The following is a 115,343-nucleotide window of genomic DNA, read 5'->3' as shown; positions in this document are numbered from 1 at the left end:
GACGCCACTGACAGCACTGAAAATGGCCAGGCTGCTGGCGGATATTCTACCGGAGGGCGTCGTCAATATCGTGCTGGGACGCGGCGAAACCGTGGGTAACGCGCTGATCAATCATCCGCGTATCGACATGGTGTCGATCACCGGCGATGTCGCAACCGGCAAGAAGGTCTTGCAGGCCGCAGCCAAAAGCGTGAAACGCACTCATCTGGAGCTTGGTGGCAAAGCGCCTGTCCTCGTCTTCGACGATGCGGACATTGAAGCCGTCGTCAACGGTATTCGTACTTTCGGCTATTATAATGCCGGACAGGACTGCACTGCCGCCTGCCGCATCTATGCCGACGCACGCATCTACGACCGTTTCGTTGCGGACTTGTCATCCGCCGTTTCCAGCATCCGCTACAATCTGGAAGACGACAGCCAGAACGAAATCGGACCGCTCATCTCGCGCCGCCAGCGTGATCGCGTTGAGAGCTTCGTCGCCCGTGCCCGCGAGCACAAGCATATCGAGATAACGACGGGCGGAAAAACCGCCGGTGCGAACGGCTTCTTCTTTGAGCCGACGGTCATCGCGGGTGCAACACAGGACGATGAAATCGTGCGCCGCGAAGTCTTCGGCCCCGTTGTCTCGGTCACGCGCTTCAGCGATGTCGATGAAGCCGTGCGATGGGCAAATGACAGCGATTACGGCCTAGCCTCCTCGGTCTGGACCAAGGATGTCAGCAAGGGCATGCAGGCCGCAGCCCGCCTGCAATATGGCTGCACCTGGATCAACACCCATTTCATGCTGACCAATGAAATGCCGCATGGCGGATTGAAACAATCCGGCTATGGCAAGGACATGTCGATCTATGCGCTGGAGGACTATACTGCCGTGCGCCATATCATGATCGCGCATTGAGCGACTACCGAGCGCATAACCGATCTCGAATGGCGGCAGCTTTGCCGCCATTTCCATTTGTTCTCAAGAGCTTATTGCCCGCCCCATTAATCTTATTACTGGCTAAATTAGCTTGAGCATCAGGCCGACTTCGCCTATTCGATTGTCAATTCAATCTCAGGGCGAGCGGGATTTTGAGAATTGACACGCATTAACTGCATTCCTCCATCGGAGCTGACCGGGCCGCATCTCGTTGCGGAATACCGGGAATTACCGCGTGTTTTCGCCCTTGTGAAAGCCGCAATCCTGCGCGGCGAGACACCCGCAGACCGCAGAAATCCCCGTGCCTACACACTTGGAACCGGCCACGTCCGGTTTTTCTATACGCGACTTGGCTATCTGGCGAAGCGTCAAGCCTCTCTCGTGGCCGAAATGCAGGCCAGAGGTTACGCACCCCAGTTCACGGCAACCAATGAATTACTGATCGACATCCCGCCGGAATGGTGCTGCGATTGGGAGCCTTCCGACGAAGCGATGGTAATCAACAGAGCCCGCATTGCCGAACGTTTGCGGAAATAGTCACCGCACAACAGCGCTCAATTAAACAACCATACATAGATGCAACCTAGAAATACAATTGATTACCGTAGGTTGAAACTCAATTTAAATATAACAAGGATAGTTATGTAATTTCAAATTCTTCATAAGTTTATATGTTTTTAAATAAATAATACTCTATTCTGGAAAGTATGGACTTAATTTGATATGATTAAGCAGCAACATCCCCCATGCTGAGACATACCGCATGACCGAAAAAAGAACGGCGCCGGAAAAGAAGCACGCGCTGGAACAGCAAGCATCGTCCTTTACCGACGCTGTTGAAGAGATTGCGCGGAAGTTGCAAAAGCCCTTGCAACCCGATCTTGAAGACGACTTCATTCGCTATGCGCTCGACAGCGCGGCCATTGTCGCCCACACCGATGTTCGCGGCACCATCACCTATGTCAATCGCAAGTTCTGCGAGATCAGCGGTTATACGGCGCGCGAGCTGATCGGCGCAAACCACCGCATTCTGCATTCGGGTATTCATAACAAGGACTTCTTTCGCGACATGTATCGCGATATTGCCCATGGCAAGATCTGGCACGGCGAGATCTGCAACCGACGCAAGGACGGCTCGCGTTACTGGGTGGATACGACCATCGTTCCGCATCTGTCGCCTGCCGGCAAAGTGGATAGCTATACCGCCATCCGGTTCGATATTTCAGCGCGCAAGGAGCTTGAAAGCGCCTTGCGGACCAGCAAGGAACATCTAGACCAGCTTGCCAATCTCGACCCGCTGACCGGACTGCCGAACCGCCGCCGTTTCCAGGAATTTCTGGAGATGCAGGTGCAGGACCACGAGCGCTCCAATGGCATATTTCATCTGGCGCTACTTGATGTGGACTCCTTCAAGGAGGTCAACGACACATTCGGCCATCACGCGGGTGATGTTCTGCTGCAGAATATTGGCAAGCGTCTGCATTCGTTCGAAGATAGCCAGCTGTTCATGTCACGCATGGGCGGCGATGAATTCAGCCTCATCCTCGTCGGCGCGACGGATTATGAAGCCGACATGCTGTTTGAAGAAATTCTGGAGGCCATTCGCCAGCCCATGGTGATCGGCTCGACGCCGCGGCGCATATGCTCCAGCCTTGGCATTGCCAGATTTCCGCGCGACGGCAAGGATGTCGGCAATCTGTTCAAGGCAGCAGATTTGGCGCTCTATAAGGCCAAGGCACTGGGACGCGATCGTGTTGAGGTTTTCCAGCCGCAGCTGCGCGAAGTCGCCCGGCGCAAGTCGGCACTTTATGAAGAAATCGAAGGCGGGCTGGAGCACGGCGAATTCGAGCTGCATTATCAGCCGATCATCCCGCTCATTTCCGGGCAAGCGTTTTCGCTGGAAGCACTGATGCGCTGGCGTCATCCCGAACGGGGACTGCTGACGCCAGCCTATTTCGGAGAGGGCTTTGAAGACCCGGCCATCCGCGCAGCACTCGGCATGTTCATGCTGGAGCGGATTTTTGCCGATGTTCAATCGTTGCACAAAGCTGAAGCGCCTTTGCATCGCATTGCAATGAACCTGACCAATTCCGATTTCCGCTCGGACATCTTTCTCGACCGCTTCTTTGAACTATGCGCCGAAACCGGGATTGGGCCTGAGAGGTTCAGCGCAGAGATGACAGAAGGCATGTTGCTCGGCCTGGCGCAGAAACGTGTGGAACAGGGTCTCAAACGGCTTCATATGGCGGGCGTAGAAGTTGCCCTCGACGATTTTGGAACGGGCTTTGCCTCACTGACGCATTTGCGCCGCCTGCCGATAGACCGCCTGAAGATCGACCGCAGCTTCGTTGCCAATATCGCCGCTTCGCCGGAAGACCGCGCTATCGTGCGCGGCGTCATTCAGATCGCCCATAGTCTTGGAAAGACTGTCACCGCCGAAGGCGTCGAGACCATCGAACAAATCAACCTTTTGAGTGACATGAAATGCGATCATTTGCAGGGTTGGTATTTCAGCGCTGCATGTGAAGTGCGGGACCTGCCAGAGGTGTTGGCCACGCTCCCCAGACTTGACGCAGAAAAGCTGCACTGAACGCCGCCACATTGTTGCCGTTTTGACATAGTGCGCGTCTTTCTGTCATGGATGGCTCTTGACAACGTTTACCCGGGCGCGACTCGTGCTATTAGTCGTGCGTCTCGCCATTGGGGGCTTTGGCGGAGATTCACCGCCCTAGCGCGTTTATTCGCGGCTGGGGCGGTTTAGTTTTAGGGCCTTGCAAAATACGCATATCTCGATTGCAGGATCGGTCATTGTGCCGATCAGCCCATGGCTCTATTTTGCAGTTGTTCGGTTTTACTCCTCCTCCCAAAAACCGAACCTGAAGCGTGATACTCCTCCTCCCAATCGCGCTTTACCAATCCGCCCGCAGCAACTTCTCCTCTTCCCAAATTGCTGCGGGCGTTTTGCTATCCAGATTTCCCTTTCCAAACTTTTCAGCCTGCGATCGTTCCGCCGGTCATCGGCGTCGGGACGCCCGTTGTGCTTGGAAAGCTGATCGGCAGGCCGCGCAATGCGCGCACGGCGAGAAATGCAAAGCACTCCGCCTCGACGGCATCACCACGCCAGCCCAAGGTCTCAACCGGCACAAGCTCGACACCCGCGCGCTCGACCAGCATTCGCATCATCGTCGGGTTATGACGCCCGCCACCGGACACGGCCAACCGCTTCGGTCGATGTGGCAGAATGTCGAGCGCCTTGGCCACGGCCGACGTCGTGAAGGCGGTGAGTGTCGCCGCGCCATCCTCGTCGCTGAGGCCGTCAGCCATAGCGGCGGTAAAATCAAACCGGTCGAGCGATTTTGGAAAAGGCGCAGTCATATAGGGATGCTCAAGCAGCTTGGCGAGACGCGCTTCATCCACATGGCCGCGAGCCGCCAGTGCCCCGTCGCGATCCATCTCGCCCAGACCACGCGCCTTCATGAAATCATTGATCGGCGCATTGGCCGGGCCGGTATCGAATGCGACCAGCGTATCGTCGCCATCCCACCAGGTAATATTGCCGACACCGCCGAGATTGAGAATGCCCGTATCGCCACTGGCATCGGCGCTGCGCAGCAGAGCCGCATGATAGATTGCAGCCAGCGGTGCACCCTGCCCGCCAGCGCGAATGTCGGCGGTTCGAAAATCATAGACGACCTTGGTGCCAAGCAGCTCGCTCATCAGCGCGCCGTCGCCAAGCTGGCGCGTATCGCCCAGCCGCCCTTGCTGCGGGGCACGGTGCAGCACCGTCTGGCCATGAAAGCCGACAACGCCGATATCGGTCATGATCAGACCGCTTTCTTCCACCAGCTCGCGTACCGCAGCTGACTGCGCCCGGGTCAGGGCATCTTCCGCTTCGGCAAAAATCGCTGGTTCCGGGCCTTCGAAATTCCAGACCCGCGCTTCGGCCTGTGCTTGCTGCAAAAGAGCGAGAATACCATCCGGATAAGGCTTCAGCGCGTAAGTACCGAATATATCGACCGTTTCGCCATCGGTTTTCAAAAGCGCGACGTCGATATTTCCATCGAGAACGGTGCCGGTCATCAGACCTACGGCCCAGATTGGCTGCATAAAGCCCTCCACATTCCTGAATTTCAGAGAAAGTGTTAGTGTAATTCGGCGTTAAAAGGAAATACCAGAAAAATGCCCGAACAAAAACAAAGAGCGGTTTCGACACAGCTGCCAAAACCGCTCTTTGAGATAATCCTTACCGTGAGGGTCAGGCGCTGACGCGCATCCCCTTTTCCGGTTCGAAGATGTGGCTTGTCGCTGGATCAATGGCAATCGGCAGCACGTCGCCCGGACGCACAGTCAGGCGCTCACGGAACAGGCAGGTGATCGGCTGCGTGCCGAGCTTGCCCATGACCATGATTTCCGAACCCGTCGGCTCCACGATTTCAGCCGTAACCGGAACGCCACCTTCAGCGATCTTCATATATTCGGGGCGCACGCCATAGACGGCTTTGCCGGACAGGCTTGCATAATCACCTTGCGGCAGCGACAGACGGAAGCCGCCATCGGCCACAAACGAACCTTCTTCAATCTTGCCGTTGATGAAGTTCATCGACGGCGAGCCGATGAAGCCCGCAACAAACATATTGGCCGGACGATCATAAAGATCGAGCGGCGCGCCGATCTGCTCCACCAGACCATCGCGCATAACCACGATCTTGTCGGCCATGGTCATGGCTTCGATCTGGTCGTGGGTCACATAGATGGTCGTGGTCTTCAGGCGCTGATGCAGCCCCTTGATTTCGCCGCGCATCTGCACGCGCAGCTTGGCATCGAGGTTGGAAAGCGGTTCGTCGAACAGGAAGACTTGCGGATCGCGCACAATGGCGCGGCCCATCGCGACACGCTGGCGTTGACCGCCGGAAAGCTGGCGCGGAAACCGGTCGAGCAGCTTGTTGAGACCGAGAATTTCGGCCGCGCGAGCAACACGGTTTTCACGCTCGTCCTTCGGCGCGTTCTTGAGCATGAGCGCGAAGCCCATATTGTCGGCGACCGTCATATGCGGATAAAGCGCATAGTTCTGGAATACCATGGCGATATCGCGTTCCTTGGCGCGCAGGTCGTTGACCACGCGCGGACCGATAGCGATTTCGCCGTCGCTGATTTCCTCAAGTCCTGCGATCATGCGCAGAAGCGTAGACTTTCCGCAGCCGGAAGGGCCAACGAGCACGACGAACTCGCCGTCTTCAATGCTGACCGACACGCCGTGCAGAACGCCGACATTGCCATATTTCTTGACTGCATTACGGATGGATACAGATGCCATCTTGAACCTCAACTCTTATTTGACGGCGCCTGCGGTCAGACCTGCAACGATCTGGCGCTGTGCGAAGACGGTAAGCAACAGAACAGGCAGAGTGACCACAAGTGCTGCGGCAGCAAGCGGCCCCCAGCTTACCTGTTCGAAGGAAAGCATGTTGTAGACGGCGACCGGCAGCGTGCGCGTTTCGCGGCTTGCGAGCACGATCCCGAACACGAAATTGTTCCACGAGAAGATCACCGCAAGGATAAGCGAAACCACAATGCCGGGCTTGGCAATGGGCAGCGCCACCTTGAGAAACACCTGCAACGAGGACGCGCCGTCGATTATCGCCGCCTCTTCCAGTTCCATCGGAGTCGTTTCGAAATAGCCGATCATGATCCAGATCACGATAGGTACGGTGACGACCAGATGGATGATGATCTGCGGCCAGAGCGTGCCCAACAGACCCAACGTCTGGAACAGAAGGAACAGCGGGATCAGATAGGACAGACCCGGTGTCATACGGGCGATCATGATGACAATCGCCGATTTATGCGCCCGAAGCCGGGCAATGCCGTAACCCGCCGGAACACCGACCAGAAGGGCGAGCAGCGTCGCCATGCCGGTCACCAGAAGGCTGTTCCAGAAATACAGCAGAAAATCATTGGCTTCGAAAATCTGCGTGTAGTTCGACCAGGCGAAACGTTCCGGGATCAGGATCGGCGGATAAGCGCCATTGTCGATTTCGTATTTGAGCGAAAGCGACAGCATCCAGATGAAGAAGAAAAGCGCCGGCGAAACGATGATGAAAACAAGAAGCGCAGTGCCGAGCTTCGACAGAATTGACTTGCGTGCCATTAGCCGGTCCTCAAGCGTTCCATTTGGTCCGCTGACGCAAGGCCAGCAGGATCATGGACATGACGATAATGACGATGAAGAACACCACGGCAATCGCCGAAGCATATCCGATGTCGTAATAGGAAAACGCCACGTTATAGAGATAGATGTTGATGGTTTCCGATGCCGTGCCCGGGCCGCCCTGCGTCATCGCAAAGATGATATCGAAGCTTTTCAGCGCGTCGATCGAGCGGATGATGACGGCCACCATGATGAAAGGCAGGATCATCGGAAGCGTGATGTAACGGAATTTCTGCCAGCCATTCGCGCCGTCGATTTCAGCGCTTTCAAAAGGATCGCGCGGCATGGAGGCGAGGCCACCGAGCACGATCAGCATGACCAGCGGCGTCCATTGCCATGTCTCGACAGCGACCAGCGACGGGATGACCGTATTCTGGTTGAAAATCCATTCCTGCGGGCCGATGCCGACCAGCGACAGGACATAGTTCAACACACCGAGCTGCGGGTGATACATCATCGTCCAGACCAGCGCGACAGCAACCGGTGTCGCCATCATCGGCATGACGAAGATGCCGCGCAACAGTCCGCGCATCGGCAGCTTGCTGTCGAAGATGAGAGCGGCAATCGTACCGAGCACCATCGGCGCCACCACGGACAGGACCGTATAGACAGCCGTGTGCCACATGGAGTCCCAGAAGCGGGCATCGCCTGCCAGACGAATATAATTGTCGAAGCCGACAAAGCTGATGCCACCGCCGAGCTGCCATTGATTGGCGCTCATCCAGAGAGTGAAAAGCCAAGGGAAAACGATCACCGCCCCGACGATGATCAAGGCGGGAAGCACAAACGGCCAATAGCTTGGTTTCAGATGGCTTTTGCCAGACTTGCCATTAGCTTTGGTTTTGGAAGCCGCCTTTGTGGCGGCCTCCCCATTCATGCTCTTTGTTGCTCCTGTCGGGGCGGCAGATGTCATTTCCCTTCGCTCCGTGCGAGGACCGGACGGAATTCTTCCGTCGCGCGCTTCATTTCAGCTTCCGCTTCGGCACCATTCAGAAGATTGGTGAGGCCAACGCCCATAATGTCGCGGAATTCCGTGACAGGAACGATGACCGGCAGGCAGAGCTGGCTGATCGGTGCAGATTTCGACAGGGCTTCGACCCAGCCTTCCGGCATGGTCACGGCCTTGCGCACTTCCGCATCGTCGATGATCGACTTGCGGAACGGAACGCCTGAACCCGTCTGCAGCAGACGTGCGCCCATTTCCTTCGAAATGGCCCACTGGCAGTAAAGATAAGCGGCTTCCTTCTTGGTCGACGCTTCGGTCACGCCGATACCGTCGCCGGTCGTCGGTGCAGCCTGGGCCTTCGGTCCAGCCGGAATAACGCCATAGCCGACCTTGCCGACAACGCGCGACTTGTTCGGATCTTCGAGCGGCGGCGCAAAGCCGATACCGTCAAGCCACATGCCGACCTTGCCCTGAAGGAAGCTCGACTGGCATTCCGCCCAGTTGAAACCGGCAACACCGGGAGGTGCAGCTTTGGTCATCAGGCGCTGATAGAGCTTGGCGGCTTCGATGGCTTCTGCCGAATCCGTCTTCAGATTGCCGTCGGCATCGACCGCGCTCTGGCCATAGCCGAGCATCAAGCTTGTCCAGACCGGAACATTGGCGTTCTTCATGCCGCGGGCCACAAAGCCGTAGGTATTCGAAGACGGATCGGTCAGCGCCTCGGCGGCCTTGACCAGCTCTTCGAAGGTCTTCGGATATTCGATGCCCTTGGCGGCGAACAGATCCTTGTTCCAGTAGATGATCCAGTAATCGACCGAGAACGGCAGTGCGCCGAAGCGACCATTGGCATCCTTGGCGAAGGTCAGACCAGCACTGGCGAAATCGCTTTCAGTCAGCGAGGCGTCGGTCAGCGTCGGGTCTTTCAGGAACGGATTAAGATCGGCAAGCCAGCCGCCCTTTTCGAACTGACGCTTCTGAACGTGATAGCTGATATGAATGACGTCGAAGCTCGGGCGACCGGAGGTCAGCTCAATGACCGCCTTCTGGCGCTGCTGCTGTTCCGGCATCTGTTCGGAATGAACCTTGATGCCCGTCAGCTCTTCGAATTCCTTCTGATGCTTCTGAAGGATTTCGCCGCGCGGGCTCTTGATGAGGTTCACCTCGAGCGTGGTGCCCGCATATTTCTTCCAGTCAACCGTGGAAGCGGCGAAAGACGGGCTGATGCCTGTCACGCCCGATGCGGCGATTGCCGCAGAACCCGCCAGAAACTGGCGACGTGTTGGATGAAATAGTTTCATGCTTCTCCTCCCCTATGTTCCAAACCTGGCAACTCCTCTTGCCAAGCTCCTGATTTCATTTAGAGCGGTTCTGGTTAAAACGAAATCGTGGAACCGCTCTATCTATTTGTTTTTACAGATTATCCTACGCAAAACCGCTACGCACTTTTGCTGGAAATGCTCTAGCTAAATGTGCAATGCCAGCGTCCGTGCATTGTTGATGTGAACGGCAATGGCATCCATGGCAATTTGCGGGTCGCGGGTTTCAATCGCCGAGAGAACCGCGAGATGTTCCTGCATGACCGGGATGACGCGCCCGGTAATCCGGAAACGTTCCTGATTGATCAGGCGCATCTTGATCGTATTCGTCTGGTAAGCGCGCCAGATGATTTCATTGTCGAGCGAGGCGACAATGGTGTCGTGCAAGCTCCAGTCGATATTCTGCGCCTGCTCCTCAAGCTCCGGCGTCTCGCCTTCGCTCATGGCCCGGTTCAGCGTGTCTTCATGCTCGGCACGCAGCGAGCGCAGCAATTCGTCGGAAGCCGACTGGCAGAAAATCGCAACCGACTCTTTCTCGATGAACAAGCGAAACTGGAAAGCCTCGCGGATGAGATTGAGATCGATATGGGCAATCTGAAGCCCGCGCTGTGGTACGGTCTTGATCAAACCTTCCGCCTCAAGACGGGGGATCAATTCACGGATCGCGCCAAGCGGCAGACCTGTCATGGTCACGAGCTGACGCTGCGAGACGAACTGGCCCGGATGAAAATCACGCGCCAGCAAATGCTGGGTAAAGCTCTGATAGGCCTTGTCCCGCAACTTCACCGGCTCGTTCTGATCTTCCGCCAAGGCTTCGTCCTCTCCCAACCGCTTTGGTTATGCTGCGGAAACGTCTCCCACTTTCCGCAGCATGTCTGCATCGCTTATGCCCGGCTCAGGCAGCCTTTGCCATATGCAATCCGTCAAATACACTGCCAATTGCATCGAAATCCGCATCATTCAGCGCAACCAGCGGCGCGCGGACATGACGCCATTCCATATCGCCAGTATGACGCGCCACCAGCGCCTTCACCGCAGGCGTTACCGGATAGTTGAGCAGCTTGCGTACGGCATCGACCAGTTCGGCATCGTCCTGACCATCATTGACCATGCGCAGAAGACGGTCCGGGAACAGATTGGCCATGCCGGAAATCGCACCCTGCCCGCCCAGACGGACGCCAGCGGCGAGATCACGCTCGTCACCGATGAGGATAGCAATGTCCTTATGCGCGGCCAGAAGCTTCTCGGTGTAAGTCCAATTGCCCGACGAATCCTTCACGCCAGAGATAACCGCGCCAAAAGCATCGCGCAGACGACCAATCAGATCGACGGACAGTTCAACCGCCGTCACCGACGGGATGTTGTAAAGGATGATATCGCGCGCATCCGAACCAAGACCTTTCAACACGGCGGAGAACCAGTTGAAGAGACCATCGTCGGAGAGATTCTTGAAATAGGAAGGCGGCGCCAGAAGAATGGCCTTGCAGCCACGACGCAGTGCATCGCCAGCCTGAAGCACAGCATCAGCAACCGAATTTTCCATCACACCGACAACGATTTTGGATGCCGGAAAGCCCTGCGCGATGAACGCATCAAGAAGAGCTGCACGTTCCGCATCGGCAATCGACGAACCTTCGCCGGTGGTGCCAAACAAAGTGACGCTGGAACAGCCATTATCGAGGCGCGCACGCGCATGCTTGAGTGCACGGCTGACATCGATTTTGCCATCAGCATCGAATGGCGTCGTAAGCGCTGCAGAGAGCCCGAAGCGCTCCTGCCCAGAATGATTTTGCGGCAAAGCCGTCTCCTCCCAAGATTGAACTGTAAGTTGGCACATACTAACATGTTAGTAAATAGTCAATTCGGGATCACTGTGCATTTATGCAAAATCTGGGGGATTTGTGTCCTAGGCTGGAAGCAGTCCGCTCTCCATAAACGCCAGGACCTCCGCACGGCTTGGCGAACCGGAGCGTCCGCCAAAGCGTGCGCATTTGATGGCGGCGGCGGCATTGGCAAAACGGATAATGTCGTGCATAGACCCGCCTTCGACGAGGCCAAGCGCGAAGGCGCCGTGGAAAACATCGCCCGCAGCGAGCGTATCGACAGCCTTGACGCTGAAACCGGCGACATGCTGCACCGAATGCCCGGCCCGCTCCGTCCAGTAGCATCCGTTCGCACCGGCGGTTACCGCGGTGAAAACATCATACCGGCTGGCCAGTATCTCGACGCATTCGCTCAAATCTGTCGTGCCAGTCAGGCTGATGGCGGCGGGTTCGGAAGCAACGATATGCGTTGCAAGTGGCAACAGCCGCTCAAGGAGTTCGACCGGGGCCGTATCGGCATCGAGAATCGCCGGAATACCGGCGCGACGCGCAGCCTTAAGACCAGTTTCGGCGGCCCAAGCCCAACGGACATCGGCCATAACCGCCGCAAACGCACCCGCCTCGACAGGCGGCACGATTGAAGCCGGGCTGCCCAGTTGCGGATCGTAGAATGGAACGATGACACGCTCGCCCGACGGATCGACCAGAATCGAAGAAAAAGCGGTGCGTGCGCCAGCAAGCCTGCGAATATGAGTGCAGTCGATCCCTTCCGCCCGCAGTTCCGCAATCACGCGTTCCCCGGTGGCATCATCGCCCGTCGAAGCCCAAAGCGCCACATCCCCGCCGAGACGAGCAATTGCAGCTGCGGCACTTGAGGCCATTCCGGCAGCGATCTGCACCGCTTCACTGGGCAGATATTTCCCGGCCTGTTCCGGCAAAGCGTCAAGACGAAGGATTGTGTCGAGCGTCAAAGCGCCCAGGCAGAGAATAGTGCGGCTCATACTATGCGATCCAGAACTTGCAACCAAATGCGTGACTGACAGCGTCCTCCCCGGATCGCCCTGCCTTCGCCATATCACGTTTTCGTTCGTTGCAAAGTGGCCGTTACACGGCAGCCCAAAACCTATGCTTCAATGTTACAACTTAAGAAAACCCACTATCCAATTGTTTCAAAAAACTTCTAAGACAAATCTACTATAATAATTTCCTGAAATGGATCCAAAACGTTTACTCCCTCAAGAAGTAGGATTGCACAAAAAAGCAACAGAGAATTTCACGAAAACATAGCGCGGTTTGATCTCGACAATGCCTAAGATGCAAATTACGCTTTTCGTATGAATCAGTCGGTCCAGCGGCGTGCCGTATTCTTCATTGGCGGGTATGATCCAAAAACGCCGGACGCGTTTTTCAAGCGGCTGCGTAAGGAAATTTCCCGTTTCGACACGCTCTGGGGCTACCAGTCGACGGTCTCCACAGTTGATGAGACACCTGATCATGAGATCGGGCTTGCGACTATCGAAACCCGTGCGGCACGCGAAGATTGGTCGACAACGACCGACTTTCATTTCCTCGCCCTCGACTCTATCGTACTGGCAGATTTCGCCCGGCCCCTGCCCGTGCGGCTTGGCAAATATCTGCGCGCCTTTGCCGACTTCGTCTTTTCCGGCACCGCCTTCCATTTCTTCTCCAAAGCATGGCGCTTCGGGCTTTATTTCCTCTATCCTTTCCTCGCGGTCGTTTTGTTCGCGCTTCTGGGACTGGCTGCTGCCCGCCTGACGGTGCATTGGCTGGGCGCAATCAGCTGGTTCATCGGGCTTGTCGTATTCTCGGTCGCTTTGATGGTGCTTGGCAAACGCTGGTCCACCAACCATCTGATGGATCTCTGGTCGTTCTCGCTAAACTTCTTTCGCGGCAGACGACCGGATGCCGAAGCGCTGATGCAGCGCTTTGCAGAAGGCATTGTCCAGCGCGTCGGCGCAGGCCAATATGACGAGGTCATCCTGATCGGCCACAGCACCGGCGGCATGCTGATGCTGGATGTCGCCGCCCGCTGTTTGGCCGTCGACGGCGCATTTTCAGGCCGCGCGCCGAAAGTGACCATTCTGACGCTTGGCTCCACCGCGCTCAAGGCCGGATATCATCCCGCTGCCACGACATTTCGTGAAGGCGTGCAAAGGCTTACCGATGATGGTAAGCTCGAATGGGCTGAAATCCAGTGCCTGACCGACGCCATCAATTTCTACAAGACCGACCCCGTGGCGGAAATGAAGCTCAAGCGGGCCGAAGGCCGAAGGTTTCCCTTCGTGCGTCAGGTCCGCATTAAGGATATGCTGCAGGCCGAGACCTACAAGCGGGTGAAGCGCAACCTTTTTCGCGTGCATTATCAATATGTATTCGGCAATACGAAGCCTTATTGGTATGATTTCTTTCAGGTCTGCTGCGGTCCGCACTATTTGTCCGAGCGTGTGAGCGACCATATTGTGGGCGGCTTGTCGCCAGAAAAGGTAGCTTCCGAATGACGCCCACTCTGGCAATGATCGTCTGGGCAATTGGTCTCGTCGCCTGGGTGGTCATCCGGGTGCCGCATCAGCGTCGCGCCCGCAAGATCAAGGTCACGACCAACGCCAAGACGCTGCCGGATCGAGCCGCGCTGGGCGCGGCAAGCGTGGGCCTGTCACTCATCCCGATCATCTATGTCGCAACGGGTTTTCCGGCTGCTGCGGATTATACCTTTCAGCCATGGCTCGGCTGGATCGGCCTTGTGGTCGAACTCGCCTTTCTCTGGCTGTTCTATGCAAGCCATCGCCAGCTCGGCAAAAACTGGTCCGTCTCACTGGAGATCCGCAGGGAACACAAACTCGTGACGGACGGGCTCTATAAATATGTCCGTCATCCGATGTATTTATCGTTCTGGCTTTGGGCGATAGCGCAGTTTTGCCTGCTCCCCAACTGGTTCGCCGGTCTGGCGGGCATTGTTGGCGTCGGCATTCTCTATTTTTACCGCGTAGGCCATGAAGAAGCGATGATGCGAAAGGCTTTCGGCGCTTCATATGACGAATATGCCAAGCGCACCGGACGTGTCATTCCGAAACCTTGGCCATAACCTTGGTAAATTTACATGACGAAAAAATCAGGCAATTCGGCGAAGTATTTCATAAGCCGCCGCTCTCTGCTGGCCTCCGGGCTAGCTTCTAGCCTTCTCATGGCTGCGATGCCGGTCGCAGCACTTGCCAAGTCCGCCAAGACCGCCGCGCCGTCTCCCAACGCGAACGACAAACAGGGAAACGCCGGACGACCTGACGTTTATCTCCTGCGCGGCTTTGCCAATATTTTTTCCACCGGCATTGACGAAATCGGTGCCGATTTGCAAGCAGCTGGCGTCGATGCCCATGTCGAGGGCAACGCCGCGTGGCGTCTTGTCGCCAACCGGATCATCTCTGACCGGCAGAAATACGGCCCACAGCCGGTTATCCTCGTCGGTCACTCACTGGGCGCCAATGCCATTATTTCCATCGCCGAAGTTCTGGAAAAACGCGGCATTCGCGTGGATTATATGGCGTCCTTCGCCGCAACCGCACCTGATCCTCTGCCCGGGAACATTCGTCGCGTCGTGAATTTCTATTTTTCGCAGCATGGCTGGGGGTTGCCGCTGGTGCCCGGCCCTCGCTTCAAGGGCAGGCTGGACAATCGCGATTTCTCCGGTGTGAAGGAAGTTGGCCATTTCAATATCGAAAAACAACGCCCGCTACAGGCGGAAGTCGTGCGCGATATTCTCGGCATCCTCAAATAATGGATCATCAGTTCGCGGGCCGGTTGTCGCACAGTCAGCCCGCAAATGGTGATTGCGCTAATTATCACGAACTGAACAACTGTCGCTCTCAATCAATTTAATTGCCGCGCGGCTGCTTTGTGCTAGCGTTCGGATAGCCGGTTTTGCGGCGTATCCCTTCGTTGACAGGAGCCTTGAGTGAAGCGTTGGGTAGTTTGGGGTGTCCCGATTTTATTGGTTGCAGGTGCCGCTTATGTCGGCTGGCAACATGCCACGAAACAGAACGGCGCCAGCGCTCCGAACACAGTTCAGACAGATAGTCGGAAAGGTGGCAGCCGCTCGGCCAGTGCCGAGCACGCCGTCAAGGTGGCTGTTGCAACTGCTGGTTCGCTGCCGATCCAGCGCAGCACCATCGGCACGGTTGTCGCCGTTGCCTCTACGGCGGTCAACAGTCCCGAGCCGGGTAATGTGGCCATTCTCAACGTCAAAGACGGAGCCATCGTCAAGAAGGGCGATCTGATCGCCCAACTCGATGACCGCGCTATCCGCGCCACCGTTGTGAAGGATCAGGCCTCCGTCGCCAAATCGCAGGCCACGCTGAACAATGCGCAAATCCTGCTGAAGCGGATGCAAGACCTCGTCACCAAAGGCGTGAGCACGTCTCAGGCTGGCGATGATGCACTGGCCGCCCTCAAAGTGGCGGAGGCCCAGTTGCAGGTCGATCAGGCTCAGCTGGCCGCCGATCAGGTGACCCTCGACAACACCAGGATTATAGCGCCTTTCGACGGTCAGCTTGGCGTGGTGCTCGTCTCTGTTGGCGCTTATCTCTCCGCCGGTTCACCAGTCGCGACCATTACGCAGATGAAGCCCATTTATGCGGATTTCACGCTGCCCGAGACGGATATCGCGCTTATCCGCGAAACACTTACCACTGGCACGCTGAAAGCCACCGCTTCTGCCGTATCAGCTGACGGCAGGGATATTTCGGAAAGCGGTCCTGTCAGCTTCCTCGACAACACCATTGATGCCGCGAGCGGCACCGTCCGTCTGCGCGCCACGCTGGACAATCAATCCGGCAATTTCTGGCCGGGACAGTCGCTGCGTGTGCTGGTGGAAGCCGGACAAGCAGACAATCTGGTGCTTGTGCCCGGCGTTGCCGTACAGCCGCAGGAAAATGGTTCCATCAGCTATGTCGTGAAGACGGACAACAGCATCGAGGTGCGCCCCGTCACGGTCGCGCTCCGCGCCAATGGCATGGCCGGTCTGAGTGCTGGTCTGCAACCTGGTGAAAAAGTGGTGACGGAAGGTCAGGCCTCGCTTGCCAATGGCAGCAAGGTGAAACTGACCAGCAAAGATGCAGAGACAAAAGTCTCTTCCAACTGAATCAAGGCATCAAGCCGATGAACATTTCCGAAGTCTTCATTCGACGCCCGGTTGCAACGATCCTCCTTGTCATTGGCGGATTGATCGGCGGCATTGCGGCCTATATTCAGCTTCCCGTCGCGGCCCTGCCGGAAGCGGATTTTCCAACCATCAACGTATCCGCGCAGCTGGCGGGCGCGTCGCCAGACACGATGGCATCGTCTGTCGCAACCCCGCTCATCAAGCAATTCGAGACGATTGCGGGTATTGATACGATCAGCGCCACCTCATCGCTCGGCAACACGTCGATCACGCTGCAATTCAACTTGTCCCGCAATATTGACGCGGCTGCGGCAGATGTGCAGGCGGCGATTACCCGTGCCCAGCGTCAATTGCCCGACAATCTGACCACACCGCCCAGCTATCGCAAGGCCAATCCCGCCGATGCGCCGGTCATCATTCTGGCGCTCACGGGCGATGGGGCGCGTCTGACGCAGATGGACGACATTGCGCAGAACATCATATCGCCAGCGCTTTCCACCATTTCGGGTGTGGCGCAGGCGCAGGTCTATGGCTCCAAAACCTATGCCGTGCGCGTCGAGGTCGATCCCGACAAGCTCGACAGTCGCAATCTCTCCTTGTCGGGCCTCGGCGATACCATCGCCGCCGCAAACAGCCAGACACCTGTCGGCACATTGCAGAACGGATCGCAGGCCCTCACCGTCAATGCCAAAACCCAACGCACAAATGCCGACGAGTTCAAAAGCCTTATCGTGTCAGGCAGCGGTAACCGCGTGGTGCGGCTATCGGATGTCGCCACGGTTCTCGACAGCGTGGAAAACGTCAATCAGGGTAGCTGGCTCGATGGCAAACAGTCCATCGCGCTTGCCGTTCAACGGCAGCCGGGTTCGAACACGGTTGCCGTTGTCGACGCCATCAAGGCCAAGCTGCCGGAGATCGAAGCGGCCCTGCCCGCACAGATGCATATTTCTGTCGTCAACGATGTATCCCGGTCGATCCGCGATGCGGTGGCCGATGTTCAAAAGACGCTGGGCATCACGATTGCACTCGTCGTTCTGGTTATCTTTCTGTTTCTCGGCCAATTCTGGACGACGATGATCCCGGGCCTTGCCGTGCCGCTCTCACTGGTCGCGACATTTGCCGCCATGTATGCGTTCGGCTTTTCCATCGACAATATTTCGCTTCTGGCGCTCACACTGGCGGTCGGCCTCGTGGTGGACGATGCCATCGTGATGCTCGAAAATATCGTGCGCTATACAGAACAGGGGATGCCCCCCTTTGAAGCTGCCATCAAGGGCAGCCAGGAAGTGATCGGCACGATCATCTCCATGTCGCTATCGCTGGTGGCGGTGTTCCTGCCCATTCTTCTGATGGGCGGCATCGTCGGGCGTGTATTGAACGAATTCGGCATGGTGGTGACACTCGCCATCCTTTCCTCGGCCCTCGTCTCACTGACCGTAACGCCAATGTTGGCCGCGCGCCTGCCACACAAGGAAGTCAAACCCGGTCGAATCGCCCGCCTGTTCGATCAGGTCACCGAAGCCTATGGACGCGCTGTCGGCTGGTGCCTCAAGCATCGCGCGCTGGTTCTGCTGGTTTTTGGCCTCAGTTTCCTCGGCTCGATCTGGTCGTTCACAACCCTGCCGCGTAGCTTCTTTCCGCAGGAAGATATCGGCCTTCTCACCATCTCCACACAGGCGCGGCAAGATATCTCCTATCAGGCAATGCGCACCCTGCAACAGCAGGCAGCTTCCATTGTTTCCGATAACGCCGCCGTTCAGCATGTCACAGCTTCGCTCGGCAGCGGCCCCGGCGGTTCAACCTTCAATACAGGTTCACTTCTTGTACAGCTCAAGGCGCGCGACCAGCGCCCGCCGCTAGACCAGACCCTGAGCACACTACGCAAATCCCTCGCCGCCCTTCCCGGCATCACCGCCTATATAACGCCGGTGCAGAATCTGCGCTTTGGTGGACGCAGCACCCAGAGCCAGTATCAGATTGTGCTGCAATCGCTCGATGCCGATGAAGCCCGATCCTGGTCGGTGAAACTGGCCGATACCATGAAGGCCGAGCCGCAAACCTTTGTCGATGTGGCATCCGACCTGCAAAACAACGCGCTGCAAGCCAGTATCGACATTGACAGGGACAAAGCCGGAAGCCTCGGCATCAGCTCGCAAGCCATCCGCAGTACGCTGGAGGCGGCCTATGGAACGCTGACGGTTTCGCAAATCCAGACGACCGGCAACAGCTATGACGTCATTCTGGAACTCGATCAGAGCCGTCAGTGGGATGAAACCCAGCTTGGCGCGCTGCGTGTGCCCTCATCGTCGGGCACTCTGGTTCCGCTCGCCAGCTTTGCCACAATCAAGCGAACCAACGGGCCGGTAACCGTCAACCAGTCTGGACAGCTCGCCTCGGTTACACTGTCCTTCAACCTGCCCGCAGGTGTATCGCTCGGCACCGCCACCGACCGTGTGACGGCGCTACGCACCGAAATCGGCATGCCAGCTTCCGTATCGGCACAACCGTCGGGTGCTGCACAGATCTTCGCCCAGTCGACCGGCAATATGGGTCTGCTGATCCTCGCCGCCGTTGCGACGATCTATATCGTGCTCGGCGTTCTCTATGAAAGCTTTGCGCACCCGCTGACCATTCTCTCCGGCCTGCCTTCAGCAGCCTTCGGTGCGCTGATCACGCTGCAGTTGTCCGGTTTCGACCTGTCGATCATTGCATTGATCGGGTTGCTGATGCTGATCGGCATCGTCAAAAAGAACGCAATCATGATGGTCGACGTGGCGCTGTTTCTGAAACGTGATGAAAACCATGCGCCGGAAGAAGCAATCCATCAGGCTGCCATTCGCCGCTTCCGTCCGATCATGATGACGACATTCTGCGCGCTTCTTGCAGCTGTTCCTGTTGCCCTTGGCAGTGGCCAGGGATCAGAACTGCGCCAGCCTCTTGGCGTGGCAGTGGTGGGCGGTCTTCTGCTCAGTCAGGTGCTGACACTGTTCATCACACCGGTGATCTTTGTCGAGATCGACCGTCTGGCCAGCGCCCGCTGGTTCCGCAGGCGCAAAGTCGAGCCTCATACGGCTTGATCGGCCATGCAAAAAACCTCCCGCGTGGACATCAACCACGCGGGAGGCTTTGTTTTTGTTCGGTGGTTTACTTGGCTAGAACAGAAACGTCCTTGGAGGCTTTGATCTCGTCAGCGGACGCACAAAAGCCAGCTTTGCTGTCGTCACTGCCTTCGGCCAGAAACAAACCAAAACGCGCACCAAAAGCCACAAGAACAGCGGCTTCGCGCAAGTCGGCCTGCTCGTCGCTAAGCTTTTTGTCGGAATCGTTGATGACGTCTTGGATCCTGTTGCGGAAGGCATCATGGTCAAGCTCATGCCCGTCGCAAATTCGCACGATGGCTGCTTGATATGCGAGATTGTTCAGGCTCGCAAATTGCTTCGATGTGAGAAATTCGCCCTCGCCCTTGGCCAACGCATCCCACGCGGCATGAAGCCGATGATTGGACGCGTCTTCGGCAAAAGCCGTTTTTGGAAAGGTTGCGAGCAATACTGCGCCCAGCAAAAAATGATGAAATTTCATAATATGTCCTAATTGCCGAACTGTGTATGGGTGGTGATGCCTGCATAATGGCCGTTAGGAAGGTAACAGGCCCGCTGCGCCGGGTAGCAGGTATTGCCGTTGCTTAAGCGATAAGGAGGCGGCGGCGCATATAATGGTTGCTGCGGCGGGGCATAAACATCGTGCGGACGGTTGCTGCCATTGTCGGCAATAGCCGCCGCGACGGCCAGACCGAGAATACCCGCAGCAACGGCAGCACCTGCATGGTCATGATGGTGATGGAAATCATGATCGTGGTCATGACCAAAGGGCGGGAAATCGTGGTCGTGATGATCCCAGTGGTCGTGGCCCCAGTCATGGCCAAACGCCAGCTGCACCGGCGAGGCAAGCGCCAGCGCCACCATGCAAGCAAGCAGCTGCCTTTTACGCCTTACGATCATTATCGATCCTTTCTAATAAAGCGGTTTGTTGCGAAAACGAAAGCAGTATCGTCCGAACGCAGCACTCCCAACATGTTGAGCGCATTCGTGTACGAAGGGTGCCAGCGGCCCCCCTACCCGTTAGTTGGCATCGAATTTTTGCAGGGGATAATTTCAACAGCGAACCTGCAAAAAGCGACTTTTTTTGTCGCAAATAGAATGAAATTTCGACAATCCAGAATTGCACTCATTGTATAATTCAACCCTATTTGTCAGCCAAATTCTTCAAATATAAGAAAAACTCGCTCCGTAGAATCCGAACACGCCCTATATGCACTCCGAAAAATTACTTCTATTAAAGACACTTGGATTCTGATTTTTCTGTTTTCAAAGTTTATTTTTAAAATTTGAAATTTTAACAACAGCTAAAAAATAGAAGACCTAAATAGATAGAAATAACCTACGAAACTCCGCTGGCAATACATTAGAATCCCCAATGTAGAGTAATTTTGTCCCATGTTGCGTTTTTGGAGGCAAATTTGATAGATTCGAGAACAACTCGGGAGTAATACGACACAGTTTGAAGCCTGCCGACTGCATGGGAATGTCCGCATGCAGCGTTATCGGCTGATAACTGTCGGGGGTGGGGCATATGAAGACCGGCCATTATATATCGGCAGATATGGTCGACGAAAAAAACCGCAATGATTTCTGGCGGGAGACATCGTCTATCATTTATGAGGTAACACCAACCCTTGAAAACGATGAAAAGGTCATGAGCGGTTCTGTCCGCTCGCGACTGTTCGGAAACATGGTGGTTGGCAATACGACATTCAGCAATCAGTTCTGTGATCGGACGCCAAAAATTATTGCAAAGACGGACCTCGACCTTTATCTGTTGCAGCTCGTGCTGGCTGGCGACTATCGAGGCGACTTCAACGGTAGAAGCGTCGAGGTGAAGCCCGGGGATATTTTCCTTCTCGATCTGACACAGGTGATGACAAGCAAGAAGGACGCCGGCGCGCGCGTGACGCTGGCCATCCCGCGCAAGGAACTCAACAAAGCCTTTCCGGGAAAGAACCTGCACGGTTTGGTGCTGCCTTCCAATGTCGCAACCAACAAAATCCTGTTCAACTTCATTCTCACGCTCGACCGGATCATCGATACGATCGACCAGAATGATTATCCCGAGATACAGGAATCCCTGATGGTGCTGCTCAAAGCGGCCATCAACAGACAGGCTTTCACATTGGAAGAATATCTGGCTGTCAGCTTGCCTCTGCGCCAGCGCGTGCTCGACCATATCGACGCGAATCTGGCCGACCCGAACCTTTCGCCCAAGACCATTATGCAGCAGTTCAAGCTGTCGCATTCACATCTTTATCGTGCATTTGAGCCTGACAGCGGTGTCACCAAGCTAATCCGCAACAAACGGCTCGATCTTGCGTACCGACGCCTCATCAATGACGGCGGACGAAAGCTGAGCATGAAGGAAGTCGCTTATGCCTGCGGCTTCTCTGACCGCGCGCAGTTCACCAAATTCTTCAAGGAACGGTTTGGCATTGCACCGCAGGACCTCAAGGGCTTTCCAAAGTCACCGGATCACAACCCGGCAACCTCCTTCACGCTGCACACCTTCGTTTCCGAGCGCATTCAGCAACGCCAGCCGGAAGAACAGTCCTGACGATCTGAAATGACCGGTGCTCACGCGCCGGTCAGCAGCTTCCACGCAATTGCCCACATCACAAAAGCAATCACGCCTTCCAATACACGCCAGGATGACGGTCTGGCAAAGACAGGGCGCAGCCAGCGCGCACCAAAGCCCAGCGAAAAGAAAAAGACAAACGAAGCGGTGATCGCGCCCAAAGCGAACGAGTTTTCAAGACCCGGAAACTGGGTGGATATGGTGCCGAGCAGAACGACCGTATCCAGATAGACATGCGGATTGAGCCATGTGAGAGCGAGGCAGGTAGCAATGACCTTCCATAAGCCCGTCGTGCCTCCATTGCCGGTCGAAAGCGCTGTGGACGAGGTGATTGCCGAATAAAGGCTCCGCGCACCGTACCAAATCAGGAAGGCAGCGCCGCCATAACGCATGATCGGGTCAATGGCGGGCAGCGCCGCCGCGATCTTCTGGAAACTGGTGATCCCCAGCGTAATCAACACCGCATCCGACACAGCGCAGACAAGACTCACCGCGAAAACATGCTCGTCGCGCAGTCCCTGACGCAGAACGAAAGCGTTCTGCGCGCCGATGGCTACAATCAGGCTGAGGCCCATGGTCAGGCCCGTCAGATAAACGGAAAAATTCATTTCAGCTCGCTGTGAAGCATGGTTCAGCCTCGCTGAACACCACGCAATTCGGAATGGTTAGTAGCGCTTGGATATATGCCTCGGCTGGATTAGTATAGTTAAAGATGCTAATCCAAATTAAGATAGACTAATGATCGATTATTCCGCACTGCGCGCCGTGGCCATGGTCGTACAAACCGGCAGTTTCGAGAAAGCGGCCCGCGCCCTGAATGTCACGCCATCGGCCATATCCCAGCGGGTAAAACATCTGGAAGAGCGGCTCGGCACGGTGCTCATTTCGCGCGGCACGCCTTGTACCGCAACCGAAAAAGGCGACTGGCTCTGCCGTCACATCGAACAGGTGGGTATGCTCGAACGCGAATTGCTTGAAGAGTTGCCAGCCCTTGCAGGTGCGGACGATCTCAAGCAACGCGTCACGCTGAATATCGCCACCAATGCGGACAGTCTCGGCACCTGGTTTCTGAAAGCCATCTCGGCCTTTAGCAAGGAATCCGATCACCTACTCAATGTCGCGGTAGACGATCAGGACCACACAGCCGAATGGCTTCAGCGCGGGCGGGTTTTGGCGGCCGTGACGTCTCATGCCAAGCTGGTGCAAGGCTGCCGGACCGTTCCTCTCGGTACGCTGCGATACCGTGCGACGGCATCGCCGGACTTTATTGAGCGACACTTCAAGAACGGCGTGACAAGCGAAGCGCTGGCCACCGCTCCTGCCCTGACATTCAACCAGAAAGACCGGCTACAGGACCGCTGGATCAAGGAAAACCTGAAGGCGGACATTAATTGTCCGACCCACTGGTTGCCCTCCACCCAAGGGTTTGTCGAAGCGAGCCTTGACGGCATGGGCTGGGGCGTAAACCCCGTCGTGCTGGTGAAGGACCACCTTGCATCCGGTAAGCTGGTCGAGCTTGTACCCGGCACACCGCTCGACGTGCCGCTCTATTGGCAGGTCAATCGCCTCGCGGCAGACCGGCTGTCGGATTTAACGCAGCAGGTTGTTGCGACAGCGCGGCGCGAGCTGCTTCAGAACGCCGTCTGACCAGTCATTTAAACACCCGCGCTTCGATCACCATCAGTTTTATTGAACGTGAGCGGAGATTGAGCGAATGCTATTTTATGAAAATCCTGGCTCTCATAGCGGCTGCGGTCGTCCTTCTGCTTCTCGGCTGCTATTTGCAGACGCACTTCGCCGTGCCGTGAAAAAACGTGAGCCGATGAAAAAGGCAGGATCAATGATCCTGCCCCGTTTGCGCTACGCCTGCCGCCTCCTCGCACACCCTGACATGTTCTGCCAGAGCTTCTAGAGGTAGAAAGGCGCTTACCGTACAGATATCGCGCTTCTGAAACTTAGGCAGTTCCTGAAGCTCTTTCAGACGGATAAGAAGTGTGCCGCGGTTCATGGAAATATCCCTCCATTATCGCCCCCGCACATTGTATTGAGGCATATCCAGACACAAAACCTCACAGTATGAGCTGGAAATGCTTTGAAGATCAGGCTGCCCGCACCTTTTGCTTCAAGGGAAGTTCAATATCGACTTCCAATGTCGACATCTGATCTCCCCGATCCATCTTCACGCTGACCTTCTCGCGATCGATCTGGATATGCTTGGCGATAACCGCCAGAATCTCTTCCCTCAGCACCGCCACAAGATCGGAATGGCCCTCGGACGCTCGTTCGTGCGCCAGCAGAACTTGCAGACGTTCGCGCGCCATCGGCGCGGAAGCCTGCTTGGTGAAGAATCGAAATAGGCTCATGCCGCTCTCCTTCCGAAAATTTTGCCCAGAAGGCTGCGCTTTTCGGATGGAACAGTCATCGGCACTTCTTCGCCCGCCAGACGGCGAGCTGCATCCAGATAGGCCAGAGCCGGCGCACTGCGCTGGTCGGCAAGCGTCACTGGAGAGCCAATATTGGATGCGCGCAGCACATCCTGGCTTTCAGGGATGATGCCCAGAAGCGGGATAGACAGGATTTCAAGAACGTCTTCGACTTTCAGCATGTCGCCACGTTCGGCCCGGATCGGGTCGTAACGGGTCAGCAGAAGATGCTTTTCCACCCGTTCGCCACGTTCAGCCTTGAGAGTCTTGGCGTCGAGAAGGCCGATGATGCGGTCTGAATCGCGCACCGACGACACTTCCGGATTGGTCACCACAACGGCCATGTCGGCATGGCGCATGGCGAGGGTAGCGCCGCGCTCGATACCAGCCGGGCTGTCGCAGATGATCCAGTCGAATTCCTTCTTGAGGTCTTCGATCACACGGTCGACGCCGTCGGTCGTGAGGTTGTCCTTGTCGCGGGTCTGGGAGGCAGGCAGCAGATACAGGGTATCGAGACGCTTGTCGCGAATGAGCGCCTGAGGCAGCTTCGCATCGCCCTGAATGACATTCACCAGATCGAACACCACGCGGCGTTCGGCGCCCATCACCAGATCGAGGTTACGCAAACCGACATCGAAGTCGATAACGACAGTCTTTTCGCCACGCTGCGCAAGAGCGGCGCCGATGGCTGCAGTGGATGTCGTTTTACCAACGCCACCCTTGCCGGAAGTTACAACAATTACTTTTGCCATATTGGTCTCCTGTAGCTCCCGCACGCCTTATGAGAGTATTGCCCGCCCAACCGGGCATGATTTCTTTTCAATAAATCGATCAGCCGAGCGTTTCGGCCATCATGTAATCGCCATCGAGCCACAGTTGCACCGCCTGCCCGCGCAATCTGGCTTCCATGTCTTCAGCCGTCTTGTAGAGGCCGTCGATTGCGACAAGCTCTGCTTCCATCTTGCGGCAGAAAATGCGCGCATTGGAATTGCCTGCCGTGCCGGCCATCGCACGACCACGCAGCGCGCCATAGACGTGGATCGAACCGCCCGCGACCACTTCCGCACCCGAAGCAACAGAGCCAACCACCGTGACATCGCCGTCCGGGAAATAGATGGACTGGCCAGAGCGCACAGGCTCCGTCACCACCATCGAAGGCACGGCCTTGACCAGTTGCACATTGGCAGGTGCTGCCGCAGCAACCGGCTTGGAAGGCGCTGCAGGCTCGCTCACCTCGGGATTGAAATCCGCTGCCGCTTGCCCGCCACGCAAGGCTGGCGGCATGCCAGGCCCGAGAAGCGAAGGACGCGCATTTTCAAAACCCGTGATCCAGACACCGCGACCTGCAAGATCTTCCAGTAGCTGAACCAGCTGCATCCGTTCGATAACCAGATTCTCAAGATCAAGCACGACCGGGCGATTCAGAAAGAACCCTGCCGAACGCGCGGCAAGATCGTCCAGCCTGTCGAGCCAGCCGTCCAACGGCAGTTCAGGCGAGAGCACCAGCGCAAGAAAGGAGCGCCCTTTCAAACGGATCGGACGGGATTGTGTTAGCACTTGATTCATCTTGGTTAAAAAACGGTTTACTCGATCTATATGCGGAATGGTTAACAGATGGTTAATTTCTGGCTGGCATCCTGCCCATGCGCGCCCTCAATAGAGGCGAAGACGCGCAAGCATGAAGCCGGACCCGATGCTGCATGCATTCAAAGCCGTGGCACGCTTCAAGCGCCAATCGACTCAACTGACTTGAGGGTAGCCGAAGAATAGGGCGTCAGCCGGGCTATTCGGCGTCTTCCACAGAAGAAAGCGCTTCAGATTTACGCTTAAATCCCAATCAAATCTGACGCTGCGTTAAGTCTTAAAACGTGACTGCGGTTTTTATCCAAAACCGAGGCCGCGCGCGTTGCAACGGCAGAGAGACGGAATAAAGCCAACTGATTCCGGCAAGATTGCTTAGTTGTATTTTCGGGGAAAATCAGTGGTTCCTAAACAAGGAACCGCCTCGCGTTTGGGCGGGGGGCTTAGGGGCGCGAGGCGGGCGAGCTCTCAGGAGTGCACGCAGGGAAAAAATGGCGGGTAAAGACCGATTCTAAAACCAACAAAGGGTTCCAGCGTGAAAGATTGCGTGATCAAAGCAGATAATTCACCCAATTAATTGGGGTGGTTGTCTGGCTAAATATCCGAGATCACAGGGGTTTTCTAAAACCCGGCCTCAACGGCAGTTTTTTAAAGGGCCGTCTAAAATTCAGCCGCTCCAGCATATCGGACGATAGGAATTCAAGCTTTTGATTCCTTCGACTGAAGCGATCGCACATAATCACACCTGTTCCAAAATGGAAATGGCAATTGCAAAAAACAGCGTGACCGCGACCGAAATTCACAGCTGTCACCCGCGTTGCATGGTCACGACCATTCCATGCGGCCTCGCAACAATTAGGTAGTCCACAAATTATATCAAATATTAGGAAGGTCTTTTGCTGGGCAGACAATCATGATTTTTGCATGGACTTCCGGCAACTCAGTCGAGACAAGGCCAGCCATCCGCAGAACATATGCGATCTGCTCTATTAGCTTCATAGATTTCAGTATTTTCTGAAATTTATAGAGTTTTGTTAGGGGCTTGCTTTTGGAAACTCCCTCATTATTGTGTGCTCCACTTGGAGGAGGGAGTGACCGCCCCAGCGCGCTAGACCGCTGCGGGGCGGTTTCTTTTTTAGCCCTTTAAAATTTGCATAGCTGCCGTGCAGGATGTCCCCTTGTAAACACCTGACTCCGCACCTATTTTCGCATTGTTCGGTTTCACTCCTCCTCCCAGAAACCGGACACGAAGCGCGATACTCCTCCTCCCAATCGCGCTTTACCAATCAGCCCGTTGCGCACTCCTCCTCCCAGCGCAACGGGCTTTTTCGTATCTCCAGACAGAGCTAAAACAGTCGCAGCTTGCGCATATGGAAGGCTTCGGCATAGGTTTCCGGCGCGCGACATTCCATGCCGCGCAATCGCGCGAGACCGCGAAAGGTCTCGGGATCGAACCAGTCTTTCGAGCGCTGCGTGCCGAAATGCTTCATCAAAAGCTCGACCTTGCGCTCCAGGATCGCAGCCGAAAGCGCTGAGTAGGCATTGGGCTGGCCGAGATCGCCATCCCATTTCGGTATTTCATATTCAAGGATCAGTTGGTCGCGGAAGAGATTCCAGGTCAGTTCGTTGAGCGTGCGATGATCCTGATGTGCATCGCCCTGCCGGTGGGTGAATACGACATCCGGCGTCTGGCGACTGCGCTGCTCGATCAGCCATGCCTTGATCTCGCGCATCTGCGCCGGAAAGTAGCTATCCTCGAACATCGCGAGACGGATACCCGGATTTTCCGTACCGCGCAGAAAATCGCGCGCCGAAGCCTCCGCCTCGACGCGCCGTTCTTCATTGCCGGACAGCACACACCATTCGATGTGCATCGGCGTTCCTGCTTCGATGAGGCTGAGGAGCGTTCCCCCGCAGCCGATTTCGATATCGTCCGAATGCGCGCCCAGACACAGGACCTGAAGCGGCCTCCCCGGATTGGCGAGAGAACGCAGGTCGATCATAGCGCTATGGCGATGTTGGCAGCGCGCTGCTCCGCCTTGTGTTTCTTCCAGGGCATATCGCCCTTTTCGACCATGTCTTCCAGCGTCTGCCAGTCGCGCAGTGTGTCCATGGACCGCCAGAAGCCTTCATATTTATACGCCATCAGCTGATTGTCGGCGATAAGACGGCTGAACGGTTCCAGCACTAGCTCTTCGCCCTCCCGCATGTAATCGAAAATTTCCTTGCGGAAGAGGAAATAGCCGCCATTGATCCAGATATCGGAGGTATTCGATGTCCGGAAAGCCCGCACGGCCCCACCTTCGGCAATATCCGCCAGATGATAGGTCAGCGGCGGGCGCACAGCGAGGAAGCAGGCTATCTTGCCACTTTCCTGAAAACGCCGCGTCATATCGTCGAGATCGACGTCACTCAGACCATCGCTGTAATTGGCCAGAAACATGTCTTCATTCTGGACATGGCTGCGCGCGCTCCACAGGCGTTCGCCGATATTGCGCCAGATGCCGGTGTCGAGCAGCGTCACGCTCCAGTCGCGATCCACCTCTTCCAGCAATTCGACATTGCGCCCGCCATTGGAGACCACGCAATCCGCAAAAGTCTGCGGACGGATCGTCAGGAAGAAGTCCTTCACGACATTGGCCTTGTAGCCGAGGCAGAGCACAAAGTCGTTGTGACCGTAATCGCTGTAATATTCCATGACGTGATGCAGGATCGGCTGATGGCCGAGCGGGATCATCGGCTTTGGCACATTTTCCGAATATTCGCGGATTCTGGTTCCAAGACCGCCGCAAAACAGAACGACTTTCATGACTAACGCTCCTCTGTAATCAGAGCTGGATCGATCAATCGGACATGGGGAATGGGGATGATGAATTTCGCGCCCCATTCGACCACGTGCTGCATCTGCCGGATGATCTCATCCTTGAAGTTCCATGGCAGGATGAGGATGTAGTCTGGCTTGTACTTGTCTATCGCCGATACGTCATAGATCGGGATGTGCATGCCGGGCGTATAGCGCCCGTGCTTGTAAGGATTGCGGTCTACGGTGAAATCCAGAAAATCCGTGCCGATACCGCAATAGTTGAGAAGCGTATTGCCCTTGCCCGGTGCGCCGTAACCGCAAATGCTTTTGCCGGAATTCTTGGCTGCGATCAGGAAGGACAGGAGATCGCGCTTGGCATGGCGCGTCTTCTCCGCAAACTGCTCATAGGTCGAGATATCGTTGAGGCCGAAGCTCTCTTCCTTCTTGAGAAGTGCCGCCACCCGGGGCGACGCCTTCCGCTTGCTGCCGGTGCGCGCCAGATAGACCCGCAACGATCCGCCATGGGTCGGCACTTCCTCGACATCGATGATCTTCAGATGGTGCCTATGCGCCATGAAGCGGATTGTCAGCAGCGAGAAATACGAGAAATGCTCGTGATAGATGGTGTCGAACTGGTTGAACTCTATCAGATTGGCAAGATGCGGGAACTCCAGCGTGATAACGCCTTCGGGCTTAAGCAGAAGCTGCATACCGCGCACAAAGTCATTCAGATCAGGCACTTGCGCCAGAACATTATTACCGATGATGAGGTCGGCGCTTTGGCCCGCGCCGAGCATTTCCAGCGCCAGTTGCGCGCCGAAGAAGTCCACCCGGGTTGGCACGCCCTTGGCGATAGCTGTTTGCGCCACATTGGCGGCAGGTTCTATCCCCAGAACCGGAATACCCTTCGGCAGGAAATGCTGGAGCAGATAGCCGTCATTGCTGGCGACCTCGACGACGAAACTGTTTTCATCCAGTTCCAGCCTTTCAGTGATCGCTTCGCAATAAACTCTGGCGTGATCCACCCAGCTGGTCGCGAAGGACGAGAAATAGGCATATTCCGTAAAAATCTCGGCAGGCGAAAAATACTCTTTCAGCTGCACGAGATAACAATGATCGCAGACCAGCGCATAGAGCGGATAATAAGGCTCCATGCGGTCTAGCTGATCGGCGGCAACGAAGCTTTCGCAGGGCGGCGACATGCCCAGATCCACAAATGTGTGTTTGAGCAATTTACCGCACAGGCGACAGCCGGTCCGCTCTTGCGTCATGCTTTTGCTCCGCGAAATATCCGGTGTCTGGATGGTCATACACACCCCCTCGGCTCTGGCCCTTACAATGGCCACGAATACACTGGTCCCAAAACTGGTATCGACTTGGCTGCTTTGAGCAGGCACCGTCGCGGCCAGATACGCGCGCCGCACCGGATGACCCAAACTACTAAGCGGTCTAAAGATTGCCGAGACTGCCATCTGGAGCGCGACGCACATACCATTGGGCGCAGCCATCGCCGTAGGGATATTGCCAATCCTCACCCGCCTTGCGTCATAGGGCGAGCAAGGGCGTAGGCGGCTCACCTATCGGGAGGAGGCATCTACCCCGGAAGGTGAAGATCGTCCCTCGAAGAAGGCTCTACCGAGCTCTGACCACGCTGTCAGAATATTGGCAGGCGGAAACGGGGCAAATAGATGCAGTTTACTTCTTTAAACATCGATGGTGCTTGGTCTATCGAGCCGGAACGGATGGAAGATGAACGCGGCTGGTTTACGCGCGTCTATTCCGAAGCGGCTTTTGCCGAACGGCAGATGGAAACGCACTATCCGCAGCACAGTCTTTCCTTCTCGCGGGAGAAAGGCACCTTGCGCGGTTTGCATTACCAAAACGATCCGCATTCTGAGACGAAACTGGTGACCTGCCTGCAAGGCACCGTCTGGGATGTATTGGTGGATATACGGCCTAAATCGCCCACCTATATGCGCTGGGTTGGCCTGGAGCTTTCGGCGGAGAACGGCGTGCAGCTTTATATCCCGGAAGGCTGCGCCCATGGATTTCAGGCGCTTACCGATAATGTCCTCATCCGCTACATGATCTCGCATCCCTACACGCCGGACCATGCGACAGGCCTGCGCTATGATGATCCCGCGCTCGGCATACCATGGCCGAACCAGCCCAGTGTCATTTCAGACAAGGATCGCTCTTGGCCCTTAATCTAGGGCAGCTAACTTCCCTCGATCAGCAATCCGGCATCGCGCAATCTGTCCGCAGCACCGGCAAGCGTGGCGAAAGGCAATTTCGACCGCTCGGCCATGTCGAGAAGCGACGCGCTCCCATCGGCCAGATTGAGAACCCAGAGCATGGCCATCGCTTCCTGCGCGGCGCGACTGTCGCCGCCGGTTTTGCCATAGAGGCCCCGACGTCCGAGCTGCGGTTCACCCTTGGGCGATGTGTTGAGCGGAACCCAGTTTCGTTCCGCTATTTCAATGGCCTGCATGACGATATTGAAGGATTGCTCAAGACATTCCGGCTTGATGAAATCCAGATTATCCGCAGAGGTGTGATATTCAGGAAAAGTGCCATAAAGGCTGCGCTGAAACAGACCCACCGGCAGGTTGAATCCCGGCGAACAGAACTGCCTTTCATCATATCCATAGGGCCAGAAATCATGCATCGTCGCGCCAGCCAGACCGGACTGCGCGAGCACCTGCCCCATGATCCGGTCGATCGCGGCATTGCCGCGGCGGCTTCGCTTGTAATTTGGCCCGCCGTCATCGCCAACGCAGGACAGGACCAGGCCGTGGGTAACACGATCAAGATTGGGCTCGTTCTGGCGCAACCACGCAAGCGCGCCGAATGTCGCCGGGCCGAACAGAAAGCGATAAGTCAGCCGCGTGGAGCGAGCTTTCAGCGCCGCTCCCAGAAGCGCCAGCAATGCCAGTCCGGAGCAATTATCGTTGGCAAGGGAGGGGTGGCAAAGATGCGCGGAGATGAGAAAAGTCTCGTCTGTTGTTCCGCGATGAATGAACTCCCCGAAGACAAGCGCGCCGTCGCGCCGCTCGGCATCAATGACCACATCATATTCGCCCTCGGCCATTGCCAGAAAGTCGCTATGCGCCATGCAAAAACCCCAGTCCTCCGCATGATAACAGGTGCGATAAGGAATAAGGTCAGGTTGATCGGGCAGTGTGTGAATGTGGCTCTTCAAGGCTTCCATAGAAAGCCTTGTTCGCACAGGAATACTGAAATTCACGACATGCAGATTGTGCCGCGCAAAATCGACAATCCGCTGGCCGTTGCTATCTGCAAAATAGGCTTCGCGGATCACCCATTCCTGCGGTGCTTTCCAGTCGAAAAGTGGCGTGCCGGTTGGCACTTCATGGAACTCCAGCGGCAGATATCCACCGATAATGGCGAGCGTTTCCCGCACGCCTTCGCCCGTCAGACTGCGACAGATCGGATAAAGTTGCGCGGCCAGATCGTAGATCGCCTGTCCGTCCGGAGACCGGCGCATGTCTGCTGTGCCAGGCCGCGCATCCATCATGCGATTGCTCTTAGCGGCTGCTGCATAAGCTCGACGCGCCGCAGATCGCTATCGAGAACGCCCTCCTCCAGAAGCTTGCGAATATGGGCGATGCGCTGGAACCGCGGCCCTTCGAATTCCTCAAGCGTCAAGGTCGAGCGACTATAGGCCGCGAGCAGTTCTTCCGCACCGGCCGCAGCATCCCATTGCGGCTTTGCATTGGGCAGAACCCGTGCCAATTTCTCGAAGCTGACACGGTAGGAGCGGGTATCCGGCCCGGCATCTTCCGCAAATTCAATCCGGCAATCGGGCACTGTCTCGGCGACAATGCCTGCAATGTCGCGAATGCGGTAATTGTGTTCGGTGGAACCAACGTTAAAGGCTTCATTGAAGACCTTCTCGCGTGGTGCTTCCATGGCCGCCATGAAAGCCCGGGAAATATCGCGAATATGCACGATAGGCCGCCATGGCGTGCCATCCGATTTGAGATAGATCAGCCCCTTGGTCACAGCCCAGGCGACGAGATTGTTCAACACAATATCGAAGCGCAGAAAAGGCGACACGCCATAGGCTGTCGCGGGCCGCAAATAGACCGGACAGAAATCTGCATCGGCCAGTTCCCTGATCTCCTGCTCGGCGCGCACCTTCGAGCGACCATAGGCCGTCACCGGCTTCAGCTCGCCGGTCTCGTCGATAAGGTCGGCATCGCTGATGCCATAATTGCTGCATGACGATGCGAAAAGAAAACGTCCCACGCCCGCGCGTTTGGCGGCTTTAGCCACCGCCACGCTGGCGCGGTGGTTGATGTCATAGGTCAGTTCTTCATTGAGATTGCCCAACGGGTCGTTCGACAGCGCAGCCAGATGAATGACTGCATCGAAACCTTCCAGATCGCGTGGCGACACATCGCGCACATCCTTGCGCAGCGTGGGTACATTCACGACCGCTCCACCTTCTTCGAACAGGCAATGTTCGTAAAGACCAATGTCGTAGCCCGACACCTCGTGGCCCGCATGAACGAGGATCGGCACCATGACCGATCCGATGTAACCCTGACTTCCGGTAACCAGCACTTTCATGTTCGTTTCCTCTGCATCCCCAATAATCCAAGTTAATCACGCGCCAGTGGGGGTAGCGATTTGACCGAAGGCATATCCGGTTAAAGACAAGCGGGGTGCACAGCAGCGAAAGGGCGTAGCGCCTACCCCTTTCGGTCAGGGCCAAACTGGCCGGGCTTGCCGATCAGCAATATCCAGTCGCCGTCACCGCCAGCATTCTTTTCTGCGGGGGTACGAAAGGCCAGCGTCTGGCCATCCTCCCGCGGCGTGGCCGCTTGAGTTCCCACACCGGAAAAAGGGTCGATCCAGACGATATCATCGCCTGTTTTCACAACAGCCTTGCTGACGGAAAAGCTGCCCCCTTCACCGTAGATCACGGCTCCCGTCCCGCCTGAAAACGATGCGGCATAAAGGTTCGGCGCATTGGTAATCTGACCGCTGCGGTCGGGCTCAAGATCGGTCCATGGCAGGACGGCAAACAGCTTTCGCAGAACCGTCATCGACCGTGCACCCGGACTGTTCAGCTCCTGCCGCCAGTCACGATCAGAGTCGAACACGCCCGGTCCGCTAAAGTGCCAGATCGGACTATTGCCGAAGAGCTGCCCAACTGCTCCAGCCAGCAGCGCACCATAGGCATTCTGGCGTATCAACTGCGCCTTTGTGCCGTGCTCGTTTTCATAGAGCGTTTCAATCAGAATGACCGGCATTCGGTTATCTTTGGTCTGCGCGAGCACCGCGCTGTGAACATCATCATAGTCATAGACGGTATCGATGGAGAGCCACTTGGCGTCGGACCAGACCGAGGCGGTATTGGTATTGCGCCGCGTATGCACGGTTTGCAGCGCATCCGGAAGAACAGCAGCGATGCCTTCCGCCAGACTGGACACCAGCCGTTTATCCGGCGCATCAAAATCACCGCCCAACACCCAGACAATATTGGTATATTTGGCAAAACGTCGCGCAACTGCTTCGCCATAGGCGCGCATCCGTTCTGGTCCTGCCGCTTCAATTTCCAGATACCAGCCCTGCCCGCCGCCATTGGCACCGAGATAGGCCGGGGCCAGCAGAACGACAAAACCAAGCGCCTGCGCCCGTTCGATCACCCATGCGGCGTGGTCAAAATAGCGTGGATTGATTTCGCCAAATGCCGCGTCTTTAAACGGTTTTTCGCCATAGGCATTGGCAGGCGGGTTGCTGGAAAACTGATGTTCCAGAAGATTGATCAACAAAGTGTTGAAGCCGCGTTTGCGACGGTCTTTCAAGTAGAGATCAACGTCATCGCGTTTGAGCTGGACGATCAGTGACCAGGCGGTATCGCCCTGCATCAAAAATGGTTTGCCCGATGCGTCTTCAAAATAACGGTGGTTTTCGCTGACATGGATCGGAAGCCTGGCCTCTGCGGACGCTTGCGCCGCTCCAACCAGCGTCAGGAGTCCAAATAGACCTGCCAGCATTCCTCTCACAGCATCGCGGGCGGACATGCATTCGCGCTTTCATTGAAGCGGCGATAGACCACCTGCGATGGACGTCCGGTCAGATAGGTCCCGACACCGTCATTCAACGCCCGCGCATAGATGCCCAGCGCACCGTCAATCGCATCGATCGTCTTCGCAATATCGTCATCGCTATGGGTATAGCTGACCACCAGTGACGGCATCAGCACGCCGCGCCGGATGGTCTCCTGAATAAACAGAGAGCGGAATGCCTGTGATGGCGCGCCGGTTTCGTCCAGCGTCGCATAGGCGAGGCAACTGGCACGCCCAACCGTGCTGACATAGTTGCTTAAGCCATGACGGGTGATCGCCTCGTTCATACCGCTGGCAAGCTTGGCCCCCTGTCCGTACAGGTGCTCAATGACCGGTTCATCGCGATAAACCGCCATTGTCGCCATGGCGGCGGCCATAGCGTGGGTCTCGGCGCCATGCGTGGTCGACAGCAGAAACACACGCGGGAACTCGGTCTGGCTGAGGCCGCCGAGCTGCATATATTCCGCCTTGCCTGCAAGCGCCGAAATGGCAAAACCATTACCGAGCGCCTTGCCGAAACAGGAAAGATCCGGAACGATATCGTAGAGTTTCTGGGCCCCCTGCCTGTGCCAGCGGAAGCCGGTAATCATCTCGTCAAGCACGAAGAGCGCACCATTTTCATGGGCGATGCGCATCGCTTCATGCAGAAAATTGTCCTTTGGATCATCGGCACGCGCCGGTTCCAGAATGATGGCCGCAATACGCCCCGGATAATCCTCAAACAGAGCCTTTACGCTGCCAAGGTCATTATAGCGGAAGGTTGCAGTCAGGGCAGAGACCGATGCCGGAATGCCAGCATTCATCTTCGTCGTACCAATGAACCAGTCATCGGTGGAGAAGAACGGATGATCCCCGCAGCAGGCAATCATGTCACGCCCGGTATAGGCGCGCGCCAGACGCATTGCGCCGGATGTGGCGTCCGAACCATCCTTGCAGAACTTGACCATTTCGGCAGTGTCGATCAGTTGGAGAAAGCGCTCCGCGCAATCCACTTCGATGGCGCTTGGGCGCGTGAAGTTGCACCCGTCCTCCAGCGCATCGCGCACAGCCTTCAAGACCGGCGGATAAGCATGGCCCAATCCCACGGCCCGGTTGCCCATGCCATATTCGATATATTCATTGCCATCGACATCAAAGACATGCGAACCGCAGCCGCGCTGGATGAACCCCGGAGCCAGAACCGGGTATTGATCGTCGCCCTTGGCATAGGTGTGGCAACCACCGGGAATAAGCGCATGGGCCTTGCTGCCCAGCAATTGGGAGTTGCGAAACTGCGATGTGAACAGATTCATGGCGAAATCCTTCAATTGCCAGGGCTTACAGCCCATTGATTACGCAGCGGACCATCCAGCATTTACCCTCTCCCGCACGCGACGCAGCCAGTTCTTGACCGGTTGCGGCAAGTGACTGCGCAAATTCTTATGCAGCGCGTTCGGCATGGACCATTGCGACAACGCCAATGGCGGCGCAATTTCGGGGCGTTCCCGGTGCAATTGTTGCAGCAGGTTTACGTAAGCGCCCCCGACAATATCGCTGTCGAAAGTTGACGTGACTTTCTGGACGGCGGCTTCCGCCATGCGATTGTGGAGATGCGGATCACCAGCTAGCCGATCGATCTGCTGCGCGGCCCGCGTGCAATCGCCAATGGGAAAAAGCATCCCGTCTTCACCATCGGTGACGATCATATCTGTCACACCCGCAATGCGCGACACGATGGCAGGACACCCCTGACTCATCGCTTCCATCAGCGTCATCGGGCACCCCTCATAGCGCGACGGCATGACCAGCGCATCGTGCTGGCTGACCAGCCATGAAACATCAGAGGGCGCAACCCAGCCGGTAAAGCTGACCTTGTCGCCAAACGGTTCGAGCTTGTGGCGCAGCGCTTCAAGGTCCGGTCCATCGCCTGCAATCGTCAGATGGTAATTACAGGTGAGCCGCCGCAGAATGCCCGGCAGCCAGAACACACCTTTGGAACTGTCGTCTATACGGCCAAGATGCAAAAGCCGGATTGGCTTCCCATCCGCGCTACGCGATGGCGCACGCCCGACATGCGGATCGCGGCTTAACCCGTTCGGGATGACCAGCGTGCGCCCGGCATCGAAACCATAGCCGCGCACAAGATCGTCGCGGCAGCGCCTGGACACGCCGACCGTCGCATGAACATGATCGCGGATTGCGCGCGCCGCCTCGTAGGTGCCGGGCGTGATGCTGTGGACGATCATGATGCGCAGAATATCGGCGGGCAGATAGCGCACGAGATTGGTTTCGAAGCGCTGCGACAGCACATTGACGAAAACAGCGTCGAAGCAATTATCGCGTAGAAAATCCACAATGCGCTTGGCCCGGGTTTCTTCATCGAGAACACCCATCCGGTCAATGGCATCGCCCTGCCGTTCGGCATCCTCCAGCCCCTGCCCTTCGGGCACGCTAACGGTATCGCCCGCAGCACCCGTCGCAAGCCAGCGCAACTCAATGTCCGAGCGCGCAAGCGACGCACGCATCCGCGTGAACACCGAATATGTCCCGCCTATGTGCGGGCGCACGAAGTAGGCACATTTCATCGTAAACACCCCATAGCCCCGGAAACAGACTTCGAGGGAAAATGTCCCTCGAAGCCTTGTTCCGGTATATCGAGGGGGCAAGTTGATATACCGCTGCCAGTGTATCGAATTTGCAGGCAGGCGCATTCTGGCCATGAGGGGTAAGAGAGGTATGCACCATCCTACATTAGACGATGGGCTTCCCCCTTCTGCCAGTTTTCCCGCGTGGTAATCCAAGAGTACCGTGCACTTGGCGCTTTGGGGGCGCTTCTGGAGACACCCGCATGAAAATTGGCCTTTTCGGACAGTTCGGTTCCGGCAATGCAGGCAATGACGGCTCTCTGGAAGCCATGCTGCAATTACTGAAACGCAACTGCCCCGATGCGGATCTCTTATGCATCTGCGCGCGCCCCGATATCATTTCAGAAAAGTACAATGTCGCGACCGTGCCGGTGGGAAACCCCGCGCTCGAAAGCGACCTGTTCCGCCTGCTCGACAAGGCGCTGCTGAAGCTGCCGCGACGACTGGCCGGTTTTCTTACCGCCATTTCGGTTGCACACGGTCTTGATCTCATCATCGTGCCCGGCACCGGCATCCTCGACGATTTCAATGAAGGGCCGTTCGGTTGGCCTTTCGTCATCATGCGCTGGTGTCTGGCTGCACGTCTTGGCCGTGCCAAACTCGCCTTCGTTTCCGTTGGCGCAGGGCCTGCCGACCATCCGGTCAGCCGCTTCTTCTTCCGCAAGGCCGCACTCACGGCAGCATTCCGCTCCTATCGCGATGAAATATCCCATGACTTCATGAAATCGCTCGGGGTCAATTCACGGAGCGATGTGGTGAGCGCAGACATAGCCTTTGCGCTGCCACCCGCCAGCAATGCGGTACATGACCGCGTTGCCAGACGCGTGGGCCTCGGCGTCATGACCTATCGTGGTTGGAAACGGCATGAGGCCAACGCCTCGGATATCTATGAAACCTATCTCGGCAAAGTCGCCGCACTGGCTGACAAGCTTCTGGCCAGCGGGCGCGAAGTGCGGCTGCTCACCGGCGACAAGGGCGACCTTCAGGCCATCAACGATCTGATGCCGCGGATTCAATCACCGGATGCAGCGAAGATCATCGTTGAGCCCGTCGCGTCCCTGCATGAGCTGATGCAGCAAATCGCGCAAACCGATATCGTGGTTGCCAGCCGCTATCACAACATCGTCTGCGCCCTCGCCATGGGGCGTCCGGCGATCTCACTCGGCTATGCCGCAAAAAACGAAGCATTGCTGCATGATACGGGCCTGGACGGCTTTGGCCACCATATCGAACGATTCGACACGCAAACCATTCTGGCCCAGATCGACGACATGTTCGAGCGGCGTGAAGAACTGGCCAAAAAAGTCGAAGCCGGAGTGGCGCAATACCGGCTGAAGCTCGCACAACAGGAAGAGACCCTGCGCGCCCAACTTCTCACAAAGCGAAAAGGCGTCCTGTTAGCGGCGCCCAGCCGCCGCCAGAGGGCGAGCTAACATCGTATCGACATAGCTACGCAATCGCCGCTTAGTATCGGGCCGGTGCAACAGATAGTTGACTGGCGGGATAAAGGCCGTCTGCGTCCGCTGGGAAACCGCATATTTCAAAAGCTGCCACCAGGCCGGATCACCACGCATCATGTGGGATATGGCCGACCAGTAGGCCCGTTCGGCGATGCCCCGACGCGCCATACGATGCAAGGCGTCGCAATCGGGCAGAACACGCCCCTCGCGGGCAAAGAAATACTCGCCCGCATCCGCCGTGTGCTGGATATGCAGCAGATGCGTGTCGCGCAATTGCTGGGAGCGGTTATGTCCGTGCGAGCGCGTACCGCCCTGAACACAGTCCAGTTCGGCAATCCTCCCCTGCAATCCAAGCCGCAGCCACATGTGATAATCGTCGCTATGCGGCAGCGCCTCGACATAATGTCCCGCAGCCTTCTGCGCCGCAGTACGGACAACCATCGCAGAACCCGGCAACTGAAACACGCCGAGCCGACAAAAGCGCTCGATGAAGGCGGTGCCGGTCTCGACGCGGCAAGGCACATTGTCCGGCTGGGACGGAATGGCGGGGATCGGCGCATCGCCATTCACAGCAACGTCGCGTCCATAGGAAAAGGCGATCGTCGGGTCTGCTTCCATGGCCGCCAGCGCCCGGCGCAGCGCACCGGGAACAATAAAGTCATCAGAACAGAGCAGAACGAAATAGTCGCCGCTCGCCCAATCGATACCATCGTTAAACGAGGCGTGTTGCCCCTTGTTGACTGGTCTGAGCAATAGCTCCACCCGCGCATCTTCCGCAGCCAGCGCACGCGCCACGTCGGCACTGTCATCCGTTGAAGCATTGTCGATAATCAGCACCCGCAGGTTCTCGATATCCTGCGACAGCACGCTGCGAACACAGATGCCGAGATAGCGTCCATAATTGTAATTCGGAATGACGACATCGACACTTGGCTGCCCCATCCTCAATCTCCTTATTCAGCTGGCGTGGAGGTGGGAAAACGCCCGCGCCCAAATCGGCCAAGGCGGCTCGCAACCCGGCTCAACGCCCATCCGAGAACCGGCGTGATTTCCGATGCGAAAGGATGGCGCGTGATCAACACCGCACCAAGCCAGCTGGCAACACCTGCAAGGCCGATGGCGATGCCCATGCCCCAATGAACTTCCAGCGTACCCGCAGCCGCGACCATTGCGAGCGGAATGGCCATGGTGAGAAGCGTGACAAAGCCGCTGCGCAACAGTTCCGCCCCCAACATCCGATAGGAGAACGGCACGTGCTTGCGCACATAGACCACGGAAATCACCATCTGGAACGGCGTGCTGATGAACAGGCTGAGCGCGACCGCCATCAGGCCATGATAGGCGGCGACGCAGAGAATGACTGTGGTCACTACACGCGAAATCAGGTTGGACACGAAGGCATCGCGATTGGCTCCCAGCGCCATCAGCAACGGATAGGTCAGGATGATGGGAATCCAGAACACGCTGGCAAGGCACATGATCACGACAATCGGCGTTGCGTCATACCAGTCGGGCCCCAGCACTATATGCACGGCCGGATAGGCGAGCAGCGCCAGAAGCATCTGCGCTGGCCAGTAAACCACCGAAATATAGGACAGCGCTCGCACATAAGACTGCGCTATATCCACACCGGCCCGCACCTGCGCGGACAACATTGGAAAGGCGACGGTGAAGATCGCCGATAGAAACACCCGGTCGGGCAAACCGCTCAACGTATTGGCGCGATTATAGATGCCGACGGAGGCGGCAGGCATGAAACGCCCCAGCATAAGCTGCGGAAACGTCTCGCAAATCTTGCTCAGGCCTGCGCTGCTGCCCAGATACATGCTGAACTGCCAGGCCGTGCCGATACTGGCAAGCGACGGGCGCAAGAGGCGGGCCAATGGATAGAGCGCTGCCGCAAAAGCGGTGGTGACTGCCGCCGCGGCCAGTGAACCGAAGGCGAAGCACATATGACCGAAACCCCACCAGGCCATCGCGATCGTGACGGCTGCGCCGCAAACCGAACCTGCCGTGCGAATGCGCGCCAGAGCGCCGAAGGCCATGTCGCGCCGTAACAGCGCGACAACCGGCAATGAAACGCTTTCGATCACCGCCGCGATGATGGTGACTGTGAGAAAGAGTGAAAGCATGGGGTCGTGATAGGTGACGGCGAAATAGTCGCGCGCCAGAAAGAGCGCCACCGCAAGAACCGCCGTAACGCTCATCAAAAACGTGAATGCCGTCTGGATATCGCGATCCTCGACCTTCTCGATCCGGATCAGGAATTCAGCGCTGGCGAATTCGCGCAGCGAAAACACAATCGCCGCAACGCTGAGGCCCACGACGCCCATGCCTGTCTCGCTCGGCCCCAGAAAACGCGAGACCGCAACAACCGTCAGAAAATTGCACAGCAACCCGGCATATTGCTCGAGCGTGGCAATCACGAAGCCTCTGCGATGATTTTTCATGATCCGCTCCGTGCAATGAAGAACAACAGGAGCGCCGACATTTCCGGCAGACGATTTTCCAAGATGCGATACCCCCTCGCAACCGTGCAGGGCGATAAAGTCCGCCCGGCTTCCCGGCGCCTTTCAGAATAGCCTTTCGCCCACAGTGGGAAATGTCACCGTTGGTATTAGCGCCTGACCTGAAAGGGGTATGCCGCTCGCTCTAAAGCCAAGTCGTGGGACCCCATCCGACTGGGTAAAAATTCCAAAACATGACCAGCAGAATCGCGACGCGGTTCGGTTGGGAAATGCAGCACGGAAATTGAGCGGTAGACTTTGTTTCGCGCCTCGGAGGAGACATGAGCAATCTTTCCTGGATCACGCTTCTGGCCTTCGTCCTCTCGGTCGCCTTTTGCATCGGCTTCCGGGAGCTGGCCCGCGAATGGTATCTGATCGATATTCCAGATGACCGGAAGCGGCACGACGGCGCAGTGCCGCTATGCGGCGGCATCGCGATTTTTCTTGCCTTCGCCATTGCCGCTTCGATTGTGCAGGGCACATCCGATCAGGCAAATATTCTGCAATTGCTTCCCGGTCTGGCCCTCGTTCTTGTCACAGGCGTACTGGATGACCGCTTCAACCTGCCGGTGATGCCGCGTCTCAGCGCACAGCTGCTTGCCGCCGCCCTTATCATCGGGATGGCGGGTATTGAGCGGCTCAGTCTCGGGATGAATATCGCCTTGCCTTCCACCGGCCTGACTGCCGAAAGCGGCGCCATCTTTCTGGCCGGTCCACTTTTCCTGTTGCTGGCGCTGACGTTCATTGTCGGCCTCATCAACGCGGTCAATATGAGCGACGGCGTTGACGGGCTGGCAGGCGCGTCCAGCGCCGCCGCCTTTTTCTGGCTTGCCGTGATTGGCTTCGACTTTGGACAGCATCGGCTCGGCCTTCAGACGCTGGCGCTCGCCGCAGCGTGTCTCGGCTTCCTCGTCTTCAATATGCGCCATCGCTGGCGCATGAAGGCCAGCCTCTTCCTAGGCGATGGTGGGAGCACCCTTCTTGGTGCGGCCCTTGCGGGCACATCCCTCATCCTCGCAAGTGGAGAACCCGCCATCGCCTTCCCTGTTCTGCTGTGGGTCGTCGCCGTTCCCGTTATCGACACACTGAGCCTCATCATCCGCAGGCTCGCCGTGCGACGCAGCCCGTTTTCCGCCGACCGCCAGCATCTGCATCACCTGTTGATGGATGCGGGCCTCAGTTGCGGGCAGACCGCCATGGCCGTGATGGCGCTCAACCTGCTTGCCGGAGCTGTCGCCTATATCGCGATCCGAACCGGTGTGCCCGCCTGGATCATGCTGGTTTCGCTGCTGCTGCCAGCGGTACTGCACACGCTTTTCGTGCGGCGCATGACCAGAGGCCAGCATCCCGCCATTGTCGTTGCCGCGACGATTGCCGACACGGCCCAGACAGCCAAACCCAATCTCACATTTCCGGGGACCACCACATGACCGTTTCCGCGCTCATCATGACATTCAACGAGGAAATGAACCTCCCCGCCTGTCTGGAATCGCTCGCCTGGTGCGACGATATCGTGGTGCTTGATTCATTCAGCACCGACCGCACCGTAGAAATAGCCAAGGCCGCGGGTGCCCGCGTTTACACCCACGCTTATGATACGGAAGACCGCCAGCGCATGTATGGGCTGACGGAAATCAAATTCAAACATGGCTGGGTTTACACGCCCGATGCCGATGAGGTCACCCCGCCGGATTTGCGCGACGAAATGCTGGCGATTGCCGCCGATCCGGACCGTCCGGAAGTGTTCTTCAAGGCGCGCTACAAGAACATGTTCATGGGGCGCTGGATTCGCCATGCAAGCCTTTATCCGACATGGATAACCCGCCTTGTCAGGCCCGACCGTGTTCGCTTTGAACGTTCGGTGCATTCACGCGCCAGCGGTGGGCCGGGCGGCGAGTTGCAGGCGCATTTCATCCACTACAGCTTCAACAAGGGGCTGGAAGCCTGGTACGCCAAACACAACCGCTATTCCTCAGTGGAAGCGGATCTATCCGCGGCACGGCTTCTTGAACGGAGCATTGACTGGGGCGGCATTTTCTCCACCGAACCGGAGAGACGGCGGCGCGCCCTGAAATCACTGTCCTACAATATGCCTTTCCGTCCAAGCCTGCGCTTTTTCTACATGTATGTGCTGCGGCGTGGCTTTCTCGACGGCAAGCCCGGCTATCTCTATTGCCGCCTTCTCGCAGCCTATGAGTTCATGATCGTCGTGAAGATGGAAGAGCAGCGCAGTCGCCAGAATGCGCAGCCTGCCCGCCCTTCAATTCAACAGCGAACGCTGGACGCCAAAGAACCGGAGCGACGCATGGTATGATGTTGCTCGCCATTCTGCCCTGCGCCGTGTTCTTCGGACTGGCCGCCATGTTCTTTTCCGAACCGTTGCTGGCACTGCCGGATGACGGAAGCCGGGCCGATGTGATCGTCGTGCCGGGCGGCGACGGCCCGCCACGGGCAGAACAGGCAGCACGTCTTTGGAAGGAAGGGCGCTCGCCCTATATCCTCGTCACGGGCGATGTTGACTGCCTGTTCAACAAGCAGATCATCGTACGGGAAGGTGTGCCTCCATCGGCCATTTTGGCGGAATGCTATTCGGGCAGCACCTGGCAAAATGCGCTCTATTCGGCCCCTATGATGCGTGAAATCAACGCGAAGAGCGCGCTCATCGTCACCAACTGGTACCACTCGCGCCGCGCCGTCGCGAGCTTTCGTGCCGTTTGCCCGCAGATGCGTTTCATGTCAGCCCCTGTCAATGACAGCGACGTCCATATCGGCTTTCCCACCACCCGAACCGATGCGGAGGTAATCGCCAAGGAATATGTCAAGCTTGGTTGGTATCTGCTTTCGGGCCGCATCTTCCCGCAGGACCTGACCGGAAACAGCCCGGCGCTCGCCATGTCGGCAATCTGCCAATCGACGGAGGGCGAGCAGTGAACCTTTCCCTCACCTGGATATTCGTTCTTCTCGTCGCGGCATTTCTGGCCGTCGGCTTTCTCGGACGTCCGGAACGGATGTATCAATTCCCATTTCTGGCCGGTGTGATGACATTCGGCTTTATCTTGCCGCAGGTGCCCGCGCTCGTGAACGACCCGTTCCTGCCAGCGGGAGCCTATGCGAAAACGATGGTGATGGGCATATTGGCCTTCCTCGCATTGGCGATGGGCTGGCAGATGGGGAACCGGCCCCTCAAATTTCTCACCATGAGCTTCAGCGAAAGGCGGCTCTTATGGGCCGCGGCCGGGCTATCGGTTTTCGGCGCGTCCTTTTACTTTCTTTTGAGCCGCCTGCCCGGCGAAGTGTCCATCGGCGTGCAGATGACGGGCATGCCGGTGATCTGGCTTTTCTTCGCGCAGCTCATGCCCTATGGCCTCGCCATCGCGCTCCTCTGCTTTGCGCGGCGCAGCTCATGGCTTGCATTGGGCATCATCCTGTTCGATCTGGTGTTCTATCTGGACCGCATTGTGGTCACCGGCAAACGCGCTGAGGCCATCCAGCTTCTGTTGATGTTCCTCCTCGCTTTCTGGTTCTATCGGCGCTGGGTGGTGCCGCGCACATTGATGTTCATCGGCATTCTTGCAGGGACATTCCTGATGACCAGCATGGGCGATTACCGGCAGGTGACGCGTGCTGCATCCGGCTTCGTGCTCGACCAGATTCTCGACATCGATTATGCCGCCAATTTCGAGGAAACACTGGAACGCGGCGGTCCGGAAATGCGCAATGCCGTGTTGCGCATGGATGAGATCGACCGGCGACTGGAGTTCGATTACGGCAAGTTCCACTGGAACCGGGTTGTCTTCACCTATGTGCCCGCACAGTTCGTCGGTAGCCAGATCAAGGACAGCCTATACCTGTCCACACCCAAGCCCGACCGCAATTACAACCCGCTCACCGGCACCACTGAGACCGGCCTGATCGATGCCTTTTCTTCATTCTGGTATTTCGGTGCGCTGAAATTCCTGCTGCTGGCATGGATCATACGGCGTCTCTGGGAAACGGCCATGGCGGGCGAAATGCTTGGCCAATTGATCTACATGTTCTCCATCGTACCTGCCATGCACGCCATTTCTCATCAGACGGATTGGGTGATCACGGTCTGGATCCATATGGCCCTGTTTCTCATTCCGATCCTGTCGCTCTGCGTCATTCGCAACCGCTCCGTCCATTTGCCGGTATCGCCGCCACGCCATGCTCCGGCGTCCGGCGCGATACCCCACCCATTGAGGGGATGACCATCATGACCGCCATGCCCAATCCATCCCGCCCCCGGTCGGCAGCGCCGATTGCCGGACGCAAAAGCGCCTCGCGCCCCATGGAAGGCGGGGCGACATTCACCTTGCAGCATCGGCTGCAACGTCTCGGCTGGCAAATGACCTGGCTGGCGCTCGCAGCCTGGACACCGTCGTTTCTCTGGCGCTGGCGCGGCAGGGTGCTGCGGCTGTTCGGTGCTAAAATCCACAAGACGGCCATTGTGCGTGGCAGCGCCCGCATCTGGTGGCCCGGCAATCTCATCATGGGCGCGCATTCCTCGCTTGGTCCCGGCGCGCAGTGCTATAATGTCGCCAATGTCACGCTGGCGCCCTTTGCCATCGTCTCGCAAGGCGCGCATCTCTGCACGGCAGGTCACGACATCGACCGCGCGGATTTTCCGCTCACGGCGTCGCCGATCCACATCGGCCCGCATGGCTGGATCGCCGCGGAAGCGTTCGTGGGCCCCGGTGTGAGTGTGGGTGAAGGTGCAGTGCTCGGCGCGCGTGGCGTCAGTTTCCGCGATATGGAACCATGGACCGTCTATGCCGGAAACCCGGCAAAAGCCGTGCGGCAAAGGCGGAAGGCAGTGTGATGATTGCTGGTTAAACCGGCCCCATCCGGCGCTCGCGGATGAGGCCATAGCCGTTACCGCCCATGATCGAGCCAGTCTTACGCTTCTGATAGGCCTGATAGGCGTCGATGGTTTGCGCCGCAATACGCGGCCAGGTGTAGTTGTCACGCACCAGCTTGTGGCCCGCCTCGCCCATCCAGACCGCCCGCGTGGGATCGTCCAGAATCTGCATCAGCCCTGCCGCGACGGCTTCGGCATCCACTGCGCAGACCACGCCCGCTTCCGCCTCGGCGACCTCCGGAAAATGGCAGGCATCGGTGATCACCACCGGCACACCGCAGGCTAGCGCCTCGGTTATGGCCACGCTGAACCCTTCCTGCCGGCTGGGCAGGCAAAAGCAGGCCGCCCGTTTCAGCGCTGCAATCTTGTCCGGCCCGTAAAGGCCGCCAACCAGATGCACACGCTGTTCCAGCCCATATTGCCGGATCTGTTCGCGAAAATCATGTTCGGCACCGCCATCCGGCCCGGCAACCACGAGATCGACATCCGGCAGGATTGGTGCAACCCTTCGATAGGCATCGGCCAGAATGTCGAGGCCTTTTTTGTAATGCAGCCGCGACAGAAACAGAACGAAACGCCGGTTCGGCAATTTTGCCAGTGTTGCACTGTTCGCGCCGCTGACGTCACCTTCAACTTCATTGAGGAAAATGCCATTCGGAATGATCAGGCTTGGCGGCGTGAGACCTAGTGGCCGCATCAGCTCGATTTCATCGCGGTTGAGCGCCTGAATGAAGGCCGCACCATCCAGCATCCGGCGAAATGCCAGAGCGAGCGCCAGCTTTTTCTTCCATGACCGCTGCTGCATGCTCCACACATCCAGCATGCCGCAACAACAGACGCAGTAAGACACGCCGAACCGCCGACACAGCATGGAAGCTCGCAGCAGGTTTGTTTCCCAAACACCGTGCAGATGCACAAAATCCGCCGAGCGGATCAGTCGTGCCATGGCCTTTGCCGCGCGGCTCCCCAGCAGCATTTCCCGCAAATCGGGCATGGGCAGCAGCAATGTCTGCACCTTGTCAAAATCCGGTATTGTTTCAGCCGCCTTGGCAGCACGGCGGTTCACGTCTTCATCGCTATAGCTGACAATCGTCACTGTGTGCCCAAGCGCGGCCTGCGCCGCTGCAAGCCTGACAATGACGGCCTGCGGACCGCCTTTGGCGGGATCATAGGAACCGATGACGTGAACGATCTTCATGCCGCCAATCTCCGTGTGTGCTGCGAAAGTGCTGCAACAAGCCGCTCGCCATAGCGCGCAACCGTATAATCGGCGGCGCGCTCGCGTGCGCTGTCGCTCATCCGGGCCAGCATGGCCGGATTGCCCGCCAGTTGTTTGAGAACATCCGCCGTCTCAGCCACATCGCGTATCGGCACGATGTAACCATCAACACCATGCCGCACAACGCTGCCGGTATTGTCCGTACAAATGACCGGTAAGCCCGCTGCCAGCGCTTCGTAGACGGCGGTGGCCGACCCTTCGCAAAGCGACGGCAACAGAAACACATCCGCCCACTCAAATTGCGCTCGCATTTCGCTGCGCGGTATCGGGCCGGTCAGTTCCACACTGGCCGACAGGGTCGCAACAGCTTCCGGCTGCACATCAATCGGCCCGACCATGCGAAACTGCGCGATATCCCGCACAGCCTTCGCAACCGCGCCGACATAGGGCGAGCCCTTCCGCAGCCCCACCGCGCCAACCGTCAGCACCCGCAGCGGCCCCGGCAAGCGTGGCGACGGGTCAAGCGGAAAGCGTTTGTCCACTCCATAGGGCACGACCACCACCTTATCCGGCTGACATCCGGCCTCGATCACATGGCGCGCCACAAATTCCGACGGACAGACCACAGCGTCGGCAATGACCCATTCGGCCCTTTCGCGTGCTGCAAAGTCATCGGCATGCACATCGTCTGCAACGGACAAATGCCAGCCAGGATTGAGCACTTCCTCCTCGCAGGCCAGCTGATCAACCACGGTGCGCGGCGCGATCATCTGTTCCACGGCGGTCCATAATCCTGCCTGTCGCGCTGCGGTCAGCTGTTCCAGCGCCTCACCGCTGAAGGCATAAACTCCACTCGCCCCGTGGAAACCGCTGCCCGCCACGAGTTGTCCGAATCTTTGCCCCGCCCAGATGGCATTGGCTGTCGATTTCGGTCCGGTCTGGTTGGCGAGCCTGCGCACAGCCGAATGCAGGCCGAAGCCCGGAAAGGTCGTCATCTGCTCCTGCGGGATGCCTTGTGGCGCGCGACCGATCAGCCGCCGCACGGCGGTGGGAAGCATCGTCGGCGGCAACCCGTTCAGCAGACGCGGCCAACCTTGCAGCGCACATATATCAGTATAGAAATGCGCGAGCCGCTGCCGGTCGGCAAAAATACGCGGTACGGCATAATGCATACGCGCCCCAAGCTGGCTGACGACAACCGAGCCATCCATCATCGAAGCTCTCCAGACTGGAATTTGCGATCCAGAACCGGCATCGCTGCGGGCACGCTTTTCTCTTCCAGCCGAGCGACTGCCGTTTGCCACATGGCTGCACCATATTCACGGGAATAGGCCGTCTCCATCAGATAGCGCGCATTGTTACCCATGGTCATGCGCCCAACCGCCGAATGGCGCAGATGCAGAACCGCCTCGACCAGACGATCCACCTCGCCTGGACGCAGTGCTGCGCCACATTCGAAATCGCGAACGATGGAGCCTATCTCGCCATCCGGATCGCCAATGAAGATTGTCGGACGGCCCGCCGCCAGAACACCGTAGAACTTGCTCGGCACAATGCAGTGTTCCAGTTCCGGCTTGAGCGACACCAGATGAACATTGGCGGCGCCGAGGCTTTCGGAGAGCTTTTCGACAGGCTGAAACGGTTTCATCATCACATTGGTTAAGCCGCGCCGTTTGACTTCACTTTCGACAAAGCCCCGCTGCTGCCCTTCCCCGATCATCAGGAAGACGATGCTTTTCATATGTTTGAGCCGTTCGGCTGCATCAAGGACGGTCTGGAATTCATGCGCCCGCCCAAAATTGCCGGAATAGCCGACGACGAATTTGCGCCCCAATCCCCAGGCGCTACGCAGCGGATTTTCTGACGGGGCGACAGGCATGATCTCGTTGCGATCCGCCCAATGATGCACAACGCTCAAATTCTCGCGCGCTATGCCCGTTGAAGACAGATAACGCGACATGCGCTCAATCGGGCAGATCGTCAGCGCCGACTGGCGCATGGACCAGTTGCGCAGCGCCAGCGCCAGTCTTGCCGATGCGCTGCCCGGTTTGACCAGCCCAAGTTCCATGGCGGTTTCCGGAAAAAGATCCATTACCCAGTTGACGAGCTTCGCCCGCCGAAGCCGGATCGGCAGCGCGGCAGAAACCGACAGCAAAGGCGGGTCGGTGCAAATCACGCAGATATCGTCCTTGCGGGCATGCGTCGCGAACCAGGCCGCAGCGGAAAGATGGAACGTGGCATAATCGACCGCCCGTCCCGTCAGTTTTCCGCGGCCGAAGCCGGAGGTCCAGATGCGATGCACATCGACACCGTCAACCGTCTCGCGCGCGGGCAAGGTTTCTTTCCGTTTGTCATGAAAACTGCGGCTGGCCAGAACCGTCGTTTCAATGCCCTCGCCCACAAGCGTCTGCGCCAGACTGGTGACCATGCGGCTTGTCGCGGACTGGTCCGGATAGAAATAGCGATTGGCAAGCACAACGCGCATGAGCCCCGTCTCCCGTCTTTTCGACCTTCATGAAACCAGCATCGCAACAGCGGGTCGTTTATCGCAAGAAACCCAAAGGCATGGGCGGCACGCCAAGCGGGCGAAGTGCCTACCTCTTTGGGTGCATCAGGACATATCGGACGCCATCGCCGCTTCACCCGAAGAGGGTCCGGCGTGCCTGTCCTTGCCGTTTTGGAGCCGTTCTGCCGCGACACGAAATCGGTAAACATGCTCTCATGGATATTCTGGACGGAGGGCAGTCCCTTGAACGATAGATTGCACGATAGCTTGCACGACAATCAGCGTGAGAAAGTCGCACTTATCATCGGCGTCACCGGCCAGGATGGCGCCTATCTGAGCGAACTCCTGCTCAAGAAGGGCTATCGTGTTCACGGTCTGAAGCGGCGTTCGTCCTCGTTCAACACCGGGCGTATCGACCATCTCTATCAGGACCCCCACGATGAAGACGTGCGGTTTCGCCTGCATTTCGGCGACCTGACCGATGCCACCAATCTGTGCCGCGTCATTCAGGAAGTGCGCCCGGACGAGATCTATAATCTCGGCGCGCAAAGCCATGTGCAGGTGAGTTTCGAAACGCCGGAATATACCGCCAATACCGATGCGCTCGGCACGCTCCGGCTGCTGGAATCCATCCGTATTCTGGGCCTTGGCAAAACCAGCCGCTTTTATCAGGCTTCAACTTCGGAGCTTTTCGGCAATTCCTCGCCGAACGCGCAGAACGAGCACACACCGTTCATGCCGCAGAGCCCTTATGCTACAGCGAAGCTCTATGCCTATTGGACCACGGTGAATTATCGCGAAGCCTATGGTTTCCACGCGTCGAACGGCATCTTGTTCAACCATGAAAGCCCGCTGCGCGGCGAGACTTTCGTCACCCGCAAGATCACCCGTGCCGTCGCGGCCATCGAACGGGGTTTGCAGGACAAGCTGCGTCTTGGCAATCTGAACGCCCGCCGCGACTGGGGCCACGCCCGCGATTACGTGGAGGGCATGTGGCGTATCCTGCAGGAAGAAACGCCCGACGATTATGTGCTCGCAACCGGCGAAACGCATACGGTGCGCGAATTCGTCGAACATGCCTTCAAGGCTGTCGACAAGCAGATCGAATGGAAGGGCGATGGCGTGGAGGAAATTGGCATCGACCGGAAGACCGGCAATTGCCTGATCGAGATTGATCCGCGTTATTTCCGTCCGAATGAGGTGGATTTCCTGTTGGGCGACGCCTCGAAAGCCCATAACCGCCTTGGCTGGCAGCACACCACCGGCTTCGACAGCCTCGTCGCGGAGATGGTGGATTGGGATTTGCGCAATATCATGCGGGAGGCTGGGCGCAATGACTTCTACGGACAATGATATAACCACAGAACCGGTCTATTCACTGGCCGGCAAAAAGGTCTTTGTTGCTGGGCACACCGGCATGGTCGGTTCGGCCATCCTGCGCCGTTTGCACGGCACGGATTGCGACGTCATCACCGCCGCGCATAGCGCGCTGGACCTGACCCGTCAGGGACCGACCGAGAACTTCATCACGGGTCGCAGGCCAGACGTTATCATCATCGCCGCAGCCCATGTCGGCGGTATTCTCGCCAACGCGCAGTCACCCGCCGATTTTCTCTATGACAACCTCGCCATTGGCATGAATGTCATTCACGCGGCGCACCAGACTGGCGTGGAGCGCCTGCTCTGGCTCGGCTCAAGCTGCATCTATCCACGCGACGCAGCGCAGCCGCTGACCGAAGACGCCCTGATGACCGGGCCGCTTGAAGCGACCAATGAGGCCTATGCCATCGCCAAGATTGCCGGGCTGAAATATGCCGAATCCTGCGCGCGCCAGTTCGGCGATCGCTTCATGACGGCGATGCCGACCAATCTCTACGGCCCGAATGACAATTTCGATCCGAAGACTTCGCATGTGCTGCCAGCGCTGCTGCGCAGAATCCATGAAGCCAAGATCATGGGCGCTGAACAGGTAACATTGTGGGGCAGCGGTACGCCGCTGCGCGAGTTCCTGCACGTCGATGATCTGGCCGATGCCTGTCTGCATCTCTTGCAGTTTCACGATGGGTTCGAGCCCGTCAATATCGGCTCCGGCGAGGAAATCTCGATCAGGGATCTGGCGCTACTGATAGCCCGTATTGTGGGTTATGAGGGCCGGTTCGAGCATGATCTGAGCAAGCCGGACGGCACGCCGCGCAAGTTTCTCGACACATCCCGCATGGCCGCACTCGGCTGGAAGCCGCGCATCAGCCTCGAAGACGGCTTGCGCGCTGTCTATTCCGCCTGGGTAGAAGAAAACGCTGAAGCCGTCGCGGCATAGCGACCGCGACCGATCCCCCTTCACTGATGCTGGGAGCACCAAGCTTTTGGGAGCACCAAACCCCTCATGCTGAGGAGGCGCGCAGCGCCGTCTCGAAGCACGAGGGTTCCAGATGTGAACTGACTTACGACGGCGACGGGTTGATTTTGCTCATATCAAGTTCGATACGCAGAATATCGCCTGGTTTGATTTCCGTCCGCTCGTTACCGGTAATATCCTGAAACGCGCCGTTTACATTGCGGCTGATCGTGAAGATCATTTTCTTGCGCATATCGGCTGACGAGATATTGCCGGACGACTTGGCGATTTCCGCCATGGTCTGTATCTGCGCACCGCTGCGCCGTTCCATCCGAGCCAGATTGAGATCGACTTCCTGCAAGCTGGTTGCCGCATCGCTGCGCCGGACTTCTTCCAGATTGGCGATACGCTGCTGCATGGCGAGCTGGTTTTGCCGTGCTCGCGCCAGAAACGAAGCCAACTCCAGCGCATCGCGGCGTGTCGCCGACAGATCGCGCTCCTGATCACGCAGGTTCGACTTGGCCGCGAGGCCACGATCGACCAGCGACCGGCTGGAATCGACATTTTCCTGCAAGAGCTGGATTTCCGTATCGTGCAGCTTGATGCTTTCCTGCAGGGTGTTGATTTCGTCGCCATAGCTTGCGACCTGCGCCTCAAGCGCCTGCCGTTCGGCTTTCATGTTGTTGCGGCGTACATCGAACAGTGTGCGCTCACCCTCCAGCATATGCTGAACCATCACCTGATCGTCTTTTGATACGTTAGACTGCTGCGATGGCGTGTAGTCGAAATCGGTTCCCTGCAATTCCGCAGCCAAGCGCGCCCGGCGGATTGTCTGAGTTGAAATCTGCAATTGCAGATCGGAATATTCCTGCTGCGCTGCGATCAACTGCATACCGGCAGTTACGGCGGGCGCTTCGCCCTTGCCTGCACCGCCGCCCAGCGCCATCAGTTCCAGCGCAACCATGCCGGGCCGGTACTCATATTTGCCGGGTGCCTTGATATCACCCACGACAAAGACCGGCGCATATTGGTTGATCGTCGCCGTCACCGTCAGGCCCGGAATATGCTGCGACAGGGATGCTGCGATCTTCTCGCTGATTTCAGTTGTCGTGAGACCGCGAACGGGAATGCTGCCGACAACGGGATAACCTATATTGCCATCCACATCGACCGGGTAGAGCCCGGTCAGAGAAGGCTGGCCGTAGACCGTGACCAGCAAGACATCATTGGAACCGATGCGATAAATCTGCCCGTCGGCCAGCGCCATGCTGCCCGCGCCGAGGAACAGCATCGCGGAAAACACCGATGCATGTAAATGGCGGGCAAAACGACGCTTATATGGAATTTTCGGCATGGCCCCCTCCTAAACTAAACCTGTCCCTGGTTTTGATCCGGCGCCAGATCCGGCGTTCGGCTGCGGCGCTTGAACAGCCCGGAAAACAGGGCGCGGACCGTTGCCAGCGTGCTGGTCACCCGCCCGGCATAGATGGCCGGGGCCTGACTGACGACAGCGAGCGCGGGCTTGCGGCCAAAAGATGCCAGCGTCTGCACCAGCGCATTGGTTGCGCTGGAATCGCGCCGGTCATCGCTGACCACAAGAAGTGCTGTATCCGTAGCGCGCGACATCAGAACCGACCGCTTGTCTTCCTTGAAGGGCGGTAAATCCACCAGGATGATCTTGTGATCGGCGCGCAGCTGCGCAATGAGCCCGCTCAGCCAGTCGCCTTCCAGCGCTGGCCGATGCGGTCTGATAATATCGATACCGGAGCCATGATCGTGGATCAGTGCGGCGCCGCTCAGCTTTTTGGCTGTAGCGGGTGGCTGCAAATCGTCGATGGGCAGACCGAAAGCCGCACAAAGGCCTGACTGGCCGTTGGTCGCATCGATCACCGCAATCGATACGCCGCTCGCAGCAAACTGTTGGGCGAGCGCGGTGATCACAAGGCTTTTGCTATCGGCATCGGATAGCGAAATCACCGACAAAGCAAGGGAATCGCGCCCCCGCGTCAGAACCCGCAAACGATCATGCACAGACTTGATTGCACGACCAAAAGCGCTGGCCGGGTCCAGCCCGCCATTGATCAACAGCGGTACGGTCAGGCGTGGCGTGTTGGGCAGCAAGGTGGCTGCCGGAATACCCGGCAAGGCCAGCGATGAGGTCTGGGCCGGTCTGATCCGGTCGAAGGTTTCCTTCAGCATCGTACCGGCAACGGCGAAAAGCCCACCCAGACCGATGCCCAGCAACAGCCAGTTCATCAGTTTCGGGCTTGCCTTGGCCATGGCCGGTTCAGCGCTGGAAATCAGCTGCGCTTCTGCCGACGCGATGCCATCCTGCTCAATCAGCTGCTTGTATCGCGTCAGATAACTTTCATAGACAACGCGGCTGGCATTGGCTTCGCGGTCGAGCTGCGCCGCCGTCACCTGCGCCTGATTGGCGCTCGCAAGGTCGGCTTCCGCAGCCTTCAGCGCCTGTTCAAGACTGGTCCGCCTTTGCCGGGCGATCTGGATTTCATTGCCGAGGCTTTGCACGATCTGGTCAACCTGTCCGACAATCTGCTGCCGCAGTGCGTCGCGCTCTGCCGTCAAAACGGGTATCTCGGCGCTTTTCACGGCACCGTTCGTCTGCAACTCACCAAGCTGGCGCTCAACACGCGCCTCTTCATTGCGCAATTGCTGGATCGCCGGAGACGCCAGAACTTCGGCCAAGGCCGGTGCATCGCTGCTTCCTTTCAGCGCCTGTGCGGTCTGCAATCGAGCCTCTGCCGAAGACACGGCCCCGGTTGCCGCAACAATCTCCGTATTCAAAGCCGCAACGCGCTGCGCCTGAAACGTCATCTGCCCCTGATCGCCCGCCAGACCGGATTTCTGCCGGAAATCTTCCGCAGCCCGTTCGGCTGTTTCGAGATCGTTGCGCAATGTGACGAGCTTTTCACCCAACCATTCGCTGACGCGCTTGGCCGCCGATTGCTGGACATCCACCTGATGGTCCAGATAAGCGTTCGCAAACGCATTGGCGACCTTCGCCGCATAGACCGGATCGGATGCCCGATACGAAATGAAAATCGTATAGGAGCGACCGTCATTGGTAACCTGCAACCGCGAAAGCAGAAGATCGATCTGATCGCGCTCACGAGCGGCAGCGTCGCTGTTCGGTGTGGCTGCGGGGGGCACCGTGACGCCGTCCGCTTGCAGAATATCGATCACCTTGCGCGCCATCATTCGCGAATTGATGATATCCAGCTCTGAACGCAGAACCGGGCTATCCTGCGGCAGCGGCGTAATGGCGCTTTCGCTTGGAAGCGCCTGCAAGCGCCGCATGTCCAGAACAACCACCGCCTCCGAAACATAGGAGACGGGGGCATTCATGTAGCCGAGGCAACCAACCCCTATGCCCACCAGAACGGGCACGGTCAGCATCAGTTTTCTGCGCTTAACAGTATCCAGAAGGTCGGCAACCGGCTGCCGCGCGCTTCCTGACGAAACGTCGGAGATAATCACAACAGTGCTCCTTCACGGGAAGATCAGCTTGGATGTAACGGCTATTAAAGTTCGGAAAATGAGGTTTCCGAAGGGAACAGCTCGTTAATGATGCAGGCGACTTCCGTGCGGTTCGTGACCTTGAGCTTCTTCATGATATTCCGAATATGCACTTTCACAGTGCTTTCGCGGAGCTTCAGCTCATATGCGATGATCTTGTTGGCCTTGCCGCGACGCAATGCATTGACGACCTCAGCCTGGCGCTGCGTGAACATGCCGCCCAATGGCTGAATGCGCTGCGCACCCGTTTCCGTAGCATGACGAAGAGCCAGAACACTGCTCGCTGGCACGAAGGTGCCGCCCGCCATGGCGAGACGCAACGCTTCAATGCAGACATTGAGATTGACCGACGTCGGGATATAGCCCTTCACGCCATGCTCAAGCGCGCGGACGACTTGCGATATTTCTTCCTTGTCGGCGAGAATGATTACCGGCGCAGGCGCACATTCGGTGACGAGAGACTTGAGATAATTGCCGACCGCCGGGTCGGATACTTTCTGTCCGCCCACATTGAAAAGCACAGCCGATGCTGTCCGGCTGCGACGCTGATGTTGCCATTGTTCGAATGAACTGAAAGTTGCAATGGCCATATCGGCGCAATTATTGGTCAGTCCATGCGCCAGACACTCGCGATCCAATGCGCGGCTGTCTATAATGACAACCAGCGACTGTTCCCGCTCCTTGGAATAGTCGCGCTGATCAGTAACGCGGCTCGCATACATGTTGCGAGGGTTGAGGCTCTCTTCCTTATCCTTGAACTGTGCAGAAATATTCATTTTAACGCCCTCTGAATTTTTCAAGAACGCAATCCTTCTCCATGTCTAACCTTCATTAAACATGTGGATTACATCGTGTTCTATTTTATGATTGTATTCAGTCGCCCTAAGTTCTTTTATATATCTTATTTTTTTAAATTATTGCCGAACTCCCCCGGGCTGTCATTAACCTAGATTAACGGGCGAATAGAAATATGGTTTAGAGTGTATCCGCTATTCTACCCAATTAGTGGTAGAAAATGCCCCCTTGCCAAATCATTGCCCCTCACGGAAGCTTGTCATCCAATATGACGCGATTTCGTGCAGGATGAGCCGGGCAATCATCCTGATATCCAAACCATGCACCGGGTAACGCCGATGGGGCTGAATAACGAAGACAACACTCTGCTCAATCTTCTCAAGAATCCACCCATCGATGCGACCTTCGAGGCAAATGACCTTAATGTTCTGCGATCGATGCCGGTTTCGACCAGACACTATTCACCGCATACAATCATATCCAGACAAGGTGACTGGACGAATTCGGTGCTCATCATCAATAGCGGGTGGTGCTGCATCTATCGTGATCTGCCCAATGGCGACAGGCAGATTCTCGACTTTCCCATGAAGGGTGACCTTCTGGGTTTCCGCACGGGATTGGGCTTCAACTATTACACGCTGTTTTCCATCACCGATATTTCGGTGCTGGAAATCAACCTCGATACGCTGGTTGAAAACGTGCTGAAATCAGCGCGGCTGGCCATGGCCTTCATGGAGATGACAGCGCGCCAGCGCACCATCCTGCTGGAACACCTGATCAGTCTGGGGCGGCGCGCCTCCGTCTCGCGTGTTGCGCATCTTCTTCTTGAACTCGGCTATCGTGCCCGGGCCAATGGCACTGGCGACGAGAACGGCTTCTATTGCCCCATCACCCAAAGCGAGCTGGCCGACGCGCTCGGATTGACGCCGATCCACACCAATCGAATGCTGAGGGAGCTGCGCGAGGACAATCTGCTGACATTCCGGAACAACGAGGTGAAGTTCCTGAACCGGACGGCGCTCATGCAGATTTGCAGTTTTGATGAAAGCTATCTGGCGGCCAATATCTTTGCGAGCATTCACAAGTCCAACCGCTGAGCCGCCTCGCCCGCCCACCTTGCCACCCCATTCCCCACCAATATCGGTTCTGTTTATCAAATCTTATCCGGATGGCTGCCATTACTGCGGCATTACAAAGCACTCTTTAGGCAAATGCCTGCGCAATCTGACGAGGAACAACGCATGAGCGGCGCGGAAAGCGAAGAACTCATTCACGTGCTCTATATCACGGCCATCGTTGCCGAAGCGATGACCGCAGCGCTGGCTGCGGGACGCCGCGAGATGGACTGGATTGGTGTTTTCCTACTTGGCTGCGTTACCGCGCTTGGCGGCGGGTCGGTGCGCGATGTGTTGCTCAATCACCATCCACTGTCATGGGTGCAGCATCCAAGCTATCTGGTGATCACAGGGTTTGCGGCTTTGGCCACCATCCTCGTCGCGCGCTATATGCATCGCCTGCGACAGATGTTTCTTTTTCTTGATGCCATCGGTCTGGTGGTGTTTACGGTGATTGGCTGCGGCGTTGCGCTGGGCATGAACATGCCGATCATCATCGTGATTGCAGCGGGCATGATCACCGGTTGCGTCGGCGGTGTTCTGCGCGATGTGCTGTGCAATGACGTGCCACTGCTGTTCCGTTCGGAACTCTACGCAACCGTATCGGTCGTTACCGGCGGCATCTATCTTGGCGGTCTTTACCTGAATGTCCCGCAAGGTCCTGCCGCCTTCGTGGCGATGGCGGCAGGACTTGTTCTGCGACTTCTGGCGCTGCGCTTCAACTGGAGCATGCCCAAATTCGTCTATACGAAAGATCTGCACTAACCTTGTTAGCGCTAGTCATCGCTCCTTTTTCTGACTGCGCGCGCGCAGCCAGAAAATGACGAAGAAACCCAGCACGAAAACAACTGCGAAGATCGCTGCTGCCACATGCGAGCGCGCGCCCAGCGCCAGCATGATGCTCGGCACGAAATAAGCGAGCACACCGAAACCGATCAGGATGACGGCGGCGGCGATGGCCGGATGGCTTTTCTGCGGTTCAGCCAAGATTGCGGAACTCCTCAAACCTTTTTATCTGCTGGCCGTCACTATCAAAGTTTTCCGGTGCAAGCCATGCCTGATAGGCTTTCTTGAGCGCAGGCCATTCGCTGTCGATGATCGAATACCATGCCGTGTCGCGGTTCTTGCCCTTGGCCACCATATGCTGGCGGAAAATTCCCTCGAAGGTGAAACCGAAACGCTCCGCTGCGCGCTTGGAAGGCGCATTGTCGTTGTTGCACTTCCATTCGTAGCGACGATAGCCAAGCTCGTCGAAGATATATTGCATGAACAGAAACTGTGCCTCCGTCGCCGCCGGCTTGCGCGAAATCAGCGGCCCCCAATAGATATTGCCAATCTCGATCACACCATGGACCGGGTCGATGCGCATCAGAGTCTGGCGACCGGCCACCTTGCCGCTGGCCTTGTCGATGACGGCATAAAACAGCGGATCTTCGCTTTTCGAAACCTTCTCCAGCCAAGGCTCGAACTCGGCGCGGGTCGCGGGCGGAAATTCGAACAACCATGTGAAACGCTGGTCGGCATCGGTCACCGATGACGCCGCAAAAAGCTCGTCGCCATGCTTTTGCGGATCAAGCGGCTCCAGGCGCACATAGCGGCCTTCCAGCACTTTTCGTTCCGGCCTTGGACGTGGGGTCCAGTTCTGCAAATCACTCATGTCATTATCCCCGAAGGGCCTCCCATTTCGGGAACGACAGGAGCATAAAAGCCGGGCCGCGCAAACCAGATTATTGTAGCCGTTTCATTTTTCTCGAATGGCGGCTCGATCAACCGAGACGGCCTTGACCAGCGCAATCACCCGGTCGCCTGTTTGCAAGCCCAGATCATCGACAGAACGACGCGTCAGGCGCGCACCCAGATGTCGCCCCTGAAAGTCGAGAGAGACATGCGCATTGGGGCCTTCACCCGCCTCGATGCCCATAATCGTGACCGGCAGCACATTGCGAATGCTGATGGCATCCGGCGCTGCGCGCGCCAGAGAAACGTCTCGCGCCCGCACCCGCAGGCGCACATGCATGCCCTGCTTCAGACCCGTATCCGTCAACTGGAACGAAGCCCCGCCAAGGTCGATCTCGGCCAGCTTATAGTTCTCGTCATAAGACGCGACCGTGCCTTCCAGAAGCACGCCGCTGCCCTCGCCGCCCATGGCCGGATCAGCCCCGATGCGCGGAAATATTTCCGCTGCCTCACCACTTGCCGTCACCTTGCCGCCCGAAAGCAGCACGATTTCATCAGCAAGCCGCGCCACTTCGTCTATCTCGTGGCTGACATAAACAATCGGCACATGGCTTTCGTCACGCAGCCGTTCGATAAAGGGTAATATTTCCTGTCGGCGCGCATGATCCAATGAGGAAAGCGGCTCATCGAGCAGCAGCAACGCCGGATCGGACAAAAGCGCCCGACCAATAGCAACACGCTGGCGCTCGCCGCCCGAAAGCGTCGGTGGACGCCGGTCGAGAAGCGGTTCGATGCCGAGAAGCTTCACCACCTCATCGAAATTACGCGTGGCCTGCCGGTGACCTGCCCAGCGCGCATAGGTCAGGTTGCGCTTGACGCTCATATGCGGAAACAAACGGGCTTCCTGAAACACATAGCCGATGCGTCGTTTCTCGGGCGGCAGGTTGATGCCCTTATCCGCGTCGAACAGCGCAAAATCGCCAACAGCAATACGTCCGCTTTCGGGGCGCAGTGTTCCGGCAATCATCTTCAAAAGCGTGGTCTTGCCCACGCCCGAATGACCGAACAGAGCGGTTACACCACCGCCCGCTGCAAAATCGGCCTCGACGGCGAATTTGCCATTGCGGCCCTTGATGGAAACAACGAGCCCGCTCATTTGACGTCTCCGGCAAGCCTGCGCTGCAACCATTCGGACAGCACAACGGCTATGATGGAAATCGCGGCGGAAATGGCAATCAGTCGGAATGCTTCGGCATCGCCAGATGGCGTTTGCATCAAAGCATAAATCGCAAGCGAGAGGGTTTGCGTCTCGCCGGGAATATTGGAAACAAAGGTGATGGTCGCGCCGAACTCACCGAGCGCCTTGGCAAAGCCAAGCACAGCCCCCGCCAGAACACCGGGCAGGAGTGGCGGCAAGATAACGGTGAAGAAAGCCACCAACCGACTGGCGCCCAATGTGCGCGCCGCTTCTTCAAGCCCGCGATCCAGCCCTTCAATCGACAGGCGGATCGGACGGACGAGCAGCGGAAACGCCATGACACCGGCGGCAAGGGCAGCCCCTGTCCACCGAAAGGAAAAGGACAGGCCGAACCATTCCTGCAAGGGTGCGCCAAAGGCACCTCTTGCACCGAACAGGATCAACAGCAGATAGCCTGTGACCACTGGCGGCAAAACCAGCGGCATGGTCACAAGCGCCTGCGCAAGAGACTTGCCCGGAAAATCAAACCGGGCAAGAATCCATGCGACAAGGAAGGCTACTGGCAGAGCGACGATGATGGCAATTCCGGCAACCCGGAGTGACAGCAGGACAATCGGCCAGACGCCGGCTTCCATCATCACTTGCCTGCCTCCGCAGCGCCGACAAAGCCCTTATCCTTGATGATCGCCTGACCGGCATCGCTTTCAAGGAAAGCAAGGAAGGCCTTGGCGGCATCGCTTTCGTTCTTCTCAATGAGAGCAGCCGGATAGAGGATCGGCGCGTGGCTGGTTGCCGGGAAGCGATAGGCTTCGACCAGATCCGGCGCGGCAGCGCGGTCAGATGCATAGACGATGGCGGCCTTCACTTCGCCGCGGCTGACATATTGCAGGGCAACGCGCACATTCTCGGCGAATACGCCGTTCTTCTCGACGTCTTTCCAGATATCGAGCTTCTCCAGCGCCGCCTTGCCATATTTACCGGCAGGTACGTTGGACGGATCGCCCATGGAGAAACGGTCAGTGCTCAACAGCTCCTTGGCATCTGCCTTCGGCGTATCCTTCTGCGTGGCGATAACCAGCGCATTACCCGCGATCACCTTGCGCGATGCCTTGTCAATGGCATTGGCCTTCTCGACATAATCCATCCAGTCCAGATCGGCGGAAATGAAAATCTGGGCCGGTGCGCCCTGCTCGATCTGCTTGGCCAGTACCGACGAGGACGCAAAGGAAGCGACAACTTCCGTGCCATCCTTGGCCTTGATCTGCTTGGCAGCTTCTTCGATCACATCCTTCATGCTCGCAGCGGCAAATACCGTGACCTTTTCGGCGGCATGTGCGACCGAAGCGGCACCAGCGGCAACCGTGATGAGAAATGCGGCTATAAGTTTTTTCATGACTACCCTCCATATTGCCCGTTTGAACGGACAAACACCATCATCCGCCGGAACGAACCAGCGCGCTTTTTTTGCGATGATGGGCATGATGGAGGCAAACGCGACCCGGATGCCGTCAGACCCTTGATGCACGGGCGTCCATGCAAAAGCCGCCCAAAATTCCGTAACGAATTCAGATCGTTCCAGAATCGAAGCCACCTTAATGCGGTGCAACTTATTTGGCTAGCACTATAGGTGCATTCTTCGTGATGCCGGGCTGCAAAGAGCAATTTTCTGCGCTCCGGTGCTCACGTACCTTTAAGTACGCTCCGTTCCGGTGCTCTAAAATCACTCTTTTCGCCACGGCCTGACGAATTTGCAACTATAGTGCCGGTCCGGTTTGTGTGCGATCAACTGCCGATATGCTTGTGCTGACCACGGGCTTTGGCAAGCCCGATCTGCTTCTGGCGCTCGGCAAAACGAGCGCGGTCTTCCGGCGTGCGCTCATCATAGCAGCCAGCGCAGGAAATACCTTCCTCGAAGAACTTCGAGAGTTTGTCTTCCGGCGTAATCGGGCGACGGCAGGCGCGACAAAGCTCCACATCGCTTTCGGTGAGGCCATGACCAACGGCAACGCGCTCGTCAAAGACAAAGCACTCACCATTCCACATGCTTTTTTCCTGTGGGACTTCTTCGAGATATTTGAGAATTCCACCCTTGAGATGGAAGACATCGTCAAAGCCGAGGCCTTTCACAAAGGCCGTCGCCTTTTCGCAGCGGATACCGCCGGTGCAGAACATGGCAATCTTCTTGCCTTCCAGCTTGTCGCGGTTCTGCTCGACCCAATCCGGAAATTCGCGGAAGGTCTTGGTTTGCGGATCGAGAGCACCCTCAAAAGTACCGATGGCATATTCATAATCGTTACGCGTATCGACAACGACCGTGTTTTCGTCGGCAATCAGGGCGTTCCAGTCCTGCGCGGCGACATAGGTGCCAACACTTTTCAGCGGGTCGATACCATCGACACCCATGGTGACGATTTCCCGCTTCAGCCGCACCTTCATGCGATTGAACGGCATTTCGCTTGCATGGGAATATTTCAGTTCCGGCTGGCTGAGGCCCGGAATAGCAGTGATATGCTGGACGAGCTTTTCAATCGCTGCTGGCGAACCGGCAACCGTACCGTTGATCCCTTCGGCAGCCAGAAGCAGCGTTCCCTTGATGCCATTGCCACAGCAAAGCTGGGCCAGCGGCTCACGCAGGCTTTCGTATTGCGGCAGAGGCGCAAAGCAATAAAGGGCGGCGACGGTGAAAGGCAAATTGCTCATCGGTTGTGTCTTCTTTGAAAATCTACCCCGCAACTAATCCCCTGACACGGCGAATTCAAGACTACTTTATCCTCTGGGGCCCGGATGCAGCGAAAATCACCTCGAAGACCACCGTCCAAGAGGAGAAATGCATGTTCGACAGACAAACCATCGACGCAATGACCGCCATGGCAAAACAGGGCCAAATCGAGCCAGCTGCCCTGCTGGCAGTTGCGGAAGTGGAAAGCGGCGGTCGCGCGCTTTACGATGTGGATGGGCACAAGGAACCGGCAATCCGCTTTGAAGGGCACTATTTCGACCGCAGGCTTTCCGGGCGCATTCGCGATTATGCCCGCAAAAATGGGCTGTCGGCACCAGAAGCAGGAAAGATCGCCAATCCGAAATCGCAAGGCGACCGCTGGCTTCTCCTTGAGCGCGCCATGGGTCTCGACAAGAAGGCCGCACTGGAATCCACCTCATGGGGATTGGGTCAGGTCATGGGGGCGCATTGGGAATGGCTCGGTTTTGCTGCAGTTGATGCGCTGGTGGCGGAAGCGCGCGGGTCGGTTGCCGGTCAGGTGCGGCTGATGTTGCGCTTCATCGAAAAGGCAGGGCTGGCGGATGCCATGCGCGCCTGCGACTGGCGCGGCTTTGCAAAGCGCTATAACGGCCCCTCTTTCGCCCGCAACAATTACGATACGCGCATGGCCGCCGCTTATGCCCGCTGGAGCAAACAGATTGGCACACTCAAGACTGCGGCCTGAAAACAAGCTTGTCCCGGTTGTGGACAAGTTCGCTTCATCCATTTAAATCGATTTATCACATTCCGTGCATGTCCATTTTTTCGGAATCGTTGCACATTCCGCAAAATACGCCGAGATACTCCAACAGCCGAGCGAGCCGATGCCTCAGAAAACCGATCTTCTCGTCCCCGTCATGACAGGCCAGCCGGTGATCCCGGTTCTGCTGATCGACAAGGTTGAACATGCCGTGCCGCTGGCGCGCGCATTGGCCAAGGGCGGCCTGCCCGCCATCGAGATCACCTTACGCACGGCTGCGGCCCTCGACGCCATTAGCGCTGTCGCGGATGAAGTGCCGGAAGCCATCGTCGGTGCGGGCACCATCCTCAACGCCAAGCAGTATGAACAGGCGGCAAAGGCCGGTTCGCGCTTTATCGTCAGCCCCGGCGCGACCAAGCAGATTGTCGACGCTGCCAATGACAGTCCCGTCCCGCTTTTGCCAGCCGCCATCACACCGAGCGAAATGCTGGCGCTTCGCGAGGAAGGCTATACGCATCTGAAGTTCTTCCCGGCTGAACAGGCAGGCGGTGCGCCTTTCCTGAAGGCGCTCTCCTCTCCACTGGCCGGAACCTTCTTCTGCCCCACCGGCGGCATCAGCCTCGGCAATGCGAAAACCTATCTCTCGCTGCCAAACGTTGTTTGTGTCGGTGGTTCGTGGGTTGCTCCGAAGGAACTGGTGGAAGCGGGCGAATGGGATGCCATCACCAAGCTTGCAAGCGATGCCGCCAGCCTGAAAGGCTGAGCCCCCCAAGCTAACCAATAAAAAAGGGGCCTCACGGCCCCTTTTTCTTTGCTATCGTTGCAGCAATCAATTGGTTGCGGTGAATTTTGCGACCGTCAGGAAGGTCACAGCATTGCCGCTGAACTTGTTGGCGCGATCGCTTGGCAAATCGCCTTGCTGGAAGCCAGCCGTATAGACCATTGCTGGTGCGGTGCGCATCGCATCGTTGCGCAGCACCGGATTGGTGACCGGGGCTTTCTGCGCCATGGATTCCGACGACATCGCCATTTCCGCATTATGCACGGCTGCTGGCTGCACCACGACATGCGGCTTTGCAGCCGAGGCCTTGGCAACACGACGGGCACCCTTGGCAGTGGTGCGAACACCGGTATCGACAGCCTTGCCAACTGCGACCGGCTGCTTGGCACGAGCGACAGCAGGTTCAACCGGCGCTGCGACTGGTGCCAGAGAGGCGGTCTGAACCGGAGCCGGTTTCATCTGCACTTTGGCAACAGGCTCGGAATCATAGTCGTCGCTCGGCGGTGCAATCAGTTCGCCGATCTCATCCTTTCTGGACAGCATGGCGAGCTGGGTATTCGGCTCGGCGGCGCGCGGTGCCTGCTTCGGCAGCGGCAAAGCGCCCGCTTCACCAGGATTGGTCGGCGACGAACCTGCACCAGCGACGGCCACGGCATCGTTCTCATGCGTGTTGACCAGCGCAGCTATCGCATCCTGACCGGAAGCGGCAGGCTGTTCACCCGGGCGTTCCGGACGCTGCGACGGGATGACCGAGGCAACAAGCTGCGCCTGTGCATCATCACCTTCAAGCTGTGGACGTGCTGACGGGATCGGCACGAAACCGTTCATAAGCGGCGAAGCATCGGCCACCTGCGCGGCATCGGGATCGGCAGCAGCAAGTGCCACGGCATCCTGCGGCGCCATTTCAGGCTTGCGCGCCGGGATCGGCACATTCATCGCCACAACAGCAGCGCCCTGATCGGCAACATTGCCGGTCTGCGCCTGAGATTCCAGCGATTGCGGGTTCAAACCAGTTTCAGGACGCGGAGCCTGCATCGGAACCGGCGCTTCACGCGGCGGCAATGCAGCGACCATCGTTTCACGTGGCTGCGTCGGAGCTTCCTCTTCCGGTGCAGCGGCTGGAGCCTGCTTGGCCGGAGCGGTCACACGCGCCGGGCGCGCCGTCGCCGGAGTAGCGACATCGCCATTATCTTCTTCTTCGTCGGCACCGCCGCCAAAGAGCGCGCCAAACAGCGTCTTGCTCTTGCGCGTCGACGTGGAATTGCTGGCAACCATGATGTCGCCACCACCGCCGGCCTTGCGCTTTTCGATCATGGCCAGAGCCTGCTCATAACCCGGCAACGGCTTACCGTCTGCCGGAAGGTGAGCTGTCTTGCCATCCGGGAACAATGCCAGCAATTCGCGACGGCTCATGCGCGGCCAGGAGCGGACATTGCCGACATCCATGTGCACGAAAGGCGAGCCGGAGCGCGGATAATAGCCGACGCCGCCGATCTGGTAGCGCATGCCGATGCCGCGCAGCTTGGCCAGATTGACGCCAGGAATGTAATAGTCCATCGCGCGGCCCAGCATATGCTGGCTCTTTTTGGCGACGCCGCGCGTGCTGGAACGCAGCATGGCGTTGGTCGCCGGAGAGCGATAGGCCGATACAACATTGATATATTCGCGCGAGCCGGTGGACTGATAGACCTGCCAGACCAGATCGAACAGGCGCGGGTCCATCTTGGTCGGCTCATTGCGACGCCAGTCGCGCAGGAAGACATTGAGACGCTTCAGCCCTTCGGGCACATAGCGACCATTCTTCTTGAAGACGATTTCCGCCTTTTCGCCAGTATGGACGTAATAAAGCTTGAGGGAGCGGGTTTCAGCCGAAGCCTGCGTTGGGGTACCCACGAGGGCAATTGCCGCCGCAACAAGGGAAAACGAGAGAGACAGACGCGCCTTCGCACCAATCCGGGCTTTTTGCCAGACATTCGCGAAATGCGCTTTCATGGTCGATATGCTGTTCATCGAATCGTATCGCCTTAAAGTTTTGTCCGCCCCCAGAGGCTACAAGTCCGAAACTCGCGGCAACTGTCAGTCACAACAGTTGCAAATCGTCTCGTCCGCAGCTCTCTTTCCAAGTGACCTTTTCTGAGCGCCGCACGAAATCCGCTTCGTTCCGCCATAGATCCAATTGTCGGATTTAATGGTTAATGGACGCTTAGTGAACAACAAATGCGGAAACACCATGGCAAAAAAGACACAGGAGCGCATCTATTTTCGCTATGGTAAAAAAACTATTAACAGTCTTTAATTGGCAACAGTCGACCTAACCTCTAAAGAAAGAGGATTAGAGCTTTATAAAATTCAATAAGTTAAGCTGATTTTATTATCCTGCGGTGCGCCTGAAAGGGGTGTTATCCCCATCATGACCGTCATCGAATCCCCTGCCGGAGATGGAGGTCACATCAATGCCATATTCCTTCAGCTTCCGGTAAAGCGTGGTCCTTCCGATGCCCAAACGACGTGCGACTTCACTGATTTGCCCATCGTAATGCGCCAGAGCGAAGCGGATCATCTCTTCTTCGGCAGCAGCAAGCGTGCGCACTTCGCCCTCCGCATTCACGCCACTGATGATGCCGGGCGTCACCTTGCCGGATGCGACGCCGACCGGCATCGCCGTCCTCGGGCCGGTGTAGGATGCGCCCGTCCAGCTGTCTGTATTGCTCACCAGCTCGCCGAAATCCGCCATGGTCAGCTCGCGTGTTTCGCAGAGCAGGACAGCACGGAAAACCGCATTTTTCAGCTCGCGCACATTGCCCGGCCAGTCATAGGTCTTCAACCGCTCCAACACATGCGGCGCAACGCCGGTGATATGGCCGCGCCGCTCCTCGCTGGCAAAGCGCATCGTGAAGTGATGCAGCAGGACCGCAATGTCTTCCTGCCGGTTGCGCAAGGCCGGAACCGGCAGCGTGAACGAACCCAGCAACTGGCCAAGCCCGGGGTGAAACCGCCCCATATGGACAAGATCATTGAGGGGCTGCGTCGTGGAAGCCATGACGCGCGCATTGAATGGGTATTGAACACCCGCCGCCTCGAATTGTCCCGTCTGCATCGCCGAGTAGAGCCGCATCTGGGCATGACGTGGCAGGAAGCCGACTTCATCCAGATAGAGCGTACCGCCATCGGCGCTCACCAATTTGCCGAAAACGCCCTCCGGCCCCGCAAGCGCAGGCCCCGGCACGCGCGCAGTTTCCGACGCACCGAACAGGATTTGATCCACATTGTCCGATGTCAGTGTTCGGCAATCAACCGTAGTGAATGTTTCACGCCATCTCGCACCACCGCTGCAAATGGCGCGGGCCAGAGTTTCCTTGCCACTACCCGGTTCTCCATCGAGAAGAAGTGGCGCATCCAGCGCAGCAGCGCGCCTTGCAGCGACCATCGCCCGGTCCATATCCGGGCTTCTGGCAATGATATCGGAGAGTGGGAAATGCGTCCGCAGCGAGCGGTTGCGGCGCACCTCATGGGCGAGCGCATCGAGCTTGAGCACATTGGAAATGGAAAGCTGAACGCGCTCAGGCACGACAGGCGTGGTCACGAAATCGACTGCGCCGAGTTTGATAGCCTGCAAGGCCCTGTTAAGCCCATCGTTTTGAACAAGCACGATCACCGGAATGGTCACGCCTGCATCACGCATCTTGGCGAGAACGCTAAGGCCGTCCATATCCGGCATGGCCATGTCGAGCAGAATGAGCGCAATATCCTTGCGCTGCGTCGCGAAGCTGAGCGCGCCGCTGCCCCCGTCGGTCAGGATGGTGCGATAACCCATGCGCTGGACCATCGCCTCAATGTTGCGTCGGTGAATCGGATCGTCATCCGCTATGAGAATGCGCGTGCCCATTAAAAGCTTTAATCAACCTGTGGAGTTCCCGCGCCCGAACACATTAAACAGTTTAAAAATAGAACAAAGTTTTATGCTCCAGGCGCGCTATTTGGAGCCAGAGCACTAACAATTGCAAGACCTTAAAACAGTATCTGACGCTACATTCACAAAATTTTCGGCTAAAAAACACTCAATGCTTGAAGCGCCCAAAAAGTAATCGCGGAAGTTACTGGCAATTTATTGGTTGCTTACATAACACCGGTTGCACCACTTGATTGTGCCTCTTGGCGATCCCGGCCAGACATGCGAGAAGAAGGCCAACAGGAGAATGCTTATGACCCGTTTTTCAGACTCTGCTTCGTTCAACGCAGTTCTTCACGCGCCTGTTTTGGCCCCGTCTGGCGATAGCGCCGCTGCCGAAAAGACAGCCCTCGGCAAGCTGCCGGAATGGAACCTTGCCGATCTTTATCCCGCGCCCGACAGCCCACAGCTCAAGGCCGACATCGAAAAGGCCATGAAGGATTCGGTTTTGTTTGAAGAGCGCTGGAAGGGTAAGCTCGGCGCGGAAGCAGCGAAAGCAGACGGCGGCAATTTTGCCGATGCGATCAAGCAGTTTGAGGCGCTTGACGAGTTGCTGGGGCGCATCGCCTCCTATGCCGGGCTCTATTATTACGGCGATACGACCGATCCGAAGCGCATGAAGCTTTTTGGCGATGTGCAGCAGAAGCTGACCGACGCCAGCACGCATCTCATCTTTTTCAGCCTCGAACTGAACCGCATCGAGGACGCAATTCTCGACAAGGCCATGGATGCCAATGCGGCAATCGGACATTACCGTCCGTGGCTGACCGATCTGCGCAAGGACAAGCCCTATCAGCTGGACGACAAGCTGGAACAGCTCTTCCACGAAAAATCGATCACCGGCTTCGGCGCATGGAACCGCCTGTTCGACGAGACCATGTCGGGCCTGCGTTTCGAGGTCGACGGTCAGGAACTGGCCATCGAGCCGACGCTGAACATGCTGCAGGACGCCGATGGCGCGGTCCGCAAAAAGGCCTCGGAAGCGCTGGCCAAGACATTTGGCGCCAATCTGCGCATTTTCACGCTGATCACCAACACGCTGGCCAAGGACAAGGAAATCTCCGACCGCTGGCGCGGCTTTCAGGATATTGCCGACAGCCGCCACCTCGCAAACCGCGTTGAACGCGAAGTTGTGGATGCGCTGGCCAAGGCGGTCGAAGACGCCTATCCGCGCCTTTCGCACCGCTATTATGCGCTGAAGGCCAAGTGGCTCGGTCTCGACAAGCTGGAAAACTGGGATCGCAACGCACCGCTGCCGGAAACCCCGCAGGCCCTGATTTCGTGGGATGAAGCGCGCGATACCGTGCTTTCGGCCTATGGCAATTTCGCACCGGAAATGGCCGCGATTGCCAAGGATTTCTTCGACAAGAACTGGATTGATGCGCCGGTGCGCCCCGGCAAGGCTCCGGGCGCCTTCGCGCATCCGACCGTCCCTTCCGCGCATCCTTATGTTCTGCTCAACTATATGGGCAAGCCGCGCGATGTGATGACGCTTGCCCATGAGCTTGGCCATGGCGTGCATCAGGTTCTTGCTGGCGGCCAGGGCGCGCTGATGGCGTCGACCCCGCTGACGCTGGCCGAAACCGCCTCGGTCTTCGGCGAAATGCTGACCTTCCGCTCGCTGCTGGAGCGGACGAAGGACAAGCGCGAACGCAAGGCCATGCTGGCCCAGAAGGCCGAAGACATGATCAATACGGTCGTGCGCCAGATCGCCTTCTATCAGTTCGAGCGTCGCGTTCACACCGAGCGCCGTGAAGGCGAATTGACGTCAGAGCGCATCGGCGAAATCTGGATGGATGTGCAGCGCGAAAGCCTTGGCGACGCGGTGCACCTCAATCCGGGCTATGAGACCTTCTGGACCTATATCCCGCACTTCATCCATTCGCCATTCTATGTCTATGCCTATGCTTTCGGCGATTGCCTGGTGAACTCGCTCTATGCCGTCTACCAGCATTCCGAAAAGGGCTTTCAGCAGAAATATTTCGACATGCTGAAAGCGGGCGGCACCAAGCACCACACGGAACTGCTGGCGCCGTTCGGCCTCGATGCAACGGACCCGAACTTCTGGAGCAAGGGCTTGTCGGTGATCGAAGGCATCATTGACGAACTCGAAGCCATGGAAGACTGAGGCAAAAGTGACCCGAACGGGTAACAAACCGCTGATCCTGTTTCGGGACGACAAGGCGGGCCGCGATGTGCTTTTCGCGGCTCCCTCGACCATCATCCGCGCCGACGAGCCGGGTGAATTCGATGATGCATGGGAAGCGATGCAGCGCGCCCATGCGGACGGGAAATGGCTTGCGGGCTATCTTTCCTACGAGGCAGGCTATCTTCTTGAACCGAAGCTGAAGCCCCTTCTGCCGGATGGACGCAAAGTGCCCCTCCTGTGCTTCGGCGTTTTCGACGGGCCGTCTGACGATGACTTGCATCATCGCGGCAATGATAATGCGACCTATCTGCGCGATCCTGTCGCCGAATGGACGCCTGACGATTATGAAACGCGCTTCCAGCGCCTGCATCAGCACTTGCGTGAGGGCGATTGCTATCAGGGCAATCTGACCTTTCCGGTTCATGCGGAATGGGGCGGCGATCCGCTGGTGCTGTTCAATGCGCTCGCCGCACGCCAGCCGGTCCGCTACGCGACCTATTGCGATCTCGGCGGCCCGACGGTCCTGTCGCGTTCACCGGAGCTTTTCTTCGAGGTGGATGCGGACGGGTGGATCGAAACCCACCCTATGAAAGGTACCATGCCGCGCGGAGCGACGCCCGAGGAAGACGAGGCAAACCGCACCTTTCTGATGAACGATCCAAAAAACCAGGCGGAAAACCGCATGATCGTCGATCTGCTGCGCAACGACATTTCGCTCATCAGCGAAGTCGGCTCGCTCGACGTGCCTGAGCTTTTCCGGGTTGAATCTTACCCGACGGTACACCAAATGATTAGTCGGGTACGAGCAAGGCTTAAAAGCGATATTCCCCTGCGGTCGCTATTTGCAGCCCTTTTCCCCTGCGGTTCGATTACCGGCGCTCCGAAAATCAGCGCCATGGAAATCCTGCGCAAGCTGGAACCCAACCCACGTGACATTTACTGCGGTTCGCTCGGCTGGATTGAGCCAAGCGGACGAATGCGCTTCAATGTCGCCATCCGCACGATCTCGCTTCTCGACGAAAATCGTGCAATCTTCAATGTCGGGGGCGGCGTGGTTTTCGATTCCACGGCGCAAGCGGAGTATGAGGAATGCCTTCTGAAAGCACGGTTCGCGACGGGGCACAAACCGTCAGTGCGGAACCAGAGTATCAACTGATCGAAACCATGCGATGGGAGCCTCTCTCCGGGGTTCTGCGTCTGCAATTGCATCTGGCGCGACTGGAACAGTCCGCACGCGCGCTTGGTTTCTCTTGCAATATGGACGCCATCCGCCAGCAGATTGAAGAAGCAGGCTCCGGTGACCGCGCCCTGAAACTGCGCCTCACGCTGGCGCCTGACGGCGTTGCCAATGTTGTGGCCTATAATTATGAGCCGCTGCCGCAGCAAACGACGTGGCGCATAGCGATTGCGCGCACCCGCCTCGATCACAACGATCCGCTACTTCGTTACAAGACGACGCGCCGTCAGGCCTATATCGCCGCCCGCGAGGAATATTCTTCTGCGGAAGTGGACGAAGTTATCCTGCTGAATGACCGCGACGAGGTCTGCGAAGGCACCATCACGTCGATTTTCCTCGATATTGGCGGCACGACCTGTGTGACGCCTGCTCTTTCCTGCGGGCTTCTGGACGGCGTTCTGCGGCGCGAGCTTCTGAAGAATGGCGTGGTCTCGGAAGGGACGGTTTCTGTCGGCGATCTCAAAAATGCGCGCAACATTCTGGTCGGAAATTCGTTGCGCGGCATGATCCGCGCCAAGCTGATTGAAGGCTAAATTCCTAAAATGCGTTAAACACGTCTGCATGTCATAGAGGTGTGACGTTTCTTTCTTTGTATGAAGTTGTGTTATCGTTGCGGTTTCAAACATGCCGACGAACGGTAACAGACCGAAACGCCGCAAATTTAAGCGGCTCACACAGAGGAAGAAAATGGCGAAAGCGAAATGGCAAGTCTATAGCGAGATCACCGGCCCCGTAATCATGATCGGCTTTGGGTCGATCGGGCGCGGTACCCTGCCGCTGATAGAACGTCATTTCAAATTCGACAAATCGCGGATGGTCGTGATCGACCCGAGCGAGAAGAACCGCAAGATCCTCGATGACAAGGGCATTCGCTTCGTCAAGCAGGCGATCACCAAGGATAATTACGCGGAAGTGCTGGACCCGTTCCTGAAAGGTGCGGAAGGACAGGCATTTGTCGTCAATCTGTCGGTCGATACCGGATCAGTCGATCTGATGCATTATAGCCGCAAGAACGGCGCGCTTTATATCGACACTGTTGTTGAGCCGTGGCTTGGCTTCTATTTCGACGCCAAGGTGGATAATGCCGCACGCACCAATTATGCGCTGCGCGAAACCCTGCTGGCAGAAAAGCGCAAGCACCCCGGCGGTCCGACCGCCGTCGCATGCTGCGGCGCCAATCCGGGCATGGTGTCGTGGTTCGTCAAGAAAGCGCTTGTCGATCTGGCGACGGAGCTCAAGCTCGACTTCACCGAACCGGCGGCTGATGACCGCAACGGTTGGGCCAAGTTGATGAAAAAGGCTGGCGTGAAGGGCGTGCACGTCGCCGAGCGCGACACGCAACGCGCCAAGGAACCAAAGCCGTTCAACACGTTCTGGAATACATGGTCCGTGGAAGGCTTCATTTCCGAAGGCTTGCAGCCTGCCGAACTCGGCTGGGGCAGCCACGAAAAGCGGAAGCCGAAAAATGCACGCAAGCAGAAGAAGGGCTCGAAGGCTGCGATTTTCCTTGAGCAGCCCGGCGGCAATACGCGCATCCGCACCTGGTGCCCGACGCTTGGCGCGCAATACGGCCTGCTCGTCACCCACAATGAAGCGATTTCGATCTCCGATTACTTCACGGTGCGGGACAAGAAGGGCAAGCTCGATTACCGTCCCACCTGCCATTATGCCTATCATCCAAGCAATGACGCCATTCTCTCGCTGGACGAAATGTTCGGCGCGAGCGGCAAAGCTCAACCCATCCAGCATGTGCTTGAAGAAGCCGAAATCCTCGACGGTTCGGACGAGCTGGGCGTTCTGCTCTATGGTCACGACAAGAATGCCTACTGGTACGGCTCGCAGCTGACTGTCGCGGAAGCACGCAAGCTTGCGCCCTATCAGAACGCAACGGGTCTGCAGGTTTCCTCCGCCGTTCTCGCCGGCATGGTCTGGGCGCTGGAAAACCCGAACAGCGGCATCGTGGAAACCGACGAGATCGACTATCGCCGCTGCCTCGAAGTCCAGATGCAATATCTCGGGCCCGTCAAAGGCTATTACACCGACTGGACGCCGCTTGAAGGTCGCGGACATCTGTTCGAGGAAGACCTCGACACCAAAGACCCATGGCAGTTCCGCAACGTTCTGGTGCGTTGATGAAACAGAGCAAGGCCCGGCATCGACCGGGCCTTTGCATCTGAGCCGTCCGAATGAAATCGATGTGATTTTCCCAGAATGTCCGGTCAATTAAGGCGCATAGCGGCAGACCGCTTTCCCGATCTCGTGGCTTTGCTCAGCGGGCTGCTGATCCTGCCGTGGGTTCTGGGTGTGCCGGGCCACCCAAGCCAGCCTGTGCAGATTGGATGGACGATTGGCCTTGTTTCGATGGTCGTCTATCTGGCCATCTATCAGGCGGCGAAGTCCCTCGCCTCTTATGGAGCCGTCAAAAACAATCCGACGCGCAGCGCCTTAATCAGCCGCGCGACCAAATGGTCGGCGAGCCTGCTTATCTTGATGATGCTTATATCTTTCGGGCTAATCTTCATGGTGTAACGCCGCCAATCACGGTGATCTGCGCGACGATTTTGCATCATTACCAATAAATTAACAGATCCGGCGGCCAATCCTCACATTGGGGACTTGTTTTCGTGTAAGTTTCGATTCATCACAAGTCATTATCCCCATTGGAGAGAGAATGGACATGAAAAGCTTCCGCATCGTTGCCCCACTTGCCGTCATGTCGCTTGTGCTGGCGGCTTGCGAAACGACCGGACCGGTCGGCGGCAATGTCCCAACTGTCTCCCGCGCACCAAGCGGCATCGAAGGCAGCTGGGTCGATCCGAACGGCATCGTATCGTCGTTCAACGGCGGCATTTTCGAAACCCGCACCACCGACACCAACGAACGGCTGGCAGAAGGCAACTACCGCTATCAGTCGCCGCAGCTCGTTGAAATCGACATGCGCTCGATCGTGCGCGGCACCTCTTCCAAGGTCAATTGCGCTCTGGTTTCGCAAAACCAGCTGAACTGCACCTCTTCGGCAGGCTCGCGCTTCTCGCTGAACCGCCGCGCAACCAGCTAAAAGCGACATTAGAGCGGTTCCGGTTAAAACAGAATCGTGGAACCGCTCTATCTATTTGTTTTGACGCATTATCCTACGCGAAACCGCTACGCACTTTTGCTGGAAATGCTCTAACATCCATTCAAGTTCAAGCGGCGCGGGCTATGCTCGCGCCGCTTGAATTTTTTGTTGTCTGTAATTGTCAGGATTGCAATTTGTCGTTTTTTCTGGCCTTTGCTTCCTACGCATTTCCCGCGTAAAACCGTTTCACACTTTTGCTGGAAATGCTCTATTTTCCAGCGGGATAGGAGTCGGCTCATGAGCAAGATTGACACAGTGCACCAGAACCCAAATCAGTCCGCGCAAGCGAAACTGCCCAAAGTCGGGGTTCTGCTGGTCAATCTGGGAACGCCGGACGGCACGAGTTACGCCCCGATGCGGCGCTATCTTGCCGAGTTTCTGTCTGACCGCCGCGTGATCGAGTGGTCGCGCCTGTTCTGGTATCCGATTCTCTACGGCATCGTGCTCAACACGCGCCCCAAGCGTTCCGGCAAGCTTTACGACCGCATCTGGAACCATGAAAAGAATGAATCACCGCTGCGCACCTATACCCGCGCGCAGGGTGAAAAGTTGGCAACCGCACTCGCAGACATTCCCAATGTGGTCGTGGACTGGGCGATGCGCTATGGCCAGCCGTCCATCGAAAGCGTGACTGACCGACTGCTGCAACAGGGCTGCGAGCGCATAGTCGTGTTCCCGCTCTACCCGCAATATTCGGCCACCACGACCGCGACGGTGAATGACAAGTTTTTCGAAGCGCTGATGAAAAAGCGTTTCATGCCTGCAAGTCGCACCATTCCGTCTTACGAGACGGAGCCGGTCTATATCGAAGCGCTTGCACGCTCCATTGAAAGCCATCTCGCAACGCTTTCCTTCAAGCCGGAAGTGATCCTCGCTTCCTATCATGGCATTCCGAAAAGCTATTCAGACAAGGGTGATCCCTATCGCGAACAATGCCTGGAGACCTCGCGCCTTCTGCGCATCCGGCTCGGCATGGACGAAAACCAATTCCGCTCCACTTTCCAGTCCCGTTTCGGACCCGAGGAATGGCTCCAGCCCTACACGGACGAGACCGTGGAAAATCTGGCGAAACAGGGCGTCAAATCCGTCGCGGTGCTCAATCCGGGGTTTGTCGTCGACTGCCTGGAAACGGTTGACGAGATCGGCAATGAAGCCGCCCATCTTTTCCATGAAAACGGCGGCGAGAATTTCAGCCACATCCCTTGCCTCAACGACAGTGAAGAAGGCATGAAGGTCATCGAAACGATGGTACGGCGCGAATTGCTGGGATGGGTGTAATATATGGGAATAGGGGAATAAGGCAGTAAGGGAACAGGTTTTCATACTCCCTTATTCCCCTACTCACCTATTCCCCTAACGGATGAGGGTTAGACAATGACAGGTTTCGACATCACGCTGCTTATTCTGGCTGCGCTGGTTCTGGCGACACTCTTTGCGGGCATCAAGACGGTGCCGCAGGGTTTCAACTATACGGTGGAACGTTTCGGCCGCTATACGCGTACGCTCAATCCGGGCTTGAATCTGATCGTCCCGTTCTTCGACCGCATCGGCGCCCGCCTCAATATGATGGAGCAGGTGCTGGATGTCCCGACGCAGGAAGTCATTACCCGCGACAACGCCATTGTCGGTGTCGACGGCGTTGCCTTCTATCAGGTGCTGAACGCCGCGCAGGCTGCCTATCAGGTCGCCAACCTGCAATATGCGATCCTCAACCTCACCATGACCAATATCCGCACGGTCATGGGTTCGATGGATCTTGATGAATTGCTCTCCAACCGCGATGCGATCAATGATCGCCTGCTGCGTGTCGTTGACGAAGCCGCCCATCCATGGGGCATCAAAATGACCCGCGTAGAGATCAAGGACATCAATCCGCCGGCAGATATTGTCACCTCGATGGCCCGCCAGATGAAGGCGGAGCGCGACAAGCGCGCGCAGGTTCTGGAAGCCGAAGGCGACCGCAATGCGCAAATTCTGCGCGCAGAGGGCCAGAAGCAGTCGCAGATTCTCGAAGCCGAGGGCAAGCTGGAAGCCGCAAAGCGCGAAGCAGAAGCCCGCGAGCGTCTGGCCGAGGCCGAAGCCAAGGCAACGACACTGGTGTCGGATGCCGTTTCCAACGGCAATGTGCAGGCGCTCAATTACTTCGTGGCGCAGAAATACACCGAAGCGCTTAGCAATATTGCCAGCGCCAAGAACCAGAAGGTCGTGCTGATGCCGCTGGAGGCAAGCTCGCTTATCGGTTCGCTCGGCGGTATTGGCGCAATCGCGCGGGAAGTGTTCGGCGACGGCAACAAGCCTGTCGATCCGACACCGCCATCGCCGGGCCTGTCGCGTCCGCGTAGCGTTCCCCCGACCAACCGCAGCTAAAGCAAGGACGGAGCGCCATGATTATCGAACTTCTGTCCGGACTTGGCATCTATAGCTGGCTGGTTCTTGGACTGGCCCTGCTCATTCTGGAAATTCTGGCGCCCGGCATTTTCTTCATCTGGTTCGGCCTTGCGGCACTGGTGACCGGAGGCATTGCTTTCCTCCTGTCATCGACCACCGGCTTCGGCTGGCAGTTCCAACTGGTTGTCTTTCTGGTTCTGGCGGTCATTTTCGCACTGGCGGGCCGCCGCTTCTTCGGCTCGAAGAGTGAAAATCAGGATGAACCTCTGCTCAACCGGCGCGGTGAACAACTCGTCGGCCAGCGCACGACACTGACCGAGCCTATTATCAATGGGCGCGGACGCATTCGCATCAACGATACGACATGGCGCGTGAAAGGACCGGACCTGCCCACAGGAACAGAAGTTCGTGTCGTGGCCTTCGATCCGGTTTCGCTGGAGATAGAAGTGGCGGTTTAGGGGAATAGGGGAATAGGGGAATAGGGGAATAGGGGAATAGCGTGCACGGCACCCGTTTCAAGTAAACTGAAACATACTCCCTTACTGCCTTATTCACCTACTCCCTTAATCAGGCTGCCCCAATCCGCAGCAGATCGTGGAAGTGCACGAGGCCGACAGGGCGGTTGTCCTCGACCACAATCAATGCGCCGATATGGTTCTCGTTGATGGCGTTGAGCGCGGCAGTCGCCAGCATATTCTGGTCCACCGTCTTGGGCTTGCGGGTCATGATGTCATCAACCGCCAGTTCCGCAAGACTGCGATGCAGATTACGCGAAATATCGCCGTCTGTGACGATACCGGCCAATGCGCCGCCGTCATCAACCACGACCACGCAGCCGAAACTCTTTTGCGCCAGCACTTTCATTGCGTCCACCATCGCTGTGCCAACCGGCACCAGCGGAATGCGGTCGCCGCGATGCATGATATCGCGGATATGGATAAGGCTCGCGCCCAGCGAACCGCCGGGATGGAAAGTCTTGAAATCGCTCGGCGTAAAGCCGCGGGCTTCCAGAAGCGCTATCGCCAGTGCATCGCCGATAGCGAGTTGCAGCATGGTCGATGTCGTGGGTGCCAGACCATGTGGGCAGGCTTCCGCCGCCTTAGGCAGTATAAGCGCGATATTGGCCGCGCGACCAAGCGCCGAATCTTCGCGTGAGGTTATCGCAATCAGCGGAATGCCGAAGCGCTGCGAATAATTGACGACGCCTTTCAGTTCCGCTGTTTCACCAGACCAGGAAATCGCCAGAATCACGTCGTCGCGGTCGATCATGCCAAGATCGCCGTGATTGGCTTCCGCCGAATGCACGAAAAACGCAGCCGTTCCCGTCGAGGCAAAAGTGGCAGCAAGCTTCGCGCCGATATGGCCGCTCTTGCCGACGCCGGTGACGACCAGACGCCCCTTGGCGGCAATGATCTGATTCACAGCCTCCGTGAAAGGGCCGGACAAGCCGTTGCCAAGCGCTTCTTCGAGCGCGGCGAGGCCTTCGTTTTCGGTTCTAATGGTCCGGAGCGCCGAAGCGATGGCCGCTTCCGCACCCGTTGAAATCTGGGTCTGAACGAGCTTTTCCATGGCCGAAAGCGTTAGCCTCTTCGCTGTCCGTTGTCCAAGCTTTTATTGCCGATAAATAATTGCTTTCGCTCGGCAACGTGGGCAATGGCAACCAAGAATTAACCATGTGCCTTTACCGTTCATCTACCACGTTGCAACGGTTTGAAATCACATATGCCATTTGCCATGCCCCTATCCGGCGGTTCGACGCCCATTGCCCGCAGGCTGAGAAGCCTGTTTCTGGCGGGTGCGGCGATGGCTATCATCCCTTCCCTCTCGCATGCTCAGGACACCTATCTTCGCGGCAGTGTTCCGGAAGACGTGCTTTCTGCCTCTTCACCGGATACGCTCGCGACGCGGGGGCTCGCCGCACCGGGCCGTTCCGATAGTACTGCCGCCGCCAGCAGCGATGACGGTTCCGACGCATTTTATGCACCAACACAAGACAATGCCGCTGCGGCCGATAATCAGCAGCAAGCGGCCCCGGTTGCGCAAACACAGGATCAGCAAGCCCTCCAACCCGACACCATGCGCGTCGGCGCGATAACCAGTGAAGCGGATAGCGATAGCGGGCGCGTACAGCGTGAAAACACGCGTCAGGCACCGGAACAGGGTCGCGGCCCGGCACAAGAGGCAGATCCATTTGCGCCGGTCGGCATGCGCGCCGGATCGTTCGTGTTGCGCCCGTCGCTTGAACAAGGCATCCGTGCAACATCGAATGGCGACAATAGCCCAACCGGCTCCAGTTCGGTCCTGTCGGAAACCACGCTGCGCCTCAATGCGCAATCCGACTGGGCGCGGCATCAGGCGACGCTCGATGCATCAGGCACGTTGAGCAAATCGATTTCCGGTCAGGATGTGAGCGAACCGCAGATCGACATTCAGGGCAATCTGCGCCTTGATCTGACGGATCAGACCACGGTCAATACCGGCGCAGGTTACAGGCTGCGGCGTGAAAGCGCCTCCAATCCGAATGGCGTTGTCGGCGCCCTGAAGCGTCCGCTGGTTCACACATTTAACGGCAGCCTTGGCGTCGAGCACGATACGGGGCTTGTTTTCGGTCGTGCGACCGCCCGCGTCGAACACGATATGTATGGCGATGCAGAACTGTCGTCTGGCGGCACTGTCAGCCAGAAGGACCGCGACAATACCTATGCCAGCATCACGCTGCGCGGTGGTTTCTCCATGTCGCAAGCTCTCAAGCCCTTTGCCGAAGTCGAACTTGGCAAGCGCATTTTCGACGAGCGTATGGATAGCAATGGTTATGAACGCAGCGGTTCGCAATTTGCGCTGCGTGGCGGCCTGATGGTGGATATGGGTGAAAAACTGAACGGCGAGTTTGCCGCCGGTTATATGCGCGCCACCAGCGACGATGACCGGCTTGGCGCGGTCAGTGGGCCGTCGATCAACGCCGCGCTCAACTGGTCGCCATTGCGCGGAACCGATGTGCGGCTCTATTCACAAACCACCGTGGATATGTCCACCACGCCGGGCATTGCCGGATCGCTGCTACAATTTGCGAGCCTTGACGTCACGCATCGCATCCGGTCAGACCTCAGCCTCAATGGCAGGCTCGACGCACTGGTTCGCGCCAACAAGGATGGCACCGGCACAGATTATACGCTGGGCGCACAAATCGGCGCGACATACTGGATCAACCGTTTCGTGGAGATTGATGCGCGCCTGCGTCATGAATTCCTGACGAGCCAGATCTCGGAGCGCGAGTATAAATCCAACAGCATTTATCTCGGCGTGAAAGTGCAGCGCTAAACGCTATTTGCTTTTACGCATTATCCAACGCAAAACCGCTTCGCACTTTTGCTGGAAATGCTCTGGATGCAAAAAAACCGCCCTCATCACTGAAGGCGGTTTTTGATTTTCAGTCAGCGATCTCAGGCAGGCTTGATCGTTTCCAGCAATTCGCTGATCGAGACTTCCACCGACGGGCGGATATCCTTGCGCCACAGGGCGAAAGCGACATTGGCCTCGATAAAGCCAGCCTTGGAACCGCAGTCGAAAGTGCGGCCCTGATAGTCGAAGCCGTAGAATTTCTGCGCATCAGCCAGCTTCAGCATGGCGTCGGTGAGCTGGATTTCGTTGCCAGCGCCCTTTTCCTGCTTGCTGAGAAGCTCGAAGATTTCCGGCTGCAGAATATAGCGACCGTTGATGTAAAGATTGGACGGAGCGGTGCCCTTGGCGGGCTTTTCGACCATCTGGGTGATCTCGAAGCCGGAGCCGATTGCATTGCCCTTGCCGACGATGCCGTATTTATGCGCCTCTTCCGGGTCGCATTCCTGCACCGCGATGACATTGCCGCCGGTCTTTTCGTAAAGCTCGACCATTTCGGCCAGACAGCCCTTCTTCGACTGCATCACCATGTCCGGCAGCAGAAGCGCGAATGGCTCGTCGCCGACCAGCTCGCGGGCACACCAGACGGCGTGACCGAGGCCCAACGGAACTTGCTGGCGGGTAAAGCTCGTCGTGCCCGGCTGCGGCTGCAAATCCTGAAGATGATCAAGCTCGGCCTTCTTGCCGCGTTCGGCAAGTGTGGCATACAACTCAACCTGCGCATCGAAATAATCTTCGATGACGGCCTTGTTGCGTCCGGTGACGAAAATCAGATGTTCGATGCCAGCCTCACGCGCCTCATCGACCACATACTGGATGACGGGCTTGTCTACGACCGTCAGCATTTCCTTTGGAATGGATTTGGTGGCGGGAAGGAACCGGGTGCCGAGACCGGCAACAGGGAAAACGGCTTTGCGGATTTTGCGGATCGAACTCATTCGTCTCCTCGATTTTCACTAACGCTACTTTGCTATCAAAGCATTGAAGCAACTGAATTTCAAATAAGGCTATTTCATTAAAGAACGACGAAATTACACAAGTCATACCATCACATTAAATGACCCATTCTTAATGTTGCTTGATTCAAAAATTTTTCCAATTTTCCGGCAATTTTTCCCTTCCACTCTCCATGGTAAACCAAATGCTAACCGACAGGGTTTAATTTGAACGTTCAACTGGTCGATGTCCAATTTTACACTGCCAAATTTCAATGGTGGATGGTATTAGTTAGCGTATGCAATCTGAACCGAGCGGCATCGACATTCTTAAGACACGCGCCGGAAATAAAAAATATTCCGGCATGAAGACGATTGCAGAAGGGAAACACAGAATGCTGCGATTTCCATTCACACTGGGACAGACGCTGAAGCTCAAGGCAACCGCGACGGTTGCTGTTGCGGTGCTGGCATCCGCCCTCTCGACCGGTTCGGCCTTTGCCGATGCAAAATTTCGCCAATGGGTGGCGAGCTTCCGTCCGGTCGCCATCAACGCCGGTGTTTCGCCGTCGACCTTCGACCGCGCGTTTCGCGGTGTCGACGCGCCCGATCCCGTCGTGCTGGAAAAAGCCCGTTATCAGCCGGAATTCACCGAGCCTGTCTGGAACTACATCGACAACCGTGTGAACGAGGATTCCACCGGCGTCGGCCAGAACATGGCGCGTAAATGGGGTCCGTGGCTGCAACGCATTGAACAGCGTTTCTCGGTTGATCGGAATATTCTGCTAGCCATCTGGTCGATGGAAAGCAATTACGGCGAGATTCTCAAGCGCGACGACGTGATGCGCGATGCGGTTCGTTCCCTCGCAACGCTGGCTTATGCCGATCCGAAGCGCGCCAAATATGGGCGCACGCAGCTGATCGCCGCGATGAAAATTCTCCAGACTGGCGACATTGATCGCGGACACCTGTCCGGCTCGTGGGCCGGCGCCCTTGGCCACACGCAGTTCATCCCGACCAGCTATCAGGCTTATGCGGTCGATATGGACGGCAATGGCAAGCGCGACATCTGGAATTCCATTCCCGATGCGCTGGGCACTGCGGCCAATCTCCTGCATCGCAACGGCTGGCAGCCGGGCCGGACATGGGGTTATGAAGTAGTGCTTCCGGCTGGCGGCAAATTCCCGTCCGGTTCGCTGAGCGTGGCCGAATGGCAGAAGCGCGGCGTCGTGCGCGCCAATGGACGTGCATTCCCCGACCCGAGCGAAAAAGTAACGCTGAAGGTGCCGGATGGACGTCAGGGTCCGGCCTTCCTGATGACCAAGAACTTCTTCGTCATCAAGCGCTATAACAATGCCGACAAATACGCGCTGGCTGTTGGCCTCCTCGCAGACCGCATCAGCGGTTATCAGGGGCTTCGTCAGGACTGGAACCGTCCCTTTACGCCGATCACCATGAACGAGCGTCAGGAATTGCAGACGCATCTCAAGGCGCTCGGCTATTATGACGGCAATATTGATGGCAAGATCGGTTCAACGTCCCGCAAGGCCATCGAGGCGTTCCAGCAGCGCAACGGTTTGCAGCCGGATGGACACCCAAGCAAGGAAGTTCTGTCTGTTCTGCGTCGCCGTTAAGACAACAGGCTGATTTATCGGAGCGCGTTTCCCATGAAGCGCGCTCCATTTTATTTTTGCGGCCGACCGGGTTACTGTGGCTTTGCAACGAAAGCGGAATGGATGCGCAAACCTCGGATTGCAGGCAATATGTTGAAAGCTGCCAGTGTCATGCTGGCGGCATTTGCGCTGCTGCTTTCCGGTCTGGCCAGCGCTTCGGCACAGGATCGCCCGCGCACGCTTTTCGATTTGCTGTTCGGTTCGCGGCAACCCCAGCGCCAATATGAACAACCCCAGCCCCAGCAAAGCCGGCCAAAGCCGAAACGCGCGCCCAAGACAACATCGCCCGTCTCACGCAAGCCCGCTCCGGAACCAGCCGCGCCCGCAGTGCCTGTGGTGGAGAAAAGCCCGGATGCGAAGAAGGTTCTGGTTGTTGGTGACTTCATTGGCAGCGGATTGGCCGAAGGCCTTGATGTGGCCTTTGCATCCGACCCGGACCTGACAGTTGCGAGCCGTATCAATGGGTCATCCGGTTTCGTGCGCGACGACCATTTCAACTGGCCGGACAATATCGGCAAGATACTGGACGAAGAAAAACCTGCCGCAGTTGTTGTGATGATCGGCTCCAACGACCGTCAGGCGATCACGACCAACGGTGCAAGCCTCGCAGCCCGCTCGCCGGAATGGACCGCCGAATATCAGAAGCGCGTGACGCAGTTCGTCAAGGTGATCAGCGACCGCCACTATCCGCTCGTCTGGGTGGGGCAGCCTTCCTTCCGTCCGAAAGGCATGTCACAAGATATGCTGGCGTTGAATGAAATCTACCGCAACACCACGGAAAAGGCTGGCGGCAAGTTTGCCGATGTCTGGGATGGCTTCATCGACGAGGACGGCAATTTCACCCAGACCGGCTTCGACATTAACGGCCAGACAGCGCGCCTGCGCGGGAATGACGGCATCAACATCACTTCGGCGGGCAAGCGCAAGCTCGCCTTCTATGCCGAAAAGCCGCTGCGCGCTTATCTGGGCGGCGGAAAGGAAGAAGGCCAGCCCCTGCCAGCCGCCGGAGCGCAAGACCCTTCCAAGCCAGTTGACCGGATCGCGCCTGTCAGCCTGCGTGACATCAACAAGGATGATAGCGGTGTTCTGCTCGGCGGCAATCTTGGCGTCCGGCCACAGACGCCACGTCCGGCACCAGTCGAGAAGAAGCCCGCTCCCGGTCGGGCCGACGACTTTTCGTGGCCTCGACCAAGCGCAACCCCCTAACTGATAGCCCGCTACTAGATATATCAATCATATATTAGCGCTATTATTAGTGGTTTCCCCGTCAAATCTTAGCCTAATTATTATATTCCGCGCTGTTCCCATCACCGTTCTCATCGTTTATCAGAAAACACCGTTCGCCTGACCCGGCGGACAATCGCGGATGCGATTTACCGGCATCTGCCTGATAAAAAGAGGCGTTTGAATGAACATCGCATCCAAACCTTCTGTCGATTCCGATCGGGAGGAGGATACTCACCTTGCGCGCAATCTATCCAACAGACACCTGCAGCTGATCGCTATTGGCGGTGCCATCGGCACCGGCCTTTTCATGGGCTCGGGCAAGACCATTTCGCTGGCTGGCCCGTCGATCCTGCTCGTCTATGCGGTGATCGGCTTCATGCTGTTCTTCGTGATGCGCGCGCTCGGCGAAATTCTGCTCTCCAACCTCGAATATCGTTCCTTCGCGGATTTTGCCGGCGACTATCTCGGCCCTTGGGCGCAGTTCTTCACCGGCTGGACGTACTGGCTCTGCTGGATTGTGACGGGCGTGGCTGACGTGGTGGCCGTGTCGGGCTATGTGTCGTTCTGGTTTCCGGAACTGGCGCTCTGGATCCCTGCACTCGGGCTGATCTTCACGCTTCTGGCGCTCAATCTGCCCACCGTGCGTAATTTCGGTGAAATCGAATTCTGGTTCGCCCTGATCAAGATCGTCGCCATCGTCGGGCTGATCATTGCCGGTGTGTATATGCTCTCAACCGGCTTTACCCTGCCCAACGGCAGCCAGGCATCGGTCGCGCATTTGTGGAACCATGGCGGTTTCTTCCCCAACGGTTTCCTCGGCTTTGTGGCCGGTTTCCAGATCGCCGTCTTCGCCTTTGTGGGCATCGAACTGGTCGGTACCGCCGCCGCCGAAACCAAGGATCCGGTGCGCAATCTGCCGAAGGCAATCAACTCCATCCCGATCCGCGTGGTGCTGTTCTATCTCGGCGCGCTGTTTGTGATCATCACCGTGATCCCGTGGGATCAGGTCGATCCAAGCTCCAGCCCGTTCGTCGCCATGTTCTCGCTGGCCGGTCTCGGTATTGCCGCCCATGTGGTCAATTTCGTCGTGCTGACCTCGGCAACGTCGAGCGCGAATTCCGGCATCTACTCGACCTCGCGCATGATCTATGGCCTTGCCACTTCGAAGCTGGCACCGAAGGCGCTTGGTAAGCTGAATAACCGTAAGGTGCCGGTCAACGCGCTGTTCTTCTCATGCATCTTCCTGCTGGCAGGCGTGGTTCTGCTTTATGCGGGCCAGAGCATCATTGAAGCCTTCACAATTGTCACGACGATCTCGGCCCTGCTTTTCATCTTCATCTGGTCGATCATTCTGGCGTCTTATCTGCAATATCGCCGCAAGCGCCCCGATCTGCATGAACAGTCCACGTTCAAAATGCCGGGTGGACGTGCCGCCGTCGTCATGGTCTTCGCCTTCTTCGCCTTCATTCTGTGGGCGCTGGCGCAAGAGCCGGACACCGCAGCGGCCCTGAAGGTCACGCCATTCTGGTTCGTGTTCCTTGCCATCGCCTATCTGGTGATGAAGTCACGGCGCAGCGAAAGCTAAACCGCCAACAGACACAAAAAAGCCCGGAGGAAACTCCGGGCTTTTCAGTTTTAATCTCTTATCTCTTAACGCGGTAGAACCGAGCTACCCATCAGATCAGCATCGATGGCATGTGCTGCCTGACGGCCTTCGCGGATCGCCCAGACGACCAGCGACTGACCACGGCGCACATCGCCTGCGGCATAGAGCTTGTCGACATTGGTGCGATAGTCCTGCTCATTGGCCTTGACCGACTTGGAGCCGCGACGATCGGTTGCGACGTCGAGCTTGTCGCCCAGTTCCTTGACCACACTGTCTTCGCCCGGACCGGCAAAGCCGATGGCGATGAATGCAAGATCAGCCTTGATGAAGAATTCCGAACCGGCAATCGGCTTGCGCTTTTCATCGACCTGACAGCACTTCACATGGGTCAGGCGGCCTTCTTCGCCGATGAATTCCAGTGTTGCGACCTGAAACTCACGCGCAGCACCCTCAGCCTGGCTGGAAGAGGTGCGCATCTTGGTGGCCCAGTAAGGCCAGACGCTCAGCTTGTCTTCCTTTTCCGGCGGCTGCGGACGAATATCAAGCTGCGTAACGTTCACCGCACCCTGACGGAAGGCGGTGCCCACGCAGTCCGATGCGGTATCGCCGCCGCCGACCACGACGACATGCTTGCCGCCAGCAAGAATCGGAGCCGAAACCCAGGCGACGGATTCGATGTTCTCGCGGCCAACGCGACGATTCTGCTGCACCAGATAAGGCATGGCGTCGAAAACGCCTTCCAGATCGGCGCCGGGAATGCCTGCCGGACGCGGGCTTTCGGAGCCGCCGCTGTAAAGCACGGCATCATAGGTATCGAGAAGACCGCGCAGCGGCTTGTCGACACCGATATTCACGCCGCACAGGAAGCGGACGCCCTCACCTTCCATCTGCGCCACGCGGCGGTCGATGTGGTGCTTTTCCATCTTGAAGTCAGGAATGCCGTAACGCAGCAGACCGCCCGGGCGGCTTTCGCGCTCATAGACATCGACCATGTGACCGGCACGCGCCAGCTGCTGTGCAGCAGCAAGGCCAGCCGGGCCGGAGCCGATGATCGCAACCGACTTGCCAGTCTTGTTGGCGGCGGGCTGCGGCACGATGTAACCCAGCTCAAAAGCCTTGTCGCCCAGAGCCTGCTCGACCGTCTTGATCGCAACCGGCGTATCTTCGAGGTTCAGCGTGCAGGCTTCCTCGCAAGGCGCCGGGCAGACGCGACCGGTGAATTCCGGGAAATTATTCGTCAGATGCAGGTTGCGGATCGCCTGATCCCAATTGTCGTTATAGACAAGATCATTCCAGTCCGGGATCTGGTTGTGCACCGGGCAGCCCGTCGGTCCATGGCAGAACGGAATGCCGCAATCCATGCAGCGCGCAGCCTGCTTCTGCACTTCACCATCCGTCATTGGAATGGTGAACTCGCGGAAGTGGCGGATACGATCCGACGCGGGCTGGTACTTTGCTACCTGCCGGTCGATCTCTAGAAAACCAGTTACCTTACCCATTCTTCTACTCCCCTCGGCCTGAGACCAGCGCATGGTCTGCTTTGCCGGAAGTTGCCCTGTCCGCCGCGTCATTCTTGAACGCGCAGGCATGTCAGAGCGTTGTTATCTCTTCATGTGGCGAAGGGAGCCCGACCCGAAGGTCGGGCTCCGCTTGTCAGGATCACTCAGCCGCGACACCGATCTGCATGCGCTCCATCTCTTCAAGAGCGCGACGGTATTCGACCGGCATGACCTTCACGAATTTGGGACGATAGCTCTCCCAATTGTCGAGAATATCCTTCGCCCGTGTCGAGCCTGTGTAATGCAGGTGGTTGGCGATCAACTGCACCAGACGTTCCTCATCATGATGGGTCATATTGGCCGAAACGTCCACACGGCCCTTATGCATGAGGTCACCGCCATGGTGATGCAGCTTTTCGAGAATGTCGTCTTCTTCCGGAACCGGCTCCAGTTCGACCATTGCCATGTTGCAGCGCTGGGCGAAATCGCCTTCCTCGTCAAGCACATAGGCGACACCGCCCGACATGCCCGCCGCGAAATTGCGCCCCGTCTGACCGATAACCACAACGACACCGCCGGTCATGTATTCGCAACCGTGATCGCCCACGCCTTCGACAACCGTGACTGCGCCGGAGTTGCGAACGGCGAAACGCTCGCCTGCAACGCCGCGGAAGTAGCACTCGCCTTCAAGCGCGCCGTAGAGCACCGTATTGCCGACGATGATAGAATCTTCGGCGACGATACGCGTATCTTCCGGCGGGCGGATAACGATGCGGCCACCCGAAAGACCCTTGCCGACATAGTCGTTGCCATCGCCGATCAGCTCGAACGAAATGCCGCGCGCCAGGAATGCGCCGAAGGACTGGCCAGCCGTGCCGCGAAGCGTAACGGCGATGGTTTCATCCGGCAGGCCCTTGTGACGGAACCGCTTGGCAACTTCACCCGACAGCATGGCACCGGCAGAACGGTCGACATTCTTGATGCCGATGTCGATCTTGACCGGCTTGCGTTCTTCGAGCGCAGGCATGGCTTCAGCGATCAGCTTACGGTCGAGAACGTCCTCAATCGGATGATGCTGACGCTCGGTCCAGTAGATCTCGTGCTTCTCAGCCTCAGGCTTGTAGAAGATGCGGCTGAAATCGAGACCCTTGGCCTTCCAATGGTCGATCATCGTCTGCTTTTCCAGAAGCTCGGTCTCGCCGATGATCTGTTCCAGCTTGGTGAAGCCCATTGAAGCCAGCAGCGCACGCACTTCTTCCGCCAGATAGAAGAAGAAATTGATGACGTGTTCCGGCGTGCCTTTGAAGCGCTTGCGCAGAACCGGGTCCTGCGTCGCCACGCCCACCGGGCAGGTGTTGAGATGGCACTTGCGCATCATGATGCAGCCGGCAGCAATCAGCGGAGCCGTCGAGAAACCGAATTCGTCGGCCCCCAGCAGCGCACCAATCACCACGTCGCGACCGGTCCGCAGACCGCCATCGACCTGCAAGGCGATGCGGGAGCGAAGCCCGTTCAGCACCAGCGTCTGGTGAGTTTCGGCAAGGCCGATTTCCCACGGACTACCGGCATGCTTCAGCGAGGTGAGCGGCGAAGCGCCCGTGCCGCCATCATAACCCGATACAGTGATGTGGTCGGCGCGTGCCTTGGCAACACCGGCGGCAACCGTGCCGACACCCACTTCCGACACCAGCTTGACCGAAATATCGGCAGCCGGATTGACATTCTTCAGGTCGTAGATCAGCTGTGCCAGATCTTCGATCGAGTAGATGTCATGGTGCGGCGGCGGCGAAATGAGGCCAACGCCCGGGGTCGAGTGACGGGTTTTCGCGATGGTCGCATCAACCTTGTGACCCGGCAGCTGGCCGCCTTCGCCGGGCTTTGCACCCTGCGCAACCTTGATCTGGATCAGATCGGAGTTGACGAGATATTCCGTCGTGACACCGAAACGGCCCGATGCAACCTGCTTGATCGCAGAACGTTCCGGGTTCGGCGTGCCATCCGGCAGCGGATAGAAGCGATCCGGCTCTTCGCCACCTTCGCCCGTGTTCGACTTGCCTCCAATGGCGTTCATCGCCCGCGCCAGCGTGGTATGCGCCTCACGGCTGATCGAGCCGAAGGACATGGCACCGGTCGAGAAGCGCTTGACGATATCGACCGCCGGTTCAACTTCATCGATGGAAACCGGCTTGAGACCGCGATCTTCAGCAAAGCGAATATCGAACAGGCCGCGAATGGTCTTGGCCTGCGCCGACTTGGAGTCGAGCATGCTCGTATATTCAGTGAACGTATCCGGGTTCGAGGTGCGCACTGCATGCTGCAGCTTGGCAACTGCGTCCGGCGACCACAGATGTGCTTCACCGCGCATGCGGTAGGCATATTCACCGCCGACTTCGAGCGAGGTCAGCAGAACCGGGTCGTTACCGAAGGCATCGGTGTGACGGCGCACGGTTTCTTCCGCGATTTCGTCCAGTCCAACACCTTCGATGCTGGTGGCCGTGCCGAAGAAGAACTTGTCAACGAAGCTCGACTGCAAGCCGACAGCGTCGAAAATCTGCGCGCCGCAATAGGACTGATAGGTCGAGATGCCCATCTTGGACATGACCTTGAGAATGCCCTTGCCGATCGACTTGATGTAGCGCTTGACCACTTCATATTCGTCGACTTCCGGCGGGAATTCGCGGCGGCGATGCATGTCGAGCAGCGTATCGAAGGCGAGATACGGGTTAATCGCTTCGGCGCCATAACCTGCGAGGCAGGCAAAATGGTGCACCTCGCGCGGTTCACCCGATTCGACCACGAGGCCGACCGAAGTCCGCAGACCCTTGCGGATCAGATGGTGATGCACGGCAGCCGTCGCCAGCAGAGCCGGGATCGGAATGCGGTCCGGACCAACCTGACGGTCGGACAGGATGACAATGTTGTAGCCGCCATGAACAGCCGCTTCGGCACGGTCGCACAGACGTTCGATGGCGCCATGCATGCCAGCTGCGCCCTCACCCGTATTATAGGTGATGTCGAGCGTCTTGGTGTCGAAACGATCTTCCGTGTGACCGATGGAGCGGATCTTTTCCAGATCGCCATTGGTCAGGATCGGCTGGCGCACTTCCAGACGCTTGCGGCGCGAATTGCCAATAAGGTCGAAAATGTTCGGGCGCGGACCGATGAATGAGACAAGGCTCATCACCAGTTCTTCACGGATCGGATCAATCGGCGGGTTGGTGACCTGCGCGAAGTTCTGCTTGAAATAGGTGAACAGCATCTTCGACTTGTCGGACATGGCCGAAATCGGCGTATCCGTACCCATCGAACCGATAGCTTCCTGACCAGTGGTCGCCATCGGGGACATCAGAAGCTTGGTATCTTCCTGACTGTAACCGAAGGCCTGCTGGCGGTCGAGCAAGCTCACATCCTTGCGCAGCGCACGCGGTTCGACCGGGCTGAGGTCTTCCAGAATGAGCTGGGTGTTGCCAAGCCACTGCTTGTAGGGATGCTTCTGCGCGATCTGCGACTTGATTTCCTCGTCGGAAACGATGCGGCCCTCTTCCATATCGATGAGCAGCATGCGGCCCGGCTGAAGACGCCACTTCTTGACGACCTTCTTTTCTTCCACCGGCAGAACGCCAGCTTCCGAAGCCAGGATGACGAAATCATCGTCAGTCACAATGTAGCGGGCCGGACGCAGGCCGTTACGGTCCAGCGTGGCGCCGATCTGGCGACCGTCGGTGAAGGCCACGGCGGCAGGACCGTCCCATGGCTCCATCAGGGCAGCGTGATATTCGTAGAATGCCCGGCGATCATCCGACATCAGCTTGTTGCCGGACCATGCTTCGGGGATCAGCATCATCATCGCATGAGCGAGGCTGTAGCCACCCTGATGCAGGAATTCCAGCGCATTGTCGAAGCAGGCCGTATCCGACTGGCCTTCGTAGGAAATAGGCCACAGCTTGGAAATGTCGTTGCCGAACAGTTCCGAGTCGACCGAAGCCTGGCGCGCCGCCATCCAGTTCACATTGCCGCGCAGCGTGTTGATTTCGCCGTTATGCGCGACCATGCGGTAAGGGTGAGCCAGCCGCCAGGACGGGAACGTGTTGGTCGAAAAACGCTGGTGAACGAGAGCCACCGCGCTTTCGAAGCGCGGATCGCGCAGATCCTGATAATAAGCACCAACCTGATAAGCCAGGAACATGCCCTTATAGACAACCGTGCGCGCCGACATGGAAACGACGTAGAAGCCGTTATCGTCGCCATCGTTTTCCTGATAGATGCGGTTGGAAATGACCTTGCGCAGCACGAACAGGCGGCGCTCGAACTCATCGTCGGTTTCCAGCATCGGGTTGCGGCCGATGAAGACCTGAACATGGAAAGGTTCGGTCGCGGCGATATCCGGAGCCTTCGACAGGGACGCGTTGTCGACCGGCACTTCACGGAAGCCGATGAACTGCTGGCCTTCGGCAGCGATCACTTCCTTGACAATTTCTTCGGCATGGGCGCGCAGCTGGGCGTCGCGCGGCATGAACAGATAGCCCACGCCATAATGGCCCGGCTGCGGCAGGTCGATACCCTGACGCGCCATTTCCTCGCGGAAAAAGCGATCTGGAATCTGCACGAGGATGCCTGCGCCGTCGCCCATCAGCGGATCAGCGCCAACGGCGCCGCGATGGGTGAGGTTTTCCAGCATCTTGAGGCCATTTTCCACGACCTCATGCGACTTCTTGCCCTTCATATGGGCAATAAAGCCAACGCCGCACGCATCGTGTTCGTTGCGCGGATCGTAGAGACCTTGAGCTGGCGGGACACCCGCCGCCTTAGTTTTTCGCGTCGTTCGGGTGGAAGCGGTCGTCGCAGCTTTGACCGTTCCGTTCTGTACGTTGTGAGAAACCACATTCGATACAGATGGCGTCAAATGCGTCATCGTCATTCCCTCCGTTTGGCCCTCTTCATGAGGCGCGCGATCAGTATATACCGAGATGGTGACAACCATCTCGCTGGTGCATTCATTCTATGGAAAGCCTTATCGACAAGGCGTTGGACGAGGTTCCAGGCAAATGGCAGAGCCAAGCGGGCAAAGCCGGTGCGAGGAACGATGTTTAGCGCCTTATTCTCATCAGGCTCGGACAGACAACACTCAGCCCGCCAGATAAAGGCGCACTCGAATCTCCCCTGTCACAGTCGGAGCGCCAGTGACCGTCAAGCCATTGGCCTGCCAGCACAGCGCTTTTATTTCTGAAACCGACGGCACGGTTCTATGCGTGTTTTCCGCCTGCATCAGCTTTTAATTGGACAGCATTGCTGTCCTAATTACGTATGACAGAATTCAAATTGCCTCACAAGATGGAAACGCAATTTTTCTCAGCCACTTCCGTAATAAAATGTCGCATGTGCATACCATTGAGACTTTTAATTACGTATAGCGCCGATTGCGTCAGTTTGGCGCGGTTCTAAGACAACGCACAAAGCATAGAAAAGTGACAGGCAGCGTCGGTTTTTTCACCATTTTCGGTATTATCGCCTTTCTCAACTCCGGTTATAGACAATCGACAGCAGCTATCGCTGCACATACTGGAATCGTTGCGAGTGGAGACAGCCGTGCATTTTGCTTCAGACAACTGGGCGGGCGCCCATCCGAAAATCGCCGAAAGCCTTTCGCTGCATGCAGCCGGTTTTGCCGCCGCCTATGGCGCAAGCGAACTCGACAAGCGCGTTGAGCAGCGCTTCAACGAAGTGTTCGAGCGTGAAGTGGCCGTCTTCTTCGTCGGCACCGGAACGGCTGCCAACTCGCTGGCGCTGGCAAGCGTCAACCGCCCGGGCGGCGTTTCGCTGGTGCACCGTGAAGCACATGTCATAGAAGATGAATGCGGCGCGCCCGAATATTTCACCGGCGGCGCACGTCTTCACCCTATTGACGGCGCGCTCGGTCGTATCGACCCTGAACTGCTCAAGCGGGAATTGAAGCGCTTCAACCCGGCTTTCGTCCATGCCGGACAGCCAATGGCTGTCAGCATCACGCAGGCTACGGAAGTCGGCACGCTCTATCAACCGCAACAAATCGCCACCATTTCCAAAATCTGCCGCGATGCCGGTCTGCCCTTGCATATGGATGGCGCACGTTTCGCCAATGCTCTGGTCACGCTCGGCCTGACACCCGCCGAAATGACATGGAAACAAGGCGTCGATATCGTCTCCTTCGGCGGCACCAAGAATGGCTGCTGGTGCGCGGAAGCGCTGGTCTTCATGGACCCGGCGCGCGCAAAGGATCTGCCGTTCATTCGCAAGCGCGCAGCACAGCTTTTTTCCAAGACCAGCTTTGTGGCAGCCCAGTTCGACGCCTATCTGCAAGACGATCTGTGGCTGGAACTTGCACGTCATTCCAATGCGCTGGCAACCCGCCTTGCAGGCCACGTCAACGCGTCCAGCCAGATGCGCCTTGCCTGGAAGCCGGAAGCCAATGAAGTTTTCGCCATCATGAAACAGTCGGTCTATGACCGCCTGCGCAATGCCGGAGCGATCTTCTACGACTGGAACCCGCCGCATTCGGAAGAAAACCGCATCAGTGAGGGCGAAATATTCGCCCGCTTCGTGACCAGCTTCGCCAACACGGAAGAAGATGTGGACCGGTTCGGCGACATGATCGCTTAAACACAAAAAGGCGGCGCTTTGCAGCGCCGCCTTTCTTATTTCTATAGGCTTATCCGCACTTAGTGCATTTCCAGCAAAAGTGCGAAGCGGTTTTGCGTAGGATAATGCAAACAAACACTTAGTGCGCGGTTTTGGCTTCGATCTGCTGAGCGCTGTCGGAACCAGCCTTGGCGACTTCGATCTTGCGCGGTTTCATCTGTTCAGGAATCTCGCGCTTGAGGTCGATGTGCAGGAGGCCATTCTTGAGGCTCGCACCGGCGACTTCAACAAAATCGGCAAGCTGGAAGCGGCGCTCGAAAGCACGCGAAGCTATACCGCGATAAAGCACTTCACCGATATCGGATGCATTTTCGTCAGCCTTCTGACCCTTCACGGTCAGCTGGTTGCGATGGGCTTCGATTTCGAGTTCGCTTTCGGAAAAGCCCGCAACGGCCATGGTGATGCGATAGGTGTTCTCACCCGTGCGCTCAATATTATAGGGCGGATAGGACTGGGTGCCCTCCGGCGAAGCGAGCGAATCAAGCATGGTGAAAAGCCGGTCGAAACCAACCGTGGAACGATAAAGCGGGGAAAAATCTACGTGACGCATGTGTTAGCCCTCCTTCAGAGCGACATGATGCATGGTTTGGCATAACCCCTTTCGAAAACCGCTCTGCGGTTTCAGGATCATGCATGGCGGCGAAACTCCCTTAATGGCGAATTCCTTGGTGCCGGCGGCCCCTTTTTGGCGACCGCAAAACTCATTTGGGAATGGCTGTTTTGCTTTTCAAGACCGTTCTCAAACAACAATCTCTCTGACTTTGCCTACACGGCATGTCACTTCGCGTAACAACTCCTGATCCATAGGATCCTACATTTTTGGGAGCAAATCCACAGTGAACCCAAAATGAACATCATCTTCCGCGAGCGTTCATCTGCTTGGGGCTAATAAATGTCCCGTCATGCCTGTCGCTCGACAGGTTTTATTAAGGATCACGGTTATGAAAAAAGCTGTTCTCGCTTTTGCCGCACTTGCCACTGTCGCTACCGGCTTTGCGACCCCTTCCCTCGCTGACAGCTCGGGTTTGCGCGTCCAGGTTCAGTATTACGACAACAATGATGGTTATCGCCCACGCCCGCCTCGCCCGGATGCTCCGCCTCCGCCGCCCGGCTATGGTCGCCCGGATCGCCGCCCCGACTGGGGGAATCGCGATACGCTGCGCCCACGTGAAGTCACCCGTATGCTGGAACGCCGCGGCTATGCAGTCGGCGACATGCGCCGGGATCGCGACACCTATATGGTCCGCGCCACACGTCCGAATGGTCGCCGCGTCATCGTTATGGTCGATGCCTTCTCCGGCCGTATCGTCGGCGAACGCCGCCCCGGCGGCTACTAAAAGTTTGAGAAGTCGGAACGTCTGGCCGCAACGTCCCTTGCACCTGACGATCCTTTGGCCGGAAGTTCGCTCTAATTCTTTGAGTCAGCGTATCGTACTTTCCAAAAATCGTTTTCGATTTTTGGGCCGATACGCTGGCGAACTTCCGGTTACTTTTTATCATTACTTCGCGCATAATACTCGAGACGATCAGGGCATTATCATTCGGGAAAGGCTGCGCAACGGATGTCGGAACTACTGTTCGAAACCGATGCGAGTCCGATTCCGCATGGCATAAGGTCGGGCTTTTTCACAAGCCATTCCGACCATCCCGACCGAACCCTGCGCTACAGCATCCTGAAGCCCGAAACAGGCCCGGTGCGCGGCACCGTCATCGTGCTGCAAGGCAGAAACGAATTCATCGAAAAATATTTCGAAACGATGAGCGAGCTGACGGCGCGGGGCTTTGTTGCCGCCACCTTCGACTGGCGCGGCCAGGGCGGCTCTCACCGGTTGCTGCGAGACAGGCTTCGCGGCTATGTCCGCAGTTTCGACGACTATCAGGAAGATCTCGACCATTTTCTAACCGATACCGTTCTGCCCGACTGTCCCCCGCCTTTCTATATTCTCGGCCATTCTTCCGGCGCTATGGTGGCATTGGCCTCGATGGGCAGTCTCTCGTCCCGCATCACGCGCATGGTGCTGTGTGCGCCCTTCATGGGGCTTGCCACGCAGAAACTAAGCGACGACGTCGTGCGCCGTTTGGCCGCCACGCTGCGGCGCGTCGGGCTTGGAACACTCTATGCTTCCGGCGGAAAAAGGCTGACCGCACGCCCCTTTGCCGGAAACCCGCTGACCAGCGATCCAGCACGTTTTATGCGCAATACGGAAATCACGCGCCTCTTCCCTGATCTGGCACTAGGCGGACCGACAGTGCGCTGGGTGTGGGGTGCGCTTGAAACGGCGCGCCGTATCAATCAGCCAGACTTTTATGAGGAAAGCCCCAGCGTGCCTGTGCTGATCATTGCAGCAGGCGACGAACGCGTTGTCTCAACGCCGGTGCTTGAGCGCTTTGCTGCGCGCACGCGCAATGTTTCACTGATTACGATCGACGGCGGACGCCACGAATTGTTGCAGGAAGCCGATTTTTATCGCGAACAGCTCTGGGCCGCCTTCGACGCCTTCATTCCCGGATCGTCAGATGTTGAAATCATGCCGGAAACCATCGAGCCGGAGTTCTCCGGCGTCTGACAAGCAGCGATGGGGAACCAGCCGAACACGCCGATTCCCCGGAGAGATTTACCCGTTCAGCAAATCGAGCGCGGCCTTGTGCAGTTCCGGCGTTGCGGCTGCAACAATATCGCCAGCCTCTTCGGCAGGGCCGCCATCGCGACGGGTGATCACGCCACCGGCCTGCTCAATGATCGGGATGAGCGCGACGATATCGTAAGGCTGCAAGCCAGCCTCAACGACAATATCGACATAACCGCCTGCAAGCATCGCAAAAGCGTAGCAATCGACACCATAGCGCGAGAGGCGCACGGCACTTTCAAGCCGGTCAAACCCTTTGCGGTTATCTCCTTTGAACATCGCTGGCGTCGTCGTGAACAGCGTCGCATCTGCCAAGGTGGCTCCCTTGCGCACAGAGAGACGGCGCGGCTCATCACCATCGCCTTCGCGCAGCAAATAGGAGCCCTCGCCGTCGCTATAGAACAGCTCTCCTGTAAACGGCTGTGACATCATCCCGGCGCGTGCATCACCATCGACCGTCAGGCCGACCAGCGTGCCCCAGACCGGCAGACCGGATATAAAGGCGCGGGTGCCGTCTATGGGGTCGATAACCCAGACATGGCTGCGGTCGGTATTTTCCGGGCCGTATTCCTCACCCAGAATGCCGTGTTCCGGATAACGATGCCCAATGACGGCACGAATCGCCCGCTCCGCCGCACGGTCCGCTTCGGTAACAGGGTCGAATCCGACACTGTATTTGTTGTCCACCTCGTTCAACTGACGAAAGCGCGGCAAAGTTTCAGCCGCTGCTGCCGCTGCCACTTCGGAAAAAAATGCCTTGTCGATGAGCAACCCTATTCTCCTGTTTCCAAGACATGGCTGCAACTTGTGCATCCATGCTAATTTTGCTCAATTATTGAGCAAGAAAAAATTCGCCCAAAAAAGATGCGCATTTTCTTGACGCAACCAGCTTTAGCGCGTAGCTTAAAGACTAGACAGGCCTTCCTGTCGATGCCTTTCGGGGCATTTCCTCCCTAGTCTTTGGCCGCGTTCGTATCGTACGAGCGCGGTTCTTTTTATCTGCATGCCGACTTGGATTGCCTAGACTTACCATAGGCTTGTCGCATTTGTGCGACGCCGCGCCCGCATCTCATTCGGCAGCGAGCGGCGGTGCGATAAACAGATCATCCGGCAAGGATGTGAGATCACTCAGGAACTGATGCAGATCGCCACATAATGTATCGAAGCCCGCAAGCTTGTGCAGCGATTGCTCGTTTACATAGAGACTGCGATTAATCTCGATCTGCAAGGCATGGCACGCAACAGCAGGTCGACCGTAATGCTCGGTGATGAAACCGCCCGCATAGGGCTTGTTATGCGCAACCGTGTAACCGAGATCCCGCAACAGCTCGATAGCCGCCTGCGTGAGGCGCTCGCTGCACGAACGACCGAACCGGTCACCGATAATGAAATCAGGACGCGAAGCCACTTCTCCCGGACGCACACCGCCCGGCATGGAGTGGCAATCGATCAGAACCGCATAACCGAACTGCTGGCGGGTCGATTGCAGCAAGCCTTCAAGCGTACGGTGATAGGGCTTGTAGAGATCTTCAATGCGGTAGAAGGCCTCGGCAAGCGGGATTCGCCCGGCATAGATCATCTGCCCTTCGCCCACCAGACGCGGCACAGTGCCCAGCCCACCGGCGACCCGTGCCGACTGGCTGTTGGTGAAAGGCGGCAGCGTTTCGGTGAACATGCGCGGATCAAGTTCATAGGCTTCACGATTCACATCGAGAAATGCGCGCGGGAAATGCGCCTTGAGCAAGGGCGCACCGAGTCGGACGGCGGAAGCGAACAACTCGTCGACATAACAATCTTCCGAATGGCGGATGCTGAGACTGTCGAGACGGGATAATTCCAGAAAAGATTGCGGATAATAGCGACCACTGTGCGGCGAGTTGAATACGAACGGAATTCGCTGCTCTGCCGGAGCATTCACCTCGAAAGGCGGTATCAGGCTGAAATCACGCTCCAAACTCATATTTTGATCCGTTTATGCATGTCATCTTTGCGGTGGCTGGACACAGCACGCCGCCGGGCTCGACAAATTACGTCAACCGCTGCGCCGGTGCAAATACCAACGATTGCCGCCGAATTCGATCATGAACCGAAAACTGCGGCAATCCCGTCACAAATGACAGGTTGTTGCCAAATGCATGCCATAACAATTAACATTCGCGCGAGCATTCATTTCATATTTACCAAAGAAGCGTTTTCTAGAGTGGAAAATTGAATCGTTCACGCTGCCCGAGCACTGGAGCGAACGATGGGAAATTCGGACGGACCAATGAAAAGAATTCTTCTTGCTGAAGACGACAACGATATGCGCCGCTTCCTCGTGAAGGCACTTGAAAAGGCGGGCTATCACGTAACACACTTCGACAATGGCGCCAGCGCCTATGAACGACTGCAGGAAGAGCCGTTCTCACTGCTGCTGACCGACATCGTGATGCCGGAAATGGACGGCATCGAACTCGCGCGACGCGCCACGGAAATCGATCCCGACCTGAAAATAATGTTCATCACGGGATTCGCTGCCGTTGCTTTGAACCCTGATTCTGACGCCCCGCGTGACGCAAAAGTGCTTTCCAAGCCATTCCACCTGCGCGACCTGGTGAACGAAATCGAAAAAATGTTGATCGCCGCCTAAGGCGATCACCAACCAAGTCGCGGTTTTCCGGGCTTTTGAAAAGTCTTCAACAAAAAGACGAAAAAACTTCAAAAAAGGCCATTGACGGGCGCAACGCGATATGGTGTATGCGGCACATCGAATGGGCGTATAGCTCAGCGGGAGAGCACTACATTGACATTGTAGGGGTCACAGGTTCAATCCCTGTTACGCCCACCATTCGATCCTCCACTTAGCGCTTACACAAACCATATCAAACACTTAGACTGATAGATGGCTTTTCAGATTCCCTCACCAGTCACTCAGATTATCCAGTGTTTTTACTGAGAAGCCCGAAACGGTTTCCTCATCATTTGGCCGCGAATCGCTTCTAATACTCTTGCCCTGCGGACGGAACGTTGCCGCCCGCAAGCCGAGCCCTGCCTTTATGGTATCGTGTAAAACCATATGACTGGTGCTACGATCAGTGCCGCCAATACGATCCAGGCCACCCGCCAGCCAAGGCTCTTTGTTCCAAGAAATGCTGTCACGACGATCGCCGCTGCTACCATCACGGTAACCGGCCAATAGATCGACATGATAACGAGAATGGTAACCCACCAAGGAAATGAAATCATGTCGCGCTTGTAGCCAGCGACAATTGCATCGGCAAGGGATGGGCACGCTCCGTGTCTGACGGAGCGACATTTATAAGCCTAATAAATGCGCGCTAAAACGGGCGCTTACGTCCCGCCTTTTTCGCTGTTCTTCTTCTTTTTATCTTCATCATAATGGAACTTGATGGCGAAGAACATGGCCGCGCCTAACACGAGAACCTTGAACGCGATCAAGAATACCGGAATCCATTCCATTTTTTGAATATTTCCATACTGCTATCGATGGTGGGGTGCATTAGCACAATCTGTCCGCTTCAACAGTTCATTTTATTTAATCATGACACTCAAACTGCTTAGCTCGCTACCTATCCTGCTGACGTGCAGCTGAATATATCGCTTTGTTAAGAGAGTTGACCGCCTCATCAGGAACCGGCGACTGGCTATCTCGTTCATTATTGCGGCGGGCGCCAAACGAATAATGGATAACTGCCATGTACAGGTTTTCGGCAATCGCAGCAGTGATCGTAACAGCCCTTGTGTCCACCGTCCCGGCACAAGCGCAAAGCATCGAAATCGGACCAAACGGCATTCAGGTCAATCCGGATGATGACCGCAGAATGCATCGTGATCGCCGTGATTACGGCGAAACAATCAGCGAGCGTCGAGCAGCAAGAATTGCGCGCAACGAAGGCATGGATGAGGTGGAAAGCGTTTCCAGACGCCGAAATGTTTACGTGGTCAGAGGCATAGATCGAGACGACAATGATATGCGCGTCGTCATCGATAGCCGCAGTGGAGAAGTGCTCGAAGTGCGGTGAATTTGCGCTGCCTCGCAGCCAAACCCACCCGGTATCGCCAGTATCAAGTAGAATCGAAGAGCCGTCCCTCGCCCTGCAATTGCCGGAGAGGGGCGGAAAACTCTGCTGAAAAGCCTTCTGGATTGAAGTCCGACTTGACTTCACCCGAACCCAGAAGCCCCATTCTGATCAGCTTCGAACCAAATCCGGACTTTTGCGGTTTTATAACAGTCGGACCATCAATCTCATTCCAGAAAAGCGTCAGGGTCGGCTCGTTCTGGCCTTTCGATACCTTCGCCTGGAACTGGACATGGCCGCTATCGTTGGAAAGCGCCCCATATTTGATCGCATTGGTGGTCAGTTCGTGAATAAGCAGCGAAAGCGTGGACGCCCCTTTCGGACCGATCATGATATCCCTGCCTTCAAACTGGACCCGGTCGCTTACCGCCAGCGCATTTGTAATGCCGTTTACGATCTCCTGCAGCGAACCTTCAGAACTCTTCCCAAGCCGAAGCACATCATGTGCATTCCCCAGCGCGAAAAGCCGTCGGGTAAATGTATGGATCACATCGTCATCAGCATTGTTATTGAAGGTCTGGCTCGCAATCGCGGAAACAACACTAAAAGTATTCTTTATCCGATGCGCAAGCTCCGCATTCAGGATCCTGGCATGCTTTTCGGATTCTACCTTGGACGTTGTCTCGATTACAGTGTCGATCATCCCGGCAACACGCCCTTTTTCATCAAAAATCGGGCTGTAGCAGAATGTAAAATAGCATTGTTCGGAATAACCGTGGCGATCTATCACCAGCGGGAAGTCTTCAATAAATGTCGCTTCTCCCACGTAAGCGCGCTCAATCATCGGCAACAGCTCACCCCAGACTTCCGCCCAGATATCGCGGAAGGAAGCGCCCATGCAGTTCTCTTTCTCGCCGAGAATCTGCCGAAAAGCATCATTATAGATCGTCGTATACTCAGGTCCCCAGACAATTGCTTTTGGGAACTGTGAGGCGAGCATCATTTGCACCGCGGTAACGAGCGGCGCTGGCCAACTGTTCGGCTCCCCAATCGGATTTTTACTCCAATCCAGATTTCTTATCTCATCGGCCGACCGTCCGCGTGCATGCAGGAAAAGCACCGCACTATCCATTATTTTTTCCATATTTATGAGGAAGTTACCGAGGCGGGCATCGATCTTAGATTCGTCGCATCACGTATTAAAAGCTATTCCAGTTGCCTCTAATATGTCAAACGGCACTTCAGATCGAAACAGTCAGAACAACCGCTCATGAACTCTGAAAAACTCGTTGCCTCAATCGTTGTACTCGGAGGCGTTATTCTCCTGACGGCGCTCGGTATACGCCTATACGACACCTATCACGGTATCGATCCCACATGGGGCAACACCCATATCGGCGTTCAACCCAGACTGGACGATTGAACGTAACGGCCAACGCCGCCGCCCTCCATGACGCCATGTGATTTGTTGCTCGGAACGAACGCAGGGCAATTTCGTTTATCTTCCTCGGGGGAGCTACAGCAACGGATACCAGCTCACGTTTGCGCTGATACTCTTCTCAAAAGCCTCAAGCGCGGAAAAAACAACAGGCACGAAACGGGCGGCAGCGGCAGTAGCATGGAGGAATGCTATGATTGAGAATGGTTTTGAGGTCCGGCAAGAAGCCGACAACACCTGGTCCGTTTTCGATAAGTTCAGCGGCGAAGTCGTCGTGATTGACGGACATGTTCAAGCGCACTTGACCGAGGCAGGAGCCAGAGAGGCGCTTGATTTGTTGATCCGCAAATACATGGTCCGCCACCATGAGGATGGCAGCGGGCGACTGCCTTAAACAGCGGAGGGAGGAAAGTATGAGCAGCGAACTTGAAAAGCAGCTGGAGATCGAAGAGCTTGCGAAACAACTGTTTGAGCACGAAAATCCAGACCCTGATTTGGACTGGGATGCTGCCATTGGCAAAATCGTCAGCGGCGCAAGCGTCGGCGGCGGTGTGCCGGACGAAGTGAAAGAGAAATACCGGACCAGAGCTGCGCAAATTCTTAGAGACCGCGCAGAAGGTAACGATCGCTAAGCGGGGCAGTAAGAGTAAGTCAAACACTTGGCCGCGTTATGTTGTGCCGATCACCACATAACGCCCGTTTTCCGCTTCTCTCAAGATTGCTATCGCAGATTTACTGTCATTGCGATGATGTTTTCAACATATGCGCGCAGCGTCCTTGCTTATCCCTGCAAATGCGAAACGAATTTCGTATTCTGGTAAGCATCCAGAGCATCCGCTCCACCTTCGGTTCCGTAGCCGGAATCGTTGATGCCGCCGAAGGGCACTTCTGGCAGTGCCAGACCGTAATGGTTAATAGTGATCATTCCACTACGAACGGATGAAGATATCTTCGCTGCATTGGCCGATGATCCAGTAAATGCATAAGCCGCAAGACCATAATTGAGCCTATTGGCTTCTAACAAAGCGTCGTCGAGTGACTGGAAGCTGTTGAGAAGTGCCACCGGACCAAACGGCTCTTCGTTCATGATTGCCGCATCACGCGGCACATCCGCAAGGATCGTCGGCTCAAAGAAATTGCCACGATTGCCAATGCGTTCGCCGCCCGTAACCACTGTAGCCTTATTTTCCTTTGCATCACCGATCAATCGCTCCATGGCGTTGACCCGGCGCGCATTGACCAACGGCCCCATTGTCGTCTCGGCATCCAGACCGTCTCCGACTTTCAACGAACGGGCGTAAGTTGAAAGACCTTCGATAACCTGATCGTAGACCGGTTCTTCAATCAAAAACCGAGTGGGTGCGATGCAAATCTGCCCTGCATTTCTAAACTTGGCCGCAGCTGCCACTTTGATTGCCCGCTCCACGTCGGCGTCAGCCATGATGACAACAGGCGCATGTCCGCCAAGCTCCATCGTAGCCCGCTTTATATGCAAGCCGCTCAGCGCTGCAAGCTGTTTCCCCACCTGTGTCGAACCGGTGAACGACACTTTCTTAATTACCGAATGAGGGATGAGGTAAGACGAAATCTCTGCCGGATCGCCATAAACGAGATTGATAACACCATCAGGCAAACCAGCATCCGCAAAGGCGCGCACCAACTCAGCCGGTGCTGCCGGCGTGTCTTCAGCAGCTTTCAAAGTTATGGAGCAGCCAGCCGCCAAAGCCGCAGATATTTTGCGAACCGACTGGTTGATTGGAAAGTTCCAAGGAGTAAACGCAGCCACTGGGCCAACTGGCTCTTTGACTTCCGATTGCATCACATTCGCAAAACGCGGGGGGACGATGCGCCCATAGCTGCGCCGCGCTTCTTCCGCAAACCAATCGATCAGGTCACCGGCCGCAGCAGCCTCGGCACGCGCTTCCGCCAAGGGCTTGCCCTGCTCAATCGTGAGCAAGCGCGCAATGCTCTCGCCGCGTGTCCGAAAAATATCTGCAGCTTTACGCAGCATCTTATAACGATCAAAAGCCGACACCTTGCGCCAAATCTCAAAGCCGCGCTCGGCTGCCGCCAAAGCATCGTCGAGATCGGTCGTCGTGGCTTTTGCAATATGTCCGATCACGTCATTGGTCGCCGGGTTCAAAACGTCAATCGTCTCGCCGGAAGTACCATCCCGCCATGTTCCATCAATGAACAGTTTGATGTCGGAATAGTCTAGCTGAGTGTTGTTCATCACCCTCTCCTCAAACTGTTGCCTGATATTGATGAATGACACCGGATTCTATCAATTCGGCCAGCTTAGTTTTGTCGAATTGGAGTACGTCCTCCAGAATGGAGGCACTATCTTCGCCCAGCATCGGCGGCGCCTTATAGGAAGCGTGCTTCTGTGCTTCCAGCCCTTGTGCGGGACGTACGAGAGAGACCGAACCCAGATGTGGGCTTTCCAATGTTTGCACCACATTTCGCGCCACGACATTAGGGCTTTCGAAGGCTTCTGGAACTGTCTTCACCTGGCCCGCAGGCACGCCCATCCTGAGACATTCACTCATCCAATATTCGCGCGTTTGGGTGCGGAAGCGCTCCGCCATCGGCGGTATCAGTTCAGAACGATTGAGCGCTCGCCCACTTGCCGTCTTGAAACGATCGTCCGCTGCGAGTTCTGGCAGGCCAATGATTTTTTCACAGAGGATTGCAAACTGGCGGTCGTTACCGACAGCGAGGGCAAAAGCGCCATCGGAACACTCGAAAATCTGATAGGGCACCACAGTTGGATGGGCGTTGCCAAAGCGCTTAGGAACGTGTCCGCCATTCAGATGTGCACTACCGACATTGATCAGCGTATTGAGCGCACATTCAAAGAGAGAAATATCTACGAACTGCCCAAGACCCGTGGTCTTGCGCTGGTAAAGCGCTGCCAGAATAGATTGTGTACCAACCATACCCGCTACGATATCTGTCATCGCCACACCAATGCGCATTGGCTCGCCATCGGTTTGTCCGGTGATCGACATCAGGCCGCTTTCAGCCTGAACCACAAAGTCATAGCCGGGGCGACGTGCTTCCGGGCCGGTTTGGCCATAGCCGGATATCGAGCAATAGATGAGCCCGGGATTGAGCGCCTTTAAAGTCGCGTAATCAATTTTCAGACGTTCGACAGTTCCCGCACGAAAGTTCTCGACCACAACATCCGCCTGCTTGGCCAGTTCATAAATTATATCGAGGCCTTCTGGCGACTTCAGATCGAGCGCCAGGCTTTTCTTGCCGCGGTTAGCACAGAGAAAATAGGTACTTGCTCCTTTATAATTGGGAACCGACCAAGCGCGCGTATCATCACCGCCTTGAATATTCTCGATTTTCCAGACCTCTGCTCCAAGATCAGCAAGGCTCATCGTGGTCCAGGGACCGGCAAGAACGCGGGAAAGATCAAGAACCTTTATTCCAGCCAGCGGAAGGGCGGAGTTGTTATTGCCCATAACAGGAACCTCAAGTTCGTTCATTATTTTCAAGGTCACGCGTCCTTCTCAAACATCCGCGATAAGCGGCACCTGATAGTCAAAATTAGTCACGGGAATTACTGAGGTGATCGCCATTCCTGCGGGAAGTGACACGCGACCGCGTGTCCGCCTCCCTGAAGCTGCAATTCCGGCCTGACTTCCGCGCAGATCGCTTCCGCCCTGAAACAGCGGGTTCTGAACGGGCAACCGGATGGGGGATTGATCGGGCTCGGTACATCTCCCTTGAGCAGAATTTGCTGCCGCTTCCGCTCAATGACCGGATCGGCAAGCGGAACCGCCGACATCAAAGCCTGCGTGTAAGGGTGCAGCGGTCGGTTATAGAGTTCTCCAGCCGGAGCCTTCTCAACGATCCGCCCAAGATACATCACTGCAACCGTGTGCGAGATATGCCGCACGACTGACAGATCATGCGCAATGAAGATGTAGGACGTGCCGAACTCTGCCTGAATTTCCTGCAAGAGATTCAGCACCCCAGCCTGCACCGAAACGTCGAGCGCCGAGACCGGCTCATCGAGCACCATAACCTGCGGATTAAGCGCCAAGGCGCGTGCGATCACGACACGTTGCCGCTGGCCGCCTGACAGCTCATGCGGATAACGCTTGCCATGCTCCGGGTTGAGACGGACAAGTCGCAGCATTTCCTGGACACGCTCTTTACGCTGCTGTTGTGAAAGATCACTGATACGAAGCGGCTCGGCGATGCTTTCTTCGATGCGCATACGCGGATGAAGTGAAGCAAACGGGTCCTGAAACACGAATTGCAGGTGCTTGCGTGCAGCCCGCATTTCTTTCGGCGAGAACTGCGCCACGTTCTGTCCCTGAAACAGAACCTCTCCGCTCGTCGGCTCGATCAGCCTGAGCAGGCAACGCCCGAGTGTGGATTTTCCGCAGCCGGATTCACCGACCAGACCAAGCGTCTCACCCTTAGCCAGATCAAACGAAATATCATCGACCGCCTTAACCTCAGCCACATCACGTTGAAAGATCGTGCCGCCTTTGATCGGAAATGATTTGCGAAGATTGCGGACCGAAAGAGCGGCATCCGACACGGAGGATGGAGCTGTTTGCGATGAAAAACTCTGGTTCATAGCGCGGCCTCGTTACTGACCGGAATGTCGGCCTTTCGTTGATATGCAGGCAGACTGTCGGCAAAGTGGCACGCCGATATGTGGCGTCCGAATTGCTGATATGTGGGAGCCGTTGTCTTACAAATTTCCTGTGCATGTGCGCATCGCGGATGAAACGCACATCCTTTGGGGAAAGCACCCAGAACAGGCGGCGCACCATCAATGGAATAGAGTTTGCCGCCACTATCATTCAGTGTCGGGATCGAAGCGATCAGCCCGCGCGTATATGGATGACGAGGATTGTCAAAAAGTTCAAAGACATCCGCTTCCTCGACTACCTCACCGGCATAGACAACGGCAACGCGGTCGGCATGTCCCGCAAGGACACCAAGATCGTGAGTGATGAGAATAAGCCCAAGACCGAGTTTATTCTGCAAGTCTCGCAATACTGCCATGATCTGCGCCTGAACCGTGACATCAAGTGCCGTGGTAGGTTCGTCCGCAATCAGTAGGTCTGGATCATTAGCGACAGCCATGGCGATCATGACACGCTGCCGCATCCCACCTGAAAACTCATGTGGATACTGTTTCACACGCTGATCAGGTTGCGGAATGGAGACTAGCTCCAGCAACTCGATCGCCCGCGTCATAGCGGCTTTCCGATTGAGTTTTTTTTGATGAAGCTGCAAGGCTTCTATCAACTGATCGCCAACCTTCATCACCGGATTGAGAGAAGACAGCGGGTCCTGAAAAATCATCGCAATTTTCGAGCCGCGAAGGCTCCGCATTTCGCGCCGCGATTTACCAACCAGTTCTTCGCCCTGAAATGTAACCGAACCTGAAACCTTGGCATTGGGCGGCGTCAAGCCGATTGAGGCCAGCATCCCGATAGACTTGCCGGAACCAGACTCGCCAACGATACCCAGAACTTCGCGCCGTTTGAGTTCGAGATTGATACCTCTGACCGCGTCAAGCACCACACCATCGCGGCCAAAGCCGACACGCAGGTTTTCAACTCGGAAGAGACTGGCGTTCTCATTTGGATTTGTCATGTTGTTCTCCAATCACTTCGAACGCGGGTCGAAATAGTCGCGAAGACCATCGCCGATGAAATTGAAACCAAGAACGATCGTCAAGATTGCAAGGCCGGGACCCATGGCTATCCACCAGTTGTAGAAATAGACTGCGCCTTCGGCGATCATGGAGCCCCATTCTGGCGTGGGTGGTGTTGCACCAAGGCCGATAAAGCTGAGCGATGCGGCAAGCAAAATGACCTGCCCCAAATCCATCGTCGCGCTGATCAATATGGGGGTCCAGCAGAGCGGCAGAATGTGCTTGAAGAGAACACGGGAGCTGCTGGCGCCAGATGCTATTGCCGCCTCCATATGCTCCCGCTCGCGCACTTCCAGCACCTGCGCCCGCATGAGGCGCGTATAGACAGGCCACCAAACAATGACCATGGCTATCGCAGCATTTTCGAGTCCGGGGCCGAGTGATGCAGCAACAGCCATTGCGAGAAGCATCGGAGGAAATGACAGCGTAATATCGACGAGCCGCATGATCGCCGAGCCAATCAAGCCGCCCTTATAGCCTGAGATAGCACCGGCCAGAGCACCAATGATAACCGCACTCACCACCACTACAAGGGCAATTGGCAGCGAATGCTTGGCTCCATAAAGCGTGCGCGTCAAGACATCGCGTCCCAGAGCATCGGTTCCAAGCCAGTGCGACCAGCTTGGCGCCTGCAAGCGTCGTCCAACCATATCGAGCGGATCGTAGGGCGTCATGTGAGGCGCAAAGAATGTCGCGATGATCCAAAACGCTACGACTATCATCCCGATTGCGACCGGCAGGGTGAACCAGCGGGGTATTCTGAATTTAAGCTGACGCGATGAGGTGTTTACTACTGCAACCATCTGCTTTCCCCTAACCCAAGCGTACGCGGGGATTGGCGAGAACATAGGCGACGTCGGTGAGCAGGTTCGTCACCAGGAACATCACACCGCCGACGATGGTGACACCAATGATAGCTGGGAAATCGAGCGAGCGTGCAGCCTCGACTGCATAAGAGCCCATACCCGGCCAAGCGAAGATCGTTTCAGTCAGCACTGCGCCCGTGATGAGATACGCAAACGAATAACTGATGACGGTCAGAACCGGGACAAGAATGTTGCGCAGGGCATGGCGGAACACTACGCGGAGTTCACCAGCACCTTTGGCGCGTGCAGTGAGGATAAACTCACGCCCGATCACATCAAGCATATTGGCGCGAACAAGACGCGAAATCGTACCCGCCACGGTCCAGCCAAGCACTGTTGCCGGAAGAATCAGATGAGCGAGTGCATTTTTGAATGCTGTGAAATCTCCCGCCAGAAAACTATCGATTGTCATAAAGCCCGTAACTGCAACAGGTGGCGCCATGCGCGGATCCAACCGGCCCGGCCCCGGCAGTAGTTCAAACTGCACCGAGAAGACAAATAGAACGGCGAGCCCCAACCAGAAGACCGGTAGGGAAGAGCCCAACAGTGCAAAAAGCCGCGCCACGTGATCGATGGCGCTGTCACGATAATAAGCCGCCAGAATACCGAGCAGAATACCAACAACAGAGCCTAGAACCATTGCCGACAAAACCAGCTCCATGGTGGCTGGTAACCGGGTCATCAGGTCTGTGCTTACCGGGCGCTTTGTGACAAACGAAGTGCCCATATCACCCGACAGCAGATTCTTCAGATAGATGATATAGCGCTCTGGGAGACTGCGATCGAGGCCCCATTTTGCTTTCGCCGCAGCGACAACTTCGGGATTATTCATCTGCTGCTCGGCAACAATAGATGTAAGCGGGTCGCCCTTGGTGATTGTTGTGAGCGCAAAGGCCATAGTTACGATGCCCAGTACCAAAAATGGCATCGCAATGAGGCGCTTGAAGAGATAATTTGACATGCACGGTTCCCATTCTGGAAATCTGGCGCGGTTTTTGGTGCGTCCTTGCACATAGTATTGACAAGCAAATTTGACGCCGTCAATATAATTGGAATTAAATTTCATTTTCCAATGTGATATTCCTTTGAACTGAAACCGAGCACGCCCAGGAGACAACGTGAAGAAAAGAACGAAGCCCAGTTCGTTGGACCTCGATAAAGACAGCGCTCAGGTTTCCAGTGCCCTGGTAAGGGGACTTGAGATTCTGCGAAGCTTCACCCCTAATGATATTTCTCTTGGAAATCAGGAGCTTATTGATCGCACCGGCTTGCCGAAAGCTACCGTGTCGCGGCTGACACTGACTCTGGTCAATCTGGGCTACCTCAACTACGATGAGAATCTCGGACGTTACAGTATCGGCCCTGCGACGATTGCTCTGGGCTATTCGGGTCTTAGCGCAAACGCCGTTGTCTATATGGCGATGCCGCTCATGCGAAAGCTCGCAGAGAAGACCGGCGTTGCTGTTGCAATGGGACTCCGTGAGCAGCGCGAAATGGTCTATATCGCCAATGCGCGTTCGGAAAACCCGGTTTCTCTGCGTCTCAATGTCGGCTCAAGATTGCCCCTCTGGCGGACAGCCATGGGGCTTTCCTACTATGCGGGCATGGAAGAAACCCAGCGCGAAGCCCTGCTTGAACAAATGCTTGCAGCAGAGCCTGATCATGCGGAGAAAATTCGCCGCCTGACAAGCCATGCGCTTGAGGACTTCGCAAGAGACGGCTTCGTTGTTTCATGCGGCGACTGGTACAGCTACATCAACGCTGTGGGTGTTCCATTTCGACCAACTGATGGCACCCAGCTTGTTGCAATTACCTGTGGCGGCATTACAGATATTGCACCGCGAGGCATCTGCTATGGCGAAATCGGACCAGCACTCAAGCAACTGGCAATCGAGTTGCAAGAGCGTCTGATCGGCAAGATTGAAGCGCCCTCACCTTCCTTATCATAGTCATCCATAACGCGACGCCGCAGATTGTTGCAGGAAATCTCATGGCAACCGACATCCTATACCCAAAAGTCAGTCTGGAAACGAATTCCGGCACAATCTCTCGTTGGCATGTGAAAGACGGTGATCTAGTCCGCCAAGGGCAGCTCCTTTTTGAGATCGACAACGATAAAACTGTCGTTGAGGTGGATGCACCTCACGATGGAACACTCAAAATTCTGAGGGCCTCGACATCCGACGAAATTGACGTCGGCCAGAGCGTTGCGAGCCTGTTTCTCGAAGACGAAACGATCTCTTCAATTCCCGCCATACCCGCATCGGAACCCACTGCTGGCTTGTCTCCTGAGAGCAAAATGAACTCAGGGAACCCGGCGTCGGATATCCGTTCACACACCACACAAACCAGCAGAGCTATTGCAACACCACTTGCAAAGCGCCTCGCCGGAAACGCCGGTATTGATCTTTCACAGATCAACGGCAGTGGGCCGAGCGGGCGCATACAAAAGAAAGACATTATTGCCGCCATCGAAACGCAACAAACTGTAGGCAACAGATCTTACGAAACCAGTGACACAGCACTCAACGCCGTGTGGCTGCGTAAGGGAGAAGGAACACCAATCGTCCTTCTACATGGCTTTGCCTCGGATCATAATAACTGGCGTGGGTTGTTTGCCGGAACCCAATGGCAGCAACCCTTACTGGCCATTGATCTACCATCGCATGGCGCCTCGTCGCTTGACGTTGTCGAAAACCTCGACGCTATCGCAGAACGCGTAGAAGCGACTATCAGACAGCTCAACCTCTCGCAAACAATTGTAGTCGGGCATTCCTTCGGCGCCGCGGTGAGCACCCGACTGGCAGTCCGAGGCAATATCGATATCCGTGCACTCGGATTATTTTCACCAGCGGGTCTAGGACCGGAAATCAATTCTGGCTTCGTCGAAAATTTCATTAAAGCCAAGTCGAAAGAAAGCGTCAAGCCTTGGCTGCATGAACTTGTTCACGCGAAAGATGTGATTTCAGATGCGTTCATTGATGCCGTGGTGCACCAGCGACAAAACCAGTCGCTGAGCGACGCGATGGGCGCTTTTGCAAAGCAGTTCTTCGCAGATGGAACGCAGACCATATCAATAGCAAATGACCTTGCATCGCTTGAAATACCGGTTCGTGTGGTCTTCGGAAAGCAGGACCGCATTCTACCTTTCAAGCACAGTCGCAACCTGCCGGACAACGTAGCGCTTCATGCATTCGATGCCTGTGGACACATGCCTCACCTTGAAAAGCGCGCCCTGTCGCTTCGCATTCTGCAGGAGCTTGTAAGCTCCGCCCGTAGCTAAAACGTAAGCGCTGTTTTCAGGCCACGGCTTTGAGATCGTGCGTTGCGGCATAGGCCCAAGGCAGCAGGTCGTCGATCTGGCTATTTGGATGATTGTTGACGATCTTGGTGAGGACGTCTGAGAGATAGGCCAGTGGCTCGACATTGTTGAGCTTTGCCGTCTCGATGAGCGAGGCGATAGTCGCCCAGTGTTCGGCCCCGGCGTCAGAACCGGCAAATAGCGCATTTTTGCGATTGAGGGCAATTGGCCTGATTGACCGTTCGACGACGTTGGAATCGATCTCGATCCGGCCATCGTCGATGAAGCGGGTCAAGCCGTCCCAGCGTGACAAGGCATAGCGGATTGCTTCGGCGAGTTTTGTCTTCTGGCTGATGTAGCCGAGTTGTTCACGCAGCCAGGGAGCGAGGCTGTCGGTAATCGGACGACTTTTTTCCTGACGGGCGACACGACGCTCCTCGTGGGGCCGGCCACGTATCTCTTCTTCGATCCTGTAAAGTTCGCCGATGCGTCGCAGCGCCTCGCTGGCGATGGGTGCCGGACCAGCGGCAGCAAGCTCATAGAAGCGGCGTCGAACGTGGGACCAGCAGAAGGCCAGCGACACGGTGTTCTTTGCCGCGAGCGGGCGATATCCACTGTAGCCGTCTACCTGCAGGATGCCGACGAAGCCGTCGAGATGGGCCATCGGTCGTTCGCCTTTGCGATCTGGCGCATAGACATAGGTGACACCGGGCGGGTCATCGCCCTGCCACGGCCGGTCATCTCGTGCATAAGCCCAAAGCTGGCCGGTCTTGGTTTTGCCACGTCCCGGATCGAGCACCGGGGCCGTCGTCTCGTCGGCGAAGAGCTTGGACGATGACTTCAGATGATCGAGCAGCCGCTGATGGACCGGGCGTAGATGCCAGGCGGCGCGACCGACCCAGTCGGCGAGCGTCGAACGGTCGAGGTCGATGCCCTGACGCTTGTAGATTTGCGCCTGGCGATACAGCGGCAGGTGGTCAGCATATTTAGATACCAGCACCTGGGCGACGGTTGCCTCTGTCGGGATGCCGCCCTCGATCAGCCTTGCCGGGGCCGGAGCCTGGACAACGACTTCTTCACAGGCCCGGCAGGCATACTTCGGGCGGCGCAGCACGAGCACCCGGAATTGGGCGGGCACAAGATCGAGCTTCTCGCTGACATCCTCGCCGATCCGATGCAGGTCGTTGCGGCAGCAGGGGCAGGCATGGTTATCGATATCGACCACGATCTCGACGCGCGGCAGATGCGCTGGCAGTGAACCCCGGTTCGTACGCCGTTTAGCGACCTGCGCCTGGCGCAGAGCAGTCGAGCCTTGTTCCTTCTCTTCCAGCCCGGCAGCCTCGATCTGTTCGGCCTCTTCAAGCCCAAGCAGAAGCTGGTCCTCTGGAAGCGTCTCTGCCCGTCGACCAAAGCGGTGACGCTGTAATTCCTTGATGATCTGCCGCAGGCGGGCATTCTCCGCCTCACGCGAAAGCACCATTGCTTTCAGCGCGTTCAGGTCATCCGGAAGCTCGTCTGCCGTCATCGTCATGGATCGAGAACAGCATATTTTGCCGCTCGGAGCGAGACGCTGAATGGCTCTGATTCAATTGGTCGCGCCCGTTATCCGGCCTTTATCGGCGTGCGCGTTTCGCTCGGCGCATGCACGCGTTTCCAGTCCAATCCTTCGAACAGAGCCGAGAACTGGGCGGCCGTCAGATGCATCACACCGTCTTGCATTCGAGGCCAATGGAACTCGCCATCCTCGATCCGCTTGGCGACCAGGCACACGCCGCTGCCGTCCCAGAAGATCAGCTTGATCCGGTCCGTTCGTTTGGCCCGGAATACGTAGATCGTGCCCGAGAACGGGTCGGCACCCATCTGGGCCTTTACCAATGCCGCCAATCCTTCAGCACCTTTGCGGAAGTCGACAGGCTTGGTGGCGATCATCACTTTTACCGCACCGGACGGGCCAATCACGACTGAGCCTTCAACGCCTGGATGACGGCGGCAATGGTTGCAGCATCGGTGCCAGAGGCAATACGCAGCCAGGCTCCATCAATCCGCAATTCAATGGCCGCCTCCGGAGAAGTTCTTCTTGGCAAACGTGCTTGCCGCGCCCTCTTCGGTTCCGAATTCTCGGGCGACACGACGACTGCTGGTGCAAACATTGGTGCTTGCTCCGGCACCGACAACACATCAAGCGGCTTTCGGGCGAGCCGTCGCCATGTGAACAACTGCTGCGGCGTCAATCCATGCCGCCGCGCCACAGAGCACACCGTGACGCCAGGCTCGCAACTCTCCGCAATGATCTGCGCCTTCTGATCGTCGCTCCATTCGCGACGACGGCCATTGCCTGTGAACACCTCAAACCGGCGTATCGGCTCATCCTTGGATTTAAGCGTAAGTTCTGAAATCGACATATGTCCTAGCCCTCTTTCGAGGTTGAACATCAATGATCAAGCGATGATCCGGAAGGTGGGGTCAGGACAGCGCTTAC

Annotated in this window: 104 protein-coding genes and 1 tRNA gene (1 of these 105 running past the window's edge); 47 read left to right on the top strand and 58 right to left on the bottom strand. The window is 57.0% G+C overall.

The features are described from left to right. The 3 genes from ACTJKP_RS12605 to ACTJKP_RS12595 form a co-directional block, all read left to right on the top strand. Positions 1–898: the 3' portion of a gamma-aminobutyraldehyde dehydrogenase gene (locus ACTJKP_RS12605; protein WP_440630898.1), read on the top strand. The gene continues 527 nt to the left of window position 1, outside the view; only the last 898 of its 1,425 coding nucleotides appear in the window; its start codon lies beyond the left edge, outside the window; the stop codon is at positions 896–898. Positions 899–1,078: 180 nt separating this feature from the next. Beyond that, entirely contained in the window at positions 1,079–1,456 is a 378-nt protein-coding gene (locus tag ACTJKP_RS12600; RefSeq protein ID WP_078339176.1) for a pyrimidine dimer DNA glycosylase/endonuclease V, read from the top strand. A gap of 226 nt (positions 1,457–1,682) precedes the next feature. Further along, entirely contained in the window at positions 1,683–3,509 is a 1,827-nt protein-coding gene (locus ACTJKP_RS12595) for a putative bifunctional diguanylate cyclase/phosphodiesterase (protein WP_440630897.1), read from the top strand. A gap of 401 nt (positions 3,510–3,910) precedes the next feature. On the opposite strand, the gene ACTJKP_RS12590 is transcribed toward ACTJKP_RS12595, so the two are convergent. The 8 genes from ACTJKP_RS12590 to ACTJKP_RS12555 form a co-directional block, all read right to left on the bottom strand. Continuing rightward, the gene (locus ACTJKP_RS12590; RefSeq protein ID WP_440630896.1) at positions 3,911–5,026 is read right to left on the bottom strand and encodes an anhydro-N-acetylmuramic acid kinase; all 1,116 of its coding nucleotides are present in this window, start codon (positions 5,024–5,026) and stop codon (positions 3,911–3,913) included. A gap of 148 nt (positions 5,027–5,174) precedes the next feature. After that, positions 5,175–6,233, bottom strand: coding sequence for an ABC transporter ATP-binding protein (locus tag ACTJKP_RS12585; RefSeq protein WP_440630895.1), 1,059 nt, complete (start codon positions 6,231–6,233; stop codon positions 5,175–5,177). 15 nt (positions 6,234–6,248) lie between these two features. After that, positions 6,249–7,067, bottom strand: a complete 819-nt coding sequence (locus tag ACTJKP_RS12580; protein ID WP_113533863.1) for a carbohydrate ABC transporter permease — start codon at positions 7,065–7,067, stop codon at positions 6,249–6,251. A gap of 10 nt (positions 7,068–7,077) precedes the next feature. After that, positions 7,078–8,040 (bottom strand): carbohydrate ABC transporter permease, encoded by a 963-nt coding sequence (locus tag ACTJKP_RS12575; protein ID WP_440630894.1) that lies wholly within the window; start codon positions 8,038–8,040, stop codon positions 7,078–7,080. After that, the gene (locus ACTJKP_RS12570; RefSeq protein ID WP_440630893.1) at positions 8,037–9,371 is read right to left on the bottom strand and encodes an ABC transporter substrate-binding protein; all 1,335 of its coding nucleotides are present in this window, start codon (positions 9,369–9,371) and stop codon (positions 8,037–8,039) included. The genes ACTJKP_RS12575 and ACTJKP_RS12570 overlap by 4 nt, the downstream gene beginning before the upstream one ends. Positions 9,372–9,536: 165 nt before the next feature. Continuing rightward, positions 9,537–10,199: a GntR family transcriptional regulator gene (locus ACTJKP_RS12565; RefSeq protein ID WP_078339251.1), complete on the bottom strand. Its 663-nt coding sequence runs from the start codon at positions 10,197–10,199 to the stop codon at positions 9,537–9,539. A gap of 85 nt (positions 10,200–10,284) precedes the next feature. Continuing rightward, the gene (locus ACTJKP_RS12560) at positions 10,285–11,187 is read right to left on the bottom strand and encodes a dihydrodipicolinate synthase family protein (RefSeq protein ID WP_440630892.1); all 903 of its coding nucleotides are present in this window, start codon (positions 11,185–11,187) and stop codon (positions 10,285–10,287) included. Between the two features lie 108 nt (positions 11,188–11,295). Next, the gene (locus tag ACTJKP_RS12555) at positions 11,296–12,213 is read right to left on the bottom strand and encodes a PfkB family carbohydrate kinase (protein ID WP_440630891.1); all 918 of its coding nucleotides are present in this window, start codon (positions 12,211–12,213) and stop codon (positions 11,296–11,298) included. Positions 12,214–12,546: 333 nt separating this feature from the next. Between ACTJKP_RS12555 and ACTJKP_RS12550 the strand changes: the two genes are divergently transcribed. The 5 genes from ACTJKP_RS12550 to ACTJKP_RS12530 all read left to right on the top strand — a co-directional run bounded on the left by ACTJKP_RS12550 (position 12,547) and on the right by ACTJKP_RS12530 (position 19,462). After that, a complete protein-coding gene (locus tag ACTJKP_RS12550) occupies positions 12,547–13,731 on the top strand; it encodes a lipase (protein ID WP_440630890.1) in 1,185 nt (394 codons plus the stop codon). After that, positions 13,728–14,315, top strand: coding sequence for a protein-S-isoprenylcysteine O-methyltransferase (locus tag ACTJKP_RS12545; protein ID WP_440630889.1), 588 nt, complete (start codon positions 13,728–13,730; stop codon positions 14,313–14,315). Before ACTJKP_RS12550 ends, ACTJKP_RS12545 begins: the two co-directional genes overlap by 4 nt. A 51-nt stretch (positions 14,316–14,366) precedes the next feature. After that, positions 14,367–15,002, top strand: coding sequence for a thioesterase domain-containing protein (locus tag ACTJKP_RS12540; protein ID WP_440630979.1), 636 nt, complete (start codon positions 14,367–14,369; stop codon positions 15,000–15,002). Between the two features lie 375 nt (positions 15,003–15,377). Continuing rightward, positions 15,378–16,364, top strand: coding sequence for an efflux RND transporter periplasmic adaptor subunit (locus ACTJKP_RS12535; RefSeq protein WP_440630978.1), 987 nt, complete (start codon positions 15,378–15,380; stop codon positions 16,362–16,364). A 17-nt stretch (positions 16,365–16,381) separates the two neighbouring features. Further along, positions 16,382–19,462 carry an efflux RND transporter permease subunit gene (locus ACTJKP_RS12530; RefSeq protein ID WP_440630888.1) on the top strand — a complete coding sequence of 1,027 codons (3,081 nt, stop codon included), beginning with the start codon at positions 16,382–16,384 and terminating at the stop codon, positions 19,460–19,462. 67 nt (positions 19,463–19,529) lie between these two features. Here the strand turns inward: ACTJKP_RS12530 and ACTJKP_RS12525 are convergent, their stop codons facing one another. Then, positions 19,530–19,856: a hypothetical protein gene (locus ACTJKP_RS12525; RefSeq protein WP_440630887.1), complete on the bottom strand. Its 327-nt coding sequence runs from the start codon at positions 19,854–19,856 to the stop codon at positions 19,530–19,532. A 116-nt stretch (positions 19,857–19,972) separates the two neighbouring features. Further along, the gene (locus tag ACTJKP_RS12520; RefSeq protein ID WP_139364379.1) at positions 19,973–20,383 is read right to left on the bottom strand and encodes a hypothetical protein; all 411 of its coding nucleotides are present in this window, start codon (positions 20,381–20,383) and stop codon (positions 19,973–19,975) included. 631 nt (positions 20,384–21,014) lie between these two features. On the opposite strand from ACTJKP_RS12520, the gene ACTJKP_RS12515 reads away from it, so the two are divergent. Then, positions 21,015–22,046: a helix-turn-helix domain-containing protein gene (locus ACTJKP_RS12515; protein ID WP_440630886.1), complete on the top strand. Its 1,032-nt coding sequence runs from the start codon at positions 21,015–21,017 to the stop codon at positions 22,044–22,046. A gap of 20 nt (positions 22,047–22,066) precedes the next feature. Here the strand turns inward: ACTJKP_RS12515 and ACTJKP_RS12510 are convergent, their stop codons facing one another. Next, positions 22,067–22,675: a LysE/ArgO family amino acid transporter gene (locus ACTJKP_RS12510; RefSeq protein WP_440630885.1), complete on the bottom strand. Its 609-nt coding sequence runs from the start codon at positions 22,673–22,675 to the stop codon at positions 22,067–22,069. A gap of 130 nt (positions 22,676–22,805) precedes the next feature. On the opposite strand from ACTJKP_RS12510, the gene ACTJKP_RS12505 reads away from it, so the two are divergent. Beyond that, positions 22,806–23,714 carry a LysR family transcriptional regulator ArgP gene (locus ACTJKP_RS12505; RefSeq protein WP_440630884.1) on the top strand — a complete coding sequence of 303 codons (909 nt, stop codon included), beginning with the start codon at positions 22,806–22,808 and terminating at the stop codon, positions 23,712–23,714. 190 nt (positions 23,715–23,904) lie between these two features. Here ACTJKP_RS12505 and ACTJKP_RS12500 read toward each other — a convergent pair whose 3' ends face one another. From ACTJKP_RS12500 to ACTJKP_RS12470, 7 genes are all read right to left on the bottom strand, one after another. Next, positions 23,905–24,075, bottom strand: coding sequence for a hypothetical protein (locus tag ACTJKP_RS12500; protein ID WP_171058666.1), 171 nt, complete (start codon positions 24,073–24,075; stop codon positions 23,905–23,907). Positions 24,076–24,166: 91 nt separating this feature from the next. Further along, positions 24,167–24,430 (bottom strand): cell division topological specificity factor MinE, encoded by a 264-nt coding sequence (minE, locus tag ACTJKP_RS12495; protein WP_440630883.1) that lies wholly within the window; start codon positions 24,428–24,430, stop codon positions 24,167–24,169. Next, entirely contained in the window at positions 24,427–25,242 is an 816-nt protein-coding gene (gene minD, locus ACTJKP_RS12490; protein WP_078339194.1) for a septum site-determining protein MinD, read from the bottom strand. The genes minE and minD overlap by 4 nt, the downstream gene beginning before the upstream one ends. Before the next feature lie 79 nt (positions 25,243–25,321). Then, complete coding sequence (minC, locus tag ACTJKP_RS12485) at positions 25,322–26,056, bottom strand: septum site-determining protein MinC (RefSeq protein WP_440630882.1); 735 nt, start codon at positions 26,054–26,056, stop codon at positions 25,322–25,324. A gap of 1,361 nt (positions 26,057–27,417) precedes the next feature. Beyond that, on the bottom strand, positions 27,418–28,074 hold the full coding sequence (locus ACTJKP_RS12480) for a PIG-L deacetylase family protein (protein ID WP_440630881.1): 657 nt from the start codon (positions 28,072–28,074) through the stop codon (positions 27,418–27,420). After that, positions 28,071–28,880, bottom strand: a complete 810-nt coding sequence (locus ACTJKP_RS12475) for a sugar phosphate nucleotidyltransferase (RefSeq protein WP_440630880.1) — start codon at positions 28,878–28,880, stop codon at positions 28,071–28,073. Before ACTJKP_RS12475 ends, ACTJKP_RS12480 begins: the two co-directional genes overlap by 4 nt. Positions 28,881–28,882: 2 nt before the next feature. Then, a complete protein-coding gene (locus ACTJKP_RS12470) occupies positions 28,883–30,184 on the bottom strand; it encodes a class I SAM-dependent methyltransferase (protein ID WP_078339199.1) in 1,302 nt (433 codons plus the stop codon). 378 nt (positions 30,185–30,562) lie between these two features. On the opposite strand from ACTJKP_RS12470, the gene rfbC reads away from it, so the two are divergent. After that, positions 30,563–31,087, top strand: coding sequence for a dTDP-4-dehydrorhamnose 3,5-epimerase (gene rfbC, locus ACTJKP_RS12465; protein ID WP_440630879.1), 525 nt, complete (start codon positions 30,563–30,565; stop codon positions 31,085–31,087). A 5-nt stretch (positions 31,088–31,092) separates the two neighbouring features. On the opposite strand, the gene ACTJKP_RS12460 is transcribed toward rfbC, so the two are convergent. From ACTJKP_RS12460 to ACTJKP_RS12440, 5 genes are all read right to left on the bottom strand, one after another. Then, a complete protein-coding gene (locus ACTJKP_RS12460; RefSeq protein ID WP_440630878.1) occupies positions 31,093–32,412 on the bottom strand; it encodes a DUF4910 domain-containing protein in 1,320 nt (439 codons plus the stop codon). Then, a complete protein-coding gene (locus tag ACTJKP_RS12455) occupies positions 32,409–33,470 on the bottom strand; it encodes an NAD-dependent epimerase/dehydratase family protein (protein ID WP_151588986.1) in 1,062 nt (353 codons plus the stop codon). The genes ACTJKP_RS12460 and ACTJKP_RS12455 overlap by 4 nt, the downstream gene beginning before the upstream one ends. 122 nt (positions 33,471–33,592) lie before the next feature. Beyond that, positions 33,593–34,930: an apiosidase-like domain-containing protein gene (locus ACTJKP_RS12450; protein ID WP_440630877.1), complete on the bottom strand. Its 1,338-nt coding sequence runs from the start codon at positions 34,928–34,930 to the stop codon at positions 33,593–33,595. After that, positions 34,909–36,267, bottom strand: a complete 1,359-nt coding sequence (locus tag ACTJKP_RS12445; RefSeq protein WP_440630876.1) for a glutamate-1-semialdehyde 2,1-aminomutase — start codon at positions 36,265–36,267, stop codon at positions 34,909–34,911. Before ACTJKP_RS12445 ends, ACTJKP_RS12450 begins: the two co-directional genes overlap by 22 nt. Positions 36,268–36,306: 39 nt before the next feature. Beyond that, the gene (locus ACTJKP_RS12440; protein ID WP_440630875.1) at positions 36,307–37,539 is read right to left on the bottom strand and encodes a glycosyltransferase family 4 protein; all 1,233 of its coding nucleotides are present in this window, start codon (positions 37,537–37,539) and stop codon (positions 36,307–36,309) included. Between the two features lie 263 nt (positions 37,540–37,802). Between ACTJKP_RS12440 and ACTJKP_RS12435 the strand changes: the two genes are divergently transcribed. Continuing rightward, the gene (locus ACTJKP_RS12435) at positions 37,803–39,032 is read left to right on the top strand and encodes a polysaccharide pyruvyl transferase family protein (RefSeq protein WP_440630874.1); all 1,230 of its coding nucleotides are present in this window, start codon (positions 37,803–37,805) and stop codon (positions 39,030–39,032) included. Here ACTJKP_RS12435 and ACTJKP_RS12430 read toward each other — a convergent pair. Then, positions 38,997–40,001: a glycosyltransferase family 2 protein gene (locus tag ACTJKP_RS12430; protein WP_440630873.1), complete on the bottom strand. Its 1,005-nt coding sequence runs from the start codon at positions 39,999–40,001 to the stop codon at positions 38,997–38,999. The genes ACTJKP_RS12435 and ACTJKP_RS12430 overlap by 36 nt on opposite strands. Before the next feature lie 11 nt (positions 40,002–40,012). Further along, positions 40,013–41,509 carry an oligosaccharide flippase family protein gene (locus tag ACTJKP_RS12425; RefSeq protein ID WP_151588976.1) on the bottom strand — a complete coding sequence of 499 codons (1,497 nt, stop codon included), beginning with the start codon at positions 41,507–41,509 and terminating at the stop codon, positions 40,013–40,015. A gap of 338 nt (positions 41,510–41,847) precedes the next feature. Here ACTJKP_RS12425 and ACTJKP_RS12420 point away from each other — a divergent pair, with 338 nt between their 5' ends. The 5 genes from ACTJKP_RS12420 to ACTJKP_RS12400 are packed head-to-tail and all read left to right on the top strand — an operon-like array spanning position 41,848 to position 46,406. Further along, on the top strand, positions 41,848–42,996 hold the full coding sequence (locus tag ACTJKP_RS12420) for an MraY family glycosyltransferase (protein ID WP_440630872.1): 1,149 nt from the start codon (positions 41,848–41,850) through the stop codon (positions 42,994–42,996). Next, a complete protein-coding gene (locus tag ACTJKP_RS12415) occupies positions 42,993–43,880 on the top strand; it encodes a glycosyltransferase family 2 protein (RefSeq protein ID WP_440630871.1) in 888 nt (295 codons plus the stop codon). The genes ACTJKP_RS12420 and ACTJKP_RS12415 overlap by 4 nt, the downstream gene beginning before the upstream one ends. Then, on the top strand, positions 43,880–44,497 hold the full coding sequence (locus ACTJKP_RS12410; protein WP_440630977.1) for a YdcF family protein: 618 nt from the start codon (positions 43,880–43,882) through the stop codon (positions 44,495–44,497). Before ACTJKP_RS12415 ends, ACTJKP_RS12410 begins: the two co-directional genes overlap by 1 nt. Continuing rightward, positions 44,494–45,795: a hypothetical protein gene (locus ACTJKP_RS12405; RefSeq protein WP_078339210.1), complete on the top strand. Its 1,302-nt coding sequence runs from the start codon at positions 44,494–44,496 to the stop codon at positions 45,793–45,795. The genes ACTJKP_RS12410 and ACTJKP_RS12405 overlap by 4 nt, the downstream gene beginning before the upstream one ends. 14 nt (positions 45,796–45,809) lie before the next feature. Next, complete coding sequence (locus ACTJKP_RS12400) at positions 45,810–46,406, top strand: putative colanic acid biosynthesis acetyltransferase (protein WP_440630976.1); 597 nt, start codon at positions 45,810–45,812, stop codon at positions 46,404–46,406. Positions 46,407–46,416: 10 nt separating this feature from the next. On the opposite strand, the gene ACTJKP_RS12395 is transcribed toward ACTJKP_RS12400, so the two are convergent. Genes ACTJKP_RS12395 through ACTJKP_RS12385 form a run of 3 tightly spaced genes read right to left on the bottom strand, consistent with a single transcriptional unit; the run spans position 46,417 to position 50,149 of the window. After that, on the bottom strand, positions 46,417–47,643 hold the full coding sequence (locus ACTJKP_RS12395; protein ID WP_440630870.1) for a glycosyltransferase: 1,227 nt from the start codon (positions 47,641–47,643) through the stop codon (positions 46,417–46,419). Then, positions 47,640–48,875, bottom strand: a complete 1,236-nt coding sequence (locus tag ACTJKP_RS12390; RefSeq protein ID WP_440630975.1) for a glycosyltransferase family 4 protein — start codon at positions 48,873–48,875, stop codon at positions 47,640–47,642. The genes ACTJKP_RS12395 and ACTJKP_RS12390 overlap by 4 nt, the downstream gene beginning before the upstream one ends. Then, the gene (locus ACTJKP_RS12385; RefSeq protein ID WP_440630869.1) at positions 48,875–50,149 is read right to left on the bottom strand and encodes a glycosyltransferase family 4 protein; all 1,275 of its coding nucleotides are present in this window, start codon (positions 50,147–50,149) and stop codon (positions 48,875–48,877) included. Before ACTJKP_RS12385 ends, ACTJKP_RS12390 begins: the two co-directional genes overlap by 1 nt. Before the next feature lie 288 nt (positions 50,150–50,437). Between ACTJKP_RS12385 and gmd the strand changes: the two genes are divergently transcribed. Both gmd and ACTJKP_RS12375 read left to right on the top strand, forming a co-directional pair. Then, positions 50,438–51,523, top strand: a complete 1,086-nt coding sequence (gmd, locus tag ACTJKP_RS12380) for a GDP-mannose 4,6-dehydratase (protein ID WP_440630974.1) — start codon at positions 50,438–50,440, stop codon at positions 51,521–51,523. Further along, a complete protein-coding gene (locus ACTJKP_RS12375) occupies positions 51,504–52,487 on the top strand; it encodes a GDP-L-fucose synthase family protein (RefSeq protein ID WP_440630868.1) in 984 nt (327 codons plus the stop codon). The genes gmd and ACTJKP_RS12375 overlap by 20 nt, the downstream gene beginning before the upstream one ends. 124 nt (positions 52,488–52,611) lie before the next feature. Here the strand turns inward: ACTJKP_RS12375 and ACTJKP_RS12370 are convergent, their stop codons facing one another. From ACTJKP_RS12370 to ACTJKP_RS12360, 3 genes are read right to left on the bottom strand one after another with little or no spacing between them, the layout of a single operon-like run. Further along, the gene (locus ACTJKP_RS12370; protein ID WP_440630867.1) at positions 52,612–53,859 is read right to left on the bottom strand and encodes a polysaccharide biosynthesis/export family protein; all 1,248 of its coding nucleotides are present in this window, start codon (positions 53,857–53,859) and stop codon (positions 52,612–52,614) included. 14 nt (positions 53,860–53,873) lie between these two features. Next, positions 53,874–56,003 carry a GumC family protein gene (locus ACTJKP_RS12365; RefSeq protein ID WP_440630866.1) on the bottom strand — a complete coding sequence of 710 codons (2,130 nt, stop codon included), beginning with the start codon at positions 56,001–56,003 and terminating at the stop codon, positions 53,874–53,876. 44 nt (positions 56,004–56,047) lie between these two features. Beyond that, entirely contained in the window at positions 56,048–56,818 is a 771-nt protein-coding gene (locus tag ACTJKP_RS12360; RefSeq protein WP_440630865.1) for a LuxR C-terminal-related transcriptional regulator, read from the bottom strand. A gap of 357 nt (positions 56,819–57,175) precedes the next feature. Here ACTJKP_RS12360 and ACTJKP_RS12355 point away from each other — a divergent pair, with 357 nt between their 5' ends. Beyond that, positions 57,176–57,934, top strand: a complete 759-nt coding sequence (locus ACTJKP_RS12355) for a Crp/Fnr family transcriptional regulator (RefSeq protein ID WP_440630864.1) — start codon at positions 57,176–57,178, stop codon at positions 57,932–57,934. 144 nt (positions 57,935–58,078) lie between these two features. Beyond that, a complete protein-coding gene (locus tag ACTJKP_RS12350) occupies positions 58,079–58,717 on the top strand; it encodes a trimeric intracellular cation channel family protein (protein ID WP_138783585.1) in 639 nt (212 codons plus the stop codon). A gap of 15 nt (positions 58,718–58,732) precedes the next feature. On the opposite strand, the gene ACTJKP_RS12345 is transcribed toward ACTJKP_RS12350, so the two are convergent. The 6 genes from ACTJKP_RS12345 to trhO form a co-directional block, all read right to left on the bottom strand. Then, a complete protein-coding gene (locus ACTJKP_RS12345) occupies positions 58,733–58,939 on the bottom strand; it encodes a hypothetical protein (RefSeq protein WP_078339220.1) in 207 nt (68 codons plus the stop codon). After that, entirely contained in the window at positions 58,932–59,609 is a 678-nt protein-coding gene (locus tag ACTJKP_RS12340; RefSeq protein WP_138783584.1) for a GNAT family N-acetyltransferase, read from the bottom strand. Before ACTJKP_RS12340 ends, ACTJKP_RS12345 begins: the two co-directional genes overlap by 8 nt. A gap of 84 nt (positions 59,610–59,693) precedes the next feature. Beyond that, the gene (gene modC / locus ACTJKP_RS12335; protein WP_440630863.1) at positions 59,694–60,785 is read right to left on the bottom strand and encodes a molybdenum ABC transporter ATP-binding protein; all 1,092 of its coding nucleotides are present in this window, start codon (positions 60,783–60,785) and stop codon (positions 59,694–59,696) included. Then, positions 60,782–61,465, bottom strand: a complete 684-nt coding sequence (modB, locus tag ACTJKP_RS12330) for a molybdate ABC transporter permease subunit (RefSeq protein ID WP_078339223.1) — start codon at positions 61,463–61,465, stop codon at positions 60,782–60,784. Before modB ends, modC begins: the two co-directional genes overlap by 4 nt. Then, positions 61,465–62,220 (bottom strand): molybdate ABC transporter substrate-binding protein, encoded by a 756-nt coding sequence (gene modA / locus ACTJKP_RS12325; protein WP_440630862.1) that lies wholly within the window; start codon positions 62,218–62,220, stop codon positions 61,465–61,467. Before modA ends, modB begins: the two co-directional genes overlap by 1 nt. 389 nt (positions 62,221–62,609) lie before the next feature. Continuing rightward, the gene (gene trhO, locus ACTJKP_RS12320) at positions 62,610–63,527 is read right to left on the bottom strand and encodes an oxygen-dependent tRNA uridine(34) hydroxylase TrhO (protein WP_078339225.1); all 918 of its coding nucleotides are present in this window, start codon (positions 63,525–63,527) and stop codon (positions 62,610–62,612) included. Between the two features lie 131 nt (positions 63,528–63,658). On the opposite strand from trhO, the gene ACTJKP_RS12315 reads away from it, so the two are divergent. Together ACTJKP_RS12315 and ACTJKP_RS12310 are read left to right on the top strand one after the other, a co-directional pair. Further along, complete coding sequence (locus ACTJKP_RS12315) at positions 63,659–64,270, top strand: N-acetylmuramidase family protein (protein ID WP_440630861.1); 612 nt, start codon at positions 63,659–63,661, stop codon at positions 64,268–64,270. 139 nt (positions 64,271–64,409) lie between these two features. Then, on the top strand, positions 64,410–65,048 hold the full coding sequence (locus tag ACTJKP_RS12310) for a 2-dehydro-3-deoxy-phosphogluconate aldolase (RefSeq protein WP_440630860.1): 639 nt from the start codon (positions 64,410–64,412) through the stop codon (positions 65,046–65,048). A gap of 66 nt (positions 65,049–65,114) precedes the next feature. On the opposite strand, the gene ACTJKP_RS12305 is transcribed toward ACTJKP_RS12310, so the two are convergent. Then, positions 65,115–67,058: a DUF882 domain-containing protein gene (locus ACTJKP_RS12305; protein WP_440630973.1), complete on the bottom strand. Its 1,944-nt coding sequence runs from the start codon at positions 67,056–67,058 to the stop codon at positions 65,115–65,117. A gap of 379 nt (positions 67,059–67,437) precedes the next feature. Further along, complete coding sequence (locus tag ACTJKP_RS12300) at positions 67,438–68,952, bottom strand: sigma-54-dependent transcriptional regulator (protein ID WP_440630859.1); 1,515 nt, start codon at positions 68,950–68,952, stop codon at positions 67,438–67,440. A gap of 316 nt (positions 68,953–69,268) precedes the next feature. On the opposite strand from ACTJKP_RS12300, the gene ACTJKP_RS12295 reads away from it, so the two are divergent. From ACTJKP_RS12295 to ACTJKP_RS12255, 9 genes are all read left to right on the top strand, one after another. Next, complete coding sequence (locus tag ACTJKP_RS12295) at positions 69,269–71,143, top strand: M3 family oligoendopeptidase (protein WP_440630858.1); 1,875 nt, start codon at positions 69,269–69,271, stop codon at positions 71,141–71,143. Positions 71,144–71,150: 7 nt separating this feature from the next. Continuing rightward, complete coding sequence (locus ACTJKP_RS12290) at positions 71,151–72,320, top strand: aminodeoxychorismate synthase component I (protein WP_440630857.1); 1,170 nt, start codon at positions 71,151–71,153, stop codon at positions 72,318–72,320. After that, on the top strand, positions 72,254–72,934 hold the full coding sequence (locus tag ACTJKP_RS12285; protein WP_440630856.1) for an aminotransferase class IV family protein: 681 nt from the start codon (positions 72,254–72,256) through the stop codon (positions 72,932–72,934). Before ACTJKP_RS12290 ends, ACTJKP_RS12285 begins: the two co-directional genes overlap by 67 nt. A 154-nt stretch (positions 72,935–73,088) precedes the next feature. Continuing rightward, positions 73,089–74,534, top strand: coding sequence for a homospermidine synthase (locus ACTJKP_RS12280; protein WP_440630855.1), 1,446 nt, complete (start codon positions 73,089–73,091; stop codon positions 74,532–74,534). A gap of 78 nt (positions 74,535–74,612) precedes the next feature. Then, positions 74,613–74,930: a hypothetical protein gene (locus tag ACTJKP_RS12275; protein ID WP_440630854.1), complete on the top strand. Its 318-nt coding sequence runs from the start codon at positions 74,613–74,615 to the stop codon at positions 74,928–74,930. A gap of 148 nt (positions 74,931–75,078) precedes the next feature. Then, entirely contained in the window at positions 75,079–75,459 is a 381-nt protein-coding gene (omp10, locus tag ACTJKP_RS12270) for an outer membrane lipoprotein Omp10 (RefSeq protein WP_078339259.1), read from the top strand. A gap of 297 nt (positions 75,460–75,756) precedes the next feature. Then, entirely contained in the window at positions 75,757–76,797 is a 1,041-nt protein-coding gene (gene hemH, locus ACTJKP_RS12265) for a ferrochelatase (protein WP_440630853.1), read from the top strand. 96 nt (positions 76,798–76,893) lie between these two features. Then, entirely contained in the window at positions 76,894–77,886 is a 993-nt protein-coding gene (locus tag ACTJKP_RS12260; protein WP_078339234.1) for an SPFH domain-containing protein, read from the top strand. Between the two features lie 17 nt (positions 77,887–77,903). After that, positions 77,904–78,365: an NfeD family protein gene (locus ACTJKP_RS12255; RefSeq protein WP_440630852.1), complete on the top strand. Its 462-nt coding sequence runs from the start codon at positions 77,904–77,906 to the stop codon at positions 78,363–78,365. Positions 78,366–78,474: 109 nt separating this feature from the next. Here the strand turns inward: ACTJKP_RS12255 and ACTJKP_RS12250 are convergent, their stop codons facing one another. Then, positions 78,475–79,476, bottom strand: a complete 1,002-nt coding sequence (locus tag ACTJKP_RS12250) for a KpsF/GutQ family sugar-phosphate isomerase (protein WP_440630851.1) — start codon at positions 79,474–79,476, stop codon at positions 78,475–78,477. Positions 79,477–79,629: 153 nt separating this feature from the next. Here ACTJKP_RS12250 and ACTJKP_RS12245 point away from each other — a divergent pair, with 153 nt between their 5' ends. After that, positions 79,630–81,225, top strand: coding sequence for an outer membrane beta-barrel protein (locus tag ACTJKP_RS12245; RefSeq protein ID WP_440630850.1), 1,596 nt, complete (start codon positions 79,630–79,632; stop codon positions 81,223–81,225). Between the two features lie 122 nt (positions 81,226–81,347). On the opposite strand, the gene galU is transcribed toward ACTJKP_RS12245, so the two are convergent. Further along, complete coding sequence (gene galU / locus ACTJKP_RS12240; protein ID WP_078339237.1) at positions 81,348–82,241, bottom strand: UTP--glucose-1-phosphate uridylyltransferase GalU; 894 nt, start codon at positions 82,239–82,241, stop codon at positions 81,348–81,350. Positions 82,242–82,633: 392 nt separating this feature from the next. Here galU and ACTJKP_RS12235 point away from each other — a divergent pair, with 392 nt between their 5' ends. From ACTJKP_RS12235 to ACTJKP_RS12225, 3 genes are all read left to right on the top strand, one after another. Beyond that, positions 82,634–83,872 carry a lytic murein transglycosylase gene (locus tag ACTJKP_RS12235; protein WP_078339260.1) on the top strand — a complete coding sequence of 413 codons (1,239 nt, stop codon included), beginning with the start codon at positions 82,634–82,636 and terminating at the stop codon, positions 83,870–83,872. 102 nt (positions 83,873–83,974) lie between these two features. Then, positions 83,975–85,117 carry an SGNH/GDSL hydrolase family protein gene (locus ACTJKP_RS12230; protein WP_440630849.1) on the top strand — a complete coding sequence of 381 codons (1,143 nt, stop codon included), beginning with the start codon at positions 83,975–83,977 and terminating at the stop codon, positions 85,115–85,117. A 202-nt stretch (positions 85,118–85,319) separates the two neighbouring features. Next, the gene (locus ACTJKP_RS12225) at positions 85,320–86,723 is read left to right on the top strand and encodes an amino acid permease (protein WP_440630848.1); all 1,404 of its coding nucleotides are present in this window, start codon (positions 85,320–85,322) and stop codon (positions 86,721–86,723) included. A gap of 65 nt (positions 86,724–86,788) precedes the next feature. Here ACTJKP_RS12225 and ACTJKP_RS12220 read toward each other — a convergent pair whose 3' ends face one another. Then, positions 86,789–88,243, bottom strand: coding sequence for a glutamate synthase subunit beta (locus ACTJKP_RS12220; RefSeq protein WP_440630847.1), 1,455 nt, complete (start codon positions 88,241–88,243; stop codon positions 86,789–86,791). Positions 88,244–88,403: 160 nt separating this feature from the next. After that, positions 88,404–93,155: a glutamate synthase large subunit gene (gene gltB, locus ACTJKP_RS12215; protein WP_440630972.1), complete on the bottom strand. Its 4,752-nt coding sequence runs from the start codon at positions 93,153–93,155 to the stop codon at positions 88,404–88,406. A gap of 674 nt (positions 93,156–93,829) precedes the next feature. Here gltB and ACTJKP_RS12210 point away from each other — a divergent pair. Beyond that, positions 93,830–94,879, top strand: coding sequence for a threonine aldolase family protein (locus ACTJKP_RS12210; RefSeq protein ID WP_440630846.1), 1,050 nt, complete (start codon positions 93,830–93,832; stop codon positions 94,877–94,879). A gap of 118 nt (positions 94,880–94,997) precedes the next feature. On the opposite strand, the gene ACTJKP_RS12205 is transcribed toward ACTJKP_RS12210, so the two are convergent. Further along, positions 94,998–95,468, bottom strand: coding sequence for an Hsp20 family protein (locus ACTJKP_RS12205; protein WP_138783563.1), 471 nt, complete (start codon positions 95,466–95,468; stop codon positions 94,998–95,000). A 391-nt stretch (positions 95,469–95,859) separates the two neighbouring features. Between ACTJKP_RS12205 and ACTJKP_RS12200 the strand changes: the two genes are divergently transcribed. After that, positions 95,860–96,255: a PepSY domain-containing protein gene (locus tag ACTJKP_RS12200; protein WP_078339241.1), complete on the top strand. Its 396-nt coding sequence runs from the start codon at positions 95,860–95,862 to the stop codon at positions 96,253–96,255. A gap of 225 nt (positions 96,256–96,480) precedes the next feature. Next, positions 96,481–97,485 carry an alpha/beta fold hydrolase gene (locus ACTJKP_RS12195; protein ID WP_440630845.1) on the top strand — a complete coding sequence of 335 codons (1,005 nt, stop codon included), beginning with the start codon at positions 96,481–96,483 and terminating at the stop codon, positions 97,483–97,485. Between the two features lie 48 nt (positions 97,486–97,533). Here the strand turns inward: ACTJKP_RS12195 and hisN are convergent, their stop codons facing one another. Continuing rightward, positions 97,534–98,316 (bottom strand): histidinol-phosphatase, encoded by a 783-nt coding sequence (gene hisN / locus ACTJKP_RS12190; protein WP_440630844.1) that lies wholly within the window; start codon positions 98,314–98,316, stop codon positions 97,534–97,536. Between the two features lie 298 nt (positions 98,317–98,614). Continuing rightward, positions 98,615–99,505 carry an N-formylglutamate amidohydrolase gene (locus tag ACTJKP_RS12185; RefSeq protein WP_078339244.1) on the bottom strand — a complete coding sequence of 297 codons (891 nt, stop codon included), beginning with the start codon at positions 99,503–99,505 and terminating at the stop codon, positions 98,615–98,617. Between the two features lie 306 nt (positions 99,506–99,811). On the opposite strand from ACTJKP_RS12185, the gene cpdR reads away from it, so the two are divergent. Both cpdR and ACTJKP_RS12175 read left to right on the top strand, forming a co-directional pair. Then, positions 99,812–100,174 carry a cell cycle two-component system response regulator CpdR gene (cpdR, locus tag ACTJKP_RS12180; protein ID WP_002966536.1) on the top strand — a complete coding sequence of 121 codons (363 nt, stop codon included), beginning with the start codon at positions 99,812–99,814 and terminating at the stop codon, positions 100,172–100,174. A 123-nt stretch (positions 100,175–100,297) separates the two neighbouring features. Beyond that, a tRNA-Val gene (locus ACTJKP_RS12175) sits at positions 100,298–100,372 on the top strand. A 206-nt stretch (positions 100,373–100,578) separates the two neighbouring features. Here the strand turns inward: ACTJKP_RS12175 and ACTJKP_RS12170 are convergent. Next, positions 100,579–100,770 carry a hypothetical protein gene (locus ACTJKP_RS12170; protein ID WP_440630843.1) on the bottom strand — a complete coding sequence of 64 codons (192 nt, stop codon included), beginning with the start codon at positions 100,768–100,770 and terminating at the stop codon, positions 100,579–100,581. 105 nt (positions 100,771–100,875) lie between these two features. Continuing rightward, entirely contained in the window at positions 100,876–101,004 is a 129-nt protein-coding gene (locus ACTJKP_RS12165) for a hypothetical protein (RefSeq protein ID WP_268898779.1), read from the bottom strand. Between the two features lie 236 nt (positions 101,005–101,240). Between ACTJKP_RS12165 and ACTJKP_RS12160 the strand changes: the two genes are divergently transcribed. Beyond that, positions 101,241–101,567 (top strand): PepSY domain-containing protein, encoded by a 327-nt coding sequence (locus tag ACTJKP_RS12160; RefSeq protein ID WP_138783557.1) that lies wholly within the window; start codon positions 101,241–101,243, stop codon positions 101,565–101,567. A 43-nt stretch (positions 101,568–101,610) separates the two neighbouring features. Here the strand turns inward: ACTJKP_RS12160 and ACTJKP_RS12155 are convergent, their stop codons facing one another. Beyond that, on the bottom strand, positions 101,611–102,696 hold the full coding sequence (locus ACTJKP_RS12155) for a sensor histidine kinase (RefSeq protein ID WP_440630842.1): 1,086 nt from the start codon (positions 102,694–102,696) through the stop codon (positions 101,611–101,613). A gap of 138 nt (positions 102,697–102,834) precedes the next feature. Between ACTJKP_RS12155 and ACTJKP_RS12150 the strand changes: the two genes are divergently transcribed. The 3 genes from ACTJKP_RS12150 (at position 102,835) to ACTJKP_RS12140 (ending at position 103,634) form a co-directional block, all read left to right on the top strand. Continuing rightward, complete coding sequence (locus tag ACTJKP_RS12150) at positions 102,835–102,987, top strand: hypothetical protein (RefSeq protein ID WP_162762630.1); 153 nt, start codon at positions 102,835–102,837, stop codon at positions 102,985–102,987. A gap of 208 nt (positions 102,988–103,195) precedes the next feature. Next, positions 103,196–103,396 (top strand): hypothetical protein, encoded by a 201-nt coding sequence (locus tag ACTJKP_RS12145; protein WP_440630841.1) that lies wholly within the window; start codon positions 103,196–103,198, stop codon positions 103,394–103,396. Between the two features lie 19 nt (positions 103,397–103,415). Then, a complete protein-coding gene (locus ACTJKP_RS12140; protein WP_440630840.1) occupies positions 103,416–103,634 on the top strand; it encodes a hypothetical protein in 219 nt (72 codons plus the stop codon). 149 nt (positions 103,635–103,783) lie between these two features. Here ACTJKP_RS12140 and ACTJKP_RS12135 read toward each other — a convergent pair whose 3' ends face one another. The 6 genes from ACTJKP_RS12135 to ACTJKP_RS12110 form a co-directional block, all read right to left on the bottom strand. Further along, complete coding sequence (locus tag ACTJKP_RS12135; RefSeq protein WP_440630839.1) at positions 103,784–105,235, bottom strand: NAD-dependent succinate-semialdehyde dehydrogenase; 1,452 nt, start codon at positions 105,233–105,235, stop codon at positions 103,784–103,786. Positions 105,236–105,245: 10 nt separating this feature from the next. After that, positions 105,246–106,499, bottom strand: a complete 1,254-nt coding sequence (locus ACTJKP_RS12130) for a CaiB/BaiF CoA transferase family protein (protein WP_440630970.1) — start codon at positions 106,497–106,499, stop codon at positions 105,246–105,248. 74 nt (positions 106,500–106,573) lie between these two features. Continuing rightward, a complete protein-coding gene (locus tag ACTJKP_RS12125; protein ID WP_007878250.1) occupies positions 106,574–107,605 on the bottom strand; it encodes an ABC transporter ATP-binding protein in 1,032 nt (343 codons plus the stop codon). Next, the gene (locus ACTJKP_RS12120) at positions 107,602–108,636 is read right to left on the bottom strand and encodes an ABC transporter ATP-binding protein (protein WP_440630969.1); all 1,035 of its coding nucleotides are present in this window, start codon (positions 108,634–108,636) and stop codon (positions 107,602–107,604) included. Before ACTJKP_RS12120 ends, ACTJKP_RS12125 begins: the two co-directional genes overlap by 4 nt. 12 nt (positions 108,637–108,648) lie before the next feature. Further along, a complete protein-coding gene (locus ACTJKP_RS12115) occupies positions 108,649–109,500 on the bottom strand; it encodes an ABC transporter permease (RefSeq protein WP_440630838.1) in 852 nt (283 codons plus the stop codon). A gap of 10 nt (positions 109,501–109,510) precedes the next feature. Then, positions 109,511–110,524 carry an ABC transporter permease gene (locus ACTJKP_RS12110; protein WP_440630837.1) on the bottom strand — a complete coding sequence of 338 codons (1,014 nt, stop codon included), beginning with the start codon at positions 110,522–110,524 and terminating at the stop codon, positions 109,511–109,513. A 157-nt stretch (positions 110,525–110,681) separates the two neighbouring features. Between ACTJKP_RS12110 and ACTJKP_RS12105 the strand changes: the two genes are divergently transcribed. Both ACTJKP_RS12105 and ACTJKP_RS12100 read left to right on the top strand, forming a co-directional pair. Beyond that, positions 110,682–111,512 (top strand): IclR family transcriptional regulator, encoded by an 831-nt coding sequence (locus tag ACTJKP_RS12105; protein WP_440630836.1) that lies wholly within the window; start codon positions 110,682–110,684, stop codon positions 111,510–111,512. A 41-nt stretch (positions 111,513–111,553) separates the two neighbouring features. After that, the gene (locus tag ACTJKP_RS12100; RefSeq protein ID WP_440630835.1) at positions 111,554–112,846 is read left to right on the top strand and encodes an acetoin dehydrogenase dihydrolipoyllysine-residue acetyltransferase subunit; all 1,293 of its coding nucleotides are present in this window, start codon (positions 111,554–111,556) and stop codon (positions 112,844–112,846) included. Between the two features lie 16 nt (positions 112,847–112,862). Here ACTJKP_RS12100 and tnpC read toward each other — a convergent pair whose 3' ends face one another. The 3 genes from tnpC to tnpA form a co-directional block, all read right to left on the bottom strand. Then, positions 112,863–114,395 (bottom strand): IS66 family transposase, encoded by a 1,533-nt coding sequence (gene tnpC, locus ACTJKP_RS12095; RefSeq protein ID WP_121539677.1) that lies wholly within the window; start codon positions 114,393–114,395, stop codon positions 112,863–112,865. A 71-nt stretch (positions 114,396–114,466) separates the two neighbouring features. Further along, positions 114,467–114,823, bottom strand: a complete 357-nt coding sequence (tnpB, locus tag ACTJKP_RS12090; protein WP_109366349.1) for an IS66 family insertion sequence element accessory protein TnpB — start codon at positions 114,821–114,823, stop codon at positions 114,467–114,469. Continuing rightward, positions 114,820–115,266 (bottom strand): IS66-like element accessory protein TnpA, encoded by a 447-nt coding sequence (gene tnpA / locus ACTJKP_RS12085; RefSeq protein ID WP_181375986.1) that lies wholly within the window; start codon positions 115,264–115,266, stop codon positions 114,820–114,822. Before tnpA ends, tnpB begins: the two co-directional genes overlap by 4 nt. Positions 115,267–115,343 lie beyond the last annotated feature (77 nt).

Origin of the sequence: Brucella sp. 22210, from assembly GCF_052045675.1 — a bacterium.
Classification (GTDB): Bacteria; Pseudomonadota; Alphaproteobacteria; order Rhizobiales; family Rhizobiaceae; genus Brucella.
The sequence above is the reverse complement of the archived record's forward strand: the minus strand, read 5'-3'. Positions and strand labels throughout refer to the sequence as shown.

Coding starts and splice junctions, on each gene's coding strand:
- ACTJKP_RS12225 (WP_440630848.1), top strand. CDS start 85,320: ATGAACATCGCATCCAAACCTTCTGTCGATTCCGATCGGGAGGAGGAT.
- ACTJKP_RS12430 (WP_440630873.1), bottom strand. CDS start 40,001: ATGGGGCAGCCAAGTGTCGATGTCGTCATTCCGAATTACAATTATGGA.
- ACTJKP_RS12475 (WP_440630880.1), bottom strand. CDS start 28,880: ATGAAAGTCGTTCTGTTTTGCGGCGGTCTTGGAACCAGAATCCGCGAA.
- ACTJKP_RS12195 (WP_440630845.1), top strand. CDS start 96,481: ATGTCGGAACTACTGTTCGAAACCGATGCGAGTCCGATTCCGCATGGC.
- cpdR (WP_002966536.1), top strand. CDS start 99,812: ATGAAAAGAATTCTTCTTGCTGAAGACGACAACGATATGCGCCGCTTC.
- ACTJKP_RS12400 (WP_440630976.1), top strand. CDS start 45,810: ATGCCCAATCCATCCCGCCCCCGGTCGGCAGCGCCGATTGCCGGACGC.
- ACTJKP_RS12245 (WP_440630850.1), top strand. CDS start 79,630: ATGCCATTTGCCATGCCCCTATCCGGCGGTTCGACGCCCATTGCCCGC.
- modA (WP_440630862.1), bottom strand. CDS start 62,220: ATGAAAAAACTTATAGCCGCATTTCTCATCACGGTTGCCGCTGGTGCC.
- ACTJKP_RS12455 (WP_151588986.1), bottom strand. CDS start 33,470: ATGAAAGTGCTGGTTACCGGAAGTCAGGGTTACATCGGATCGGTCATG.
- ACTJKP_RS12370 (WP_440630867.1), bottom strand. CDS start 53,859: ATGCCGAAAATTCCATATAAGCGTCGTTTTGCCCGCCATTTACATGCA.
- ACTJKP_RS12570 (WP_440630893.1), bottom strand. CDS start 9,371: ATGAAACTATTTCATCCAACACGTCGCCAGTTTCTGGCGGGTTCTGCG.
- ACTJKP_RS12120 (WP_440630969.1), bottom strand. CDS start 108,636: ATGACAAATCCAAATGAGAACGCCAGTCTCTTCCGAGTTGAAAACCTG.
- ACTJKP_RS12385 (WP_440630869.1), bottom strand. CDS start 50,149: ATGCGCGTTGTGCTTGCCAATCGCTATTTCTATCCGGACCAGTCCGCG.
- hemH (WP_440630853.1), top strand. CDS start 75,757: ATGAGCAAGATTGACACAGTGCACCAGAACCCAAATCAGTCCGCGCAA.
- ACTJKP_RS12445 (WP_440630876.1), bottom strand. CDS start 36,267: ATGAATCTGTTCACATCGCAGTTTCGCAACTCCCAATTGCTGGGCAGC.
- trhO (WP_078339225.1), bottom strand. CDS start 63,527: ATGAGCAATTTGCCTTTCACCGTCGCCGCCCTTTATTGCTTTGCGCCT.
- ACTJKP_RS12235 (WP_078339260.1), top strand. CDS start 82,634: ATGCTGCGATTTCCATTCACACTGGGACAGACGCTGAAGCTCAAGGCA.
- ACTJKP_RS12580 (WP_113533863.1), bottom strand. CDS start 7,067: ATGGCACGCAAGTCAATTCTGTCGAAGCTCGGCACTGCGCTTCTTGTT.
- ACTJKP_RS12315 (WP_440630861.1), top strand. CDS start 63,659: ATGTTCGACAGACAAACCATCGACGCAATGACCGCCATGGCAAAACAG.
- ACTJKP_RS12500 (WP_171058666.1), bottom strand. CDS start 24,075: ATGAACCGCGGCACACTTCTTATCCGTCTGAAAGAGCTTCAGGAACTG.
- tnpC (WP_121539677.1), bottom strand. CDS start 114,395: ATGACGATGACGGCAGACGAGCTTCCGGATGACCTGAACGCGCTGAAA.
- ACTJKP_RS12200 (WP_078339241.1), top strand. CDS start 95,860: ATGAAAAAAGCTGTTCTCGCTTTTGCCGCACTTGCCACTGTCGCTACC.
- ACTJKP_RS12125 (WP_007878250.1), bottom strand. CDS start 107,605: ATGAACCAGAGTTTTTCATCGCAAACAGCTCCATCCTCCGTGTCGGAT.
- ACTJKP_RS12295 (WP_440630858.1), top strand. CDS start 69,269: ATGACCCGTTTTTCAGACTCTGCTTCGTTCAACGCAGTTCTTCACGCG.
- ACTJKP_RS12510 (WP_440630885.1), bottom strand. CDS start 22,675: ATGAATTTTTCCGTTTATCTGACGGGCCTGACCATGGGCCTCAGCCTG.
- ACTJKP_RS12165 (WP_268898779.1), bottom strand. CDS start 101,004: ATGGAATGGATTCCGGTATTCTTGATCGCGTTCAAGGTTCTCGTGTTA.
- ACTJKP_RS12150 (WP_162762630.1), top strand. CDS start 102,835: ATGAACTCTGAAAAACTCGTTGCCTCAATCGTTGTACTCGGAGGCGTT.
- ACTJKP_RS12135 (WP_440630839.1), bottom strand. CDS start 105,235: ATGAACAACACTCAGCTAGACTATTCCGACATCAAACTGTTCATTGAT.
- ACTJKP_RS12530 (WP_440630888.1), top strand. CDS start 16,382: ATGAACATTTCCGAAGTCTTCATTCGACGCCCGGTTGCAACGATCCTC.
- ACTJKP_RS12505 (WP_440630884.1), top strand. CDS start 22,806: ATGATCGATTATTCCGCACTGCGCGCCGTGGCCATGGTCGTACAAACC.
- ACTJKP_RS12450 (WP_440630877.1), bottom strand. CDS start 34,930: ATGTCCGCCCGCGATGCTGTGAGAGGAATGCTGGCAGGTCTATTTGGA.
- ACTJKP_RS12390 (WP_440630975.1), bottom strand. CDS start 48,875: ATGGATGGCTCGGTTGTCGTCAGCCAGCTTGGGGCGCGTATGCATTAT.
- ACTJKP_RS12555 (WP_440630891.1), bottom strand. CDS start 12,213: ATGAGCCGCACTATTCTCTGCCTGGGCGCTTTGACGCTCGACACAATC.
- ACTJKP_RS12360 (WP_440630865.1), bottom strand. CDS start 56,818: ATGAATATTTCTGCACAGTTCAAGGATAAGGAAGAGAGCCTCAACCCT.
- ACTJKP_RS12155 (WP_440630842.1), bottom strand. CDS start 102,696: ATGGATAGTGCGGTGCTTTTCCTGCATGCACGCGGACGGTCGGCCGAT.
- ACTJKP_RS12480 (WP_440630881.1), bottom strand. CDS start 28,074: ATGATCGACCTGCGTTCTCTCGCCAATCCGGGGAGGCCGCTTCAGGTC.
- minE (WP_440630883.1), bottom strand. CDS start 24,430: ATGAGCCTATTTCGATTCTTCACCAAGCAGGCTTCCGCGCCGATGGCG.
- ACTJKP_RS12110 (WP_440630837.1), bottom strand. CDS start 110,524: ATGTCAAATTATCTCTTCAAGCGCCTCATTGCGATGCCATTTTTGGTA.
- ACTJKP_RS12395 (WP_440630870.1), bottom strand. CDS start 47,643: ATGAAGATCGTTCACGTCATCGGTTCCTATGATCCCGCCAAAGGCGGT.
- ACTJKP_RS12350 (WP_138783585.1), top strand. CDS start 58,079: ATGAGCGGCGCGGAAAGCGAAGAACTCATTCACGTGCTCTATATCACG.
- ACTJKP_RS12470 (WP_078339199.1), bottom strand. CDS start 30,184: ATGACCATCCAGACACCGGATATTTCGCGGAGCAAAAGCATGACGCAA.
- ACTJKP_RS12415 (WP_440630871.1), top strand. CDS start 42,993: ATGACCGTTTCCGCGCTCATCATGACATTCAACGAGGAAATGAACCTC.
- ACTJKP_RS12310 (WP_440630860.1), top strand. CDS start 64,410: ATGCCTCAGAAAACCGATCTTCTCGTCCCCGTCATGACAGGCCAGCCG.
- ACTJKP_RS12140 (WP_440630840.1), top strand. CDS start 103,416: ATGAGCAGCGAACTTGAAAAGCAGCTGGAGATCGAAGAGCTTGCGAAA.
- ACTJKP_RS12185 (WP_078339244.1), bottom strand. CDS start 99,505: ATGAGTTTGGAGCGTGATTTCAGCCTGATACCGCCTTTCGAGGTGAAT.
- ACTJKP_RS12300 (WP_440630859.1), bottom strand. CDS start 68,952: ATGGGCACGCGCATTCTCATAGCGGATGACGATCCGATTCACCGACGC.
- ACTJKP_RS12575 (WP_440630894.1), bottom strand. CDS start 8,040: ATGACATCTGCCGCCCCGACAGGAGCAACAAAGAGCATGAATGGGGAG.
- ACTJKP_RS12420 (WP_440630872.1), top strand. CDS start 41,848: ATGAGCAATCTTTCCTGGATCACGCTTCTGGCCTTCGTCCTCTCGGTC.
- ACTJKP_RS12170 (WP_440630843.1), bottom strand. CDS start 100,770: ATGATTTCATTTCCTTGGTGGGTTACCATTCTCGTTATCATGTCGATC.
- ACTJKP_RS12230 (WP_440630849.1), top strand. CDS start 83,975: ATGCGCAAACCTCGGATTGCAGGCAATATGTTGAAAGCTGCCAGTGTC.
- ACTJKP_RS12115 (WP_440630838.1), bottom strand. CDS start 109,500: ATGGTTGCAGTAGTAAACACCTCATCGCGTCAGCTTAAATTCAGAATA.
- ACTJKP_RS12255 (WP_440630852.1), top strand. CDS start 77,904: ATGATTATCGAACTTCTGTCCGGACTTGGCATCTATAGCTGGCTGGTT.
- ACTJKP_RS12220 (WP_440630847.1), bottom strand. CDS start 88,243: ATGGGTAAGGTAACTGGTTTTCTAGAGATCGACCGGCAGGTAGCAAAG.
- ACTJKP_RS12355 (WP_440630864.1), top strand. CDS start 57,176: ATGGGGCTGAATAACGAAGACAACACTCTGCTCAATCTTCTCAAGAAT.
- ACTJKP_RS12305 (WP_440630973.1), bottom strand. CDS start 67,058: ATGAAAGCGCATTTCGCGAATGTCTGGCAAAAAGCCCGGATTGGTGCG.
- ACTJKP_RS12160 (WP_138783557.1), top strand. CDS start 101,241: ATGTACAGGTTTTCGGCAATCGCAGCAGTGATCGTAACAGCCCTTGTG.
- ACTJKP_RS12585 (WP_440630895.1), bottom strand. CDS start 6,233: ATGGCATCTGTATCCATCCGTAATGCAGTCAAGAAATATGGCAATGTC.
- ACTJKP_RS12545 (WP_440630889.1), top strand. CDS start 13,728: ATGACGCCCACTCTGGCAATGATCGTCTGGGCAATTGGTCTCGTCGCC.
- galU (WP_078339237.1), bottom strand. CDS start 82,241: ATGAGTTCGATCCGCAAAATCCGCAAAGCCGTTTTCCCTGTTGCCGGT.
- minD (WP_078339194.1), bottom strand. CDS start 25,242: ATGGCAAAAGTAATTGTTGTAACTTCCGGCAAGGGTGGCGTTGGTAAA.
- ACTJKP_RS12250 (WP_440630851.1), bottom strand. CDS start 79,476: ATGGAAAAGCTCGTTCAGACCCAGATTTCAACGGGTGCGGAAGCGGCC.
- rfbC (WP_440630879.1), top strand. CDS start 30,563: ATGCAGTTTACTTCTTTAAACATCGATGGTGCTTGGTCTATCGAGCCG.
- ACTJKP_RS12520 (WP_139364379.1), bottom strand. CDS start 20,383: ATGATCGTAAGGCGTAAAAGGCAGCTGCTTGCTTGCATGGTGGCGCTG.
- tnpA (WP_181375986.1), bottom strand. CDS start 115,266: ATGTCGATTTCAGAACTTACGCTTAAATCCAAGGATGAGCCGATACGC.
- ACTJKP_RS12280 (WP_440630855.1), top strand. CDS start 73,089: ATGGCGAAAGCGAAATGGCAAGTCTATAGCGAGATCACCGGCCCCGTA.
- ACTJKP_RS12260 (WP_078339234.1), top strand. CDS start 76,894: ATGACAGGTTTCGACATCACGCTGCTTATTCTGGCTGCGCTGGTTCTG.
- modC (WP_440630863.1), bottom strand. CDS start 60,785: ATGAGCGGGCTCGTTGTTTCCATCAAGGGCCGCAATGGCAAATTCGCC.
- ACTJKP_RS12375 (WP_440630868.1), top strand. CDS start 51,504: ATGACTTCTACGGACAATGATATAACCACAGAACCGGTCTATTCACTG.
- ACTJKP_RS12410 (WP_440630977.1), top strand. CDS start 43,880: ATGTTGCTCGCCATTCTGCCCTGCGCCGTGTTCTTCGGACTGGCCGCC.
- ACTJKP_RS12285 (WP_440630856.1), top strand. CDS start 72,254: ATGCCTTCTGAAAGCACGGTTCGCGACGGGGCACAAACCGTCAGTGCG.
- ACTJKP_RS12205 (WP_138783563.1), bottom strand. CDS start 95,468: ATGCGTCACGTAGATTTTTCCCCGCTTTATCGTTCCACGGTTGGTTTC.
- ACTJKP_RS12440 (WP_440630875.1), bottom strand. CDS start 37,539: ATGAAATGTGCCTACTTCGTGCGCCCGCACATAGGCGGGACATATTCG.
- ACTJKP_RS12515 (WP_440630886.1), top strand. CDS start 21,015: ATGAAGACCGGCCATTATATATCGGCAGATATGGTCGACGAAAAAAAC.
- minC (WP_440630882.1), bottom strand. CDS start 26,056: ATGAATCAAGTGCTAACACAATCCCGTCCGATCCGTTTGAAAGGGCGC.
- gltB (WP_440630972.1), bottom strand. CDS start 93,155: ATGACGCATTTGACGCCATCTGTATCGAATGTGGTTTCTCACAACGTA.
- ACTJKP_RS12435 (WP_440630874.1), top strand. CDS start 37,803: ATGAAAATTGGCCTTTTCGGACAGTTCGGTTCCGGCAATGCAGGCAAT.
- ACTJKP_RS12550 (WP_440630890.1), top strand. CDS start 12,547: ATGAATCAGTCGGTCCAGCGGCGTGCCGTATTCTTCATTGGCGGGTAT.
- ACTJKP_RS12590 (WP_440630896.1), bottom strand. CDS start 5,026: ATGCAGCCAATCTGGGCCGTAGGTCTGATGACCGGCACCGTTCTCGAT.
- ACTJKP_RS12130 (WP_440630970.1), bottom strand. CDS start 106,499: ATGAACGAACTTGAGGTTCCTGTTATGGGCAATAACAACTCCGCCCTT.
- omp10 (WP_078339259.1), top strand. CDS start 75,079: ATGAAAAGCTTCCGCATCGTTGCCCCACTTGCCGTCATGTCGCTTGTG.
- ACTJKP_RS12340 (WP_138783584.1), bottom strand. CDS start 59,609: ATGAGTGATTTGCAGAACTGGACCCCACGTCCAAGGCCGGAACGAAAA.
- ACTJKP_RS12145 (WP_440630841.1), top strand. CDS start 103,196: ATGATTGAGAATGGTTTTGAGGTCCGGCAAGAAGCCGACAACACCTGG.
- ACTJKP_RS12425 (WP_151588976.1), bottom strand. CDS start 41,509: ATGAAAAATCATCGCAGAGGCTTCGTGATTGCCACGCTCGAGCAATAT.
- ACTJKP_RS12595 (WP_440630897.1), top strand. CDS start 1,683: ATGACCGAAAAAAGAACGGCGCCGGAAAAGAAGCACGCGCTGGAACAG.
- ACTJKP_RS12275 (WP_440630854.1), top strand. CDS start 74,613: ATGTCCGGTCAATTAAGGCGCATAGCGGCAGACCGCTTTCCCGATCTC.
- modB (WP_078339223.1), bottom strand. CDS start 61,465: ATGATGGAAGCCGGCGTCTGGCCGATTGTCCTGCTGTCACTCCGGGTT.
- ACTJKP_RS12460 (WP_440630878.1), bottom strand. CDS start 32,412: ATGATGGATGCGCGGCCTGGCACAGCAGACATGCGCCGGTCTCCGGAC.
- ACTJKP_RS12100 (WP_440630835.1), top strand. CDS start 111,554: ATGGCAACCGACATCCTATACCCAAAAGTCAGTCTGGAAACGAATTCC.